Below are 110,269 nucleotides of genomic sequence, written 5' to 3' on the forward strand. Positions count from 1 at the left end.
CAGGGGTTTCTCCCGCCTCGTTCCCAGCCTCGTGTTCGGCGTCGCCCTGCTGCTCAGCATGGGCGGGCTGGCGTACGCGATGCGCACCATCCCGATCGGCACCGGGTACGCGGTCTGGGTCGGCATCGGCGCGGTCGGCACCGCGCTCTACGGCATGGCCGCCCTGGGGGACCCGGTGACCGTGGCCCGGATCGGCTGCCTGCTGCTGATCGTCTCCGGCGCGGTGGGGCTCAAGGTGCTGCACTGAGCCCCGGCCCGCTGCCCCGGCCCGCTGCCCCGGCCCGCTGTCCCGGTCCGCCGTCCCGGTCCGCCGCGCCGGTCCTACGCCTGCGGACCGATCCGATCACCGACTCGGGTCAGGGGTCATCGAGGCGGACGGCTCTTACGATGTTACGTATGACCACTGCCTCCCCCACCTCGGTCGACTCCACCCCGATACCCGACGGCACCGACCCCGGCGGCGGGGTCCTCGGTGGCCGCCACCGGGCGCTGACGCTGGGAATCGTGTCGGTGGTCCTGGTGATCGCCTTCGAGGCGACCGCGGTCAACACCGCGATGCCGACCGCGGCCCGCCAGCTGCACGGCCTCGGGCTGTACGCCTTCGCCTTCTCCGGCTACTTCACCACCACGCTGTTCGCGCTCGTCGTCTCCGGGCAGTGGTGCGACCGGCGCGGGCCGCTGCGGCCGCTGTTCACCGGCATCGCGGTGTTCGGCGCCGGCCTGGTGGTGGCCGGCACGGCGCCCGGCATGTGGGTGTTCGTGGCCGGGCGGGCGATCCAGGGCCTGGGCGGTGGGCTGGTGATCGTCGCGCTGTACGTGGTGGTCGGCCGGGCCTACCCGGAGCGGCTGCGCCCGGCGGTGTTCGCGGCCTTCTCCTCGGCCTGGGTGCTGCCCTCGATCGTCGGGCCGCTGGTCTCCGGGGCCGTCACCCAGCACCTCGGCTGGCGCTGGGTGTTCCTGGCGGTGCCGGTGCTGATCCTGCTGCCGCTGGTCGTGATGGGCCCGGCGCTGGCCCGCTCGGAGCGGGAGCACCCGGTGCTCAAGGGCGCGGACTTCGACCGCCGGCGCACCCTGCTGGCCGCGATGGCCGCGGTCGGCGCCGGCCTGCTCCAGTACGCGGGCCAGCGCCGCGACCTGATCGGGCTGGTCCCCGGGATCGCCGGGGCGGCGCTGCTGGTGCCGGCGGTCCTCGGGCTGCTGCCGAAGCGGACCCTGCGGGCCGGGCGCGGGCTGCCGACGGTGATCCTGCTGCGCGGGGTGGCGGCCGGGGCGTTCTTCGCGGCCGAGGCCTTCATCCCGCTGATGATGACCACCCAGCGCGGCCTCTCGCCGACGCTGGCCGGGCTGACCCTGACCAGCGGCGGGCTCTCCTGGGCGCTGGGTTCCTGGTTGCAGGGGCGGCCCGGGGCCGAGCGCTACCGCGAGGCGATGATCCGGTGCGGCTTCGTGCTGACCGCGGCGGCGATCGCGGGCGCCGCGCTGGTGCTGGTTCCGGGGGTGCCGGCCTGGGCGGCCTCGGTGGCCTGGGGCGTCGGCGGCATCGGGATGGGCCTGGCGGTCGCGAGCGTCAGCGTGCTGATGATGAAGCTCTCCGCGCCGGAGGACGCCGGGGCCAACTCGGCCGCCCTGCAGGTGAGCGACGCGCTGGGCAACGTGCTGCTGACGGGCCTGGCCGGGGTGCTGTTCGCGGCGCTGGGCGGCGGCTCGCTCGCCGTCGCCCACGAGAGCGCCGAGGCCGCGGGCTCGCCCGGCGCCTTCGCGGTGATCCTGCTGGTGATGGCCGGGGTGGCGCTGCTGGGGGCGCTGCTCGCCGGCCGGGTCCGCACCCGGTCCTGACGCTCAGCCCGCGGTGGCGGTGGGGGAGGGGGCCGGCGGCGGCGCCCCCGGGGTGCCGAGGAGGCCCTCCCAGCCGCCGGCCGGGGACTGGCCCGGGCCGAGGCTCTGCAGCTTGCGCAGCACCGCCGGGTCCTGGGCGTCCAGCCAGTCCACCAGCTGGCGGAAGGAGACCAGCCGGACCTCCGGCTTGTCCGCGATGGTCTTGAGCACGTCCTCGACGGCGTTCATGTAGATGCCGCCGTTCCACTCCTCGAAGTGGTTGCCGATGATGTACGGCGCCCGGTTGCTGGTGTAGGTGCGGTCGAAGCCCATCAGGTAGGAGTCCCGGGCCTGGGCCTGGAAGCCCTGGTAGAGCGCCGGGTCGGCCTTGGTGTTGGGGCCGCACTGGTTGTACATGATGTTGTAGTCCATCGACAGCACCTGGAAGGTGTGTCCGGGGAAGGGGATGGACTGCAGCGGGATGTCCCACAGCGCGCCGCCCTGGATCTTCTGCGGCCACACCTGGGCGCCGTTGCCGCTGCTGTCGTATCGCCAGCCGCGCTTGACCGCGGTGGGCAGCAGGTTGCGCTGGCCCTCCAGGCAGGGGGTGCGGCTGCCGATCAACTCCTTGCGGTAGTCGAAGGGCAGTGCCGGCAGGTCGGTGAAGCCGGTGTTGGTGCGCCAGTTCGTCACGAAGTCCATCGCCTGCTGGATCTCGCTGTCCCATTCCTCCGGGGACCATTGGCCGACGCCGGTGGAGCCGCAGAAGTGGCCGTTGAAGTGGGTGCCGATCTCGTGGCCCTCCAGCCAGGCGGCGTGCACGTTCTCCAGGGTGGTGCGGATGTGCTGGTCGCTCAGGTAGCCGATCTCGGAGGCGCCGGCCTGGTGCTGCGGCGGGAGGTACTGGTCCTTCTTGGACTCCGGCAGCAGGTAGAGGCCGCTGAGGAAGAAGGTCATCGAGGCGTTGTGCTCCTGGGCCAGCCGGCGGAAGCGGCCGAACAGGCCGTTGTCGAGCTCGCCGGCGCCGTCCCAGGAGAAGACCACGAACTGTGGCGGGCGCTGGCCGGGCCGGAGCCTCTCGGGGACGGGCTGGTGCGGCTGGGTGCCGGTGTCGGAGGTGGAGCCGTCGCCGATCAGGACGACCTGCGGCTTCTGCGGGACCGGGGCCGGGACGGCGCTCTGCCCGCCGTCCGGCGCGCCGCCCGTCGGGTGCTCCCCGCCCGCAGCGTGCTCCCCGCCGCCGGCGGCCCGGTCGCTGCCGCAGCCGGCCGCGAGGGTGGCGGCGGCGGCCGCCCCGGCGGCCAACAGGGTGCGGCGGGAGAGAGCGTCCATGGTCACTCCGTTCATGTGGCGTTCGGCAGGCGTATGGCGTGCGGAAGTCCGCTCGGACCGTGAGGAGCGATAGAACCCGTGATCGGGTCAGCATGGCATGAGGGCAAGAACGGTCGAAGAGGCACAGCGGGCGGTCGTAATCGATCGCTCGATTGACGCAACCGAACCGGTGGGTCAGGTCGTCGGAGCTGTTCGACGGGTGTTTCCGCCGCGCTCGCACGCGGAACGGATTCGTCACGTTCGGTGTCCAGGCCTTCGCTCGCCGTGCGGGCGGGGCCCGCATCCCTGCCGATCGGCGGGTGCGGATACGACCGTCGTGGGGACGTGCCCTAGGGTTCCGGTCCGGTTGAATGAGTTCCCAGGAAACTCCCAGGAAGCGGGATTCCGGTCGGCAGAGGGGAGGGCCCGTGGGTGACCAGCAGAGCAGGAGCCCCTGGCCGGGCACCCTGGCGGCGGGCTCCGCGCTGGTGCTCGGGGCCTGGCTGCTGCACGACGGCGGCACGCCCGTGCTGCCGCCCGCCCCGCGGGCCGGGCAGGCGCTGTCCGGCTTCGCCCCGGTCTCCGTCGTCCCGCCGCTCGGCCCGTCCGCCCCGACCCGGATCCGCATCCCGGCCGTCCGCCTGGACGCCCCGGTCACCGAGCTCGGCCTGGACCCCGACGGCCACCTGCAGGTCCCGCCCGAGGCCGACCGCAACCTCGCGGGCTGGTACCGCGGCGGCGCCACCCCGGGCCAGCGCGGCACCGCCATCCTGGCGGGGCACGTCGACAACAAGTCCGGGCCGGCCGTCTTCTACCATCTCGGAGCGCTCCGCCGGGGAGACCGGGTCGAGATCGCCCGGGTGGACGGCGCCACCGCCGTCTACCAGCTGTACGCCATCGAAGTGCACGACCGAAAGGACTTCCCGGACGACCGGGTCTACCGCCAGGCCGCCGACGCTCAGCTGCGGGTCATCACCTGCGGCGGCGCGTACAGCGAGGACCACGGCTACGAGGGCAACGTCGTGGCTTACGGATTCCTGGCCGACACCACCCCACCGGGGAAAGCCGCATGACCACGCTCACCCTCGCCACCCGCTGGAACCCGATCGACTGGCCGCTCACCCACGGCCCGATCCCGTACGCCGTGCTCACCGCCGGCTGGGCGGCGCTCGCCCTGCTGGCCGTCCGCCGCGGCCGGGACTGGTGGCGGTTCCGCCTGCCCGCCGCCCTGGCCACCGCGGGCGCGCTCAGCCTGCTGCTCGACGTCCTGGTGGACGGCTGGTGGCACCCGTTCCCCGAGGGCACGCCCCGGTACGTCACCTGGTGGATAGCCGTCGCCCTGCTGGGCTTCTGCCTGGCGGGCTACCGGATGCGCCGGCTGCCCCGGCGGCGCCGGGCGCTCACGTTCGGCCTGAGCCTGCTGGTGCTGCTGATGGCCGCCTCCCAGGTCAACATCGGCTTCGGACAGTTCCCGAGCGGCCGGGTGATGCTCGCGCCGTGGCTGACCAGGACCGATTCACTGATCGCCGACAAGACCGCTCAGACCGTCGCGGCCCCGCCGGACAAGGTGCTCGACGAGGTCTGGCACGCCCCGGCGAACCTGCCGCAGAAGGGCACCGTCTCGGTGGTACCGATCCCGGGCACCACGTCGGGCTTCAAGGCCCGCGACGCGTACGTCTACCTCCCACCCGCCTACCGGGCCACACCGCGGCCGCTGCTGCCGGTGGTCGTCATGATCAGTGGTCAGCCGGGGATTCCGGGGGACTGGGTGCTCTCCGCGCAGATCAACGAGGCGCTGGACGCGTTCGCGGCCGAGCACGGCGGCCTCGCGCCGATCGTGGTGATGCCCGACCAGCTCGGCTCGACCTGGGCCAACACGCTCTGCCTGGATTCGGAGATCGCCAAGGTGCAGACCTACCTGGCCGTGGACGTCCCCGGCTGGATCCACCGGAACCTGCAGACCGCCACCGGCCGCAAGGCCTGGGCGATCGGCGGCGCCTCGATGGGCGGCACCTGCGCGCTCCAGCTCGGGGTCAACGCGCCCGACGTGTACGGCACCGTCCTCGACATGTCAGGGCAGACGGAACCGACGCTGGGCACCCGGGAGGAGACCGTCAAGGCCGCCTTCGGCGGTGACGAGGAGAAGTTCGACGCGGTCGATCCGCTCCATGTGATGGCCCGCAGGAAGTTCCCGGACACCGCCGTCGCCCTGGTGGTCGGCGAGACCGACGGGGAGTTCCGCCCACAGATGGAGGAGGTCTACCAGGCCGTGCAGGCAGCGGGGATGAAGGCCAAGTTCGAGCTCATGCCGGGCGGTCACGGCTGGGTCGTGTTCCGCCCCGGCATCGTCCAGCAGATCCCGTGGCTGGCCCAACAGACCGGACTGACCAGGTGAGCGGGGTCGGGTTCGCGCCCGCCGTCGAGCGCGAGCGAGGAGCGGGGCCGGGCAGGGGGCGCGCGGCCGACCAGGGCGTCGACCTCGCCCCGGTCACCCGGACGGCGGAACCGCGCCCGCAGCGGGTGCGGCGGGCGGCCCGGATGCTCGGCGGCCGGCTGCGCGCGGCGCCGCTGACCCTCGCGCTGCTCGCCGGGCTCTGGACGCTCGGCGCGGCCACCGGGAGCCTGGCCGGCGGGCCGCACCAACGGCTGCTCGCCCGCGCGGGCGTCGGCCTGCCCACGCTCGCCGAGGGCCGCTGGTGGACGCCGGTCACCTCGATGCTGTGGTGCTCGGGCATCGGCGCGTACGTCTTCACCAGCCTGCTGCTGCTCCTGGTCGGCCCGGCCGCCGAACGGCGGCTCGGCCGGCTGCGCACCCTCGAGGTGCTGGTCGGCGGGCAGGTGGTCGGCACCCTGCTGGGCGCCGGACTGGTCGAGTTCGGCTCCTCCGCGGGGGAGCAGTGGACCGGCTCGGTGGCCGACCAGATCTCGGTCGGGCCCGGCGTCGGCCTGTTCGCCCTGGCCGGGGTGCTCGGCTACCGGCTCACCGTGCTCTGGCGCCGCCGGCTGCACCTGCTGGTGCTGCTCGTCCCGCTGGTCATGACCCTGTACGTCGGCCACCTGCAGAGCGTTCAGCGGTGCGCCGCCGCGCTGGTCGGGCTGGGCGTCGGCGCGCTGCTCAGCCGGGGCCGGCCGTACCTGCGCACCCACCGCTCCTCGCACGCCGAGACCCGGGTGCTGGTCGCGCTCTGCCTGGTCGCCGCCGCCTTCGGGCCGCTGATCGCCTCGCTGTACGACAACGCCAGCGGGCCGTTCAACACCTTCTCCGAGCTCTACTTCTCGCACCGGCTCAGCCCGGAGGAGGTGGCCGACTTCTGCGCGATGTCGGCGCACGACTGCGCCCGGGCGCACGCCGTCGAGCGGATCTTCGACACCCCGGGGCGGCTGATGGCCGCGCTGTTCCCGGGGCTGCTGCTGGTGCTCGCCGAGGGGCTGCGCCGGGGCCTGCGGTTCGCCTGGCGGATCACCGTCGCCGCCGAACTGCTCTGGGTGGCCCTGCTGGCCTGGCTGTACCTGGACGCCGGGCCGGTCAGCGGGGACGTGGTGCAGTACTTCGTCGAGGCGATGGCGCTGCCGCTGCTGACCACCGGCCTGCTGCTGGCCACCCGGCAGCGGTTCCGGGTGCGGCTGGCCGGCCGGGCGGTGCGCCGACTGGCCTGGGTGGTCGGCGGGGCCGCGGTGCTCTCCTCGGCCGCGTACGTGGGGCTGGGGCGGCTGGTGGCCGCCCAGTTCGAGCCGGGGGCGACCGTCCGCCGGCTGATGCACGGACTGCCGGCCCAGTTCCTGCCGCCCGCCTACAACGACCTGACGCCGGACTACCCGATCGCGGTCGGCCCGGTGGCGCTGTTCCTGGAGACGTACTGCGGGCTGGCGTTCTGGGTGGTCACGCTGGGCGCGCTGCTGACCGTCTTCCGCCGCCCCGTGCTGCACACCGACGCGACGGCGGCCGCCCGAGCCCGGGCACTGCTCAGCGCGCACGGCGGCGGGACGCTGTCCTTCATCACCACCTGGGACGGCAACCACTACTGGTTCGACGAGCACGGCCGCGCCGCCGTCGCCTACCGGCTGGTCGGCACCGTGGCACTGACCACCGGCGACCCGTTCGGCGCCCCGGACGCGCGGGCGCGGGCGGTGGCCGGCTTCGCCCGGTACTGCGACGCCCGCGGCTGGACGCCCTGCTTCTACAGCGTCTCCGCCGAGACCAGGGCCGCCGCCGCCCAGCTGGGCTGGCGCTCGGTGCAGGTCGCCGAGGACACCGTGGTGCCGCTGCCCGAACTGGCCTTCACCGGCCGCAAGTGGCAGGACATCCGCACCGCCCTCAACAAGGCCGGCAAGCAGGGCATCACCGCGGAGTGGTGGGCGTATCACGAGGCGCCGATCGAGCTGCGCGAGCAGATCCGGGCGATCTCCGAGGAGTGGGTCTCCGAGAAGGGCCTGCCCGAGATGGGCTTCACGCTCGGCGGGCTGGAGGAGCTGGACGACCCGGACGTGCGGGTGCTGATCGCGGTGGACGGGGAGCGGACGGTGCACGGGCTGACCAGCTGGATGCCGGTGTACGAGAACGGCGTGCCGGTCGGCTGGACGCTGGACTTCATGCGCCGGCGCTCGGACGGCTTCCGCGGCGTCAACGAGTTCCTGATCGCCTCGGCCGCGCTCGGCTTCAAGGGTGAGGGCGCGCGCTTCCTGTCGCTGTCGGGCGCGCCGCTGGCCCGCACCGGGCAGGACGAGGAGCCCAACGGGCTGCAGCGGATGCTGGACTGGATGGGCAAGGTGCTGGAGCCGGTGTACGGCTTCCGCTCGCTGCTCGCGTTCAAGGCGAAGTTCCAGCCGGAGTACCGGCCGATGTACATGGCCTACCCGGACCCCGCCGCGCTGCCCGGCATCACCCGGGCGATCGGCAAGGCCTACCTGCCGCACCTGACGGCAGCTCAGGGCGTACGGCTGATGCGCAAGCTGTCGGGCTGAACCGCCGAGTGGGCGAGTGCGAGTGGGCGGGTGACCGCCGGCCTTCCCGGGCCCGGACGGCAGCGGACCCGCGGCGGCCGGCCGGTGACCGGCTCCGACGGCCGGAAGCGCGGGGGCGCTCCCGGACGACGTCCGGCGCTCAGCCGAGCAACTGGGCGAGCGCGCGGTCGGCGTCCAGGTGCAGGTGCTCCTCGCCCTCGGGGACGAGCAGCCGGCTGCGCCACAGGAAGCGCCGCAGGTCGGCGGTGTCGAACTGGAGCAGCGCGGTTCCCTCCGGGGCCCGCAGCTCGACCATGGTGCGCCGGCCGGGCGCGGGCCGGACGTGGACGTCGCCGACGCCGGCCGGCAGCTCCAGGCCGGCCGAGAGCAGCTGGCGGGCGAAGACCCAGACGATGTCCTCGGCGCCCTCGCTGTCCGGGAGGTCGTCCAGCGAGAACTCGGCGGGGAAGGCCATCCGGACCGCGAACGGGTCCTCCGGCAGGTAGGACAGCACCACGCGCAGCCGGGCGGAGCGGTGCGGGGAGAGGATCAGGCGGGCCTGGACGGTCTCTTCGACGCCGTTGTGCTGCATGGCGGGGGTCCCTTCGGGCTGTGGGGGGTGGGGCGGCCTTACACCAGTGAGAGTGGTGGGACGGCCTCCGATTACGCGCTTCCAACAGAGTTTCCGATGTGACCCGCATCACGTCGAATTCCGGCCGTCCCGCCCGCTCGTGGGCTCGGGTCGAAGCGGCCGAACGGCGGCGGGGCCGGTAGGCTGGGCGGGTTGTCCGATCGCCGCCCGACCGCGGGACGGGGCCGCAAAAACGCCTCTGACCTGCGATGATCCCCCTCGGAGACCGTGAGTACTGCCGCCGCCTCCTCGATGCCGCTGTTCTCCGACGTACCGGAGACGCAGGCGCCCGTCCGGGCCGTCGGCCATGCCGCGCCCGCCACCTCGCACCACCTCTCCCCGGCCTTCCCCGGCCGAGCCCCCTGGGGGACCGCCGGCAGGCTGCGGGCCTGGCAGCAGGGTGCGTTGGACAAGTACATCGAGACCCAGCCGCGTGACTTCCTCGCGGTCGCCACCCCCGGCGCAGGCAAGACCACCTTCGCGCTCACCCTGGCCTCGTACCTGCTGCACAACCACCTGGTGCAGCAGGTGACGGTCGTCGCGCCGACCGAGCACCTGAAGAAGCAGTGGGCCGAGGCCGCCGCGCGGATAGGCATCAAGCTGGACCCGGCGTACTCCTCCGGGCCGCTGTCCCGGGACTACCACGGCATCGTGGTCACCTACGCGGGCGTCGGGGTCAACCCGATGCTGCACCGCAACCGGACCGAGGCCCGCAAGACCCTCGTGATCATGGACGAGATCCACCACGCCGGTGACTCCAAGTCCTGGGGTGAGGCCTGTTTCGAGGCCTTCGAGCCGGCCACCCGCCGGCTGGCGCTGACCGGGACGCCGTTCCGCTCGGACACCAACCCCATCCCGTTCGTCTCGTACGAGGCGGGCGGCGACGGCATCCGCAAGTCCGTCGCCGACTACACCTACGGCTACGGGCACGCGCTCGCCGACCACGTCGTCCGCCCGGTGATCTTCCTCAGCTACAGCGGCAACATGCGCTGGCGCACCAAGTCCGGTGACGAGCTGGAGGCCCGGCTCGGCGAGCCGATGACCAAGGACCTGATCGCCCAGGCCTGGCGCACCGCGCTGTCCCCGCAGGGCGAGTGGATCCCGGCCGTGCTGCAGGCCGCCGACCGCCGACTGACCGAGGTCCGCAAGGCGATCCCGGACGCCGGCGGGCTGGTGATCGCCACCGACCAGACGGTGGCCCGGGCCTACGCCAAGATGCTGCGCGAGATCAGCGGGGAGAAGGTCACCCTGGTGCTCTCCGACGAGACCGAGGCCTCGAAGCGGATCTCCGACTACTCGGCCGGTACCTCGCGCTGGATGGTCGCGGTCCGCATGGTGTCCGAGGGCGTCGACGTGCCCCGGCTGTGCGTCGGGGTGTACGCGACCTCGATCTCCACCCCGCTGTTCTTCGCCCAGGCCGTCGGCCGCTTCGTGCGCGCCCGCAAGCGCGGCGAGACGGCCTCGGTGTTCCTGCCGACCATCCCGATGCTGCTGGGCTTCGCCAACGAGATGGAGCTCCAGCGCGACCACGTGCTGGACCGGCCCAAGAAGGAGGGTGACGGTCTCTTCGACGAGGAGGACCGGCTGCTCGCCGAGGCCGAGCGGGCCAACGACGGGCCGGACGGCGCGGGCGGCGAGGAGTTCTCCTACGAGGCGCTCGGCTCCGACGCGGTCTTCGACCGGGTGCTGTACAACGCCATGGAATTCGGCATGCAGGCCCACCCGGGCAGCGAGGAGGAGGACGACTACCTCGGCATCCCGGGCCTGCTGGAGCCGGACCAGGTGCAGATGCTGCTGCAGAAGCGCCAGCACCGCCAGATCCAGCGCAGCAAGACCAAGCCCGCCGAGGAGGCCGACCTGCTGGAGCTGCCGGCCGAGCAGCGGCCGGTCGTCACCCACCAGGAACTGCGCGAGCTGCGCAAGGAGCTGAACGCGCTGGTGGCCGCCTGGCACCACCGCACCAGCCAGCCGCACGGCACCATCCACAACGAGCTGCGCCGCCAGTGCGGCGGGCCGCTCACCGCGCAGGCCACCGCCAACCAGCTGAAGGCGCGGATCGCCCGCATCCGGGAGTGGGCGAAGTAACGGTCCGGCGGGTGCGGACGGGCGTGTCCTGGACGGGCCCGTCTGCCCCGGTGTGTCCGGACATCGGACCGGGGGCGGACGCGTGCCCTGGTGCGCCGGTTGATTCAAGGGCGTTTGTCCGGAATTTCCGACGGTGTTGGTGACGATCACGCCCGAATTTTGGACAACCACTTCCGCCGCGACATTTCCTTCACTACCTTTCCCCCACGCTCTTCCGCCGGGCAACCCCCGCGGGACGGGCTCCGCAGGACCGCGTGGCCGTCAAGGACGACGGCGCGCGGCCCGAGCGCGGCCACCCCCACCTGCGCGCGACACCGACCTTCCGGCCGGCGCCGCCCGCCCCGCGAGCGCCGCGGAAAGGATTGTCCGTCGTGACTGCCGAGACCTCCCAGACGCTGGACCGCGGCGTCCGCGTCCTCAAGCTCCTCGCCGACTCCGAGCGTGGGCTCACCGTCACCGAGCTGGCCGCCCGGCTGGCCGTCAACCGCACGGTGGTCTACCGGCTGCTCGCCACCCTGGAACAGCACGGCCTGGTCCGCCGCGACATCGGCGGCCGCGCCCGGGTGGGCCTGGGCGTGCTGCGGCTGGCGCACCGGGTGCACCCGCTGCTGCGCGAGGCCGCGCTGCCGGCCCTGCGCAGCCTCGCCGAGGACCTCGGCGCCACCGCCCACCTGACCCTGGTGGACGGCAACGAGGCGCTGGCCGTCGCCGTGGTCGAGCCGAGCTGGACCGACTTCCACGTCGCCTACCGGACCGGGCTGCGCCACCCGCTCACCGAGAGCGCGGCCGGCCGGGCGATCCTGGAGGCCCGCAGCTTCCCCAGCCAGCGCCGGCCCGAGCAGGGCTTCGTCATCACCCGTGCGGAGGAACAGTCCGGCGCGAGCGGGGCCGCCGCCGCGCTGCTGGGGCTGAGCGGCATCGAGGGCAGCGTCGGCGTGGTGATGCTGAACGGGCTGGTGCCCGAGCGGGTCGGGCCCCGGGTGGTGGAGGCGGCCACCGAGGTGGCCGACGCCCTGAGGTAGCGCCCTTCGCCCCGAGCGGCAGCGCCTCCGCCCCGAGCCGAAGGGGCGCGCCGGTGCCGAAAGGGAGAAGCGAGGGAGCGCCGACCGTCGGCGCCGGGTCAGAGCGCCCCGGAGGCGAGCGGGCGAGTCACAGAGTGTGTTTGGATTCCCCTGTGTCCGACACCAAGCTGCCCAAGGCCCTCTCCGCCCCGCGGACCCGCGTGCTCGCGCTCTGCGGGGTGCTGGTCGCCGCCCTGTTCGGCGTCGCCGCCTTTGTTCCGCTGCCGTACACCCTCACCTGGCCGGGCCTGACCGCGGACACCCTGGGCGCCTACCAGGACCACCCGGTGCTCACCATCACCGGGGCGCCGCTGCGCACCACCGAGGGCGAGCTGCGGATGGTCACCATCTCGGCCACCAACCCGGGGCAGAAGACCAGCTTCTGGCGCGCGCTGCAGGCCTGGTTCAACCCCGACGAGGCGGTCCGCCCGACCGAGACGGTGTACCCGCAGGGCAATCCGACCAAGGCCGAGGAGGTGACGGCTCAGCAGATGGTCGAGTCGCAGGACAGCGCCACCGCGGCCGCGCTCGACTACCTCCACCTCTCGCCGGACCAGGTGAAGGTCAAGGTCGACCTGGGCGACGTGGGCGGCCCGAGCGCCGGCCAGATGCTGGCGCTGGGCATCGTCGACAAGCTGGCCGGCGACGGCAAGGGCGGCGACCTGACCGGCGGGCTCAAGGTCGCGGGTACCGGCACCATCGAGAAGGACGGCACCGTCGGCCCGGTCGGCGGCGTGCCGCTGAAGACCCAGGCGGCCGCCCGGGACGGCGCGACGGTGTTCCTGCTGCCCCGGGACGAGTGCGCGGACGCCAAGGTGCACACGCCCAGGACGCTGCGGCTGGTGCCGGTCGGCACGCTCGCCGAGTCGGTCTCGGCGCTGGAGGCGCTCAAGAGCGGCGGCACCGTCCCCAGCTGCTGACCGGCTCCTGTGGCGGCTCGGGTCGCCTACTCGGCGGCTGCCTGGTCCACCAGCGGCAGGATCCGGTACGGCACCGGGTTCTCCAGCACGATCGCGGTGGAGGAGCGGACGATCCCGTCGAAGCCCACCACCCGGTCGATCACCCGCTGCAGATCGGCGTTGGAGCGGGCCACGATCCGCACCAGCATGTCCCCGATGCCGGTGATGGTGTGCAGCTCCAGCACCTCGGGCACACCCGCCAGGTGCGTCCGCACGTCCGCGCCCTGGCCCTGGGAGATCTCCAGGGTCGCGAAGGCCGTCACCGGGTAGCCGATCGCCGCCGGGTCCACCTCCGGGCCGAATCCGCTGATCACGCCCTTGGCCTGCAGCCGGTCCAGCCGGGCCTGCACGGTGCCCCGGGCGACCTGCAGCCGGCGCGAGCACTCCAGCACGCCGATCCGCGGCTCCTCCGCCAGCAGCCGGATCAGCCGGCCGTCCAGGGCGTCGATGGCGTCGTTCCCGCCGCCCGACGGGGGAGCCGAAACACCCTGCGGGGCGGGGGAGTCGGGCGAGCCGGGGGAGCTCGGGGAGTGGGCGGGGGGCATCGCGGCACCGTCCTCCGGTGGGCATTCTGTACAGCGGCGCCGCCGATTCTCCCGCCCCGGGGCACAGCTTGACCAGAAGGAAACGGAACAGTTGCGCGCCGGTCGGCTCGGCGCCACCCTCCAGCCACGACCCCGTGCCTCGGGCCCCACCCCGGACGCGGGGCGGTCCGTACGCCTACCGGGAGGGCCGTCATGACCGACACCGCCGCCGAACCCGTCCTGCTCGCCGCGGGCCCGGCCGAGGGGACGGGGGAGCCGGATCCGCTGTCGATGGGCCGCGCCGACGCGGTGGTCTTCGCGGTCGCCGACGCGCAGCGGGCGGCCCGCCGGTACTGCGCCGCGCTCGGGCTGCGCTGCACCGCGTACGCCGGGCCGGAGACCGGTGAGCCGGAGACGGTCTCGTACGTGCTCGCCGCGCCGGGGACGCGGATCGTGCTCACCTCGCCGGTGCGGGTCACCCGCCCGCGCGGCCGGGAGCTGGCGGCACACCTGGCCCGGCACGGGGACGGGGTGCTGGACCTCGCGGTGAGCGTGCCGGACGTCTACTACGCGTACGACTACGCGGTGGACCGGGGCGCGCTGTCGCTGGCCGAGCCGCACGAGGTGCGGGACCGGTTCGGCTCGGTCGTGCTGGCCACCATCGGGGTGCCGGGCGGCACCAGGCACACCCTGGTCGACCGGGCCGGGTACGCGGGGCCCTACCTGCCGGGGTACGTGCCCTTCGAGAGCTGGTGAGGCCGGTGACGCCGGCTCAGCGGATCGCCGTCTCGACGACCGGCGGGTGGCCGTTCCAGTAGACGAACACCGAGTTGGCCTGGTCGCCCTTGGTGAAGTCCACCCGCATCCACTGGTCGCCGTTCCACACCTGCATCTGCCAGCCAGGGTCCGGGGTGGCGGAGACCAACGAGGCCTTGTCGGGGCGGATGTCCAGGGCCACCCGGCCGCCGGGGATCGGGTAGCTCTTCACCGTGGACGTCGCGGTGGCGGTCGCCGTGGGCCGCCGGGTGGGCGGCGGGGTGGTCGCGGTGGCGGCCGACGGGTGGGTGGCGGTGGCGGTCGGGGAGGCCGACGGGGTCTCGTCCTGGGCGGCCGGGCGCGGCTGGTCGGGGGTGACGGTCGCGGTGTACGGCGTGCCGTCGGCCTTCGGGGACGGCAGCGGCAGCGCCGCGGGCCGCTCGAACGCGGCGCCGGTGAGCACCGCGTGCACGCCGAGCCAGGACAGCGCCACCGCCGCCCCGGTGGCCGCCGCCCAGGCGCCGAGCTGTACCAGTCCGTTCCGCATCGTCCGCACATCCTGCCGTATTTCCGGGCAGCCGAGAGCGGCACCCCCGGTATCCCGCAGGGCAGTTGCACCATGTCCGGACCGGGCTCGGGGCCACCCCCGAGGTACAGACCACTGCCCGTCGATGGCGTACCGTGCAGGCCCATGGCAACAGTGCTCGTGGTCGAGGACGACCCCTTCGTACGCTCCGCCCTGATCCGCCACCTGACCGACACCGGTCACGCGGTGCGCAGTGTGGGCACGGCCCTGGAGGCGCTGCGGGAGGTCGCCCAGGTCGGCTGCGACCTGGTGATCCTGGACCTGGGACTGCCCGATCTGGACGGCGGCGAGGCGCTCAAGATGATCCGGGGGCTGACCGACGTCCCGGTGATCGTCTCCACCGCCCGGGACGACGAGGCCGAGATCGTCCGGCTGCTCAACGACGGGGCCGACGACTACCTGGTGAAACCTTTCTCCGGAGAGCACCTGAGCGCCCGGATGGCCGCCGTGCTGCGCCGGCTCGGCAGCGGCGCTGCGCCCGTCGCCCAGGTGCTGCGGGTCGGCGGACTCGCCATCGACCTGCAGCGGCGCGAGGCCGTCCTGGACGGGCGGGCGCTCGACCTGACCCGGCGCGAGTTCGACCTGCTGGCCTTCCTGGCCGCCCGGCCCGGGGTGGTGGTGCCCCGCAAGGAGATCCTCGCCGAGGTCTGGCAGCAGACCTACGGCGGTGACCAGACCATCGACGTCCACCTCTCCTGGCTGCGCCGCAAACTCGGCGAGACCGCCTCCAACCCCCGCTACCTGCACACCGTCCGGGGCGTCGGGGTCCGGCTGGAAGCCGTCGGGGACCCCGGGGGACACCGGACGTGAAGCGGTTCGCGCACTCGCTGCGCTGGGCCCTGATCAAGGCCGCGGTCGCCGGGACCACCATGGTCGCGCTGGCCTTCCTCATCCCGCTCGGCCTGATGGTCCAGCAGACCGCCCGGGACCGGGCCTTCACCGCCGCCGAGCGGCAGGCCGCCGCGCTCGGTCCGGCGCTCGCCATCACCACCGACCAGGACGCCGTCGACCGGGCGCTGGCCAGCACCGACGCGGGCGCGCAGGGGCGGATGGCGGTGCACCTGCCGGCCCCCACCGGGGTGCCGACCGGCGGCGGACCGGACGGCCCCACCATCGGCGAGGGGCGCGCGGCCCTCGGCGACGTGGCCACCGCCGGCGGGCAGGGCCGTTCCTTCACCGTCGCGGTGCCCGGCGGGTACGCCCTGCTCCAGCCGGTCGCGGTGGACACCGGACGGACCGCCGTGGTCGAGGTGTTCGTGGCCGAGAGCGACCTCACCCGGGGCGTCTCCACCGCCTGGCTGGTGCTCTCCGCGGTCGCGCTCGGCCTGGTCGCCATCTCGGTGCTGGTCGCCGACCGGATGGGCGGCCGGATCGTCGCCTCCGCCCGCCGGCTCGCCGCCGCCGCCCGCTCGCTCGGCGCCGGGAACCTCGCGGTCCGGCTCCCGGTGACGGGCAGGCAGGTCGACGGCAGCCCCGAGGAACTGCGCGAGGCCGCCCAGGCCTTCAACACCATGGCCGACCGGGTGGTCAAGCTCGTCGCCGCCGAACGCGAGTTGGCCGCCGACCTGTCGCACCGGCTGCGCACCCCGCTGACCGTGCTGCGGCTCAACGCCGCCTCGCTCGGCGACGGCGACGCGGCCGACGCCACCCGGCACGCGGTGGCCCAACTGGAGCGCGAGGTCGACCAGATCATCCGCTCCGCCCGTCGCGCCCCCGAGGACGCGCCCGCCGTCGCGGTCGGCTGCGACGCCGCCGAGGTGATCCGCGAGCGGGTCGGCTTCTGGTCCGCGCTGGCCGAGGACGAGGGCCGCCGCTGGCAGCTGGCCGGCGCCGAGCGGGCCGCGCCGGTCCCCGTCCAGCGCGCGGACCTGGCCGCCGCCGTCGACGCGCTGCTCGGCAACGTCTTCCGGCACACCGCCGTGGGCACCGCATTCTCGGTGGACGTGCTGGCCACCGACGGCTCGGTGGTCGTCCTGGTCGGCGACGCCGGGCCGGGCTACAGCGACCCGGCCGCCGCCCTCAGGCGCGGCGAGGGCCACGGCGGCGAGGGCTCCACCGGCCTCGGCCTGGACATCGTCCGCAAGCTCGCCGAGTCCACCGGCGGGGACCTGGCGCTCGGCCGCTCCGCCGTCCTCGGCGGCGCGGAGACCCGGCTGCGGCTGCGCACCCGGGCGGAGGACGACGCGCCCCCCGCGCGGTCCGGACGGCGGCGGTCGCGGGGCGCGCCGTTCCAGAAGTGAGGGCGCCGGAAGCGAGGGCGCCGGACGTGGGCGGGATGCCGGGTGGTGTCCTGCGACTCAACCCCGTCGGCCGTTCCGCAGCTCGGGCCGCTTCTGTGACTCCGCGTAGTCGATCGTGCCCAGGCCGGGTTCGGCGCCATCCGGTATCGTCGCTGGTTGGCCGAGCGGTGGACGGAGTGGACAGTGACAGCGGTGCAAGACGAGCGCAGCCCGGTGCGGACCGTACCCGAACCCTCGCCCGCCCCCCTGTCCAACCGGCTGCGGCTCGCACTCGACGCCCCCGTGCGCGCGCTGCGCGAGGCGCCCCGCCGCCCGCTGCTGGCCGCCTCGGCCGTGGCCCTGCTGTCGCTGGTCGTGTACGCAGTGGTCCGCCACTTCGTCCACACCTCGATGGTGGACATGATCGTCTACCGGGCCGAGGGCGCCGCCGTCGCCAACGGCACCGACCTGTACGCGCTGCGCGTCACCGAGTGGAACCTGCCCGCGACGTACCCGCCGTTCGCGGCGATGCTGTTCGTCCCGACCACCTGGTTCCCGGTTCCCTTCCTCCGGATCGCGATCACTCTCGGCAACCTCGGGCTGCTCGCCCTGCTGGCCCACCTGTCCTTCAAACTGGTCGGCTGGCCGCGCCGCGAGCTGCGGCCGATCGGCGTGGTCCTGGTGACCGGAATCGGCGTCTGGCTCGAACCCGTCTTCACCACGCTCCGGTACGGCCAGATCAACCTCGCGCTCGCCTGCCTGATCCTCTGGGACCTCACCCGTTCGGACGGGCACCGCAGCAAGGGCGTGGCGATCGGCATCGCGGCCGGTATCAAGCTCACCCCCGGCCTGTTCGCCGTCTACCTGCTGATCACCGGCCGGGTCCGGGCCGCCTTCACGGCCGGCCTCACCTTCCTCGGCACCTTCCTGATCGGCGCGCTCTTCCTGCCCGACGCCACCTGGGGCTTCTGGACCAAGTACCTCTACGACTCCTCCCGGGTCGGCAAGACCGAGATCGTCGACAACCAGTCGCTGCGCGGCGCCTTCGCCCGCCTGCTGCACACCGCCGACCCCGGCATCCTGGCCACCCTCGGCGCAGGTGTGGTCGCGCTGGCCGGCCTCGCCGTCGCCGCCTGGGCCGCCCGCAGCGGTCGCTGGCTGCCCCGGTCCGAGGCCTGGGGCGTCTGCTGCGCCGCGGTCACGGCCGTGCTGATCTCGCCGATCAGCTGGACCCACCACTGGATCTGGTGCGTGCCGATGCTCGTCCTGCTCGCCGCCGAGGCCTCCGTGGAGCGTGCCCGCCCGGCCGGGGTGCGCAGGCTGCGCTGGCGGGCCGCGTTCTGGGCCACCGCGCTCGCCTTCGTGTCCTTCGCGATGTGGGCCGCCAAGCCGCTCGGCCCGGCCGTCCTCCACATGTCACCGCTGCGCCAGGTGCCCACCTCGATCTATCCGTGGGTCGGACTCTGCTTCCTGCTCGCCGCCGCGATCCGGATAAGGGCTCGGCGGCGGTCCGCCGGCGCGCCGCTCGTCCGGCTGCCCGGACAGCGCAGCGGCGACGGCGGCCCGGACACCACCCGCGGTCGTCAGCAGGCCCCCGCGGCCCGCTGAGCCGGCGGGGGTGCCGCTCCCGTTCTCCTGTTCCCGTCGCACCTGGACGTGTCGGTGTGCGTCGTGGACGTGCCGGTGCACGCTGCGGCGCACGCCTACGCGAGCAGCTCGGCGAGCGAGCCGTCCATGTCCAGCGCGGCCAGCTCGCTGCCCGGCGGGACCAGCCGGTGCGCCCGCTCCAGCCAGGCCGCGACGGCCGGCAGCGGCGCCTCCAGCAGCGCGTCCCCGGCGGGCGAGCTGAGCGCCAGGCAGAGCACGCTGCGCCGGCCCGAGCGGGTCGGCCAGATCCGCACGTCGCCCTGGCCGCACGGGCGGAAGGTGCCCTCCACCAGCAGCTCGCGGGCGAACACCCAGGTGACCGGGGAACCGGTGTCCAGGTGGAAGGTGATGTACACCGCGTACGGGTCGTGGCTGCCGTAGGTCAGCCGGGCCGGGACGGGGACGCTGTGCTCGGGGGAGAGCACCAGGTTGAGCTCCAGCTCGTGCTCCACGACGCTGACGGGGCGGTCCATGATCGTCTTCCTCTCTGTCTTCGGTTCGTGCCCGGTTCCGGGCCCTGTGACCTTTGAGAGGGCGGTCCACACCGGCTCTTACACACGTTTCCGAGTTTTCTCCGGGAAGTTTCGTCAGGGGTGGTGAACGGTCCGGGTCGCGGCGCGCGGGCACCTGTCGCGCGCCGGTTTCCTTACCCCGGGTGGCCCTCCGCTGTCCGGGGATTCGCCAACTTCCCGTCGGCACTCCGGCGAGGTACTACCCTTTGTGACGACTCGGCGACTTTCCGCCCATGGGTGGCGGCCTCCACGTGCGCGCCGAGCGCCCCGGGGCGTGCGCGGGCGCGCCGCAGTGGCATGCGCTGAGACCCGTGTTGAGACCTGTTCCGACCCGTTCCGACCGTTCCGATCCCCATCGGCCCTCGTCGGGGCCTGGCAGGAGAGAAGACCCCCATGGCGGACCGTCCCTTCGCCGCCGACGGCGACCCGGCCGTCGCACCCGGGCCCGGCTACTACCCGGACCCCTCCATCCCCGGCTTCGTCCGGTACTGGGGCGGCTCGGCCTGGGTGCCGGGCACCACCCGCCCCTCGCCGGCCGAGGGCGAGGTGCTGGAGCCGCCCCGGTTCGCCGCCCGGCGCACCGCCCCCGACGTGGCCGCGGCGCGGGCGGTGCCACCCCCGGCGGTGCCGCAGGCGCGGTCGCACTCGCCCTCGCCGCTGCCCTCGGACCTGCCCGCGCCTTCGTCCTCGCCCGCGTCCTCGCCCGCGTCCGCGTCCTCGCGTTCGTACCCGACCTCCGGTGACACCGGGCCGGTCTACCTCGACCAGACCACCGGCGGGGCGTCCTTCGTGGTCGGGCCGCGGGTGGCGGAGGTGATCGGCGGGCCGGTGTTCCGGACCGTCGAGCCCGCCGCGCAGGAGGCCGCCGGGGCATCCGGCTGGCAGGCCGATCCACAGGCGCAGCAGGGCCTGATGGAGACGGGCGGAGCGCCGCGCTGGGTCTCCTGGGGGGTGCTTCCGGGGGCGCCCGAGGCGGAGGAGGGGCACGCGGAGGCTGAGCTCGCTCCGGTTGCCGTGGAGGTGGCCGCCGCGGTCGCACCCGCCATGGCGATGGTGGTGCACGAGGCGCCGACGCCGGTCGCGGCCGCCGGGGCGGTGCCGGTGGTCGAGGCGGAGTCGGAGACGGGGGCGGACGCGGGGGCGGAGGTCGAGTCGGCGGTTGAGACGGCGGGTGGGACGTCGGCGGCTGAGGCGCCGGGGGCCGGGCTGAAGGCCGTGACCGCGCCCGCGCCCGTGCGGTCCGGGCCCGCCTCGGCGCCCGCTGCCGCCGCCGCGCTGCCCGCCGCGCGGCCGGCCCGGGAGGCCGCGGTCCGTCGTCGGCCCGCCCCCGCCGTACCCGCCGGGCTGGGGCGGCGGCTGGCGGCGAGGGCGGTGGACACCGGGGTGCTGCTGGTGGTCGCCGTCGCCGCCGGGATCCCGCTCGGGCGCTCGGTGGCCGACCACCTGCAGCAGAAGCTCGACCAGGCCAAGATGGCCAGCTTCCTCACTCGCCGCCAGGTCCAGGTCTGGCTGGTGGACGACGTGGTGCTGGGCAAGCTGGCCGTGCTGCTCGGCATCCTGGTGTTCGCCAGCCTGCTCTACGAGGTGCTGCCGACCGCCCGGACCGGCCAGACCTTCGGCAAGCGGCTGGCCCGGATCCGGGTGGTGGACGCCGCCGGGCCCGGCCGCACCCGGCTGAGCCTCGGCCGCTCGCTGCTGCGATGGGTCGTCAGACAGCTCGGGCTGGTGCTGCTGCTCGGCCTGGTGTGGCCGGTGTTCGACCGTCCGGTGCGGCGCGGCTGGCAGGACCGGGCGGCCCGGACCCGGGTGGTCCGCAGCTGAGGCCGCGGGGTCCCTCGCCGTGGGTCATCGCGTCGGCCTTCCATCCCGCGAGCAGCAAAACGGACAAAATGTCCCAAATGTTGAGAATGTGTGATGTTCTACTCGGGGAATGAGCACCCACGACCCCTCAGGCCCCCAGCCGGAGGGGGGCGGTAAGCCCTCCTTCGACAAGCAGCCCCCGCACCCCGGCGGCGGCACGCCGGAAGGCGAACCGCCGCGCCCGACCCCGTCCGACGCCCCGACCGAGGGCCCCGGCGCCTACCAGGGCACCTACGGCGGATCGGACCACGGCCAACCCCCGTACGACCAGCCCCCGCCCGGCTACGGCACCGGCCCCCGCATGTACGGCACCCCCGGACCCGTCCCCGGGATGCCGCCGATCGGCACCTGGCCCAAACGGATCATCGCCCGGCTCATCGACTACGTCATCATGCAGGCCGTCGGCGTGGTCATCGTGGGGCCCTTCGTCGACCTCGGCACGCGCGGAGGCTCCACCAGCGCGTTCTGGCTCGGCTGCGCCATCTACCTCATCTACGAGGGCCTGATGCTCAGCCGGGACGGCCAGACCCTCGGCAAGAAGGCGATGAAGGTCCGCGTCGCCATGCTGATCGACGGGAACCCGCCCACCCAGGCCGCCGCCTGGACCCGGGCCGCCGTCTACATCCTCCCGGCCGTGGTCTGCTGCGCCGCCCTGTGGTGGCTCATCGACGGGATGTTCGGCGTCTTCGACCAGCCCTTCCGACAGTGCATCCACGACAAGGCCGCGAAGACCGTGGTGGTCACCACCCAGGTCTGAGCGCGGCGGCGGACGGCGCCCGGCGGCGGATCAGCGCTGCCGGGCGTACTCGCGTCCGGCCGCGACGGGGGAGGCCCCGGCCTCCTCGGTGAGCGCGGCCGGGCGGCCGGAGACGGACAGCGAGAGCACCGTCACCACGGTGCCGAGCGCCAGCGCGAAGGCCACCAGCACCGCGACCTCCAGGACGCCCGAGGCGCCCGAGACGGCCAGCAGTGCCACCGTGGTGGCGACGACGGTGAACGAGCCGAGGCAGAACTGGGCAACGGACGGACGCGGCATGGCGGGGGTCCTTCGCACGTCGGGGGAAACGGGCGGGAATGGTGCCGGTCCAAGGGTCGTACCCGGCAGGGGAGTTCGGTAAGTCCAGGCTAACCCGCGGGGTCGGGGGCACAGGGGGCGCACGGGCTCACCCCGGGGTCGTCCGAGCCCCTCGGTACGGTGGAACACGTCCACACCACGCAGACCGGGGGAACCGACCGTGCCCATCCCCGCCGATTGGCCGACCACCGAGGCCCAGGCGCTCGCCGAGCAGGAACGGCTCCGGCCGCTCGTCCAAGCCGTCGACGACGACGGATCCGAGGACCGGCTCATCGCCGGGGTCGACGTCGCGTACGACGACGACCGCGACCTCGTCGTCGCCGCGGCCGTCCTGCTCGACCGGGACACCCTGGACGTCGTCGAGGAGGCCACCGCCGTCGGCCGGATCGCCTTCCCCTACATTCCCGGACTGCTCGCCTTCCGCGAACTCCCCGCCGTCCTCGACGCCTTGGCCGCCCTCACCCGCACCCCCGACACCGTCGTCTGCGACGGCTACGGCCTCGCCCACCCCCGACGCCTCGGCCTCGCCAGCCACCTCGGCGTCCTCACCGGGCTGCGCACCCTCGGCGTCGCCAAGACCCCCTTCACCTTCGACCACCGCGAACCCGACGCCGAACGCGGCTCCTGGACCCCGCTCACCGACTCCGCCACCGGCGAGGAGGTCGGTCGCGCCGTCCGCACCCGCCCCGGCGTGAAACCCGTCTACGTCTCGGTCGGCCACCGCATCGGCCTCGACACCGCCGTCACCACCACCCTCGACCTCGCCCGCCGCTACCGGCTGCCCGAGACCACCCGGCACGCCGACTCCCTCTGCCGCCGCGCCCTGGCCGAGGCTCAGCGCGCCCGGACGCCCTCGAACTGACCCCGCCCCGGGCGTAATTCGGACCCGGTGTGTTAGACATGACACACCGGGGCCCAGGCCCCGAGCGCAGGGGACGGACGCAACGGGGGAGGCGCCGAAGTGGGATCAGGGACCGGCTCGACCGGCGGGAACGGACACGGCTACCGCGTCGAGATCGAGCAGCTCCGCACCTTCGCGGGCCAAGTGCGGCTGCTGCTCAAGGCGTTCGAGAAGGACGCGAACGGCGACAGCACCCACGGGGTCAGCGGAATCGGCAAGGAAGCCTTCGGCACCTTCGCCGAGGCCACCGAGATCCACGACCGCTACGGCACCATGCGGGACGCGCTGCGCGTCGTGCTCAACCAGCTCCAGAGCGCCGTCGACGAGGCCCAGAAGAGCGCCGAACTCACCGCGACCAACTACGAGGAACACGACCAGCACGTGGCCACGAAGCTCAAGCTCGCCGACGACGGCTGGTCGGTCGCCGACCCCTCCGCCACCAGCAAGGCCGCCTACGAGGCGAACCAGGTCCCGTCCCAGCGCGGCAACGCCACCATCTAGCCCACCATCCGACCGGAGGTGAACCACCCGTGGTCTACACCGACTTCACCAAGTACAGCCATGCCGATCTCCGCAAGATGGCACAGGCCCTCGACCCCGGCGCGGTGATGGCCGCCGGCGATCCCTGGCGCAAGGCGGCGACCACCCTCAAGGAGATCCGCAAGACCCTGACGAAGGCCAGCACCGAGGCGGCCACCACCTGGGAAGGAACGACCAGCGACTCCTTCCACACCTCCATGCTCACCCTCGCCGCCAACATCAACGAGGCCGCCGCCTACGCCAACGACGCGGCCAACACCCTCCACAACATGTCCGAGGCGATGGCCAAGGCCAAGCGCGACATGCCGGAGGAACCCGGCAACTGGGACAAGCTCAAGGACACCGTCGGGGACGTCTTCAGCACCGACGACGAGCACATCCCGGTCGCCGACCGGAAGAAGGCCGAAGCGGCGGCGGTCATGCAGACGCTGGCGATGCACTACCGCATCGCTACGCCGGCCTTGAAGGCTCCGGCTTTGGACCTCAAGCCGGCGAAACGAAGCGATCCTGACAAGACGTCACAGGACGACCCGAGTGGGGCGGCCGCAGCGGTCGCGGCGGTGGTGTCGGGGACCTCTTTCGGAGCTGGGGGCACTTCGGCGAGGTCGGCGGCTGTCACTGCGCCGCAGCGGCCCAGGTCCGCGCAGACGTCGACGGTGGCCGGTCCCACCTCCAGGAGTGTGGCCGCCCCGACCGACGCCGGGATCAAGGGAGGTACGGCGCAGGCCCCGTCGAAACCGTCGACCACAGCGAGCCGTGTTCCTGATTCGGGTGTCTCGGGCACTCCGGTGTCCCGTCCGAGCGGAAGTGTGCCGAGCTCCGTCACTTCCGGGACCCAGACGTCCGGCCTCACCACGACCTCGCCCACAGGTCCCACGAGCGGACCGATCGCCGGTGGGGGTGGGCAGACGACGGTCAGTCCCTCAGGGCCGACCATGCAGAGCACCCCGGTCGGGCCAGGCTTCGGGCAGGGCAAGACCGGATTCGGTGGTAAGGAACTCCCCGGCAGCACGACACCAGTGGAAGGCACGGGTCCCCGTAGTGGCCGGGCCGTCGGTACCGGGGGTGGCGGTGAGGTCTATCCAGGCATTGGAGCCGGGGGCCGTGGGGCATCGGGCACCAAACAGGTGGGCGGTTCTGTGGCCCGGCCCGGGGGCGCTGTCCGTGAGACGCCGTCGCCCGGCGCCGGAGCACGTGGCAAGCAGGCCTTCACGGAGGGCGGATCGGGACTGGGGGCTCGGAACCGGATGGCTGCTGAAGCCGAGGCCCGTGGCACGGGCGCTATGGCGCACGGCGTCCCGATGAGTGAGGCACAGCGCCGCAAGAAGGACCGCGGGAAGGACGGCAAGCGTCCGGACTACCTCGTCGAAGACGAGGAGACCTGGGCGTCGGACAAGCCGGCCAACCCGAACGTGGTGGAATGAGGCCGGTCCGTAGACGGACGGGTGATCTGATCGCATCCCGCAGGTCGGTGGCCTGCGGGATGCCTCGTTGAGTGGGGTGACCGGGTTTGACGAGCCGCCTGTTGGCGCGTGGTACGGCGGCCCTTGCTGCTGGCGCAGTGGTCTGCACTGTCGCTGCACCAGCGGCATCGGCTGATCAGATCAGGGACCAGCAGTGGGCTCTGAAGGGCTTCGAGGCTGAGGCCAAGGTCTGGCCGGTCAGCCAAGGCGACGGGGTGATCGTCGCTGTGATCGATACCGGAGTGAATCAAGATCATCAGGACCTGATCGGGCAGGTGCTTCCCGGAGCCGACCTCTCCGGTGGCAACACGGACGGTCGTGTGGACGGCGACGGTCACGGCACCGGTATGGCGAGCCTGATCGCGGGGCATGGGCACGGGGCACAGGCAGGGGTCGAGGGCCTGGCTCCGAAGGCGAAGATCCTGCCGGTGAAGGTAGGAACGAAAGGCGATGATTCCGCTCCTCAGCCGAATGCATTCGCGGACGCGATTCGCTTTGCGGTGGACCATGGTGCGAAGGTCGTGAATATCTCCCTCGGAGGGAGGGACTTTCGCTTCGATTCGAAGTTGCGAAAGGCTGTCAACTACGCCGTGTCGAAGGATGCCGTGCTGGTCGCTGCCGCAGGCAACACCGGAGCAAACATGGACGTCGAATATCCGGCGGCCTTTCCAGGAGTGGTGGCCGTTGGGGCGGTTGACTCCAAGGGGGCCGTGTGGGACAAGTCCACGTCGGGTCCCGAGACCACGCTCGTCGCGCCCGGGGTGGACATCTACCACGCCACAGCCAAGTCCTCGACGGGTTACGGGGAGGGGGACGGTACCTCCGACGCCACCGCCTACGTCTCCGCCACCGCCGCGCTCATCCGCTCCAAGTACCCCGACCTGTCCGCCGGTCAGGTGATCAACCGGATGATCAAGACGGCCACCCCGCCCGCCAACGGGACGGTGGTCCCCAACAACCACTACGGCTACGGGACCGTCGCCCCCGCGAAGGCGCTGGAGGCGAACCCGGCCGTGGACAACGGGCCGAAGGAGAACCCGCTCGCGAAGCGGCCCGAGTCGAAGGGCACCCCGCCGGTCGACGACGACAGCGACGCGACGGACCAGCCCTCCGTGCAGCCCGTCGTCCCCGAGGGTGACAGCGGCGGCGGCAGCGACAACACCGGCCTGGTGATCGGCGCCGCGGCCGCCGGTGCCGTGGTGCTCGGGGCGTCGGTGGCCGCGGTGCTGATGGCTCGGCGGCGGAGGCGGGCGGCTGCCGCTACCTCCTGGCCGCCGCAGCAGCAGCCGCCGCAGTGGCCCCCGTACGGGGGCCCCGGTCAGTGAGCGGCGAGCCAGTCGTCGCGTAGGGCGGCCATGTGGAGGACGTCCCCTTGACTTCCGCTCCCCGGGCTAGAGCCCGGGGATTCCTACCACGGTGGTCTGACCGTCTCGGTGGGTTCCTGCTTCTTCGCGCTGTGCCGGGACGGGTCCCGGTCTTACCTGCGCTCGACAGGCTGTCACCGCCAGTCCGGCGGCCTTGGCGATGTTGGCTTGGGGCCGTCCTTGACACCGCAGGTCGAGCACACCTGGCTGGTGGGCTCGAACCGGCCGATCCTGATCAGGGCCGACCGAACTTCGTGGCCTTGTACTCCAGCATGCTCACGAACGCCGACCATCCGGCGTCGTTCACGGACTTGGCCAGCCGGGTGCGGGCGAGTCCCTTGACCGCCAGGTCCTCCACCGCGATGGCTTGGTTGTCGCACATCAGCCGGGTGGAGAGCTGGTGGTGGAACTCCCGCCGGGCGTCGGCCACCTTGGCGTGTGCCTTGGCGACCTTGACGCGGGCCCTGGTCCGGTTGTTGCTGCCCCGCTCCTTGCGGGACAGAGCCTGTTGGGCGCGCTTGAGACGCTTCTCGGCACGCCGCAGGAAGCGCGGGCTGTCGATCTTCGTGCCGTCGGAGAGGACGGCGAAGTGCCCGAGCCCGAGATCGAGACCGACCGTCGGCTCGGTCTCGGGCAGGATCCCGGGTTCGGTCTCCACGACGAACGACGCGAAGTACCGGCCCGCGCTGTCCTTGATCACCGTCACCGTGGACGGCACCGACGGCAGGACACGGGACCACTTCACCCGTACGTCGCCGATCTTCGGCAGGGACAGGTCCCCGCCCGGGGTGATCCTCCACCGGGCGTTCGCGGTGAAACGGATCGCCTGCCGGGTGTCCTTCCGGGACTTGAACCGGGGCGGTCCCGTCTTCGGGCGCTTGCCCTTCAACCCATCGAAGAAGTTCCGGTACGCGGCATCCAGATCCCGCAACGACTGTTGCAGCACCACCGAGGACACCTCGCGGAGCCATCCACGCTCCGGTGTCCCCTTCGAGGCCGTGAGCCTCGTGGACAACCCGCCGGAGGTGACGAACGGCAGCCCGTTGGCACGGGCGTCCTCGCGGACGCGAAGCGCGTCGTTGAAGACCACCCGAGCACACCCGAACGCCCTCGCCAGCGCGGAGCGCTGAGGCCCGTTCGGGTACACGCGGAACGAGTGCCGAAGTTGCACGACGACCAACCTATCGGGCAGCACTGACAACAGCGCGAGAGCACGCGTCAGTACAGCTCGGAACAGGACTCACAATCGCTTCACCACCGGGCCGAAGCCCGGTGCACTGCGATGAGACCCAGTAGCGGTCGTCCCAGTGGTGGGCCTGGCGGGCGCGGCCTGCGAGGGTGAAGCCGGCCTTCCGGTAGGCGTGGACGGCGCGTTCGTTGTACTCGTAGACGTCGAGGTGAACGCGGTGGAGGCGGACGGTCTCGAAGGCGTGGCGCAGGACCAGGAGGGTGGTTTCGGTGCCAATGCCGCGGCCGGTGGCGGGGTCTTCGAACGCGAGGTCGAGCCGGTCGGGCTGGTCGGGGCGGGTGGTGCACCAGTCCTCGATCCGGTCGCGGGTGAAGACCGCCCGGGTGCCGGTGAGTCGGTTGGTCTCCCGGTCGGTGCAGAGCTTCCACATCGGCTCGGTGTGCCGGGCGTCCAGGGGGACGAGCCGGATGGTGGGGCCGTGCAGGGTGGGTTTGACCGCGAGGGCGGAGAGGTCGGCGGGCATGGTGTCCAGGATGCCCGCCGATACCCGTTCGTGCAGGGAATTGTTCTTGTGGGGAGCTATTCGGCGACGGCGATCTGCTGCCGGTGGTGGGCCGGGGCGGTGAGTTCGTCGATGACGGCGACGGCGAGGTCGGCCTGGGCGATGCGGGGGCCGAGGACCTGGGGACCGCCGACGCGGTAGCGGCCGGTGCCGGGGGCGGTGCGGTCGAGGTCCATCGGCGGGGTGACGACGACCCAGTCGAGGGTGGCGGGGGAGTCGCGCAGCAGGTCGAGGGCGGCGGAGTGGCCGAGGGAGAAGGTGCGGTACGCCTCGGGGAATTCGGGGTCGTCGTGGACGGCGACACCGGGGGCGGTCTCCAGGGTGGTGGCGACGCCGACGCTGACGAGTCGTCGGACGTCCGCCCGGTCGAGGCCGGTGACGAGTGCGGTGGTGGCGGCGCGGTAGAACTCGGCGGAGGGGGTGTCGGGGGTGTAGACGGAGCTGACGGCTGCCGTGTGCCCTGGGGCGGTGGCGGCGACGGCGGCCGGGTCGGTGACGTCGCAGCGCAGCAGGGTGACTCCCTCCCCGGCGAGGTCGGCGTGGCGTTCGGGGTCGCGGACGGCGGCGGTGACGGTGAGGCCGCGCCTGCGGGCCTCGATGACGACGGCGCGGCCGACCTGCCCGCCCGCGCCGTAGACGATGACGTCCGAGCGGTGCGGCCGGTCGGTGGTGGTGCTGGTCATGGCGGTCTCCTGTCCGGTGGGGCGGGCTGGTTCGCCCGCCGCTGCCGGGACGGTAGACCGGAGGGTGCCGGTTACTTCAACGGTACCGACCGCCGGCGGGTACCGTCGGGGGTATGACGCAGACCAGTCTCTCGCCGTTGTCGGCGGACTTCTTCCCGGCCGACTGCCCGGTGCAGTCGGTGCCGGTGCTGGGCAGCCGCAAGTGGGCCTGGAAGATCATCCGCTGCCTGGAGGACGGCCCGCGCCGCTTCTCCGAGCTGCGGGTCCCGTTGAGCGGCATCACCGCCAAGGTGCTGGCGGAGTCGCTGCGTTCGATGGAGCAGGACGGCGTGGTGGCCCGGACCGAGTACGCCGAGAACCCGCCGCGGGTGGAGTACGCGCTGACGTCGCTGGGCCGCACGCTGCTCGGGCCGATGGACGCGGTGTGCGAGTGGAGCCGCGAGAACCTGGACAGCCTGCTGGCGGCCCGGCTGGAGTACGAGCGCCAAGGGCACTGACCTGCGGGCCCGGTGGGGCGGGGCACCCTGGCAGTAATTCGGCGGTCGCTGGCGCCCATGCCGCTGGTGGGGTGGTCCGGGCGGGCGCCATGCTGGGCGCATGAGCACTTCCGAGAACGCCCTGAGCCCCGCCGACGCGATCGTCCCCGACACCAAGGACTGGACCTGGGTCCTGGAACGCCCGTGCCCCGACTGCGGGTTGGACACCCCGGCGGTGGCCGCCACGGACGTCGCCGCGATGGTCCGGGCGAACGCGCACGGCTGGCTGACGGTGCTGGCCGGCGACGGCGAGGGGCTGCGGCGCCGTCCGTCCCCGGAGGTCTGGTCGGACCTGGAGTACGCCTGCCACGTCCGGGACGTCTTCCGGCTGTTCCTCGTCCGGCTGAACCTGATGCTGGACCAGGACGGCCCGCTGTTCCCCAACTGGAACCAGGACGAGACGGCGGCCGCCGAGCGCTACTGGGAGCAGCAACCGCAGGTGGTGGCCGGGGAGCTGGCGGAGGCCGCCGAGGCTCTGGCGACGGCGTTCGACGCGGTGGCGGGGGAGCAGTGGCGGCGGACCGGGAACCGCAGCGACGGGGCGCGGTTCACGGTCGAGTCCTTCGCCCGCTACCTGATCCACGACCCGGTGCACCACCTGTACGACGTGACGGGCGAGCGGGTCTGAGGCCCCCGGGGGCGGGCGGGGTCACCAACCGGAGGCCTCGTGCAGCATGGTGCGCCGCAGCCGCCCGGCCACGCTGGCGGTGTCGGTGCCGATGACGTCGGCGATCTCGGGTGCGGCGAGGCCGACGACGTAGTGGAGGATCGCCAGGTCGTCGTCGGCGGGGTGGCGGTCCGGGACGACGGGCACCTGTCGGGTGTGCTCCGCGACGGTGCCGCGCAGGATCTGCCAGGCCAGCGCGGTCGGGTTGTGGCTGGTCAGTAACTCCCGCCACTGGACGGCGATTTCCGCGAAGGCCTGCTGCACGGCGGCGGCCGCGTCGCCGTGCTCGGCCAGCCACACCCGGGCGTAGCTGAGGTACCGGGGGCGGTGGAGTTCGCAGAAGGCCGCGAATTCCAGTGGTACGTCCTCCGGTTCGCCGGGCTCGGGGGGAGGCCCGGCGGCGCTCGTGTGACGGTTGGTCATCTCGTCTTCTCGGAAAGGGAGATGGGTTTCTGACGGTCGATCATCTGTGCTCACTCTACGGTAGGCCCTCGGTGCGCTGGGTGACCAATCTGATGGAATGCCCGGAACCCGCCGCCGCTCGGCCGGTTCCGGCGGCAGTCGGTGCGGCGCGGCGGCGGTACTGCCGGGCGAGGTCGGGCGAGGGCCGGTCGCGACCGGTCCCGGGAGTGCTGCGCAATGGTGCGGGGGGACGTAGGCGCGAGCGTGTCGCGGCTGGTCAGAGGGTGTATGAGGGGAGGTGCTGCAGGGCAGTTGAGGTGCCACCGTAGGGCCTGCCGGGTCCGGCGTCCACGCCCACGGCGCGAAGTCGCGGCCGCACAACCATCCGCGCAACCGCACTCACGGCGGGTGTTGCGTCGGGGCGGGTACCGGTGGGCGGGGGCGGGTTACGGCGATCGCGCGCCCCGGCGGCCTGCGGCAACCGGGGCGCGGGGCGGGGCGGTGCGGGGCCGCCCGGTCAGGAGCTCGTACGGGCCTCCGAGGGGGCGATCCGGTCGTCGGCGGTGTTGCCGCGTTCGACCTGGGCGGGAAATGCCCCAAGGGCCGTCCGCCGGGCCAACTGGGCCGCCGCGGCGGCCTCCTCTCGCTCGCACCGGTGAGTGCCGGAAGCGCCGGAAGCGCTGGAAACGCCGGGAGCACCGGAAGCGCAGGGGCCGCCGGCACTGCCTGGTCCGCCGACGGCATGTCCGCCGGCCGCATGCCCCCCGGCGGTGTGCCCGCCAACCGCGTGGGCCGCACCGGAGTGCGCCCCCGCCGCCCGCCGGCGCCGGCCGAGCGCGACCCGCTCGGCGTGTTCCTCGGCCGCCTGTCTAGCGGCCAGATAGGCCTGCACGGCCGCTATGCCGTAGACCGGCTGGATGAGCTGGTGTCCCTTGAAGAAGGGTCTGGCCGGCGCGAACCCGGCGGCGACCACCAGGTCGCGGATCTCGGCTATCTCCGCCTCGCTGCGGGCGGTGAAGCGGACCTCCCAGCCCTTCTTGTACGTATGGCCCTTCTCACCGCTGCGGCGGGCCGGGTCCGGGCGGCGGACGTATCCGGGCAGGCGGCCGAGGCGGAGCTGGGCCGCGCGGAGGCCGGCGGTCTCGTCACGTGACATGACGTAAGCCTAGGCAATCCCCGGGGCGGGATTGACGCGCTGAGGGTCCCTCGCCGTATGCCCTTGATCACTCTGGGTCAGGCGACCAGGTCGGCGATCGTTTTCGATCAGATCCGATAGCCATATGAGCGTCATTTACTCCAAATGAGTGAGGGTATGGGGACTTTAGTGCAGGCTGATCCCGGTTTGGCGACGGTTGCGTAACAGTGCGTCAGGCTGCGACTCGTGAGCGGCGGGGGTTGGGGATGGTGGCGGCATGAGCGAACGCACTGAGCGAACGCACTGAGCGAACCATCAAGGGGTGCGCATGAGCGAGCGAAGCGAGGCGGGCGCATGAGCTACCGGATTCCCTCGGCGCCGCCGTCCCTGGAGGAACTGGCGAAGCGTCAGCAGAACGTCGTCACCGCGAGCCAGCTGCGCGCCCGCGGCGTGCCGGCCCGGGTCGTCACCGGGCACTGCCGCCGGGGCGGCCCCTGGCAGCGGCTGCTGCCCCGGGTCTACCTGCTGCAGTCCGGCGAGCCCACCCCGGAGCAGCGGATGTGGGCCGCGCTGCTGTACGCGGCGCAGAACGGCCGGGAGGAGGGCCGCCGCGAGGGCGCGGTGATCACCGGGGCCGCCGCACTGGCGCTGTACGGCTTCGCCGCCGTGCCCCGGCTGCCCGCGGTGACAGGGGTGGACGTCCTGGTGCCCCGCCAGCGCCGGCTCAAGGACGCCGGCGAGGTGCGGATCCGGCGCACCGAACGGGAGTTGGTGGCCCGCTCGGTGCACGGCCTGGCCTGCGCACCGGTGGCCCGGGCGGTCGCGGACGCGCTGTGCGAGTGGACGGCCGACCCGGGCACCCCGGCGCCGGTGCGCGAGGTGCTGCGGGAGGCCGTCGCCCGCCCGGAGAATTGCTGCACGGTAAGGGAGTTGGCCGATGAGCTGATCGACTCCGGGCTGACCGGCGAGCCGCGGGTGCGCGCGGCGCTGGACGAACTCCTCGCCGGTGAGCGGGACCTGGTGCTGGATCAGGTCGGCCGACTGGTGGACGAGTGGCTGCTGCCCGCCCCGCTGAGCTCCCCCGAGCTGCGGATGCGCGGCGGCACGTACATCGCCGTCCCGGACCTCTACTGGCCGGAGCGCGGCGTCGCGGTGGAGGTGGACTCGGACCTGCGTTGCGTCAGCGAGGGCGAGGCCGCCTGGGTGCGCGGCGGCCAGCACCGGATGGAGTACCTGGGCATCCGGGTGGTGTACGTCTCCGGCACCCGGCTGGCCGCCGACCCGGAGGCGGTCGGCGGCGAACTGCGCGAGGCCTACCGGGTCGGTGGGACGGACGTGGTGGAACTGCTGGTGGTCTGAACGCCGCCCGTGCCCACCGGACCTACGACCGGACCACCGGCGTGCCGATCAGCTCGACCCCGGCCGCCCGCAGTTCGTCCAGCGCGGCGGCGGTGGTCTTCGGCGCCACCCCGGCGGTGAGGTCGAGCAGCACCCGGGTGGTGAAGCCGGCCCGCGCGGCGTCCAGGGCGGTGGCCCGGACGCAGTGGTCGGTGGCGATGCCGACCACGTCGACCTCGTCGACCTGCCGTTCGCGCAGCCACTCCACCGGGCCGCGGGCGTTCTCGTCCAGTCCCTCGAAGCCGCTGTAGGCCGCCGAGTAGGCGCCCTTGTCGAACACCGCCTCGACCGCGCCGGAGATCACGGCGGGCGCGAAGTTGGGGTGGAAGCCGACGCCTTCGGTGCCGGCCACGCAGTGCACGGGCCAGCTGGAGACGTAGTCCGGCTCGGCCGAGAAGTGCTCGCCCGGGTCGATGTGGTGGTCCCGGGTGGCGAGGATGTGCTGGTAGCCGGGGGAGGACTCGGCGATCAGATCGGTGATGGCGGCGGCCACCTCGGCGCCGCCGGCGACGGCCAGACTGCCGCCCTCGCAGAAGTCGTTCTGCACGTCGACGACGATCAGTGCCCGGTGCATGGCTCGCATCCTCGGATGTGGGGGCGGTGTGCCCCGGTGGTGGGGAGCCTCGGCGGCTCTGGAGGATTCCAGGGGAACTCTACGGCTGACTCTAGGGAGTGGCGCGCGGGGGCGGAAGGCCTCCGGACCCACCGCTGGTCCGCGTGGATCCGGCCCGGCCGGGGTCAGTCGATCAGCTCGCTGGGGATGACCGGATCGCCCTTGGAGAGCTGAGTGGCCGACAGCGGCAGCGCCGCCCGGGCCCGGACGTGCCGCTCGCGGGCGGCGCTCAGCGGCTCGCGGCCGACCGTCTCGCCGCCCAGCACCAGCGGCACCTGCACCAGGTGCGGCCGAAGCTCGTCCGGGACCGCGCCGGTGCCGATCACCTCGGCCTCGGCCACGCCCTCGGCGTCGGGCCGGCGGGCGGCCCACTTGCGGCCGCCGATGCTGGTCTTGCCGCCGGCCGCGCGCTTGGCCACCGGCACCAGCGGGCCGTCCTCGGTCTCGGCGCGGGCGACCAGCTTGTAGACCATGGCGCAGGTCGGGTGGCCGCTGCCGGTGACCAGGCTGGTGCCGACGCCGTAGCCGTCCACCGGGGCGGCGGCCAGGGCGGCGATCGCGTACTCGTCCAGGTCCGAGGTGACGATGATCCGGGTCTTCTCGGCGCCGAGCTCGTCCAGTTGGCGGCGGACCCGGTGGGCCAGCAGGGTGAGGTCGCCGGAGTCGATCCGAACCGCGCCCAGCTCGGGGCCGGCCACCTCGACGGCCGTGCGGACCGCTTCGTGCAGGTCGAAGGTGTCGACCAGCAGCGTGGTGCCCTTGCCCATCGAGGCGATCTGGGCCTGGAAGGCGTCCCGCTCGCTGTCGTGCACCAGGGTGAAGGCGTGGGCGGAGGTGCCGGTGGTCGGGATGCCGTGGGTGAAGCCGGCCTCCAGGTCGGAGGTGGCGGCGAAGCCGGCGATGTAGGCGGCCCGGGCGGCGGCGACGGCGGCCTGCTCGTGCGCCCGGCGGGCACCCATCTCGATCACCGGACGGCCGCCGGCGGCGGCGGTCATCCGGGAGGCGGCGGCCGCGATCGCGGAGTCGTAGTTGAGGATCGACAGGATCACCGTCTCCAGGATCACCGCCTCGGCGAAGCTGCCCTCCACGGTGAGCACCGGCGAGCCGGGGAAGTAGACCTCGCCCTCGGGGTAGCCGTGGATGTCGCCGCGGAAGCGGTAGTCGGCGAGGAAGCGCAGGGTGTCGTCCTCGACCACGCCCTGGTCGGCCAGCCAGTCCAACTGGGCGCTGCTGAAACGGAAGTTCTCCACGGCGTCCAGCACCCGGCCGGTGCCGGCCAGGACGCCGTAGCGGCGGCCGCCGGGCAGGCGGCGGGTGAACACCTCGAAGACGGAGCGGCGGTGCGCGGCCCCGCTGCGCAGGGCGGCCTGCAGCATGGTGAGCTCGTAGCGGTCGGTGAGGAGCGCGGTCGACCCGGCCGCGCGCACTGAAGTGGCGTCCATGAGGATGATGCTACTACCACTTAGCGTCAAAGTGACGATTTCTCGTGCGACGGCCCGGGCCGGAATCGCCCGGGTGTCCCCCGGATGGCAGCATGGGGCTTGAGGGATTACGGACGAGCGTGCAACGAGGAGGCCCGCCGGTGAGTGTCGCGCCCGTGGAGATCGAGCGCCCGGAGGTCGAAGGGCAGCCGGTGACCGAGCCGGACACGCCCTGGGTGACCATCGTGCACAACGACCCGGTCAACCTGATGAGCTATGTCCAGTACGTCTTCCAGGCCTACTTCGGCTTCCCGAAGGACAAGGCCCGGAAGCTGATGATGGACGTGCACACCAAGGGCCGGGCGGTGGTCTCCAGCGGTTCGCGCGAGGAGATGGAGCGCGACGTCCAGGCGATGCACGGCTACGGCCTCTGGGCGACGCTCCAGCACGACTGACCCCGCCCGGGCGCAGGTCGGCACGCGTGCGACCGGGTGCGCACCGGCACACATACGACTGACCGGCCGCCGGTCCGGCGGCGCGGCCGAAGACGACGAAGACGACGAAGACGGGCTGACCGATACAGATGGCTGGGTTGTTCGAGAGCATCGGCGATGGCGGCGCGGCGATCGCGCTGGACGAGGTGGAGGCCTCCATCCTGCGCTCGCTGGAAGTGCAGATGCTGGAGCTGATCGGCCCCGGCCCGGGCGGTGACGGCGGCGGTGACCCGCTGGCCGCGCTGTTCGCCGAGGGCCCGACCGAGGCCCCCGCCGACCCGGCACTGGCCCGGCTGTTCCCGAACGCCTACGGCGAGCCGGGGACGCCGGACGACGTCGAGGTGGCGGCCGCCTCCGGAGAGTACCGCCGCTACACCGAGCTCGACCTGCGGGCCCGCAAGCGGGACGACGCGCTGCAGGTGGTCCGGGCGCTGGACGGCCTCGGCGGCGCCGGGGTGCTCAAGCTGCCCGCCGCCGACTGCCTGCGCTGGCTGGGCGCGCTCAACGACCTGCGGCTGACCCTCGGGGTGCGGCTCGAGGTCACCGAGGACGACGAGCAGGGCCTCTACGGGCTGCCGGACGGTGACGAGCGCAAGCCGCTGGTGATGGCCTACCTGTGGCTGGGGGCGCTCCAGGAGTCGCTGCTGGAGGCGATCACCGACTGACGGCGGACCCGTTTCGTCCGCCTTCCCGGGCAATCCTGCCCGCTTTCGGGCAAGCCCCGGCCGTTCCGTCCAGCATGTGGACGATCGACCGGGGCATTCTTGTTGAAATCGGGCGAACCGTAACAGGTCATGCTCAAATATCGCTCAGATGAACACCGCTATCCGGACCCTGCGTGGTACGACTTCTCCCCACCCACGAGACCCACCCAGGACGGTGACCATGGCCGAGCAGATCTACGACCAGGTGGTCGACGAGGAACCGGACGAGGAGGGCTACGAGCGGGGACTCGGCAGCCGCCAGATCCAGATGATCGCGATCGGCGGAGCGATCGGCACCGGTCTCTTCCTCGGCGCCGGCACCGCGATCTCCAAGTCCGGCCCGAGCCTGATCCTGTCCTACGCCGTGGCCGGCCTGGTGATCTTCGCGATCATGCGGGCCCTCGGCGAACTGCTCACCTACCGCCCGGTCTCCGGCAGCTTCGCCGAGTACGCCCGGGAGTTCCTCGGCCCCTTCGCCGGTTACGTCACCGGCTGGACGTACTGGCTGTTCTGGGTCGTCACCGGCATGGCGGAGACCACCGCCGCCGCCGTGTACGTCAAGTTCTGGGCGCCGGACATCCCGCAGTGGGCCAGCGCGCTGACCTTCCTGGTCATCCTCTACGCGGCCAACCTGATCTCGGTGAAGCTGTTCGGCGAGATCGAGTTCTGGTTCTCCATGGTCAAGGTCACCGCCATCATCGGCATGATCCTGATCGGCATCGGCGTGCTGACCCTCGGCTTCAGCAAGGCCGGTGACACCGCGTCGATCACCCACCTGTGGCAGGACGGCGGCTTCTTCCCCAAGGGCATCGGCGCCACGGTGATGACCCTGCAGATCGTCATGTTCGCCTACCTCGGCGTCGAACTCGTCGGCGTCACCGCGGGCGAGAGCGAGAACCCCGAGAAGACCCTGCCGCGCGCCATCAACACCCTGCCCTGGCGCATCGCGCTGTTCTACATCGGCGCCCTGGTGGTCATCCTCTCGCTGGTGCCGTGGCGGGAGTTCCAGCCCGGCGTCAGCCCGTTCGTCGCCGCCTTCGGCAAGATCGGCATCCCGGCGGCGGCCGGCATCATCAACTTCGTGGTGCTCACCGCGGCGCTCTCCTCCTGCAACTCCGGGATGTACTCCACCGGCCGCATGCTGCGCGACCTCGCCCTGCGCGGCCAGGCTCCCGGACAGCTCACCAAGCTCAACACCCGCCGCACCCCGGCCTTCGCGATCACCGTCTCCTGCCTGCTGATGGGCGCCGGCGTGGTGCTCAACTACCTCGTCCCGGCACGGGCGTTCGAGTACATCACCTCGGTCGCCACGGTCTGCGGCCTGTGGACCTGGGCGATGATCCTGGTCTCCCAGATCCGCTACCGCAAGGCCTGGAAGGGCGGGCACCTGCCCCCGCCCACCTTCAAGGCCCCCGGCGGCGTCTGGGTCAGCTGGGCCGCGCTCGCCTTCCTGGCCCTGGTCGTGGTGCTGATCGGCCTGGACGAGGACAACCGGATCTCGCTGTACGTCTTCCCCGGCTGGGCCGTGCTGCTGGTGATCGGCTACCAGGTGCTCAAGCGCCGCAACCCGCAGGCGGTCCACGCCCACGCCCACGACCACCTGCACGCCCGCAACGGAAACGTGGACACCCACTGACCGAGCCTCGGACGCCCCGGCGGACACTTGCCGGGGCGTGTCTATCCTGACCACATGCTGACCATCACCCGAGAACTCCGCGACCGGATCGTGGCCCACGCCCGCGCCGACCACCCGGACGAGGCCTGCGGCGTGGTCGCCGGACCGGCCGGCAGTGGCCGGCCCGAGCGGTTCATCCCGATGCTCAACGCCGCCCGCTCGCCCACCTTCTACGAGTTCGACTCGGGCGACCTGCTCAAGCTCTACCGCGAGATGGACGACCGGGACGAGGAGCCCGTCGTCGTCTACCACTCCCACACCGCCACCGAGGCCTACCCCTCGCGCACCGACGTGAGCTACGCCTCCGAGCCGTTCGCCCACTACGTCCTGGTCTCCACAGCCGACGGCAACGGCGAGGACGACCCCTACCAGTTCCGTTCGTTCCGCATCGTGGACGGCGAGATCACAGAGGAAGACGTCCAGGTCGTCGAGGCCTACCAGGCTTGACCAGCACCCACCTGGGCGCGGCCCGCCGACCCTCCGCGAGCGGTCGGCGGGCCCGTTTGATTCCGGCCAGGTCTCAGCATCGGATACCGGAACATCCGGATCCCGAGACAGGCATGTCGGAGCGGGCCCGGGAATCTATACGATGAGCCCATGCGTTCCGTCGATGTGAGCAACCAGGCCCCGGGCACCCGCCTCGTGGCGCGCCTGCACATCGACCTGTGCCGGCACGCCGGCGCGATCTGTCCCGGCACGCCCGCGCGCTCGCGCTGAGAGCCGCCCCGCCCCACCCCGGGCCCGCCGCCGAACCGGCGGTGCCGCGCCCCGGGCACCGTCCGCCCGGCCGCGCCCGGCGCGGCCCACCCACTCCACCCGACTCGCACAGGAGCGCACCCATGGCCATCGAGGTCCGCATCCCGACCATCCTCCGCACCTACACCGACGGCGCCAAGGCCGTCGAGGGCAACGGCAGCAACCTCGGGGAACTCTTCGCCGACCTCGACGCCCGCCACCCGGGCATCGCCGCCCGCCTGGTCGACGGCGGCGAGCTGCGACGCTTCGTCAACGTCTACCTGAACGACGAGGACGTCCGGTTCCTGGAGGGCATCTCCACCGCCCTCGCCGACGGCGACAGCGTCACCATCCTGCCCGCAGTGGCCGGCGGCGCCCGCTGATCTCCCGGCTCCCCCGCCCGGTGGCGGGGGAGCCACCCCTCTTCACCCGCACCGCCGTGGCCGGAGGCCTCCCTTGCGATACGACAGTCCGCTCGAAGCCGTCGGCAACACCCCGCTGGTCCGCCTGCCGCGGCTGTCCGCCGCCGTCCCCGGCAACGCCGAGGGCCTGGTGAGCCTCTGGGCCAAGCTGGAGGACCGCAACCCCACCGGTTCGATCAAGGACCGCCCGGCGCTGCACATGATCGAACGCGCCGAGGCCGACGGCCGACTCACCCCGGGCTGCACCATCCTGGAGCCCACCAGCGGCAACACCGGCATCTCGCTCGCCATGGCCGCCAAGCTCAAGGGCTACCGGATGGTCTGCGTGATGCCCGAGAACACCAGCGAGGAACGACGCGAACTGCTCCGGATGTGGGGCGCCGAGATCATCTCCTCCCCGGCCGCCGGCGGCTCCAACACCGCCGTCCGGATCGCCAAGGAGATCGCCGCCGAGCACCCCGACTGGGTGATGCTCTACCAGTACGGCAACCCCGACAACGCGGGCGCCCACTACGCCACCACCGGGCCCGAGATCCTCGCCGACCTGCCGACCGTCACCCACTTCGTGGCCGGCCTCGGCACCACCGGCACCCTGATGGGCGTCGGCCGCTTCCTGCGCGAGAAGGTCCCCGGCGTGCGGATCGTCGCCGCCGAGCCACGCTACGACGACCTGGTGTACGGGCTGCGCAACCTCGACGAGGGCTTCGTCCCCGAGCTGTACGACGCCGAGGTGCTCACCACCCGCTTCTCGGTCGGCTCCGCGGACGCCGTCCGCCGCACCCGTGAACTCCTCCAGCAGGAGGGCATCTTCGCGGGCGTCTCGACCGGCGCCATCCTGCACGCCGCGATCGGCGTCGGCCGCAAGGCGGCGGCCGCCGGGGAACGCGCGGACATCGTCTTCGTGGTCGCCGACGGCGGCTGGAAGTACCTGTCCACCGGCATCTACACCGCCGAGTCCACCGAGGCGGCGGTCGAGGCGCTGCAGGGCCAGCTCTGGGCCTAGCGCTGCAGCGACTTCTGCGCCCGGGCCCAGACCTGGCGGTCGACCGTGCCGGCCCGGCGGCGGAACGCCGACAGCGGCACCTCGCGCAGCTCGTCGGTCTCCAGCCAGCTGGTCCGGCCCTGCCGGTCACCCACCGAACCGGGCGGCAGCGGCAGGACGCCCGGTCGCTCGGCGTGGTGCTTGCTGGTGATCTTCGCGACGGTGGCGGTCCGGCCGTGCACCCGCAGCACCAGGCAGGGGCGGTCCTTGGAGCCGGGGCCGTCCTCGAACGGCACCTGCGCCCACCAGATCTCCTGCGGCTCCGGGCTGTCCCGGGTGCTCGGGCGCGGCCGTGGACCGGTCGGCCCGGCCGGGCGCGGGGCCGGGCGGGTGCGCTTCACCAGCACCGCCGCGACGGCCGCCACCGCGGCGAAGCCCGCCACCGCCAGGACCGGCCAGATTCCCGTCATGCCATTCATGCGGCGAACCGTACCGGGCCGACGGTGAACGCCACCACCGTGGCGACTGTGACAATTGAGCATTTGTCCGCACATCGCTCCCGGTTCGTCACGAAACTGCCACAGCGCCCGTTCTGCCGTGAACGCCCCGGTGCCGCCCGGTAAGGCTGCCTCACGAACGTCCGCCCCCGTCCCCCCGGAGGTGCCCTCGTGACAAGCGATGAACTGTGGTCGTACGCCGAGATCGCCCGGCACATCAACGTCCAGCCCGAAACCGTCCGCAACTACCGCCGGCACGGGCTGCTGCCCGACCCCGATGTGATCGACGGCAGCGGCCACCCCCGCTGGTACCCCGACACCGTCCGCGCCTGGGCCCGCAACCGCCCCCGGCACCGCTGATCCGCGGCCCCCGTCGCCTCCCCCGCGTTTTGGTGATTCCAGCCACAGCCCGGCACGGGGACGGGGGCAAAGTGCCGCTCCGCCCTTACCCTCGACACACCAACGCAGTGCTACCGGCCGGTCCACCGGCCCGGCCTGCCGTTTTCCATGCTGTTTTCCATGCCGTTTTCCAGCAGCAGCCGGGACGTGTCGGGGCGGAGGGGCTCGGATGAAACTGACCGTGGTGGGGTGCTCGGGGAGCTTCCCGTCCGCCGACTCGTCCTGCTCCAGCTACCTGGTCGAGGCCGACGGCTACCGCGTGGTGATCGACCTCGGCAACGGCGCGCTCGGCGCGCTGCAGAAGTACACCAGCATCTACGAGGTCGACGCCGTCCTGCTCAGCCACCTGCACGCGGACCACTGCGTCGACCTGTGCGCCTACTGGGTCGCCCGCAACTACCGCGTCGAGGGCTGCCCCGACCTCCTGCCGGTGTACGGCCCGGCCGGCACCGCCGAGCGGCTCGCCCGGGCGTACGACATGCCGGAGAACCCCGGGATGAAGGAGGTGTTCGAGTTCCGCACCGTCACCCCCGGCAGCTTCGAGCTCGGACCCTTCCGGGTCTCCGTAGCCCAGGTCAACCACCCCGTCGACGCCTTCGCCTTCCGGCTGGAGCACGCCGGCCGTTCGCTGGTCTACTCCGGCGACACCGGGGAGAGCCCCGAACTCGTCGAACTCGCCCGCGACACCGACCTGTTCCTCTGCGAGGCCGCGTACCAGGACGGCCGCGACACCTACCGGGCCGTCCACCTCAACGGCCGGGAGGCCGGCGAGCACGCCACCGCCGCCCGGGCCCGCCGGCTCGTCCTCACCCACATCCCGCCGTGGACCGACGCCGAGCGCAACCGCCGCGATGCCGCCGCCGCGTACACCGGCCCGGTCGAGCTGGCCCGAGCCGGCGCGGTCTACGAGATCTGACCAGGTCAGCGGGGCTCCCCGGAGGCCCGGAAAAATTCTCGGAATCGACCTGCAACCCCCCGGCCCCCCACACGTCCTTGTAAGTGAGCGGGGGAAGCCGCTCGCACCGGTCGGCCGGTCAGGCGCGACCACGATCACACCAGTCAACACCAGGCTTGCTTTGTGCTGCCCGGACGCGGCCGTGCCGCTCCGGAGCGGAAATCCAGGGGGGATTCCCATGCGCAAGATCAACCGCGCCCTGCGTCAGACCCGCCGCCTCGTGCCGGCGGTCGCACTCACCGCCGCGCTGGTCGCCGGCGGCGCCGTGACCGCCGTCCCGGCCTTCGCGGACGCCGGGCCGCTCAGCCTCACCGTCCACACCCCGGCCGTGATCGGCGCCGCGGGCGGGCCGGTGGAGTTCACCGAGACGATCGCCAACCCGGGGGACCAGGGCTTCGGCGTCGTGCTGGAGCTCTCGATCGAGACCCCGGCCGGGGCGCCGCCGCACGCCCTGAGCCTCGACTACGGCAACGAGCTCCTCGGAGGCTGGGAGAGCGTGGAGCTGCAGGCGCACACCGAGGCGGACAAGGTCGTCTACTCGGGCACCACCGACAAGCTCGTCATCCCGCCGGGCGGGACGGACGTCCGTCTGCGCCTCGGTGCCCCCATGGGCGAGCCGCACAACGGAGCCGGCAACGGCGGCGTCGGCCCGGTCCTCACCTTCCGAACCGCGGTCAAGGGCTGGCGGCTGGACCACCCGGTCGAGCCGCCGGTCAGCGACACCCACACGATCAAGGTGAAGGCGATCTCCAACCACCTCCTCGAGGTGCCGGCCACGGTCGTCGCGGGCGGTGCGCCGATCGAGTTCGACGCGGTACTGCGCAACCCGACGCCGTCCGCCTACACCAACCTGGGCAACGTGCTGTTCGCGGACCGGCACGCCAAGGTCGAGGTCCGCGGCGACGACGGCACCTGGACCGCCCTGCCGGCGGTCACGACCGAGGCGGAGCCGCCGGCGGGCTTCTACCTGGACGGCCGCAACTCCTCGGCCGCGCCCGACAGCCTGGTGACCAAGCGGGTCCGGGTCAGCTACTCCGCCGACACCCCGCTCGGCAAGACGGAGCTGAACCCCTGCGTCTTCGTCAACGAGGCCGACGGCCTGCCCTTCCGGGGCACCACCATGTGCTCGCCCGGCGCCAGCGTGCAGGTCGTCGCCCCCACCGCCCCGAAGCCGACCGCCCAGGACCCGGCTCCCGCGGCCGCCCCGGCCGACACCTCGACCGACACCCCAGCCGCCTCGGCCAAGCAGAAGCCGGGCGCCGGTGCGCCGGTCCGCGCGGCGGGTGACGTCACCCAGGCCCCGGCCGCGACGCCCGCGCCGACGTCCACGCCGTCGGCCAACGTGCCCGTTCCGGCGGCCGACGGCGGCGTGAACGCCGAGGTGACCGCCGCCCAGGCGGCGGACGCCAACCTGGCCTCCACCGGAGCCGACAGCGACCGGACCGGCCTGTTCGCGGGCGCCGGGGCAGTGCTGCTCGGCGTCGGCGGCGGCGCGCTCGCGGTGATCCGGCGCCGCCGTCGCGCCGGCTGACGGCTCCCGGTCCCGGTCCGCCCGCTGTCCGGGCGGACCGGGACCGTCGGGCCGTTATCGCCGTCCGGGCACCGGCAGACCGAGGTGGTCGCGCAGGGTGGGGCCGGTGTAGTCGGTGCGGAACACCCCGCGCTCCTGGAGCAGCGGGACGACCCGGTCGACGAACTCGTCCAGCCCGCCCGGGGTGAGGTGCGGGACCAGGATGAAGCCGTCGGCCGCGTCCTGCTGCACGAAGTGGTCGATCTGCCCGGCGACGGTGGCGGGGGAGCCGATGAAGGACTGCCGGCCGGTCACCTCGATGACCAGTTCGCGGCTGCTCAGCCCCTTCTCGGCGGCCAGCGCCCGCCACCGTTCGGCGGTGCCCACCGGGTCCGGGATGCGGACGCGGCCCTGGACCAGCGCGCTGTCCGGGTCGGGGTCGAAGGCGGGCAGCGGCCCGTCCGGGTCGTGGTCGGAGAGGTCGACGCCCCAGACCTGCTCCAGGTGGTTGAGCGCGGTGCGCGGCCCGACCTGGGCCCGGCGGACCTCGGCGGCCCGCTCGGCCGCCTCGGCGTCGGTGTCGCCGAGGACGAAGGTGGCGGCGGGCATGATCTTCAGCTCGTCCGGCTTGCGCCCGTACCCGGCCAGCCGGCGCTTGACGTCGGCGTGGAAGGCCCGGCCGTCGGCGAAGGTGGAGTGCCGGCTGAAGACGACGTCGGCGGTGGCGGCGGCGAACTCCCGGCCCTCGTCGGAGTCGCCGGCCTGGATGACGACCGGGTGGCCCTGCGGCGGGCGGGGCAGCGAGAGCCGGCCCTCGACCTCGAACTGCGGGCCGCGGTGGCGGACGGCCTGCTCCCCGGCGTCCCAGAACTCCCGCGCCAGCTGGACGAATTCGGCGGCCCGGGTGTAGCGGTCGGCGCGGTCGAGGTAGCCGCCGCGGCGGAAGTTCTCGCCGGTGAAGGCATCGGAGGAGGTGACCACGTTCCAGGCCGCGCGGCCGCCGGAGAGGTGGTCCAAGGAGGCGAAGCGGCGCGCGAGTTCGTACGGTTCGTTGAAGGTGGCGTTCACCGTGGCGGCGAGGCCCAGCCGTTCGGTGACGGCGGCCAGGGCGTTCAGCACCGTGATCGACTCGGGGCGGCCGACCACGTCCAGGTCGTGGATGCGGCCCTTGGTCTCGCGCAGCCGCAGGCCCTCGGCGAGGAAGAAGAAGTCGAACTTCCCGCGCTCGGCGGTCTGCGCGAGGTGCCGGAAGGAGGCGAACTCGATGTGGCTGCCGGAGGCCGGGTCGCTCCACACCGTGGTGTTGTTGACGCCGGGGAAGTGCGCGGCGAGGTGGATCTGCTTGAGCGGACGGTCCGTCATCGGGTCACCTCGGCGAGGGCGGGGGAGCCGGCGTTCTCGGAGCCGGCGTTGTCGGTGCGGGCGTTGTCGGTGCCGGCGTTCTTGTAGTCGGCGGGGGCCGCGTAGCGGCTGGCCGGGCGGGCCAGGCCGAGGTGGTCGCGCAGGGTGCGGCCGGAGTACCCGGTGCGCAGCAGCCCGGTGGCGCGCAGGGCGGGGGCGATCCGCTCGGCGACGGCGGTCAGGTCGCGTTCGGGTTCGGCGGGGGCGAGGTGGAAGCCGTCCACGCCGGTGCCGGTCGCGGTGAGTTCGGCGAGCAGCCGCTCCTCGGCGGCCCGGTCGGGCAGGGCGGCGTCGAGACGGGCGAGGATGCGCAGGTGTTCGCCGGAGCGCAGCCGCAGTTCGGTGGCGGCGGTCAGTCGGGCGGCCCGGTCGGGGGCGTCGAGCAGCACCACGTCGGCGTACCGGATCGCGGTGGCCACCCGGGCGCGCCCGCCCGGGGAGGCGTTCCGGGCGAGGTCGGCGGCGGCCACCGGGACGGCCACCACCGGGCGGCCCTGTGGCGGACGCGGGGTGATGGACGGGCCGCGGACCGAGAAGTGCCGGCCCTCGAAGTCGACGTAATGCAGCTTGTCGCGGTCGATGAAGCGGCCGGTGGCGGTGTCGCGGATCTCCGCGTCCTCCTCCCAGCTGTCCCAGAGCCGGGCGGCGACCTCGGCGGCGTCGGCCGCCTCGGCCCACAGTTCGTCCTCGGGGGCGACGGGGCGGCGGCCGAAGGCCCTTGCCTCGGCCTCGGTGGTGGAGACGCCGAGCAGCCAGCCGGCCCGGCCCTCGCTCACCCAGTCCAGGGTGTTGACCGAGATCGAGGTGTGGAAGGGCTCGGTGTGGGTGGTGGTGACGGTGGGCACCAGTCCGACCCGGCTGGTCAGCGGGGCGATCCGGGCGAGGGTGGCGAGCGCGTCGGGGCGGCGCGGTTCGGCGGTGAAGGAGTCGTCGAGGGTGACGAAGTCCAGGGTGGCCCGCTCGGCGAGGCGGGCGAGGGCGGCGTAGTACCCGGAGTCGAGGCGACCCGGCTGTTCGGTGGCGGCGTCGACGGCGGCGGACAGGTGCAACTGGCGGGGCATGGCGAGCCTGACTTTCCTCGTGCGCACACGTGGGGACGCGTGCGGGCGGCCGTCGGCACCCGGGTGCGCGCGGCCGCGCGGTGACGGCCCGTGGACGGGCTGGGCCCGGGCGGGCGGAAGGGGAGGAGGACCGGCGCCGGGCGGGACGTCAGCCGGGCGGCGGCGGGGGAACGGTCAGCTCAGCCGCGACACGCCGCGGACCACACGCGACCGAAGTCGATGTGGCTGCGGGTGACCAGCGGGCACGAGGCGTTCACCGCTTCAGTTGACCAGGGGGTCCGTCGGTTCGTCAACCGCTGTTTCCACCTGCCGGACATGCCGAAGGCCCCACCCCGGCCGCTGGGGGAGCAGCGGCCGGGCGGGGCCTCGACGGTGGGGACGGACGGGCCTCAGGCCTTGGTCACGTCCTCGATCTCGTCGTCGTCCTCGCGACCCGGGGTCTTGAGGTCGAACTTGGTGATCGCGAAGCGGAAGAGGAAGTAGTACAGCGCGGCGAAGACCAGGCCGATCGGGATGATCAGCCACGGGTCGGTGGCCTTGTTCCAGGCCAGCGCGTAGTCGATCAGACCGCCGGAGAAGGTGAAGCCGTCGTGCACGCCGAGGGCCCAGGTGACGGCCATCGAGACCGCGGTGAGCAGCGCGTGGATGACGTACAGGACCGGGGCGATGAAGACGAAGGCGAACTCGATCGGCTCGGTGACACCGGTCACGAAGGAGGTCAGGGCCAGCGACATCATCATGCCGGTGACGGCCTTGCGGCGGTGCGGCTTGGCGGCGTGGGCGATGGCCAGCGCGGCGGCGGGCAGCGCGAACATCATGATCGGGTAGAAGCCGGACATGAACTGCCCGGCGGTCGGGTCGCCGGCGAAGAAGCGGTGCAGGTCACCGTGGACGACGGTGCCGTCCGGCTGGGTGAAGTCACCGGTCTGGAACCAGGCGAAGGAGTTCACGAACTGGTGCATGCCGACCGGCAGCAGACCGCGGTTGACCAGGCCGAAGGCACCCGCGCCGAACGCGCCGGCGCCGATCAGGCTGTCGTTCATGCTCTTGATGGCATCGCCGACCGGGCCCCAGGTCAGGGCGAAGAGCACACCGACGCCGGTGCCGACGAAGGCCATGATGATCGGGACGAGCCGGCGGCCGTTGAAGAAGCCCAGCCAGTCGACCAGCCTGGTGCGGTGGTACTTCTGCCACAGCACGGCGGCCAGCAGGCCGATCACGATGCCGCCCAGCACGCCCGGGTCCTGGTAGACCGGCTTGATCCACTTGTCGCCCTCGATGTGGCCCTCGGTGACCGGGAACGCGGTGAGCACGTTCTTGTACACCAGGAAGCCGACCAGCGCGGCGAGGGCGGTGGAGCCGTCCGCCTTCTTGGCGAAGCCGATCGCGATGCCCACCGCGAACAGCAGCGGCAGGCTGCTGAAGACGCCGTCACCGGCGGTGGCGAAGACCGAGGCGACCTTGTTCCAGCCGAGGCCGTCCTTGCCGAACACGTCGTCCTGGCCGAGACGCAGCAGCAGGCCGGCGGCGGGGAGCACGGCGATCGGCAGCTGGAGGCTGCGACCGATCTTCTGCAGACCCTGGAGGAGGTTCTGGCCGAACTTCTTGGCGGGGCTTGGCGTGGCCGGAGCCGTGGCGGGCGTCGGTGCCTGCGCAGACTGACTCATGGGGGTGGGTTCCTAACGGCATGGCGGTCGGTCGGGGGAAGGCACAGGAGGCCGAACCGCGAACTGGTCTACACCACGTGTGGTGTAGACCAGTTTTGTAGCACGGGCGGAGAAGGCGGGGAACCCCGGAAAGCACCGCCGCCCGGAAGCGCTATGAAATCGAAACCTAGTCGCGGAACGACGATCATGATTTCAGCCGCGATTGGGATTTTGGCTATTTGCGCAACAAAAAGCGCCGTCGCCGTGCGGCGCCGGGCCGGGACGGGCGCCCGGGGGGCGCGCCGGACGATCCCGCCGCTCCGGGTCGTGCGTGACGGCTGCTGAGAGTGACCGTGGCGTCGCGGACGTGCCGGATGTGGCGTCCCCCACCCGCGGTCGGGCGCGGTCCGGAGCGTCTCCGGGCAGCCGGATCGCGGCCGAATTATCTTTTCCGCGGCCGTCGGACCGGGAATTCAGTCCTTTCCCGAAATGACGAAGGCCCGCGGACCGGCGGGTCCGAAGGCCTTTGCGGGCGATGCGCGGGGTAGCGGGATTCAGGCCTTGGTGACGTCCTCGACCTCGCTCTCCTCCTCGCGGCCCGGTGTTTTCAGGTCGAATTTCACGATGATGAACCAGAAGAGCGCGTAGTACACCACGGCGAAGCAGAGTCCGATGACGATGATCAGCCACGGCTTGGTGGCGAGCCCCCAGTTGATCACGTAGTCGGTCAGGCCGGCCGAGAAGCTGAAGCCGTCGTGCACCCCGAGCCCCCAGGTGACCGCCATCGAGGCGCCGGTCAGCAGCGCGTGCACGCCGTACAGGGCCGGGGCGATGTAGGCGAAGGAGTACTCGATCGGCTCGGTGACCCCGGTGACGAAGGAGGTCAGGCCGACCGAGAGCATCAGGCCGTAGATCTCCTTGCGGCGGTGCGGCTTGGCGGCGTGGGCGATCGCGAGCGCGGCGGCGGGCAGCGCGAACATCATGATGGGGAAGAAACCGGACTGGAACTGGCCGGCCGTCGGGTCGCCCGCCAGGAATCGCGGGATGTCGCCGTGCACGACGGTGCCGTCGGCCTTGGTGAACTCCCCGAACTGGAACCAGACGAAGGTGTTCAGCAACTGGTGCATGCCGATCAGCAGCAGTGCGCGGTTGAACAGGCCGAAGACGCCGGCGCCGCCCGCGCCGAGATCGGCGAGGTTCTGCGAGAAGTCGTTCAGGCCGCGGCCGATCGGCGGCCAGACCCACAGCGCGAGCGCGGCGGTCAGCATGCCGACCAGTGCGGTGATCATCGGCACCAGGCGGCGGCCGTTGAAGAAGCCCAACCAGTCGACCAGCCTGGTGCGGTGGTACCGCACCCACAGCCAGGCCGACATCAGGCCGATCAGGATGCCGCCGAGCACCCCCGGGTTCTGGTACGTCGCGTTGGCCGCCTTCGCCGAGGAGTAGTCCACGCACTGGTCGCTGACCAGCACCGTCGGCGGCTTGCAGCTCTCCGGGAAGGCGTGCAGGACCTTGTAGTAGACGAGGAAGCCGACCACGGCCGCCAGGGCCGTCGAGCCGTCCGCCTTCTTGGCCATGCCGATCGCCACACCGATGCAGAACAGCAACGGCAGGCCGAGCGCGGAGTCGAGCAGGGCGCCGCCGGCCGCCGCGAACACCTTGGCGACATCGGTCCAGCCCAGGCCCTCCTTGCCGAAGACGTCGGGCTGGCCGAGCCGGTTGAGGATGCCGGCCGCGGGGAGCACCGCGACCGGCAGCTGCAGCGAGCGGCCCATCTTCTGGAGTCCGCCGTAGAAGGTGTGCCACCGGGCGGTCCGCGGGGCCGTGGCTCCTGCCGAACTCATCATCCGCCCTCCGGGAGCAGTCGGGAGACCCGGTGCGGGACCCTCGGGCGGGGCCAGGAACACCCGGGGTCCTTCCTGCGTTCACCGGAGTACACATATATTGGTGTAGACCACCTTGGGGCGCAGGCCGCACGCCGGGACGCGAGCCCCGCTGATCGTCATCCTCGGGCGGCGGTCGGAACCCTGCGCGCCGAACTGGGCCAAAAGTGGTCTAACGTGGCATACCGGACCGGCTCGGGTCATGCTTGTCGCGCTGCCCGCCAGCACGACCGCAGCTGAACCCGCGTCAGCCTCCGGCACGGACCTCACCGCCCGACGGTCGAGGCCCACCCCCAAGCACAGCGCAGGACGGCACCCGGCAGAGCCGCCGAAGGGCCGCGACAGAGGGAGAAACCAGATGGCCAGCAAGGCTGAGAAGATCGTCGCCGGTCTGGGCGGCATCGAGAACATCGAAGAGGTCGAAGGCTGCATCACCCGCCTGCGCACCGAGGTCAAGGACGCCTCCCTGGTCGACGAGGCCGCCCTCAAGGCCGCCGGCGCCCACGGCGTCGTCAAGATGGGCACCGCGATCCAGGTCGTCATCGGCACCGACGCCGACCCGATCGCCGCCGACATCGAGGACATGATGTGAGCTGAGCCACCCAGGCCCGCCACACCCGGCCCGCCGACCCACCCACGGAGACGGCGGGCCGAGGCGCATCCGGAACCGGCGACCGGAGCGACTACGCTCAGTGCCTATGTCACGCATCGACGGCCGCACCCCCGAACAGCTCCGCCCCATCACCATCGAGCGGGGCTGGAGCAAGCACGCCGAAGGCTCCGTCCTCATCTCCTACGGCGACACCAAGGTCCTCTGCACCGCCAGCGTCACCGAGGGCGTCCCGCGCTGGCGCAAGGGCAGCGGCGAAGGCTGGGTGACCGCCGAGTACTCCATGCTCCCCCGCGCCACCAACACCCGCGGCGACCGCGAAGCCGTCAAGGGGCGCATCGGCGGCCGCACCCACGAGATCAGCCGCCTCATCGGCCGCTCACTGCGCGCCGTCGTCGACCACCGCGCCCTCGCCGAGAACACCATCGTGCTCGACTGCGATGTCCTCCAGGCCGACGGCGGCACCCGCACCGCCGCCATCACCGGCGCCTACGTCGCCCTGGTCGACGCCGTCTCCTGGGCCCGCGAGCGCAAACTGCTCCGAGCCAAGGGCCAGCCCATCACCGGCGGCGTCAGCGCCGTCAGCGTCGGCATCATCGACGGCGTCCCGATGCTCGACCTCCAGTACGAGGAGGACGTGCGCGCCGAAACCGACATGAACATCGTCTGCACCTCCGACGGCCGCTTCGTCGAGGTCCAGGGCACCGCCGAAGGCGCCCCCTTCGACCGTGACCTCCTCAACCGGCTGCTCGACCTCGGCACCCTCGGCTGCGCCGAACTCGACGGCATCCAGCGCAAGGCCCTGGAGGGCTGAACCCCCGCCGGGCGCACGGCCGTCGACCACTCCGGACGCACCGTCCGACGCACCGCCCGACGCACCGTCGGACGGCCTGCTGTACAGGCCCGGCCCGCAGACCGTACGGTTCCCGCAGCACCCCCGCTGCGGGAACCGCGCCCCCGTGGCGCGCGTCCCACCCCACGGAACCCGCGCCCCCCAGGAGGACCGGATGCCGTCCAGCATCGCCCGCCCCACCGCCCTCGCCGTGGCCGGACTGATCGCGATCCTCCCGCTCAGCATGGTGAGCTGCTCCGCCGCCCAGAAGGCGATCGACTGCGGCAACACCGCCGTCAAGGTCACCGGCGACATCGCCGACCTCACCAAGGCCTACGACAACGCCAGCAACGACTCGGCCGCCGCCGGCAAGGCGCTGCAGAAGCTCAAGGGCGACCTCGACCAGATCGGCAAGAACTCCAAGAACACCGACGTCGCCAAGGCCGTGACCGACCTGCAGAAGCAGGCCGACAAGGTCCAGCAGGCCGTCGACAAGAAGGAAGCCCCCGACCTCAAACCGCTCGGCGACGCGGCGGGCAACCTCACCTCCGTCTGCACCGGCTGATCCTCTTCATGCTCTGGATAGGGTGGGTGATATGTCCACCCGCCTGATCCTCGCCACCCGCAACCAGCACAAGGTCACCGAGCTGCGCGCCATCCTCACCGACGCCGGCCTGGCCGTCGAACTCGTCGGCGCCGACGCCTACCCCGAGATCCCGGACGTCCCCGAAACCGGCGTCACCTTCGCCGAGAACGCCCTGCTCAAGGCCCACGCCCTCGCCCGCGCCACCGGCCTGCCCGCCGTCGCCGACGACTCCGGCCTCTGCGTGGACGTGCTCAACGGCGCACCCGGCATCTTCTCCGCCCGCTGGTCCGGCAAGCACGGCGACGACCGCGCCAACCTCGACCTGCTGCTCGCCCAGCTCTCCGACATCGACGCCGCCCACCGCGGCGCCCACTTCTTCTGCGCCGCCGCCCTCGCCCTGCCCGACGGCACCGAGCGCGTCGTCGAGGGCCGCCTCCTCGGCACCCTGCGCACCGCCCCGGCCGGCGACGGCGGGTTCGGCTACGACCCGATCCTCCAGCCCCTCGGCGAGACGCGTACGTGCGCGGAGCTGACGGCGGACGAGAAGAACGCCATCAGCCACCGGGGGCAGGCGTTCCGGGCGCTGGCGCCGGTGGTGAAGGAGCTACTGGGTTGACGCCCACAGCAACGAAGATGGCCCGCTTCTCTTCGATTCGAAGGGAAGCGGGCCATTTCACTCGGTACGCCCGGTGGGACTCGAACCCACGACACTGCGATCCTAAGTCGCAGCCCTCTCCCAGCTGGGGTACGGGCGCACGCCGGACCCAGCCTACCGGTAGATGGATTCCGGCGCGGCCACTTTGCGAGAGTGAAGCAGCTAGGCGGCGTTGTCCCGTCTGGCTTCGGCGCGGTTCATGTTCCGACCGCAGTAGGTCGGCGTGATGGAGTGACAGTTGGGGCAGAGCAGGCGGAGGTTCTCTCGCCTGTTGTCGAGCCAGTCGCCGTTGATGTGGTCGACTTCCAGGGTCATCGGCTGCCCGAGCCAGGTCGGAGGGGTGCCGCACGTCTCGCAGACGTCGGGATGCCCGGTGTGCACGAGCATGGTGCGGAGTCGATCGCCCGGGACGCGTTGACTTCCCGGCGGACGCCGCACCAGCAACTCCTCGGCTGTGCGTCTCGGTCCGGTCTTCTGTCCCTTGTTGTGCGCCCTGCCGGTGAAGTGGCCGGTGTCGAGTTGGTGGAAGTCGATGGCTTCTCGCACCAGCGTCCGCGTATTTCCGCAGTCGGTCATCCCCAGGGCGAGGATCACGCTGCGGATGCTTCGGTGTGCGGCGACGGCGTGCGCCAGCGCCTCCTTCGGAATGGCTTCGATCCTGCTGCGGCCGTCGCCCCTGAACCTGAAGTGTGAGGTGTCGATGCCGAAGTCGGCCAGGCGCTTCTTCAGGTATGCGTAGAGACTGTCGTACGGGGTGACGCCCAGGTAGGCCATCATTCCGTTGATGCTGTCGCTGTTGGCAGCGGCTTCAGTCAGTACCGCTCGCGGGTAACGGCGTCGGCCGTAGTCGGGCCTGCTGTGGTTGAAGTGTGAGGTGTCGATGCCATAGTGCCTGAGCCGCTTGCTCAGGTAGCTGTGCGTACCGCCCGCCATCGGCACGCCGAGTTTGCGCATGATCTCGTTGACGCTGCTGGACTCGGCCGCGAGCGAAGCGAGCAGTTCGCGGGTGTACTTGACCGGCATGATCGGTCCCCCTGTGGGCTAGTGAGAGCCCCTTCCCCGCCGTGAGAACGAGAGTCGGGCGGATTGGTTACGGCCTGCCGGAGATTTGGGAAGTGTTTGCCAATTGGTACAGACCCATTGACCTCCATGGTCCAGACCACATAGCTTCGGCGCCAATTGCAATCCCCCACGTGCGTGCTCCCCACAGGCACGCGCCGACACTCTCTCCTGGAGGACCGAGTGTTGATCCGAAGCACGGCGGAGCGGCGTCCCACCGCTGCGTTCCGCCGTAAGAGCGCCCGAGCGGGGTTCGCCTCGGTGGCGGCCGCCTCGCTGGCAGGGCTGTTGACGGCGACGCTGGGTGCGGCGCCCTCGCAGGCGTCGGCGGCCGTCGACAACGCGGCCTGTCGACCGGACGGGCTGTACCGGACGCCCGGGGTGGACGTCCCCTACTGCTCGGTCTACGACACCGGCGGGCGCGAGAAGATGGGCGCGGACCACCAGCGCCGCATCATCGGGTACTTCACCGGCTGGCGCACCGGCAAGAACGGCGACCAGCCCTACCTGGTGAGCGACGTCCCCTGGGACAAGGTCACCCACCTCAACTACGCCTTCGGCCACGTCGGCGGCGACAACAAGCTCTCGGTCGGTACGGACGGTCCGACCAACCCCGCCACCGGGATCGACTTCCCCGGCGTGCCGGGTGCCGAGCTGGACCCGACGCTGCCGTACAAGGGGCACTTCAATCTGCTGACGAAGTTCAAGAAGCAGTACCCGAACGTCAAGACCCTGATCTCGGTGGGCGGTTGGACCGAGACCGGCGGCTACTTCGACGACGGCGGCGCCCGGGTCAACTCCGGTGGCTTCTACTCGATGACCGTCAACCCGGACGGCAGCGTCAACCAGGCCGGCATCGACACCTTCGCCGCCTCCTCGGTCGACTTCGTCCGCAAGTACGGCTTCAACGGCGTCGACATCGACTACGAGTACCCGACCTCGATGAAGGACGCCGGCAACCCGCTGGACTGGCAGCTCGCCAACGCCAAGCGCGGCTCGCTCGCCAAGGGCTACGCGGCGCTGATGAAGACCCTGCGGGAGAGCCTGGACAGGGCCGGCGCCGCCGACGGCAGGCACTACCTGCTCTCGGTCGCGGCCCCGTCCTCCGGGTACCTGCTGCGCGGCATGGAGACCTTCCAGGTGGCGCAGTACCTGGACTACGTCAACATCATGTCGTACGACCTGCACGGTGCCTGGAACAAGTACGTCGGCCCGAACGCCTCGCTCTACGACGACGGCAAGGACGGCGAGTTGGCCGCCGCCAACGTGTACGGCACCGCGCAGTACGGCGGCATCGGCTACCTGAACGCCGACTGGTCGTACCACTACTTCCGCGGCGCGATGCCCGCCGGCCGGATCAACGTCGGCCTGCCGTACTACACCCGCGGCTTCAAGAACGTCACCGGTGGCACCAACGGCCTCTGGGGCACCGCCTCCGCGACCACCTGCCCGGCCGGCTCCGGCCTGACCTCCTGCGGTGACGGCGCGGTCGGCATCGACAACATCTGGAACGACAAGGACGACGCGGGCAAGGAGTCCCCGGCCGGATCGAACCCGATGTGGCACGCCAAGAACCTGGAGAAGGGCATCCTGCCCGACTACCTCTCCACGTACGGCGTGACCGACACCGCGCTGCAGGGCAGCTACAGCCGCAACTACAGCGACGACCTGGTGGCGCCGTGGCTGTGGAACGACACCAAGAAGGTGTTCCTGTCCACCGAGGACGAGCAGTCGGTGGGCGCCAAGGCGGACTACATCGTCAACCAGGGCGCCGGCGGCGCGATGATCTGGGAGCTCGCGGGTGACTACAGGTGGGACGCCGCGGCCAACGGCGGCAAGGGCGAGTACGTGCCCGGCTCGACGCTGACCTCGCTGATGTACGACAAGTTCAAGGCGGCCGCCCCGTACGGCGCGACCCGCTCCACGGTGGCGCTGCCGCAGCAGACCCTGCCGGTCGACGTGTCGTTCACCAGCTTCGCGCTGGGCGACTCCAACTACCCGATCAACCCGAAGCTGCACATCGTCAACAACTCGACGCTGACCCTGCCGGGCGGCACCGAGTTCCAGTTCGACTACGGCAACTCGGCTCCGGGCAACGCCAAGGACCAGTCCGGCTTCGGGCTGCAGGTGATCCGGCAGGACAACCCGGGCCCGGGCAACGTCGGCGGTCTGAAGGGCACCTACAACCGGGTGTCGGTCAAACTGCCGGGCTGGCAGTCGCTGGCGCCGGGCGCCTCGATCGACATGGACTTCGTCTACTACCTGCCGGTCTCGACCCCGTCGAACTGGACGGTCAACGTGGGCGGCACGCTGTACGGGATCAAGGGCGACCTGACCCGGGGCGCGGTGGACGGCGGTACGCCGAACCCGACCCCCACCCCGACGGCGACTCCCACCGCGACCCCGACTCCCACCGCGACCCCGACTCCCACCGCGACCCCGACTCCCACCGGGACCCCGACCTCGGGCGCCTGTGCGGCCGCCTCGGGCTGGGACGCGGGCACCACCTACGCGACGCCGACCAAGGTGTCCTGGAAGGGCCACTACTACCAGAACAAGTGGTGGACCAAGGGCGACGACCCCACGGCCAGCGGCGCCTGGGGCGTCTGGAGCGACCTCGGGGCCTGCTGACCTGAGGGCGGCCCGTCGAGGTGAGGGACGGCGGTGGCGGCGCACCCGGTCGGGGGGTGTGCCGCCACCGCTTCGTCCGGAGTGATCAGGCCTCGACCTTGAGGTCGCGCAGCAGCTTGGCGACGTGCCCGGTGGCCTTGACGTTGTACAGCGCGCGCTCGACCTTGCCCTGCTCGTCGACGACCACGGTGGAGCGGATCACGCCCAGGTAGGTGCGGCCGTAGTTCTGCTTCTCGCCGTAGGCGCCGTACGCCTCCAGGACGGCGTGGTCCGGGTCGGAGAGCAGCGTGACCTTGAGGTCCTCGGCCTCGCGGAACTTGCCGAGCTTCTCCGGCTGGTCCGGCGAGATGCCGATGACGTCGTAGCCGGCGCCCGCGAAGACCTCCAGGTTGTCGGTGAAGTCGCAGGCCTGCTTGGTGCAGCCCGGGGTGAGGGCCTTGGGGTAGAAGTAGACGATGACCTTGCGGCCCAGGTGGTCGGCGAGGGAGACCTGGTTGCCGTCGGCGTCGGACAGGCTGAAGGCGGGCGCGTTGTCGCCGGGCTGGAGACGCTCAGTCATGGGGTGGACTCTCCTGGTGCGTGCGGCTGGGACGGGCGGTCGTACCACGGCAAACTTACCTCCGTTGGTGGGTGGGGCCGCGCGGCCGTGCTCGGCAGCTGACAAACTGGGTCAGTCACGCAGGACGACCAGGACGACATCGGCAAGTGAATGGGGTGGCCCGAGTGGGCGAGGCGAGCACGCAGGACAAGCCGGAGCGGACGACCGCCCAGATCGAGGCGGACATCGAGCGCACCCGCGACCGGCTGGCGGAGACCCTGGACGAGCTGGCCGTGCGGATCCACCCGAGCACCGTCTCCGCCCAGGTCAAGGCGAAGGCGATGGCCACCGTCGAGGAGAAGGCGGGCCGGGCGTACGTGGCCGCGAACGGCCTGGTGGAGAAGGCCCGGGCGCAGTTCGTGGACGAGAAGGGGCAGCCGCGCCGGGAGCGCGTCGTCCCGGCCGCGCTGGTCGGCGTGGGCCTGGTGCTGCTGATCGCCTCCTCCCGTCGGCGCCGCAAGGACTGAACGGCGGTGCCGGAACGGCCGGGCGCCCGTGGGGGCCCGGCCTTCCGTATGCCGGGCTGGCATCACGCTTCGCGCCCGGGGGCGGTACCTTCGGGACCGTGAGTACGAACGACGAACCGACCCGCTCCGAGCAGGAGCACGAGCCCGTGCGGCACGACCGGCTGGGCGAGAAGCTGCCGATCCGGATGCTGCACGACCGCGTGCTGGTGCGCACCGAGGGCAGCGAGGGTGAGCGCCGCTCGACCGGCGGCATCCTGATCCCGGCGACCGCTGAGCTGAGTAAGAGGTGCACCTGGGCCGAGGCCGTCGCGGTGGGCCAGAGCGTGCGTGCGGTGGAGCCGGGTGACCGGGTGCTGTACGACCCGGAGGACAAGCTGGAGGTCGAGGTCCGGGGCGCCACCTACGTGCTGCTGCGCGAGCGCGACCTGCACGCCGTTGCCGCGGCCCGCTTCGGTGACACGGAGGGCTCGACCGGGCTGTACCTGTGACCGGGGGCGTGTGACGTGAGGGCGGGCGCCGTCGCCTGTGACCGGGGGACGGCGCCCGTCGGCGCGCTCGGGGCCGTGTGGGCGCAGCTTGTCGGAGGCGGGCGCTAGGGTCCGGGCATGAGCGTGGCTGTGCCGGTGATCGGCGATGCGGAGCGGCGGGCCCGGTTGGGGCGGCGGCAGCTGTTGGCGCCGTCGGTGCGGGCGGCGCGGGTGGAGGAGGTGGCCGACGCGGTGGTCGGGCTGCACGCGACGGACGCGGCCACGGTGTACCTGTCGGCCTGTGCTCGGTTGGCCGAGCCTTCGGCGGCGGAGGTGGACCGGGCGCTGTACGAGGACGTTTCGCTGGTGAAGCTGCTGTCGATGCGGCGGACGATATTCGCGGTGACGGAGGGTTTCGCCCCGTACGTGAGTTCGGCGGCGGCGCGGGCGATCGCGCTGAAGGAGCGGGCGACGCTGCTCAAGCATCTGCGGGACCACGCCGAGGGCTGGGACGAGGCGCGGTTGGCGGAGGCGGAGCGCGGGGTGCTGGCCGCGCTGGCGCGGCGGGGTGAGGCGACGACCAGGCAACTGGGGGACGACGTGCCGCAGTTGCGCGAGACGATGCTGATGTCGGCGGGCAAGCCGTACGAGGCGAGGCAGAGCGTGGGCAGTCGGCTGCTGCGGCTGTTGGCCTCGGACGGGCATGTGCGCCGTTGCCGTCCGCGCGGTTCCTGGCTGAGCAGCAGTTATCCGTGGGCGCTGGTGCCGCAGTGGCGGGAGGTGCCGGTGCGGGAGGCGAAGGCGGAGGTGGTGCGGCGCTGGCTGGCGGCGTACGGTCCGGCGACGGTCGAGGACGTGAAGTGGTGGACGGGCTGGACGCTGGGGGACGTTCGCAGGGCGCTGGTGGACGTCGGGGCGCGGGACGTGGCGTTGGCGGACGGTTCGGCCGCGCTGGTGCTGGCGGGGGACGAGGCTCCGGTGTCGGCGCCGGAACCGTGGGCGGCGCTGTTGCCGGCGTTGGATCCGGCAGTGATGGGGTGGCGCGGGCGGGACTGGTATCTGCGGCCGGAGGACGTGCCGGCGCTGTTCGACCGGGCGGGCAATGCCGGGCCGACGGTGTGGTGGTGCGGCGAGGTGGTGGGCGGCTGGGCGCAGCGGGCGGACGGTGAGGTGGTGTGGCGGCTGTTCCGGGACGTCGGGGCGCAGGCCGGGCGGGCCGTCGCGGCGGAGGCGGAGCGGCTGGCGGGCTGGCTGGGGGAGGTGCGGGTGACGCCGCGGTTCCGGACGGGGCTGGAGCGGGAGCTGGTCGCCGGGGGGTAGCTCACTGTGCGGGTGCCGTCGCCGAGTTGGTGGGTCCGGCGGTGGCGGTGGGCTGGCTGGTGGGCTTGGTCGGCCGGGTTGTCTGGGTGGGTCGGGCGGTGGGGCTGGGCTGGTCTTCCTGGCTGGGGGTGGGTTCCGGTTTCTGCGGGCTGGGGGCGGCCGGGCCGGGCGCGGGTGCGTCGGTGGTGGGGGGCGCGCTGGGGGTGTGGGGGTGGGTGGTCGGCGCGGGGGCGCCGGTGGGGGTGGCGCCGGTGCCGGGGGTGGGGCCGGCGCTCGGGGGAGTGTTGCTGGGGGTGCCGGTGGGGGTCCAGTTGCCGGGGTCGGGGTTGCTGCGGCCGGTCTGCAGGTCGAACTGCTGGGTGGTGGTGCCGTTCAGGGCGGCGGTCATGTAGTCGGTCCAGATCTTGGTGGGGAAGGCGCCGCCGTTGATCCGGGTGAGGCCGGCGGTGCCGGCCAGCGGTTCCTTGGCGTGGCTCTTCGGGTTCTCTCGGAACAGGCCGACGGTGGTGGTGAGTTCGGGGGTGTAGCCGGCGAACCAGGCGGAGAGGTTGGAGTCGGTGGTGCCGGTCTTGCCGGCGGCGGGGCGGCCGAGGTCGAGGGCGGCGGCGCCGGTGCCGCGCGGGCTGACGACGTCGCGCAGGACGTCGGTGACGGAGTCGGCGATGCTGCGGTCCATGGCGGTGGTGGCCTTGTGTTCGGGCATCTTGGGGACGTCGACGGCGCCGCCGGGGTTGACGCGTTCGAGCTTGAGGACGGACCAGGGGGTGTGTGCCTCGCCGTGGTTGGCGAAGGTGGCGTAGGCGCCGGCCAGGTCGAGGGCGCTGGGGGTGGCGGTGCCGAGGGTCATCGAGGTGTTGGTGGGGTCCATGCCGCGGACGCTGTCGGGGATGCCGAGTTTGACGGCGGTCTCGCGGACGCGGGCGAGTCCGGCGTCCACGCCTTCCTGGGCGTACACGGAGTTGACGGACTTGACCATGGCGTAGCGCAGGGTGATGTTGCCGTAGTCGACGTCGTCCTCGTTGGGTGGCGCGTAGGGGGTGGGGCCGCCGGTGACGGGGCGTTCGCTGCTGCCGTCGTAGCGGGTCTCGGTGGTGATCGGGCGGCCGTCCAGGGTGTGCTGGGCGATCAGGCCGGCGGCGAGGTCGATCGGTTTGAAGGTGGAGCCGATCTGGTTGTCCTGGCGCAGCGCGTCGTTGTAGGGCTGCTTGGCGTAGTCGGGGCCGCCGTAGACGGCGACGACGCGGCCGGTGGCGGGGTCGACGGAGGCGCCGGCGACTCGGACGTCGGTGTCGGTGGTGGGGCGGGTCTTGGGGTCGAGTTCGTCGGTGAGTTCGTCCTGGACGGCCTTGACGAAGGCGTCCTGCCGGGGTTTCTCGAAGGTGGTGGTGATGCGCCAGCCGCCGGCCTTGAGGGTGGGGGCGTCGATGGTGCCGGAGGAGATCAGGTAGTCGTCGGCGACGCCGACGAGGTAGCCGGCCTGGCCGGAGAGGCCGGTGGCGGGCTGGGGGTCGATCGGCTCGGGGAAGGTGGTGGCGGCGCGGTCGGCGGTGGTGAGGAAGCCGAGTTGGACCATGCCGTCGAGGGTGTAGTGCCAGCGGGCGATGGCCTTCTCGCGGTTGGCGGGGGTGGCGGTCTTGACGTCGTAGAGGCTGGGGGCCTGGAGCAGGGAGGCGAGGTAGGCGCCCTGGCCGAGGGTGAGTCCGGAGACGTCGACGCCGTAGTAGGCCTTGGCGGCGCTCTGGATGCCGTAGGCGCCGCGGCCGAAGTAGCTGCTGTTGAGGTATCCGGCCAGGATTTCCTTCTTGTCGCGCTGCTGGTCGACCTTGAGGGCGATGAAGAGTTCGCGGCCCTTGCGTTCGAAGGTCTGGTCCTGGGTCAGGTAGTAGTTCTTGACGTACTGCTGGGTGATGGTGGAGCCGCCCTGCATGCCCTTGCCGAGCAGGGTGTTCCAGCCGGCCCGGAGCATGCCCTTCAGGTCGATGCCGCGGTTCTGGTAGAAGGTGCGGTCCTCGGCGGAGACGACGGCCTGTTGGGTCTGCAGCGGGATCTGGTCGACGGTGACGTCGGTGCGGTTGACGGCTCCGGTGTGGGCGATCTCGGTGGTGCCGTCGGAGTAGAGGTAGATGTTGTTCTGGGCGACGGCATGGGCGTTGGGGTCGGGCACCGGGACGATGACGTAGAGCACGGCGAAGGCGCCGATGGCGAGCAGCAGTAGTGCGGTGAGGGTGCCGAGGGTGACCCGCCAGGTGGGCAGGAGCCGGCGCCAGAAGGGGAGGGCGCGGCGGGCCTCGCGGCGGGCGGCCCGTTTGGCCTGGCGTCGGGTGCTCAAGGTCATGCCGAGATTATCTGCTATATGACGTCCGATCAGTGCTGGCAGGGTTCCTGAACTGCGCGGTTGTGTGCGGCGGGTCGTGCGCCCCGGGGTGCGTCGAAATCCGGGTGCGGGCCGGGAGGGGCAACGGTACGGTGAAAGGTGCGAACCACATAGCGCACCCACGTCTGGCAGCTCCGCCCGTCCGGCCCGGTACCCCCGGGTAGGGCCGGTCGGAGCTACTGGGTCGTGCGCTGACGCGCGTGCGGGCACTCGTCTGCCCGTATTTGTCGACAAGGAGACAATATGCAGAACGGTGTCACGGTGGGGGCGAAGCCCCCTGATACCGCCGCCGGCTCCCCCCTCGGGCTCTACGCCGCCGTCGCCCGCGGCGCCTTCCGCCGCTACTCCACCTACCGGGCCGCCACCCTGGCCGGCACCTTCACCAACACCGTCTTCGGCATCATCCTCGCCTCCTCCTTCCTCGCCCTCTGGCAGGCCCGCCCCGGCCTCGGCGGCTACGACCAGAGCCAGGCCGTCACCTACATCTGGGTCAGCCAGTGCCTGCTGGTCACGATCGCGGTCTGGGGCGGCGGCTTCCAGGACGACGTCCAGGACCGCTTCCGCTCCGGGGACATCGCCGTCGACCTCTACCGCCCGGTCGACTTCCAGGGCTGGTGGCTGGCCGCCGACCTCGGCCGGGCCGCCTTCCAGGCGCTGATCCGCGGCACCGTGCCGATGCTGGTCGGCGCCCTGGTGTTCCGCACCCGGATGCCCGAACACCCGCTGACCTGGGCGTTCTTCCTGCTCTCCGGGCTGCTGGCGCTGCTGGTCAGCTTCGGGCTGCGGTTCCTGGTCTCGATCACCGGTTTCTGGCTGCACGACTCGGAGGGGGTACGTGCGGTGATGCTGGTGGTCTCGATGTTCTTCTCCGGGATGCTGCTGCCGATCGCGCTCTTCCCCGGCTGGCTCGGCGACCTCGGCCGGGTGCTGCCCTGGGCGGCGCTGATCAAGGTGCCGACCGACGTCTTCCTGGAGCGCGCCACCGGCACCGGACTGCTCCCGGAGCTCGGCTTCCAGCTCGGCTGGGCGGCCGCGCTGCTCGCCGCCGGGCGGGGCGCGCAGTGGCTGGCGACCCGCAGGGTGGTGGTCCAGGGTGGCTGAGCCCCTCGCCGCGCGCACGTCCTGGGCGGTCCGCTCCTGGTGGCTCTGCGCCCGGATGTGGATGCGCTCGATGATGGCCTACCGGGCCTCCTTCACACTGAACCTCCTGGCCAGCCTGGTCACCCATTCCCTCGACTTCGTCGTGCTGGTGATCATGTTCCGGCACACCGACGAACTCGGCGGCTGGAACCTGCCGGAGATCGCCTTCCTCTACGCCACCGCGACCTTCTCCCTCGGCATGGCCAACCTGCTGGTCGGCTCGGCCGACGGCCTCGGCCTGCGGATCACGAGCGGCACGCTGGACACCATGCTGATCCGCCCCGCGCCCGCGCTCTCCCAGCTGTGCGCCGAACGCTTCACCCTGCGCCGGCTCGGCCGCCCGCTCCAGGCCACGGCGGTGCTGGCCTGGTCGTTGGCCGCCCTGGACGTGCACTGGACCTGGGACCGGGTGCTGCTGGTGCCCGTCCTGCTGGTGTGCGGCAGCGTCATCTTCGGCGCGATCTACGTCGGCGGCGCCACCGTCCAGTTCTGGTGGGGCGAGTCCAAGGAGATCCAGAACTCCTTCACCTACGGCGGCGCGACCCTGCTGCACTACCCGCCGACCGTCTTCGCCAAGGAACTGGTCGCCGGGGTGGTCTTCGGCGTCCCGCTCGCCTTCGTCAACTGGCTGCCCGCCCTGCACATCCTCGGCCGGCCCGACCCGCTCGGCCTGCCCACCGCCTTCCAGTACGCCTCCCCGGTCGCCGCCGCGCTGTGCGTCGCCGCCGCCGGGCTCGCCTGGCGGGCCGGACTGCGCGCCTACCGCGGCACCGGCAGCTGAGCCCTCGTACCTCGCACGTGGCAGGGCCTTCCGCAAGGCCCTGCCTCGCGCCGTACCTCCCGTGAGGAGTCACCGTGTCACTGATCGAACTCCAGGACGTCCACCGCACCTTCACCGTGCGGGCCCGCACCGGCCGGTTCAGCCGGACCAAGCGCGAGGTGCGCGCGGTCGACGGGCTGAGCTTCACCGTCGAGGCCGGCGAGTGCGTCGGCTACATCGGGCCCAACGGCGCCGGCAAGTCGACCACCATCAAGATGCTCACCGGCATCCTCGTCCCCAGCGCCGGACGGCTGCGCGTCGCCGGGGTCGACCCGGCCCGCGAACGCGTCGCGCTGGCCCGCCGGATCGGCGTCGTCTTCGGCCAGCGCACCACCCTGTGGTGGGACCTCCCGCTGCGCGACTCCTTCGAGCTCGCCCGCCGGATCTACCGCATCCCCGACCGGCGTTACCGCGAGAACCTCGGCCGCTGCATCGAACTGCTCGACCTGGGAGGCTTGTTGGACACGCCCGTCCGACAGCTCTCACTCGGCCAGCGGATGCGCGGCGACCTCGCGGCGGCGCTGCTGCACGACCCCCAGGTGCTCTACCTGGACGAGCCCACCATCGGCCTGGACGTGGTCAGCAAGGGCCGGGTGCGCGAGTTCCTGCGCGAGGTCAACCGCGAGCGGGGCACCACGGTGCTGCTCACCACCCACGACCTGACCGACATCGAGCAGCTCTGCGGCCGGGTGATGGTGATCGACCACGGCCGGGTGGTCCACGCCGGCGGGCTGGACGGGCTGCACACCACCGGGCGCAGCGAGCGCACGCTGGTGGTCGACCTCGCCGAGGCCCGGCCTCCGATCGAGGTGGCCGGGGCGCGGGTGGTGAAGGTCGAGGGGGCGCGGCAGTGGCTGGCCTTCCCGGCCCGGGAGAGCGCGGCACCGATCGTGGCGGCGGTCGCGGCGCGGTACCCGCTGGTGGACCTGTCGGTGCGGGAGCCGGCCATCGAGGACGTGATCGCGCGGATGTACGCCGAGGTCGCGATCGGCTGATCCCCGTTTGGTCTCCGGCTGATCTCCGGCTGTTCGGGCGCACGTTCGGGCCCGCCGCCCGTCCGGGGCCCGTCACCCGTTGGGGGAGGGCACGTGACTCCCCGGCGGGCGGCCGAGTTGACGGTGCAGCCCTCGCCGAACCGCGCACCGGAGGCCCGCCGCCCGATGTCCGTACCCGACGCGACCGTGGTGGTCGCGGCCTGCGACACCATGCCGCACCTCACCGCCTGCCTGGACTCGCTGGTCGGGCGGACGCCGGCGCCGGGGCGGCTGGAGGCGGTGGCCTCCGCCGACCGCGGCCCGGACGTGGTGGAGCCCGGGCAGGTCGGGGTGAACGGGCGGGTCCTCTCGGACGAGCCGTTCACCCCGGAGGCCTGTCCGCACGCGGGCCGGGTGTCCGTGCTCGCCGACTACGACTGCTGTGTCCTGGCGCTGCGCGAGGACCTCGGCAACGCCACCGAGCGGGCCGGGGTGCTGGACCGGCTGCGCGGGATCGCCGCGTTGCAGCAGGTGGCCGTCGAACTGGTCGGAGTCGGTGAGGAGTTGGACGACATCCGGGCCCGCGGCTTCGCCTGGGACGTGCCCCGGCTGCTCCAGGACGGCTTCCTGCTGCTGGACGACGGGCTGCAGCGGCGGGTGTGCGAGGAGGTCGGCCGGATGATCGAACGCTTCGGCGCCCGCACGGTGTACCACCGGCTGCCGGTCGCCGCCCGGGTACGGCTCGAACTCGCCGCCGCCGCAAGGCCGGAGGCGCTGCGCGACCAGATCCGCTACGAGGCCGCGCACGGCGAGCCGCCGGTGGTGGCGGACGGGCGGCGGCGCTACGCGGGCTATCCGGCGTTCCGGGACGCCCGGCTCGGCCTGCCGGACGGGCTGTTCCTGCTGGGCGAGGAGCCGCTGGTCGAGGCCGTCCTGCCGCTCAACCCGGCCCAGCGGCTGTGGCGCGGCGTCGTCCCGGAGCGGCTGCGGCGCGGGTTGCGGCGCTCGCCGGTGTGGCGCCGGCTCGCCAACTCGGTGAACGGAGGGCGGGGATGAACCGGGAGAGCTGAGCCGTCGGGCTGGGTGAGCCGGGCCCGCGGCCGGCCGTCCGGTGCGCGCCGAAGGGCCACCGGGTCGCCGGCGCGCACATCGCGCCCGGGGCGGCCGGCGGCGGGCCGCCACCGACGCCATGGTCTCCACCGGCGCCGTCGCGGCCGGGTCGCACCGGGGGACGCTGGTCGGCTGCGAGACCACCCTGCCGGTCGGCGCCACCCGGGAGCGCCGGGCGCCCCGGCCGGGCGCGGGGCCGCGCTCGGTGTGGGGGCGTGTGGTCCCGGCAGCGTGCTCGGCGTGAGGGTGTGCGATCGAGGGGCGCGCGATCGCGGGGCACGCCCCCGTCCGCGCCGGGCAACGGGCAGACTGGCGGGGTGAGTGACGAAGCCTTCAGCGGGACCGGCCCCGGGGTCCGGTTCACCGCGTCCGACGAGCAGAAGAGACGCGGCGTCCGCCGGATGAAGACCATCGCGACCGGCCTGCTGGCCTTCGCGACCCTGGTCTTCGCCCTCTCCACCTGGGCCGAGGCGTCCGGCGCCGGCGCCTGGGCGGGGTACGTGGCGGCCGCCGCCGAGGCGGGCATGGTCGGCGCGCTGGCCGACTGGTTCGCGGTGACGGCCCTGTTCCGCCGCCCGTTCGGCCTGCCGATCCCGCACACCGCGATCATCCCGACCAAGAAGGACGCCTTCGGGCGCTCGCTCGGCGAGTTCGTCGGCGAGAACTTCCTCGCCGGCCACGTGGTGCGCGGCCGGCTCGCGGCACTCGGCATCGGCCGCCGGCTGGGGGAGTGGCTGGCCGCGCCGGGCAGCGCCGAACGCGTCACCAAGGAGGCCTCGGCGGCGCTGCGCGGAGTGCTCGCGGTGCTGCGCGACGACGACGTGCGGGCGGTGGTCGCCGAGGCGGTCACCCGGCGGGCCGCCGCCACCTCGGTGGCCGAGCCGATGGGCCGGATGCTGGGCAAGGTGGTCGCGGACGGCGGGCACCACGGCGTGGTGGACCTGGTGGCCGTCCGGGCGCACGGCTGGCTCACCGCCAACCACGAGGACGTGATCCGGAAGGTCTCCCAGAAGACCCCGGGCTGGACGCCGAAGTTCATCGACCACCAGGTCGGCGAGCGGGTCTACAAGGAGCTGCTGCGCTTCGTCGCCGACATCCGGGACGACCCGAACCACCCGGCCCGCGGGGCGATCGACAACTTCCTCGCCGACTTCGCCACCGAGCTGCAGACCGACCCGGAGACCATCGCCCGGGTCGAGCGGGCCAAGGGCGAGCTGCTGGCCCGCCCCGAGGTGCAGGACCTGATCAACTCCACCTGGGCGGCCGTGCGCACGCTGGTGATGGGCGCGGCCGAGGACGAGGACAGCGAACTGCGTCGGCGCATCCGGGACGGCGTGCGCAGCTTCGGCGGGCGCCTGGCCACCGATGCCAAGCTGCAGGCCAAGGTGGACGGCTGGCTCCAGGACGCCGCCCAGTACCTGGTCGACACCTACCGGACCGAGATCACCTCGCTGATCTCCGAGACGGTGGCGAGCTGGGACGCCGACGACGCCTCGCGCAAGATCGAGGCCAACGTCGGGCGTGACCTGCAGTTCATCCGGATCAACGGCACGGTGGTCGGCGCCCTGGCCGGGCTGCTGATCCACACCGTGGCGATCGCGCTCGGGGGGTGAACCCCGGCGCCCCCGGTCGGCTGCTCCGACTTGGGCCTATCCTGGGCCCCGTCAGCGCGATACGCGCGTAGAAGGCGCGGAGAAGGAAGAAGGGAACCCCCGTGGTCCAGCCGGACGGAAGTCGGATCGGAAACCCCACCGGTAACACCGCAGACCGGAGCATCGAGGCGTTCATCGCCGGGATGCCCAAGGCGGAACTGCACGTCCACCACGTCGGCTCGGCGTCGCCGCGCGTCGTCGCCGAACTGGCCGCCCGCCACCGGGGCCAGTCCAGGGTGCCGACCGACCCGGCCGCGCTCGCCGAGTACTTCACCTTCACCGACTTCGCCCACTTCATCGAGGTCTACCTGAGCGTCGTGGACCTGGTCCGCGACGCCGAGGACGTCCGCGCGCTCACCTACGGCGTGGCCGAGGACATGGCCCGCCAGAACATCCGGTACGCCGAGCTGACCATCACCCCGTACTCCTCGGTCAAGCGCGGGATCCCCGACGTCGCCTTCATGGAGGCCATCGAGGACGCCCGGCTGCGCGCCGAGAAGGAACTCGGCGTGGTGCTGCGCTGGTGCTTCGACATCCCGGGCGAGGCCGGTCTGGAGTCGGCCGAGGTGACCGCCCGCCTGGCCACCGAGCTGGCCCCCGAGGGCCTGGTCAGCTTCGGCCTGGGCGGTCCGGAGATCGGCGTGCCGCGGCCGCAGTTCAAGCCGTACTTCGACCGGGCGCGGGCGGCCGGCCTGCACTCCGTCCCGCACGCCGGCGAGACCACCGGGCCGCAGACCGTCTGGGACGCGATCCGCGAGCTCGGCGCCGAGCGCATCGGGCACGGCACCCAGGCGGTCAAGGACCCGGCGCTGCTCGACTACCTGGGCGAGCACCGCGTCGCGCTGGAGGTCTGCCCGACCTCCAACATCGCCACCCGGGCGGTGGAGAGGATCGAGGACCACCCGATCAAGCGGATGGTGGACTCCGGGCTGCTGGTGACCGTCAACAGCGACGACCCGCCGATGTTCGGCACCGACCTCAACACCGAGTACGCGGTGGCGGCGCGGCTGCTGGGGCTGGACGAGACCGGGGTGGCGGCACTGGCCCGCAACGCGGTCGAGGCCTCCTTCCTGGACCAGGCCGGCAAGGCGCGGCTGACCGGCGAGATCGACGCCCACCTGGCGGGCTGGCAGCGCTGACCCCCTCCTGTGACCGCCCCGTCGGCTTCGGCCGGCGGGGCGGTTCCGTTTCCGGTGCCCTTTCCGCAGGGGGTGCCGGGTGCTTCCGGGTGGTGCCGCCTGCGTCTCCCTCGATGGCGCCAAAGTGGTGCCACAATTGGCTCGACATGGCGCCACTGCCGTGCCATGCTTGAGTCATGGACCTCACGCCGTACGTCGAAAACCTCCGGAACGAGCTCGCGGTGGCCGCCGCCACCGGCGGGGAGGAAGCCCGTGAGCTGGCCGACCGGCTGACGCTCCCGCTGGAGTCGGCCGTGCGGCTCACCCTGCTCAACGCACTCTCGGCCGCCATGGGCGAAGTCACCCGCGACCTCGCCCCGGGCTCGGTGGACGTGCGGCTGCGCGGGCTCGACCCGGAGTTCGTGGTGACGGTACCGCCCGGCTCCGAGGCCTTCCACGGTGATGTGCCGCCCGTGGTGCCGACGATGGCACCGGTGGTGCCATCCGTGGCGCCGGCCGCGCCGCCGGTGGTGCCGGAGTCGGACGAGTCGGGCACCGCCCGGATCAACCTGCGTCTGCCCGCCAACCTCAAGGCCCGGGCGGAGGAGGCCGCCGGACAGGAGGGCCTCTCCCTCAACGCCTGGCTGGTCCGGGCCGTCGCCGGCGCGCTGGACGGCGGCCGGCCCGCCTCCCGTCCGGTCGCCGACCTCGGCACCCGCACCTCGCGAAGCGTTGGCGGCCAGGGCTTCACCGGCTGGGTCCACTGACACCTCCGCGCCATCCGAACCCCCGCACCACCTTCCGAACCTTCAACGTCACCCCGCTCCGACCAGCGGGAACAGCTACACGAGTCAAGAGGACGGGACAGCCATGCCTACGTACGAGACCGACGGACCGATCTCCGCCGCCCTTGAGTTCGAGATCGGCTCGGTGTGGATCCGCGCGAGCAAGCGCACCGACGCCGTGATCGAGGTCCGGCCCGCCAACGCGGCCAGGGACGCGGACGTCAAGGCCGCCGAGCTGACCCAGATCGACTTCTCCGGCGGCCGGCTCACCCTCAAGGGCCCCAAGCAGCGCACCGTGTTCTCCAGCAAGAAGGGCTCGATCGAGATCCTGGTCGAGCTGCCGTCCGGCTCCGAGGTGCACGCCGACTCCCCGATGGCGGACTTCGTCACCGAGGGTCCGCTCGGCGACTGCCGGCTGAAGACGTCCATGGGTCGGATCCAGGTCGACCGGGCCGACAGTGTGCGCCTCAAGACCGACATGGGGGACGTCCGGGTCGGCGCGGCCGCCGGTGACGCCGAGGTGACCGGCGGCGGCCGGATCGAGGTCGGCTCCGTCGGCGGCGCACTGACGGTCAAGAACAACAACGGCGACACCGAGATCGACGAGGTGCGCGGCGAGTTGACGGCCAACTCCTCCAACGGCCGGATCCACGTCGGCCTCGCCGAGGCGGGCGTGGACGCCAAGTCGGCGAACGGCCACATCCGGCTCGGCCAGGTGGTCCGCGGCAAGATCACCCTGCAGACCGGTGTGGGGGATGTGGAGATCGGCATCGCGGAGGGCACGGCGGCCTGGCTCGACGTGCACAGCAAGTTCGGCGGCGTCCGCAACACCCTCGGCTCGGCCGAGGGCCCCGGCGACGCCCGGGAGACCGCCGAGGTTCGCGCCAACACCCAGGTCGGCAACGTCATCATCCGGAGGGCCTGATGACGGCGATCTCCGCAGTGGGGCTGACCAAGTCCTACGGGGACAAGGCGGTGCTCAGGGGCATCGACCTGTCCATCCCGGCCGGTAGCGTCTTCGCCCTGCTCGGGCCGAACGGCGCCGGCAAGACCACCACCGTGCAGATCCTGTCCACCCTGATCCCCGCCGACGGCGGCTCGGCCCAGGTGGCCGGGCACGATGTGGTCCGGCAAGCCGACGGGGTCCGGAAGGCGATCGGGGTGACCGGCCAGTTCTCGGCGGTCGACAACCTCCTCACCGCCGAGGAGAACCTGATGCTGATGGCAGACCTCAACCACCTCCGCCGTCGGGAGGGGCGGAGGCGGGCCGAGGAGCTGTTGAGCCGCTTCGAACTCACCGAGGCCGCGCGCAAGCCCGTCGCCACCTTCTCCGGCGGCATGCGGCGCAAGCTCGACCTGGCGATGACGCTGGTCGGCGACCCCAAGGTGATCTTCCTGGACGAGCCGACCACCGGGCTGGACCCGCGCAGCCGGCGCACCATGTGGGAGATCATCCGAGGGCTGGTAGCCGACCACGGGGTGACGATCTTCCTGACCACCCAGTACCTGGAGGAGGCCGACCAACTCGCCGACCGGATAGCCGTCCTGGACGGCGGCCGGATCGTCGCCGAGGGTACGGCCGAGGAGCTGAAGCGGATCGTCCCTGGCGGGCGGATCCGCCTCCAGTTCACCGACGCGGCCCAACTGGGCACCGCCGCCACGCTGTTCGACTACGCCACGGCCGACGCCGACGCCCTGGTGCTGGACATCCCGGGGGACAACTCCGTCCTCACCGTGAAGGCCGTGCTGGACGCACTCGACAACGCGTCCGTACGGGCCGAGTCGCTGGTCGTGGAGACGGCCGATCTGGACGACGTGTTCCTCACACTGACCGGGGAGGGTGCGCGATGAGCGAGCAGAGCGAGCGAATCATCGAGAGGTGCGCGTGGGCGAATGCCCCCGCCGAGCGGTGGGGGTACCCCCGGCCGCAGGCTGGGGGAGAGGCGGGCGCATGAGCGCGACGACGAGCTATGTGGTCAGCGACTCGCTGACCATGCTGCGGCGCAACCTCAAGCGCGCGCAGCGGTACCCGGCGATGACCTTCTCCGTCGTGGTGATGCCGGTGATGATGCTGGCGCTCTTCAACTACGCCTTCGGGGGCGCGCTGGGAACGGGGATCGGCGGCGGGAGCTACATCGACTACGTGACGCCCGGGATCGTGCTGATGACGGCGACCTCGGGGGCGGTCGCCACCGCGGTGGGCGTGTGCGTCGACATGACGGAGGGGATCGTCAACCGGTTCCGGACGATGTCGATCTCACGGTCGGCGTTTCTGGCCGGGCACGTGGTCGGCAGCGTGATCCAGACGGTGATCGCGCTGGTGCTGGTGACAGCCGCAGCCTTCGCTATGGGGTTCCGGTCGAGTGCCGGACCGGTGGAATGGCTCGCGGCCGCGGGGCTGCTGCTCTTCGTCACCCTGGCGCTGACCTGGATCTCGGCGGGGATCGGACTGGTGTCGAAGACGCCGGAGAGTGCGAGCAACACGCCGCTGCCGCTGACGTTTCTGCCGTTCCTCGGCAGCGCGATCGTCCCGCCGGACTCGATGCCCACCGTGCTGCGATGGTTCGCCGAGTACCAGCCCTTCACTCCCGTCATCGAGACCCTGCGCGGCCTGCTGATGGGCACCGAGATCGGCACCAGCGCGTGGAGCGCCCTCGCCTGGTGCACCGGCCTCACGCTGGTCGGCTACCTCTGGTCGCGGAGCGTCTTCTACCGGCGGTGACGGGGGTACGGCCGGTAGCCCACCAGGCCCGGACGGCGGGGAACACCCGCCGTCCGGGCCGTCGCGGTGCGACCCTCCCGTAGTAAAGTCCGGGCCAAATATCGGCAAAGCTCGTTCGGGGGGACCGATGACGGCAGCGCGTCGCAGACGGATCGCGTGGGGGCTCAGAGGGGTGGCGCCGGCGCCGGTCCTGACGTACGTGGCGGGCTGGCACGCCTCCCGTTCGGGCGGGCTGGTGGAGGTCGAACGCTGGTTCAACCGCCCGGTCCTGCTGGTCGGCGCGGCCACCGTGCTGATCGTGGTCTCGCTGATCGTCGAGCTGGACTTCCGTACCAGGTTGTCGCAGGTCGGTTGTGCGGCCGGTCTCGTGGCGCTCGTCTTCGGCGGGGTGCCGATCGTGGTGCTGTCGTACGTGTTCGGCGATGAGGGGCGCTGGGTCGAGAGGAAGATCCACCCGGACCACCCGGACCGGGTGCTGACCGTGACCGACATCGCCTTCTCGATCGACCCGATCTACCGGGTCGAGCTGGTGACCGGCAGCGGTTGGTCCGCCCGCCACTGGAACCTGGGCACCTGGGACGCCGACAGCGGTGACTTCACCAGGGTCGAGTGGTCCGCTCCGGACCGGATCACGGTGACCGGGCGGACGGAGCTCCGGGTCTTCGACGTGCACTCGGACGGCAGTCTGAGCGAGCCCCGGGTGCTGCCCCGGTAGTCCGGGTCCGACCGTCAGCCCGAGGTGGCCGACGTCCCACAGAGAGCCTTCTCCAAGAAGGCCCGGTAGAGCCGGTCGGACTTGTCGGAGTCGCTCTTGTCGTACTCGTTGTACGACAGCGCGACCTGCCGGCTGCCGTCCCGGGTGCCGAACATGGCGGTCGAGTAGCCGGGGATTTCGCCGGTGTGGCCCCAGAACCGGCCGCAGGAGAGGTCGTAGCGGGCCATGCCGAGCCCGTACTCGCCGCCGGGCAGGCCGGGGATGCGGACGGTGGTGGTCATCTCGGCGAGCTGCGCCGGGGCGAGCAACGTGCCGCCGAACAGTGCCGCGTGGAAGCGGTTGAGGTCGTCGGTGGTGGAGATCCCGGCGCCGGCCGCGTCCGCGATGGTCGGGGAGAGCCGGGTGACGTCCCCCGGGCCTTCGGGGAACTTGAAGTAGCCGTGCGCGTGCGGCCCGGGGATCGCCGTGGAGGTGGTCGGCAGGGAGGTGTGGCGCAGCCCGAGCGGTCGGATGATCCGGTCCTCCACCTCCTCCCGCCAACTGCGGCCGGTGACCTTCTCGATGAGCATGCCGACGACGACGTAGTTGGTGTTGGAGTAGTGCCAGTCCTGGCCGGGCGGGAAGTACGGCGGCATGGCGGTTCCGATGGCCAGCAGCTGTTGCGGGGTGTACTCGATCCAGCGCCCGGTGGCGAGGAACTCCCGGTTGCCGGCCTCGGTGTTGGAGCGGACCCGTGGATCGCCCAGGTAGTCGTGCAGCCCGCTGGTGTGGTTGAGGAGTTGACGGACGGTGATGTGGTCGCCGTTCGGGACGGTGCCGGGCAGGTAGTGCTCGATCGGATCGTCCAGCCTGATCCGTCCTTCGCCGACCAGCTGGAGGGTGACGGTCGAGACGAAGCTCTTGGTGACGCTGGCGATCCTGAACCGCCCGTCCGCGCGCGCGGGTCGGCCGGTGTCCAGGTCGGCGGTGCCGGCCGCGCCGCGCCAGGTGACCCGGCCGTGGTCGCGGACCTCGGCGAGCGCGGCCGTGCTGCCACCCTGCTCGACCATGGCGTTCAGCTCGGGCTGTAAGTCGGTGGAGACCTGCGGCGGGACGACCGGGCCGGCGGCCGCGGCGCTGGGCGCGAGCGCGGCGAGGGCGGCGGTGGCGAGGGCGGCGGCGGCGGTCCGTGCGCCGATCCGCACGCTGGTTCGGCGGCGGGACGGATGAGTTGTGGTCATGCCGATCACGCTCGCATCGGCGGCTGCCGGCGGTCCTCCTCCGGACGAAGGGCCCGGCTCTCCGTCTTCCGGAGGAGAGCCGGGCCCCGTCCGGAGGAGACCGGGGTTGTCGTCAGGCCGGGACCGTCACCAGGTGTCGATGCCCATGGTCTTGGCCGCGCTGTGGATGGCGTTGTAGTGCGCGATCGACATGTCGGACTTCTTGTCCTTCGGCGGCAGGTTCTTGTCCGCGGTCCGGAACTCGTCGCGCGCGGAGGCGAGCAGGCTGGTGCCGTAGGAGACCGGGACATCGTTCTTGCCGTGGATCGGGTGGGACTTGGCGGCGGTCTGGCTGCCGGCGTTGGCCAGGATGCTGCGGGCCTGGTTGTACGCGTCGGCCTTGACCGTCTTCGGGTTGCGGACCTGGGCCTGGACCCCGGCCACCGACCGGGTCTGCTCGGCGGCCATGGCCACGGGGGCGGCGGCGGCGGTGAGCGCGCCTGCGACGACCACGGTCGTGAGGGCGCTGCGGACGATCCTGTTCATGCGAAATCCTTTCCGTAAAAATCTCAAAGATTCGCCTCCGCATCGGACATGGGAATCGTCGGAGTGCGAACGTCCCGGCACTACCCCTGCCATCGGCGGCGGAAAACCGCCTTCCGCAAGATTCGTTCGGAAGCGATGGGATCAGGCCATGTTCTGGATTTACGGAATTCGTATCGTCGGATCGGCGGCTCCGCCGCGCCCGGAGAGGGCCTACACGGTGGACCAGGAGCGGGTGGACAGCACCAGCAGATAGCCGTCCGGGTCCTGAACGGTCACGCCCCAGGTGTCCCAGTAGGGGTTGTGGGCCGGTACCCGCTTCCCGCCGTGCTGCTCCAGCCGCTCGATCAGCGCATCCGGCACCGGCTCGCCCAGGTAGACGACCAGCAGGTCCTCGGCGGTCGGTCGCGGCTCCAGCGGGGCGGCGGGGTCGTGGACCAGCTCCAGGTGCCAGGCGGCATCGGGCCAGCCGGCCATGAGGAGCGAGTGCTCGCCGGGGGTGCCGTCCGTCTCGTGCCGGTACAGGACGTCGAGCCCGAGCCCCGAGACCCAGAAGTCCTCCGCCGCGCGGAGGTCACGCGAGGGGCGGGCGATGCGGATGTGGGCGGTGGCGTCAGCAGGCATGGTGTTACTTCCTGGGGAGCGGGGCGCGGGTCCGTGATCGGCGGTGGTTGCGAGCCTAGAGAGCGCGTGGCCGGGTGCCATCGGGCGCTGGTCCTACTTCTCGGTGCCGAGTAGCCATCGGCCTGACCAGCCCCCGGGCCCTCAGCCGGAGTTGGCCCGTGACCGCGCCGACCCGGGGCCGTGAAAATGCCAAGGTCCCGCTGCCCGTCCTTGGTTAGCCTCGACGCCATGACCTGGCTGCCTGATGACTTCGTCCACCCCGTCCACGTCGCCCTGCTCAGCGGCGACTACCACCTGCGTCCGATCACGGCGGCCGACGCCGCCCTCGACTATCCGGCCGTGATGGGCTCCCGTGAGCGCCTGTGGGGCATCTTCGGTCCGGCCTGGGGCTGGCCCGCGGAGACGATGACCTTCGAGGCGAACCGGGTCGACCTGGCGCGGCACGAGCGGGAGATAGCCGCTCACCAGTCCTTCAACTACGTCCTGCTCGACCGCGCCGAGACGGCGATCCTCGGCTGCGTCTACATCGACCCGCCGGAGCGGACTGGCGCCGACGGCGAGGTCTCCTGGTGGGTGGTGGACGAACTGGTCGACGGTGAGGTGGAGCAGGCGCTGGACGCCCTGGTGCCGCAGTGGATCGCCGCCGACTGGCCGTTCGAGCGGCCGCGTTACCTGGGGCGCGACATCTCGTGGCAGGACTGGAGGGCGCTGCCGGCGGTCTGATCCTCCGGCACCGACGTCTGAGGGCAGCGCGGTGAGCTTTCAGGCGTCGGCCGGCCCGATCGGCGGCGGAGAGGGTTCCGCGGGCGGTGGCAGCGGCGAGTAGCGGGCGCGGTTGGCGTTGAAGTGGGCCAGGTGGTACGTCGCGCCCTCGAACTCCAGCTCCATCGGCGGAGGATCGGTCACCGGCGGAGCCCAGCGGGTGTAGTCCTCACCCCCGACCTCGATCTGCGTCTCCAGCCTCGGCGTGTCCCAGCACCGTACGTAGCTCTCCGCGCGCTCCGCCTCCCAGAGCGGTCCGCCGCCGAGCGCCTTCAGCAGGGCGGGACTGCAGACGGTGCGGACCCGGAAGTTCTCCAGGTGCCGACGCGGGACGACGATCGAGACGTAGCGGCGGCTGTTGCCCTGGTGCCTGCCGACGACGGGCACGCTCGGGCTGCCGTTGTCCCACCGTAGGGGGCCGACCCACACCTTGGCCACGGGGGCGAAGTGCCGCAGCCCGGTGCGGATCTCCGTTCCGCCGTCGCCGTGGCCGGTCTCCCGTGCGACGTTGGCCACCACACAGAGGCCCAGCGCTTCAGGACCCGTCTCGCTCGTCATGGCCACCATGCTGGCCGAGCAGGGCCCTTGCCCGGTAGCGGCTTTCGGGCGGGGTGGGGTTCAGTCGGTCCGCACCACATCCGACTGGGGGACGTCGATGGTGTGGGTGTCGCCCGCGTCGTGCGGCATGCCGCTTCCTTCCCCCGGCCGCAACGCGAACGGGGTCCGGTACCTGAGTAGGTACCGGACCCCGTCCGACTGTGGAGCGCCAGGCCCGGGTTGCACGGACTCTCCCTACTGAAAGTAGGGCGTGCTCTGGTAGCACCGCTGACGCCTGACGAGGAATCACTCTCCCTCGCGACAAGAAGAATATTAGCAGCTCAAGACCCATGCGACGAACCGCAGGTGCGGGGCCCGCCTCAGCCGCGTTCGGCCGCCCGGAGCAGGCGCGGCGGGAGGTACGGGGACTCGACGTTGACCGCCCAGCCGCGGCGGCGCGCGTGGCAGGCGAGAGCCAGGACGTCGAGGTTGATCGCGGCGTCGGGATCGGTGGGGCGGTCGGCGACGGAGTAGTGGTCGCGGTGGGCTTCCAGGGCTTCGAGCAGGGCGAGGTTGAAGCCGTCCTGGTCGCCGTCCACCAGCTGGGCGAGCAGGGCGACCGGCGGCTCGGGGAAGCCCGACCCCTTGGCGAGTTCGGCTTCGTACAGGGCCTTCTCGGTGGCGGGAGCGGGGTCGACGGCCCGGAAGTAGTCGTGCAGGGCGACGCGGTACGCGGCGTAGACCGAGCGGTCGGCGGCGGAGCCGGTCGGTCCGGCGAGGACGAGCGGGGCGAGGTCCTCGCGGACGCCGGTGATCAGGGCGAAGTTGAGGGCCGAGTGCCAGCGGCCGGGGTGGGTGCTGTCGTCCCGGGTCGCGGGGAAGGCGACCGTACGGCCGTCGATGACCACCTCGACGCTGGTGCCCGGTTCGGCGAGGGCGATCCGGAAGAGGGCTGCGCCGATCTGCGAGGCGCGGTGGAGGTCGGCGAGCTGGGTGTCGGTGACGTCGGGGGTCTGGGAGGCGCGGACCTGGAAGAGGAGCGTTTGCCGGGACAGGGCGTCGGCGAGGTGGGCGACGGCGTGGGGGTCGTCGGGGGCGGGGTTGACCGCTTCCTGGACGGAGCTCTCGAACAGGGCCTCGCTGCCGGGGTGGAGGGGGAGCGCCGGGGTCGGGCGGTCGACGCGGGCGGGCCAGGTCGCCGTGGGGCGGCTGGGGGGCTCGAAGTTGGTGACGAGGGCGTGAGGGAGGTAGTCGGTGTCGACGGCGGGTGTCCAACCGTGGGCCCGGTGGGCGAGTGCGGCGAGCGCGAGGGGGAGCAGGGGGAGGAGGCTGCTCGGCCGGGCGGTGGGGGCGAGGGGACGGGCCTGGAGGAGGGCGGTCAGGCCGGAGTCGAAGGCTGCGCGGTCCTCGGCGGCCACGGCGCGCAGGGTGTGGAGGGCGAGGGTGGCTTCGCTGTCCCGGTCCTCGATCCGGGCGAGCGCGGCGTCGATGGCGGCGAGCTTCTGTTCGGCGGTCGCGGGGTGGGGGGCGTCGTGGTCGCGGGTGTCGCCGAAGAGGTGGGCCATGAAGCCGTCGACGAGTTCGGCCGCGGGGTAGCCCGCGCCGCTGGGCATGTCCCGCCAGGTGTGGAAGAAGGCCTCGCCGTGCCGGGCGACCTTGTCGGAGAGGATCGCGAGGCAGAGTGCGTCGAGCCAGCGCTGCGGGAGGACGATGCTCGGGCGGGCGGTGTCGTCGGCGTCCTCGGGGTCGTAGCTCATCCCGAAGTTCGGGTAGTCGAGGAAGACGTGGAAGGGGCAGTGCGGGTAGTACGCGGCGAACGCGATGGCGCCGGCGGCGGCCTCGGTGGCGTCCTTGAGGACGGCCTTGGCCTCGGGGGTGTCGAGGGCAGGGGCTGAGAGGGAGAGGGCGCCGAGGTAGTCGAGGAACTCGTCGCAGATCAGCCGCCATTCGGTGGCGGTCATCAGGCCGGCCCGCGAGTAGGAGTGGACCTGGCCTCCGATCCGGTCGGCGAAGCCTTCGCGGGCCGCCGAGACGGCTGATTCGTCGACCTGGTGGCGCTCGATCCGCACAGTTCCGCTCCTTGCTTCCTCGCTTGATCGCCAGCCTATGTGCGGGGTCGGACGGTGTGTCGGGTGGGGCCCGGTGGAGGCCGCAGGGTTTCGAACGTTGTTTGAAAAAGGGCGCGGTCGCGCTTAGTGTCGTGATCTACAGGGGAGTTGACGGTCGGTCCTGCGGTGTCGGAAGCGCGCCCGGTTCACCGCTGACGCACCGAACCGTCGTGATCACGAGGGAGAGCACATGTCGGAAAGCCTGCGCCGCGAAGTGTCCAAGGTCGTCGATCGGGAGGTGGCCGAACTTCTGGAGCGGACGGAACGGGACGTCACCCGCACCGTCAACCGCGCGCTGGGTGTGGCCGAGGAGGCGCCGGCCTTCGACGCCGCCCACTGGCAGGCCCGGCTCGACGAGCTGCTCGCCGAGCACCGGATCCCCGGCGCGGCCCTGGCCGTACTCGCCGACGGCGAGATCCACGAACTGGCCTCCGGCATCCTGCACACCGGCACCGGCGTCGCCGTCACCACGGACTCCGTGTTCCAGATCGGCTCGGTCAGCAAGGGCTACACGGCCGCCATGGTGGTGCTGCTCGCGGAGGCCGGGAAGCTGGACCTCGACGCGCCGGTGGTGGACGTCCTGCCCGAGTTCGCGGTCGCCGACGCCGAGGCCAGCCGCACCGTCACGCCACGCCAACTGCTCAACCACACCAGCGGAATCGAGGGCGACTACGTCAACGACACGGGTCGAGGCGACGACTGCCTGGCCCGATACATCGAGGGCGCGCGGAACGTCGGACTGACCAACCCGCCCGGCGCGACGGTGTCGTACTCCAGCACCGCGTACAACGTCCTCGGCCGAATGGTCGAGGTGGTGACGGGTGGGACCTGGGACGAGGCGCTCAAGGAGTTGCTGGTCGGCCCGCTCGGGCTGGAGCACACCATGACCCTGCCGGAGGACGTGCTGCGCTTCCGGGCGGCGATGGGACACATGGGCGACCCGGGCGAGGAGCCCGTGCCCACACCGCTGTGGAACATGCTGCCGCGCTCGGCCGGGCCGTACGGCGGGATCTGCGCGACGGCGGCCGATGTCGCCCGGTTCGCGCGGCTGTTCGTGGACGGCGGCGCGGCGCCGGACGGGACGCGGGTGCTGCCGGCGGCGGTGGTCGAGGCGATGCTGAACCGTGAGGTCGAGATGCCGGACCAGTGGTTCCTCGGGGCGCACTGGGGGCTGGGCTGGGGGCTGTTCGAGTGGGACGGCGTACGCGGGTTCGGCCACGACGGGAGCACGTTCGGGCAGCTGGCGTACCTGCGGGCGATGCCGGAGAAGGGCGTCGCGGTGGTGCTGCTGACCAATGGCGGCGGAGCGGCGCCCAAGGTGTTCGAGGCGCTGTGCCGTGAGCTGTCGGCCGAGTTCGCGGGGGTGACGATGCCGGGGTTCGAGCCGTCGGCTGATCCGCCGGTGGTGGAGGTCGGGGAGTTCCTCGGGAGGTACAAGCGCGAGGGCTTCCTGATGACGATTGCCGAGGGGGAGGGCTCGCTGCGCCTCACCTATGAAGGGGCGGACGGGCTCGCGGGGACGTTCGACCCGCTGGTGTGGCAGCTGACGGCGGTGTCGCACGAGCCGACGAAGACGGTGTTCGCCGGGCGGAGGAACGAGAAGGACGCGTGGATGCCGGTGGTGTTCTACGCGTTGGCCGATGGCAGTCGGTACGTGCACTTCGGGGTGCGGGCGACGGCGAAGGCGGCGTGAGAGTGGGGCGGGCCGTTCGAGGAACGGCCCGCCCGCTTACATTCGGATCAGACGTCGAACTCCCCGGCACGGATGGCGGAGACGAGGTCGCGCCATTCGTCGGTGGTGAGTTGGGCGATGGCGTCGGGCAGAAGGCTGCTGCGGACGTAGACGGAGTCGGGTCCTATGGCCACCTCCGGGCAGCTTGAGCCATCGGGGCAAGCTTCCGGCCGCTTCCAGTGAAGTGCTTCCATGGCGCTAGATCTCTTTCTTGATGAGCCTGATGGCATCGCGAGATTGGCTCTCGGTGAGGGCTCGCTCAGTCATCTTGTCGATGATGTGACGGTAGTTCTCCATCTGCCGTTGCTCGTGAAGGAACGCGGGGCCGCCGACCGCATCGAGCTGGACGGTGTCCAGGCGGGGCACCGGGCCGTTCGCATAGACGATGCCTTGCCCTGCACCCATAAAGCCATTGGTGCTGAAGGTGATCACTCGAAGAGTCACGTGAGGCAGCTCCGAGTACTCAAGCAGCTTGTCCATCTGTCGTTTTGCGGCATCACGACCTCCGAACAGCATTCGCAGGGCAGCCTCATGGACCAACGCCGAGTACGGTTCACCGTCTTCCCGCATCAAGAAGGCCGAACGCTGCACTCGATGCTCTACACGGGCTTCCAGGAGCCGTGGCGAGAGCGGCGGGTAGAGATCCCCGAAGATGGATCGTCCGTACTCCTCGGTCTGCATGGCACCCGGGACATGCGAGATCTGATAGGTGCGCATTCCCCTGGAGAAGTACTCGACCTCCGCAATGTCCAGGAAGCCGACCGGTACGGAGCCTCGGTACTCCTCCCACCAACCCCTGTGGCGTTCCTCGGCCATGGCCGCGAGTGCCTCTACGAAGGCGTGATCGCTCTCCTCGTAGTCGCAAGCGAGCAGGCGTACCCGCTCGGCGCTGATCGGGTACTGCCCCTTCTCGATCTGAGTGATCTTCGTTCGGGCGAACCCGAACAGCGCGGCGGCTTCGGCAGTCGTGCGGCCGGCGCTGTCGCGCATCTTCCGCAGCTCGGTGCCTACTCGTTCCTGCCTGGCTGACGGGGTAGTTCGTGGTGGCATGCCCCCAAGCATCCATCGCCATCCCTTGAAGGGTCCAGCAATCCATCGATCGAGTGAAGAGGCGGGGTATAAGTACCCAGACATGTACCACCGATGCCCTACAGTCGGTGATGCACCGATCACCGATGCGGGCGTCAGTAACGCTGCCTCGCACCGCAGAGCACCCATGCCCGGACTTGCTCACGGCGACAGCCCGCTCGGCTCATCCCTTCCTTCCTGCCGGGAGACCCCTGTGCGCAACCTCAACTCCCCCTCCCTCACCCTCTCCCGCGACGCCCTCCGCGACGGCATGACCCGCGCGGGCTGGCCGCCCTCCTCCATCGCGGACGCCGAACTCGCCATGGTCGAACTTATCGTCAACGCCTGGCGTCACGCGGAGACGACGTCGCCCGTCGTCCTCATCCTCTTCCTCTCCAGGACCCTCCGCGTCAGCGTCTCCGACCGCAGCCCGAAGCTCCCGGAGCAGTGCCGCCCCTCCGCGCTCGCCGAGTCCGGCCGGGGCCTCCAGCTCGTCGAAGGCCTCACCCATCGCTGGGGCGTCGACCCCCAGAAGCTCGGCAAAACCATCTGGTTCGAGCTGGAGCTGGACGGTGTCGCGTGAGCGCTCACCACCCCATCCATCCCGCCGACCCGGCCCTGTTCCACCTCACCGCCCGTCAACTCACCGAACTCATCGTCGAACTCCGCACCGAAGGCCGCGAGTTCGGCCTTCTCTGGCCCTCTGCGAACCCGGGTGAGACCAACCTCCAGGGTCGCCCGCTCGTCAGCCTCGGCAACATCCCGTCCAGCACCCTGATCAACCTCCTCGCCCTCATCCGCGAGTACAAGCGCAACCGGGACGCCGGCCACCACCGATGCTCGGACTCCTGACCTTCAACCGTCTCTCCGCCGCCCGGTGCAGTCGCGCGTCGCCATATCAACGGATCGAAGGACACCGGTGCGTCGCCTCACCGCAGCATGTCTGCTCGTGACCACTGCTGCAGCACTGACGGGCTGCGCGAGTCCTACTCCTGCAAGCAGCAGCAAGGCGGTGATTACCTCGGCAGTCGCTTCCGTCTCCTCGTCGTCCCCCGCGAGCCGTCGGCCCGGCCGACTTCCTGCGCGTACGGCACCTCACCGGTAGGCGGCGAGGAACGCCCGGACGCCGGTGGCACGTCCGGGGAGAGGAAGCGCACATGTCGACGGCCGTACAAAGGGGTTGTCAGGGCCGTCGGCACTGGTGATCATCGTGCGGTGATCACCATCATCAGACGCGTACGGACCGAGGAATGGGCGCGGGTCAAGGCGATCCGGCTGGACGCCCTGCAGGACCCGGTCGCCGACATCGCCTTCCTCGACACCTACGAGAACGCCGCCGCCCAGCCCGACGAGTTCTGGCAGACCCGCACCACCGGCGCGGCCGAGGGCGACACCGTGCGGCAGCTCGTCGCGGAGGCCGAGGACGGCCGCTGGCTCGGCACCATCACCGTGCTGGTGGAGCAGCCCGGCGGGAAGGGGGCCCTCGGCGGCGACGTCATCGAGGTCCCGCAGACCCACCTCGTCGGCTTCTACGTCCGCCCCGAGGCGCGCGGCACCGGCCTGGCGCACGAGCTGATCCAGGTCGCCCAGGACTGGTCGTGGTCGCTCACCGAGCCCCGCATCGAGCGGGTGCGGCTGTTCGTCCACGAGGACAACGCCCGCGCCCAGGCGATGTACCTGCGGGCCGGCTTCAAGCACTCCGGCGTCTCGGTGCCGGTGCCGGGCGACGAGACGCACCGGGAGATCGAACTGGCGGTCCTCCGGGGCTGACCACCAGCAGTGCCGGGCCTCCGGGGAATCGGGAGCCCGGCACACCTGGGGGAGGACGGCGACTCCATGGTCCCGCCGCCGATCCTGACCTCGCCCGGCATCACGTCGCATCCGCTCGCCGCGATGCCGCAGCGGATCAGGCTGACCGGCGAGGACGGCGTCAAGCGCCGCCACCGCGTCTACGCGTCCGGGTTCGAGGGCACCCCGCTCGCCCCGTTCTACGAGCGGCTCGGCCAGGACCCGTCCTGGCGGGTGCGCGCCCTCCCACACGGCCACGACATCGTGGCCGAAGCGCCCGACGGCCTCCTGCGCATCCTGCTGGAGGCCGCCGAGTAGCGCCGGCCGCGTGCTCAGTTGCCGTCCGTGCCCAGCAGCAGGCTGCCCAGCGCCGTGCGCCGGTGCAGCACCGCCTTTCCGGCGCGGGAGGTGGTGATCAGCCCGGCGCCGCGCAGGGCCGCCGTGTGCGCCGACGCTGTCGCGGCGCTGACGTGCAGCCGCCGGGCCAGCTCGGTGGTGGTGTGCTCCTCTGCCAGCAGGCGCAGCAACTCCGCGCGGGTGCCGCCGATCACCTTCGCCAGAGCCTCCGGACCGGCGCCGCCGTCGGGCAGCGGCGGGAAGCCGGACCCGGCCGGGTAGGTGACCGTGACCGGGCGGTCCGGCAGGTCGGACAGCAGCGGTTCACCGAACCAGTGGAAGCTGGGCAGGAGCAGCAGCCCGCGGCCGCCGACCCGGATCTCCCGTGCGCGGCCCGGCAGTTCCCACACCCCGCCGTCCGCCAGTCGGCCGCCCGGCAGTAGCCCCGCGAGCAGCACGCCCACCCCGCCCTCGGCCAGCTGCACGGCCCGGCGCACGAACTCCGCGTGGTGCAGGTCCTGCACCTGCGCCCAGACCGGGCCGAGCAGCGCCCCGAACGTCGCCTTCTGCGCCTGCCGGACCAGTCGCCACGCCTCGGGCTCGCCCCGGTGCAGGCCCTGGAGCCACGCCGGGGCGGGCGCTCGTACGGGCGCGTAGCCGCGTTCCAGCTCGGCACCCACCAACTCGACCGGCCACGAGGCTACTTGGTCCAGCGCATCCGGCAGCGTGTCCGCCGTCGTGTCCAGGAAGCCCGGCGCCCGCCCGGCCGGCACGAGGTCCGCGAGCGGGCGGGCCGCGTCCGGCAGCGCCCGCAGCGCCCGGCGCCGCCAGGACGCGTGCAGCAGGTTGCCGTCCGGGACGCCCATCGTCGCCAGCGCCGCGTGCAGCTCCTGGAGCGGGGCGGGCCGGGCCGCGAGGCGGACCCGGGCGAAGTCGTCCGGCGTGAGGTGGATCCGGATCACTACGCCCCCTGCCCGGCGCTCAACGCGCGCGCCATCCTTGAGCCTCCAAGCTAAACGATCGCCCGCAGTGGCCCCGGCCGGACAGCATGCGCGGTATGAACCGCCACCTGAGCCGGCGCACCGTCGCAAAGTCCGCCCTGCTTGCCTCCGCCGCCCTGCTGCTCGACGCCGGCCGAGCCCGGGCGGCGCTGGGGGGCCTGGTCCCCGCCCTGCCCGCCCCGACCGGCCGCCACCCCGTCGGGCGCCACTCGTGCTACCTCGTCGACACCTCCCGCCGTGACCCGTGGGCGTCCGAAACCCCGTTCCGCGAACTGATGTTGACCGTCTACTACCCGGCGTGCTCCGTCGCCGGCCGCGCTCCGGCCCCGCAGCTGCCCCCACAGGCCGCGGACGCCTTCGGGCAGATCCTCCCGCAGACCCCGCTCCAACTCCCCGGCCCCGGCGTGGACTGGGCCGGCACCCTCTCCCATTCCTGCGAGGATGCCGCGCCGCTGCCGGGCCGCCGTCCGGTGCTGGTGCACAGCCCCGGCGGTGGCGACCCGCGCGGCCTCGGGACCACCCTGGCCGAGGAGTTGGTGAGCCACGGCGCTGTCGTCGTCTCGGTCGACCACCCCGGCGACGCCCTTGCGGTCGAGTTCCCCGGCACCACGCCTTTCCGGCGCGATCAGGTGCGGACGACCGTCCTGCGCGGCGACCCGCGCGACCAGCCGGACGTCTTCCGCACCATGATCGACGCCCGGATCGCCGACCTCCACTTCGTCCTCGAGCGCCTGCGCCACGCCGCCGACCTTCCGCTGCCACCCGGACTCGCCGCCACCCTCGACCTGCGCCGCCTCGGCGTCTACGGGCACTCGGCGGGCGCCACCGCAGTGTCGGAGGTGCTGCACGAGGACCGGCGGATCCGCGCCGGGATCAACCTGGAGGGCTACCTCGACTCCCCGTCCGGCGAGCTGCTCCCGGTCGCCGCCCAGGGCGTCGACCGCCCGCTGCTGCTGGTCGGCAGTACGGAGTTCACTCACCGGCGGGAAATGGACCGCTCCTGGTCGGCCCTGCTCGCCCGCGCCGGCCGTACGGTCCGCCGCGCGCTCGTCGCCGACGCCGACCACTGGGTGTTCACCGACTTCGCGGCCGTGCTGCCCCAGCTCCAGGCGGCCGGGCTGATCACGGCGGAGCGCCGGAATGCGGTGATCGGCAGCGTCCCGCCCGCCGTCTCCGTCCCGGAGGTCCGCCGCACGATCCGCCGCTTCTTCGCCCGCCACCTGACCGTTTAGGGCGCGCGGAGTGACGGCCGCCGGACGGGCGGTGGCCGGCAGTGAATGGGGGACGCCTCCGTTCGCCGCCTCGCCTAGGTCGGGGCCCGTGGCGTGCGACGGGCCCCGAGCCGGGCGGGCGGCCAGCGGAAGTCCTCCGCGTGGTCCCGCACCCACGAGCGGAAGCTGCGCGCCGGGCGCCCGAGCACCTGCCGCACGGTGTCCGTCACCCGCTCCGGCTCGCGGGTGAACGCCTCCCACGCCCGCAGCCGGGAGTCCACGAATGCCGCGTTCCCCCACGCCGCCGTCAGCTGCTCGCGGGCCGCCTCGGGCGCGAGTTCCTCCCACCGCACCTCGGTGCCGGTCTCCTCGCCGATGATCCGCGCCAGCTCGGCGTGGGAGATCGACTCGGGCCCGGTGACCACGTACTTGCCGCCGTCGTGCCCGTCCTCGGTGAGCGCCGCCACCGCCACGTCCGCGATGTCCCGCTCGTGGATCAGCGAGCGGCGCGCCTCGCCGTACGGCCAGCGGACGACGCCCTGCCGCACCTGGCCGGCCCAGCCGAGCATGTTGCCCGCGAAGTCGATCGCCCGCACGAAGGTCCAGCCGAGGCCGGATCGGCGGATCAGCCGCTCGATCTCCTGGTGGAAGATCACCGCCGGCTCGTCGTCCGCGAGGTCGGCCACATCCGTCGACAGGTACACGACCCGCTCGGCGTGCTGGGCGATCAGCTCCACCACCCGCGGTTGCACCGGAATCCCGGGCCACATCAGGTAGACGCTCTCCACCCCGCCGCTCAGGGCGCCCACCAGGCTCTCCGGCGCCGCCAGATCACCCCGCACGGCCTCCACCCCCGCGGGCAGCGCGGCCTTGGCGGCGTCCCGCACCAACGCCCGCACCTCGTGCCCGCCTTCGGCCAGTGCGGCCACAACATGCGTGCCCACACTGCCGTTTGCGCCGATCACCAGAATCTTGGTCATGCCGGCTCCGAACACCGGGCGGGCCCGGACTATGCCCCGGACGATCCGGCCGCCGTCGTGAGAGGGCGCCGTCCGGCGAGCCCGCGCCTTCGCCAACTCGCCGTGGACACCGCCGATCCCGCCGCCTGCCGCCGCCGGCGCTCCTTCGACGGGCTCGTCACCGAGGCCGCCCGACGGCTAGGCTCGCCCGATGTCCGACGACCGGCTCCGGCTCACCGTGCTGGGAAGCGCCACGCCCTACCCGAGTGCCGACAATCCCTGCTCCGGCTACCTGGTCTCCGGCGGGGCCACCCGGGTGTGGGTGGACGCCGGCACCGGCACCCTCGGGCCGCTCCAGCGGCACGTGAGGCTGGACGAGCTGGACGCGATCTGGATCTCGCACCTGCACGCCGACCACTGCGCCGACCTGCTCACCGCCTACTACGGCGCCCTGTACGCCGACATCCGGCTCGCGGCGCCGATCCCGCTCTACGGCCCGCCCGGCACCGCCGACCGGCTGGCGGACTTCCTGACCAACTCGGCGCAGCGCAGTCCGGTCGAATCCGCCTTCGCCGTCACGGAGTTGTCCGACGGGCACCGGGTGGCGGTCGGCGCGATGGCGCTGACCAGCCGGGCGGTGGAGCACGGCATGCCGGCCTTCGCGCTCCGGGTGGAGGCCGGCGGCCGCTCCCTGGTCTACTCCGGCGACACCGCGCCGTGCACCGCGCTCACCGAACTGGCCGCGGACTGCGACCTGTTGCTCTGCGAGGCGGAGGGCGACGACCCGGCGCACCACACCCCCGAACAGGCCGGCGCGACCGCCACCGCGGCCGCCGCGCGCCGCCTGGTCGTCACCCACGTCGGCCGGGCCGTGACCCCCGAGCGGGCGGTCACCCGCGCCGCGGCCCACTTCGCCGGGCCGGTCGAGTACGCCGACCCGGGGGCGACCTTCACCGTCTGAGCCCACCGACCGCCCCGTACGGGAAGTCGATCCGGCCGACTTCCGGTGCGGGCAGCCCGCTCAATCCGCCACGCGCACCACGTACTTGCCGGTCGCCCGCCCCTCCTGCATCGCGTCGTGCGCGGCCGGGACGGCCTCCAGGCCGGGCAGTTCGGTGAGCGGGATGCTCAGGCCGCTGTTCGCCTGCAGGTCGAGGGTGGTGCGGATGGCGCGGGCGAGGTGCTCGGGGGCGGTGGCGGCGAAGGCGCGGTGGCTGAAGCCGGTGATGGAGAGGTTGCCGCCCATCAGGCGCCCGAGCGGGGGCAGGTCGCTGACGGTGCCGCCGCCGGCGTTGCCGAACAGGACGATCCGGCCGCCGGGTGCGGTGACGTCCAGGTCGAGCTCCAGCGCGGCGGTGCCCAGCGGGTCGAGCACCAGGTCGACGCCCCGGCCGTCGGTCGCGGCGCGGACGGCGTCGGCGAGCTTCTCGTCGCGGGCGAAGGCGTGGTCGTAGCCCAGCTCGGCCGCGGCCGCGGCCTTCTCCGGGCGGCCGACCGTGCCGATCAGCGTGCCCCCGCCGCCGAGCAGCGGGACCAGCTGGGCGATCGCGCTGCCGATGCCGCCGCCGGCCGAGTGGACCAGGACGTTGTCCCCGGCGGTCAGCCGGCCCGCGTCGGTCAGCAGCAGGACGGCGGTGGCGAGGCCCAGCGGGGCGGCCGCGGCGGCGCTGAGCGCCAGCCCGTCCGGGACCGGGACGGTCAGGACGGCCTCCGCGACGACGACCTCGGCCAGCCCGCCGCCGACCGGCGCGGCCACCACCCGGTCGCCCACGGCCAGTCCGGTGACGCCCTCGCCGAGTTCCCGGACCGTACCGGCCACCTCCTTGCCCGGCAGGTACGGCCACTCGGCGGTGTAGCCGCCGTCGCCGCGGCGGGCCATCACGTCCACGAAGTTCAGTCCGGCCCACGCGACGTCGACCGCCACCTGGCCGGGGCCGGGGTGCGGTGCCTCCAGCTGCCGGACCTCGGAGTTCTCGGCTCCACCGGGTGCGGTCATCACCAGTGCGCGCATGGTCGTGCCCCCTCGACTACGATGTTCGACGAAAGACGAAATTGCCGTGAGCCATTGGTACCACGCTGTTTTGATGGTTGTCGAACATCGCAGATCAGGGAGGTCGTCCATGCCCCGCAGCACCCGCCGCCGACCGGCGCTCGCGCACCCCGCGACCGAGGAGATCGACCTGTACGACGTCCTGCACGCGCTCTCCGACCCCACCCGGATGACCATCGTCCGCGTGCTGCGCACCGAACCGGAACGGGCCTGTGGCACCTTCCCGGTGGACGTCGCGCCGTCCACCCTCAGCCACCACTTCAAGGTGCTGCGGGAGTCCGGCGTGATCACCCAGCGCGAGGAGGCCAACCGCCGGTTCTCCGCCCTGCGCACGGTCGACCTGGAACGGCGCTTCCCCGGCCTGCTCGACACCGTCCTCGCCGCACTCGCCCGCAACGAGGCGGCCGAAGTGGTCTAGGACCCGGCGTCGGCCGGGCGGTGCCGGCGGTGGTACGAGACGGTGACCGCCGCCAGCAGCGGCCCCCAGGCGACCGCTGGCAGGTAGAGGAAGCCGACCAGCAGGTGCCCGAGCGGGGTCATGTTCGGGTGCGGCATCGCCCACCAGGCGAGGAAGGGAGTCCAGAGCAGCACCAGTCCGGCGGCGCCCAGCGAGGCCGCGACGACGACGGCGCGCGGGTTGACCGGGCGCCCGCCGAGGAACGGGATCCAGCGCGGCGGCACCGTGCCCCACGGCCGGACCAGGCCGAGGGTGAGCAGGGCCAGCGCCTCGGTGAGCACGCTCAGGGTGACCGGCCACACCGCGTCCCAGCCGGTGAAGCCCACCGCGTGGTAGCCGGCGTCGGTGTAGCCGCCGTGCCAGCCCGCGACCAGCCCCAGCCGCCACAGCCCGGCCGGCAGGGCGGTGACCGCGGCGACGTGCGCGGCTCGGACGGCCCAACGGGGCGGGGCGGGGACGGCGGTGGTGGGCGGGGGCGTTGTCATGCGTCCACCCTCCCGCCGGGACCGCCCCCGCCGCGTCCGCCCGCCGACGGGCTTGGACCGGCAGCCTCCCCCGGGTGGGGGAGTGACGTCTCAGCCCGTCGGCGGTGCGGGGCCGGCGGTCGTACGGGGGCCCTCACGGGCGCCAGAGGCCGTACGGAGGCCGGTGGTTGTACGAGGGGCAGCCGCCGTACGGGGTCAGCGCAGCCGGGAGGAGGACAGGATCGACGCCAGGTGCGCCACCACCATCCCCCAGGTGATCACCGTGATCCCGGCGAGCGTCGCCCGGGTCGCGTCCAGGTTGCCGAGCCCGGCGTCCACCGCGGCCGCCGCCAGCAGCACCAGGGAGGCCTCGATGCCGTTCGTCACCCGGTGGATCTTGAAGATCGAGGCGAACCGACGGGCCGTCGCGATGCCCTGGGAGCGCGGCTGGGTGGACTCCTCGTCCGCCGGCGGCTGACCGCTGCGGGCGCGGGCCACGTCCACCAGGTCCGTCGAGGCCTTCAGCAGGACCACGCCCAGCGCGGCCGCCAGGCCCGCCGACACCCACAGCTCCGAGCCGCCGCGCGCCGCCCGGACACCGGCGCCGATCATCAGCGCGGCGTCCGCCAGGTAGGCGCCGAGCCGGTCCACGTACACCCCGGCCATGCTGAACTGGCGCTTCCAGCGCGCCACTTCGCCGTCCACGCAGTCGAACAGCAGGAACAGCTGGAACAGCACCGCCGCCAGCACCGCGCCGGTCAGGCCCGGGATCAGCAGGGCCGCGCCGCCGCCGACCCCGCACACCACCATCACCCAGGTCAGGGTGTTCGGCGAGACCGAGGTCCGCACCAGCTGCCGGGTGGTGCGCAGCGAGACGGCCCGCATGTACAGCCGGCCCGCCCAGTGCTCACCGTTGCGGCTCTGCAGCTTGGCCTGCGGCTGGCACACCTCGCGCAACTCGGCGAGCGCCGGAGCAGCCACCATGACGACATCCCTCCACCTGTCCCGAAACGATCACCACAGGCTACGGCCTCCGGAGCACTGCTGTGACCAGCCCGTTCGGCGGTGAACGGGAGCGCGGAGAGGACGGTGCCGAAGAGGTGGAAAGGGCAGTGGAGGAGGCGGTGACGAGCCGGTGAGCGGCGGAAAAACGCTGGGCCGACCGAAGACCCCCGGGCTAGGCTTCGCGGGTTCACCGGAACCGGAGCACCCGGGCCCGATCGCCCGCTCCCGCAAGCCGGTTGACGCGGTTCGACGCGGCGCCGGGGCGGAACGAGGAGAGCAGAATCATGGCGACCACGGGCGCCGCGCCGCACAGCCCCGACCTGGCCCGACTCCTGGACGACCACCGGCCACAGGGCCCGGTGGAGACCGCCGACCTCGCCCGGGTCCGCGCCCGGGTGGGCGCTCCCGACGCGTGGGACCGCGGCACCCCGCTGCACTTCACCGCCTCCGCGCTGATCGTCCACCCGCCGACCCGCCGGGTCCTGCTGCGCTGGCACGTCCGCCAGCAGGCCTGGCTGCAGGTCGGCGGCCACGGCGACCCGGGGGAGAGCCTGCCGCTGGACATCGCGCTGCGCGAGGGCCTGGAGGAGACCGGCCTGGCCGACCTCGCCCCCTGGCCGGACGCGGCCCTCGTCCACCTCGCCGTGGTGCCCGTCCCGGCCTCGCCGGTCGAGCCCGCCCACGAGCACGCCGACCTGCGCTTCCTGCTCGCCACCGACACCCCGGACGAGGCCCGGCCGGAGAATCCGGCCTCCCCGCTGGAGTGGTTGGGCATCGAGGAGGCCAAGCGGCGGACCACCGAGGAGAACTTCCGCGAGACCCTCGACCGGGCCGCCCGCCTGCTCGCCTGAACCCCCTTCTCCTGAACCCCCTCCTCTCCTCAACCTTCTCCTCAACCCTGCCCGCCTGTCCGAAGGAATCCGATGCACACCGACCAGACCCTCGTCTTCGACGCCGACGACACCCTCTGGGAGAACAACGTCCTCTTCGAGCGAGTCATCGACGGCTTCCTGGACTGGGTCTGCGCCCCGGCCGAGCGGGAGGCCACTCGGGCCCTGCTCGACCGGATCGAGGCCGCCAACGCCGCCGCCCTCGGCTACGGCGCCGCCGTCTTCCGGCAGAGCCTCGCCGACTGCCTGCAGCGCCTCAACGCCGACCGCACCCCCACCGCCACCGAGCTGGCCCGGATCGACGAGCTGCTCACCCCGCTCACCGACCGCGGCGCGATCGAGCTGATCCCGGGCGTCGCCGACACCCTGACCGCCCTCGCCGGGCGGCACCACCTGCTGCTGCTCACGAAGGGCGACCAGGACGAGCAGCGGGCCAAGGTGGCGGCCTCCACCATCGACCACCACTTCCGCGGCATCCACATCGTGGCCGAGAAGTCGGTGGACACCTACCGGCAGCTCACCGCCGAGCTGGGCCTCGACCCGGAGCGGATCTGGATGATCGGCAACTCGCCCAAGTCCGACATCGCCCCCGCCCGCCGGGCCGGGCTGCGCACCGTGTTCATCCCGCACGAGCACACCTGGGTGCTGGAGCACGAGGAGCTCGGACCGGACGAGGCGACGCTGCAGCTCACGGCCTTCCCGGAGCTGCTGCGCCACTTCTGAGCCGCTGGGCTCCGGACTCCCGAGCCTGCGGCCTAGACCACGAGCGCGGTCGCCGGGACCGGTGCCCCGCCCCGGTACAGCCAGGCCCGCTCGGAGGCCGACCACACGCTCGTGGTCAGCAGGTAGAGCGCGGCCGCCACCGGCACCAGCATCGCGAACAGCACCGAGACGAAGGACAGGTACGGCAGCACCGACGCCCCCGGCTGCGGGGTGGTCTGCGTGGCCGCCGCACGCCGGGCCCGGCGGTAGTTGGCGTACCCGACCGCCGCCAGCCCGGCGTACAGCAGGCCGAACACCGCGAACTGCCCGGCGCCGTGCGCGCTCCCGACGTGCAGGCCCAGCGGCACCCCGAACAGGGTGTGGTCCAGCAGGTCGTTCGGCGTGGTGAAGAGCCGGTACATCACCGAGAAGAACGGGATCTGGACCAGCATCGGCAGACAGCCCGCGAACGGCGAGACCTGCTCCTTCCGGTACAGCTCCGCGAGCGCCTCGCGCGCCTTCTCCGGGTTGTTCTTGTGCTTCTTGTTCAGCTCGGCGACCTTCGGCGCGAGCTTCGAACGGGCCTTCTCCCCGCGCGCCGCCGCCCGCGCCAGCGGGTGCAGGCAGAGCCGTACGGCGAGGACGAACAGGACGATCGCCAGCGCGGTCGGCAGGACGTGGGCGATGGCGGAGACCACGGCGTGGGCGACGGTGACGGCCGGGTCGAGAACAGACAGAGCGGACATGGTGAAGCGAGCCCTCCGGGGTCTCAGGACATGAGTGATCGGCGGAGGACGGCCGCGAAAGACGTACGGGAGCCGTACGGAAACGTACGGGGAGCCGTACGGAGGAACTGCGGATCTACGCGGCCGCCAGGGCCGCCCCCGGCGCCCTGGGGCGTCGCCTGCCCCGGGCGTCCGGATCACGCTGCGGAAGGAACGCCGTACGGAACGCCCGACGTCGCAGCACCCCGCTGCGCACCGCCGCCGGCGCCCGCGCCCCCAACAGCCGCGTCCCGGCCAACGCCCCCGTGACCGCTCCGGCCACCAGGACCATGGCCGCCACGGCGGCGACCGAGGCCAGTGCGCCGCCGTCGGTCACCAGCTGTCCGGTCAGCACCCGGAGCAGGCCCAGCAGCATCGCGACGACACCCACGGCGTGCCCCCCTTCGGCGTGTTCCCGGCTCCTGACGTTCAGCAGGACGATCCTACGGCCCGCCGGGTTCCCGCCGTGCTGCGCGAGGTGTAGCCGGCGGTGCTACGCGGGGCTACCTTGGATGGATGAAGACGATTACCCAGCGGGAGTTCCGGAACAACTCCGCCGCGGTGATGGACGCGGTGGAGGCGGGGGAGACCTTCCACATCACCAGGAACGGGGTCGAGGTCGCGGAGCTGCGGCCGGTGTCCGGTCGGCGACGGCTCACGGCGGAGGAGCTGGTGGCGCGGCACGTGAAGCTGCCGCGGGTGGACTACCAGCAGCTGCGCAAGGAGGCCGAGGAGTACTTCGGGCCCGAGGAGCTGGTGGGGGACGAGGGCGACGACCCGTTCGAGCGGCGGCGTGGCTGAGCGCCGCAGGGCGCCCCGGCGGCGGCCGGCCGGGGTGCTGGACACCTGCGTCTACATCGACCTGGCGCTGCTGAACCCCGCCGACCTGCCGGCCGTGCCGGAGCTGACCGCGATCACCTTCGCCGAGCTGCAGCAGGGCGTCTCGATGGCGCGGGACCCGGTCAGCCGGGCGGCCCGGCTGGAGGTGCTGGGCGCGGCGATGGCCGACTTCGACCCGCTGCCCTTCGACGCGGCCGCCGCCGCCCGCTACGGGACGCTGGTCACCCTCACCATCGCCGCCGGACGGCAGCCGCGCCCGCGTCGGATCGACCTGATGATCGCCGCCGTCGCCTCCGCCCACGGGCTGCCGCTGTACACCCGCAACGTGGCGGACTTCCGGGGGCTGGGCTCGGCGGTGGAGGTCATCGGGGTGTGATGGCGGCGGCTCCGCTGCGCTCGACCTCCTCCGCCAGGGCCGCCGCCCGGGATGTCGTGTGGCTTCCTGTCAGTCCAGCCGGACCGTCGTCCCCGTCGCCGCGGAGGCGCGGGCGGCCTCCAGGACGGTGAGGGTGGCCACCGCGTCGCGCGGGTCGACCGGGGGCGGGGTGCCGGGGACGGTCAGGGCGGCGACGACGCCGGCGTAGAAGGCGGGGTAGTCGCCCGGATCGGTGGGCAGCGAGATCGGGGACTCGTCGCTGCCCAGGGTGCCGTACTGCTCGGGCCGGTCGGCGCCCCACGGGTGGCTGCCGTCGGGGCGGTGGCCCGCCCGGAGGTCGGCCTCCTGGGGGTCCATGCCGTGCTTGACGTACCCGGCGGTGTCGCCGAGCACCCGCAGCCGGGGGCCGATCAGGGGGGTGATGGCGCTGGTCCACAGGTGCGAGCGGGTGCCGCAGGCGTGGGTGAGGGCGAGGAAGGCGTCGTCGTCCACCACCGCGCCGTCGCGGCGCACGTCGATCTCCGCGTACACCGTCTCGACCGGCCCGAACAGCGTCAGCGCCTGGTCGACCAGGTGGCTGCCCAGGTCGTACAGGGTGCCGCCGACCTCGGCCGGATCGGCCAGCTCGCGCCAGCCCGGCTTGGGCTTGGGACGGAAGCGCTCGAAGCGGGACTCGAAGCGGTGCACCCGGCCGAGCGCGCCACCGCGCACCAGCCGGCTCGCGGTGAGGAAGTCGCCGTCCCAGCGCCGGTTCTGGAAGACCGAGAGCAGGACGCCCCGGGCCTCCGCGAGCCGGCACAGCTCCAGCGCCTGGGCGGCGGTGGCGGCCAGCGGCTTGTCCACCACGGTGGCCAGGCCCGCCCGCAGGGCGGCGCGGGCGAGCGGGGCGTGGGTGCGGTTGGGGGAGGCGATGACGACCAGGTCCAGCGCGTCCGGGTCGGCGAGCAGCTGCTCGGGGGTGTCCACGGCGCGGGCGTCGGGGTGCTCGCGGCGCAGCTGCTCGCGGCGCTCGGGGTTGGCGGTGACCACGGCGTCCAGCCGCAGCCCCGGCGTGGTGGCGATGAGCGGGGCGTGGAAGGCGGAGCCGGCCAGGCCGTAGCCGATCAGGCCGACCCGCAGCGTTCGATCGGACGGTCGGTGGGAGGTCGTCTGCGGGTTCATGCGGCCCACTCAATCACGAGCCGCCCGGTTGCTCCCGGTCTCCGCCGGACGATCGTCGCATCCCGTCCAGCGGGACGTCCTGTCCCCCGGCCACCTGCGCGGATTAGGCTGTGCCGCGTCAGGGCCCCACGCAAGACGCTGCAACACTTCGGGAGACACGCACGTGGCAGACCGCAAGCCCATCGAGTCCTGGCTGACCGACATGGACGGTGTCCTCATCCACGAGGGCACGCCGATACCCGGGGCGGAGGAGTTCCTGCGCAGGCTGCGGGAGTCCGGCAAGCCTTTCCTGGTGCTCACCAACAACTCGATCTACACCCCGCGCGACCTCAGCGCCCGGCTGGCCGGGATGGGCCTGGAGGTGCCGGAGGAGTGCATCTGGACCTCCGCCCTGGCCACCGCGAAGTTCCTCAAGAGCCAGCGCCCGAACGGCACCGCGTACGTGATCGGCGAGGCGGGGCTCACCACCGCGCTCTACCAGGCCGGTTACGTCCTGACCGACAACAACCCCGACTACGTGGTCCTCGGCGAGACCCGGACCTACTCCTTCGAGGCGCTCACCAAGGCGATCCGCCTGATCAACCAGGGCGCCCGGTTCATCTGCACCAACCCGGACGAGACCGGCCCCTCCACCGAGGGCGTGCTGCCGGCCACCGGTTCGGTCGCGGCCCTGATCACCAAGGCGACCGGCGTCGAGCCGTACTTCGTCGGCAAGCCCAACCCGCTGATGATGCGCGAGGCGCTGAACACCGCCGGGGCCCACTCGGAGACCGCGGTGATGATCGGCGACCGGATGGACACCGACATCGTCGCGGGCATGGAGGCGGGCATGGAGACCATCCTGGTGCTCACCGGGCTGACCTCCGCCTCCGACGTGGAGCGCTTCCCGTACCGGCCGACCCGGGTGGTCAAGTCGATCGCGGACCTGGTCGAGCTGGTCTAGCCTCTGCGGTGCTGTCGCGAGCCCCGTTCCGGCCGAGCGCCGGGGCGGGGCTCGTTCCGTACCGGTGGGGAGCGATGTGCGATGAGTTCTGCGGGGGAAGCCGAGGGCGGCCCGGGCGAGAAGCGGGTCACCTGGGCGGAGCTCTACTTCGACCTGGTCTTCGTCTTCGCGATCACCCAGGTCTCCGGGCTGCTGCACCACCAGCACGACGCCGGCGGCCTGATCCGGGCGCTGGTGGTGTTCGTGCCGGTGTACTGGTGCTGGGTCGGCACCACCGTGCAGGCCAACATCCGGGACGTGGACAACCTGCGGGACCGCCTGGGCATCCTGCTGGTCGGCCTGGCCGGGCTGTTCATGGCGCTCGCCATCCCCGGCGCGTACGGGCGGCGGGGCCTGCTGCTCGGCGCCGCGTACTGGCTGGCCCGGGTGGTGCTGCTGCTCCTGCTGGTCCGCCTCCCGGGTGTCTGGAGCGGCCCGTACGGCGCCGGCGTGCTGGTCAGCGGGCCGCTGCTGCTGGCCGGCGGGCTGCTGTCGGACGGGCCGCGGCTCGCGTTGTGGGCGGTGGCCGCGCTCTGCGACCTGGCCGCGCCGCTGGTGTTCCGGCGACGGCTCGCGGCGGTGGCGTACCACCCGGCGCACATGCCGGAGCGGTTCGGGCTGTTCCTGCTGGTGGCGCTCGGTGAGTCGATCGTCGGGATCGGCGCCTCGGCGGCCGGGGCCCGGCTGGACGCGGCCGAACTCACCGCGGTGGCCGCCGCGTTCACCATCTCGGCGGGCCTGTGGTGGCAGTACTTCGTGTTCGCGGCGGACGCGATGCGGCACGCCGTGGAGGTCGCCGACTCGCGGCGGGACGTGGTCCGGCGGATCTTCCAGTACGGGCACCTGGCGCTGGCCGCCGGTGTGATCGGGGTCGCGGTCGGCTTCGAGGAGACCGTGGCCCACCCCCGGCAGGCGCTCGGCGCCGGGTCGGTGGCGCTGCTGTACGGCGGGTGCGGGCTGTACCTGCTGACCTTCGGCTACACCCGCTGGATGATGTTCCGTCAGGTCTCGGCCACCCGGATCGCCGCCGCGGTGGTGGTGCTGGGCCTGCTGCCCGTGATGGTGCGGCTGCCGGCGCTGGTGGTGCTGGTGGCCCTGGCCGGGCTGCTGGTGCTGCTCAACGCGGTGGAGCACGTCCGGGTGGTGCGGGCGGCCGCCGTTGCCACGGCCGCCGGGGCGGCTCCTGCGGACTGAGTTGTCGGTGGGGCTGTGTAGCGTTCGGGGTGTAAGAGGGCAGGCGGCGCGGCAGCCGCGGTGTGGGAGGTAGATGTCGTGACGGACACGGTCGAGACGGGCATGGTCGAGGCCGGCGAGGGCGGCGGGCTGGAGCTGCCCGAGTCCTGGCGCGAGGTGCTCGGCGCCGAGACGGAGAAGCCGTACTTCGCGGAGCTGGCGGCCTTCGTGGCGGCCGAGCGCGCGCAGCACCAGGTGTTCCCGCCGAGCGGCCAGGAGTTCGCCGCGCTGGAGGCCACTCCGTACGAGAAGGTCCGGGTGCTCGTCCTCGGCCAGGACCCGTACCACGACGACGGCCAGGCCCACGGCATGAGCTTCTCGGTGCTGCCGGGGACGAAGACGCCGCCCTCGCTGCGCAACATCTTCAAGGAGCTGGACGCCGACCTGGGCGTCCCCGCCCCCGACAACGGCTACCTGATGCACTGGGCCGAGCAGGGCGTGCTGCTGCTCAACGCGGTGCTCACGGTCCGCGCCCACGAGGCCAACTCGCACAAGGCGAAGGGCTGGGAGAAGTTCACCGACGCGGTGATCAAGGCGGTGAGCGCGCGCGAGGAGCCGGTGGTCTTCGTGCTGTGGGGCAACTACGCGAAGAAGAAGCTGCCGCTGATCGACACCGAGAAGCACGTGGTGGTGCAGGGCGCGCACCCGTCGCCGCTGTCCGCCAAGCTGTTCTTCGGCAGCCGTCCGTTCTCGCAGATCGACGCGGCGCTGGACGGCTTCGGCGGCGAGCCGATCGACTGGCGGGTGCCGGACCTGAAGCAGGACTGACGTCCGGCCGGGGCCGGATCGACGCAGGGCCCGGGCCTGGTGGCCGTGGGCGGACGGGACTGAATTCCCGTTCGTCCACGGCCACTCGCCGTTCACCGCTGTCGGCCGTCGGCCGGGGCCGGGTGTGCTTAGCTGGTGCCGACCGGTCGCCGGACCGGTCCAGGGGCGGGGCCGGCTCAAAGGGGCGGTACGTGCGCGGGGTGGGACGGGCGGGAACGATTCGGTGGGCCGCGCTGGTCGCGGGCCTGACGGCGCTCGCGGTCTCCGGCTGCGGTGGCTCGGACGGCGGCGCCGCGAAGGCCGCCCCCGGTGTCGTGGCGCCGAGCTCCGAGGTCCCCAGCACGACGGCTGAACCCGGCGGCCCGGACCAGCTCCCCGGCCAGGCCTTCTACGTCTCCGACCAGACCAACGCCGCCCGGCAGGTCGCCATGCTGCGCAGCCAGGGCCGCACGGCGGAGGCCGACACCCTGCTGCGGATCGCCGGCCAGCCCTCCTCGCAATGGCTGGGCGAACAGGGTGCCCAGCAGATCGCCGAGCAGGTCAGCCGCCGGGCCGCCGAGGCGGGCCGGACGGCCGTCTTCGTCGCGTACGACATCCCGCACCGCGACTGCGGTCAGTACTCGGCCGGCGGCGCCGCCGACGCGGCCGCCTACCGCTCCTGGATCACCGGCGTCGCCCAGGCCCTCGGCGACCGCAAGGCCTGGGTCGTACTGGAGCCGGACGCCGTCGCGCACACCCTGGACACCTGCGGGATCAAGGGCGACCTGGCCGCCGAGCGGTACGGCCTGCTGGCCTTCGCCGTCCAGGAGTTGAAGAAGCGTCCGAACGTCCGGGTCTACCTGGACGCGGGCAACCCGGGCTGGGCGCAGGACCCGGACGACCTGGCCGCCGCCCTGCGCAGGTCGGGCATCGCCGCGGCGGACGGCTTCGCGGTGAACGTCGCCAACTTCTATCCCACCGACCGGAACGCGGCGTACGGCAACCGGCTCTCCGCCGCCCTGGGCGGGAAGCACTTCGTCATCGACACCAGCCGCAGCGGCAACGGCTCGCTGGGCTCCGACGCCTGGTGCAACCCGCCCGGCCGGGCGCTCGGCGAGCCGCCGACCACCGAGACCGGGCGGCCGAACGTCGACGCCTACCTGTGGATCAAGAACCCGGGGGAGTCCGACGGCGAGTGCGGCCGCGGCGAGCCCCGGGCGGGCGAGTTCTGGCTGCCGTACGCGCTGGGGCTGGCCGGCGCGGCGCGCTGAGCCGCCGCGCCGGCCACCCGGGTGGCCGCGTACGCGGCGAGCCGCTATCCGGTGACCTGGACCCAGCGGGCGACCGACGGGGTGCCGGCGGCGTCCGTCAGGAACAGCATGTACCAGCCGGGCGGCAGCAGGTCGGGGTTGCCCGGGAGGGTGAGCGAGACCCCGTCGGCGGTGCGCCCGGTGATGTCCAGGGCCACCGAGCGCTGCTCGACGTCGGTCACGTGGGTCACCGAACTCGGCCGGATCAGCTTGGCGGTGGTCACCGCGTCCGGTCGGGAGGCGCCGACCCCGAGGGTGCCGCCGAGCTTCGCCGCCCCCGGCGCGGCCGTCACCTCCGGGCGGTCGCCGCGGTACAGGTACGGCGGGGTGTAGATCTCGATCCGCTGCTCGAAGCCGCCGGGCTGGGTCTCGGCCTTGTCCGCGAAGAGCGGATTGGAGCCCAGCACCGCGATCCGGCCGTCCGGCAGCAGCAGCGCCTCGGAGTGGTAGTCGCGGCCGACGGTGGGCTCGGCGGCGGTCGTGAAGCTGTTGGAATCCGGGTGGTACACCTGCGCCTTGAGCAGGTCGCTCTCGCCCCGGCCGCGGTAGCCGCTGGAGCCGCCGGTGGTGAACACGGTGTCGTCGGGGAGGATCACGCTGTTGAGGTAGCGGGTGCCGCCGGCCGGCAGGTCCGGGCCCGGGGTGAAGGAGGGCTTGGCGGCCGAGAGGTCGGCGATGTCGGTGCGGGCCGTGGACAGCGGGGACTCGCCCACCCCGCCGCCGCCCAGCACCATGACCTTCTGCGCCTGCGCGGGCGGCAGCAGCACCGAGGAGGAGGTCTCGGTCAGACCCGGGTCGCGCAGGCCGGGGACGGGCTGGAAGCTGTTGTTCGACAGGTCCCACACGCCGGGCTCGCGACCCTTCTCGGCGGGGCCGTAACCGGCGTTGGAGCCCGAGTAGAAGAGCTTGCCGGAGGCCGTCAGGAAGAGCGACGGGTAGGTCGGGAAGTAGCGGTCGGGGGCCTTGGCCCAGGTCTTGGTCTTCGGGTCGTAGACCTCGTTGTCGTTGCCGTTGAGGATCTGCCCGGTGTCGTCCAGCCCGGAGACGGTGACCACCCGGCCGTCGCCCAGCCCGGTCAGCGTCGGGTACCAGCGGGCGTGCGCCATGTCCGTGACCTGCTCGTAGAGCTCGGTGTCCGGGTTGAACTCGAAGGCGGAGCGGATGCCCTGGTACTCCTGCTTGTCCAGGGTCAGCTTCTCGCTCTGCCCGTACAGGTTGTGCGCGTCGATGCCGGTCAGGTCCTTGATCCGGTACTGGGCCGGGGAGTTGGCCACGTAGTCCGGGCCCTCTCCGAGTGCCTCGACGAACACGTGCTGCTCGCCCGCGGTGACCACGGTCTGCTTGCCGGAGCCGGTCTTGGTCGCGGCGGGGACGGTCACCGGGACGGTGCTGGCGTACTCGCGGCCGTTCGGGGCGACGAAGACGGTGCCCTTGGGGAAGGTGCGGTCGCGCTCCGGGCTCTCGTTGCGCACCCGCATCACCCCGGCCGCCTTCTTCACGGCGCCGTCCAGCTTCTCGTACCGCTGGGTGCCGCCGGCCACCAGCACCCGGCCGTCCGGGAGGGAGGTGTGGCCGCCGCAGAACATGTCGGCCGGGGTGGGTATCAGCTTGTAGGTGTTCTTGGCCGGGTCCCAGAGCAGGCTCTTGAAGCTGCCCGCGTTGAACTGCTTCTCGTCGTTGCCGGAACCGGCCGCGATCAGCACCTTGCCGGTGCGCAGCAGGGTGGCGTGGACGGCGTTGACCCGGAACTCGGCGGGCAGCGTCAGGGTCTGCCAGTGGCCGTACCGCGCCTTGTACTCGGGGCGGTTGATCACGTAGCTGTGGTACTGGTCGCCGACGAAGCCGAGGACGGCCGGGGCGTTCATCCCGGCGACGGTCAGTGCGACGGTGCTGCCGAGGGCGAAGCGCTTGGCGCGGCCGGTCTTGTGGATCCTCAAGGTGGTGCTCCCCTCGGGAGGCGGGCGGGGTGGCTCAGTGGGCGGGGGTGCCGCTCTCGACGTGGTCGGGCGCCAGGTCGTCCGGCGGGACGAGGCGGAGCGTGACCGTCGGGGTGTCGGGCGCGGCCAGGCGGAGCGTGAGCGTCGGGCTGTCGAGCGCCGTCGTCACCTGTGCGGGTACCGCCTTCGCGGCTGCTGCCTGCGCGGGTGCGGTGCGGGCGTGGCGCGGGTGGCGCTTCTCCAGGACGACCTTGGGGGTCGCCGCCGGGTCCCCGGTCACGGTGAGGGTGGCGGTGGGCCGGGTCCGGCGTCGGCGGACGGCGTCGCCGACCAGGATCAGGAGCGGCAGCAGGGTCAGGGCCAGGGCGATGCAGGCCCAGGTCCGCATCGCGACGTGGTCGTAGCCCGTGTAGTAGGAGGCGGCGAGGGCGCCGCCGAAGACCAACGTCCAGAACAGGTGGAAGCGGAAGGTGCCGAGTCGGTCGGCGCTGGCCTCACGGCCCTTGGGCGTCACCACGAAGCGGCTGCGGCGGCGCACCAGCGCCTGCAGCAGCGAGGCCGCGTAGATCGGGCCGCAGAGCGCCGACATCAGCATGCCCGCGACCCCGGAGGAGCCGGCCGGCTCGTGCGGGCTCACGTTGTGCTTGCGGTTCCAGGTGTAGAGCAGGAGTTGGAGCGCGGCGGCGTCGCTGTAGAGCATCATCCAGATCTCCGAGGAGACGTGGACGCCGGAGGCGCCGAAGCCCAGGTAGAGCACGCTGGACACCCCGCCGAGCAGCCAGGTGAGCGCCGCCATCGGGTAGAAGCCCACCATCAGCGAGTAGTTGAGCAGCCGGCCGGGCGACAGCCGCCACATGACCCGCCAGTACCGGGTGAGCAGGGTCTCGTAGGTGCCGCGGCTCCAGCGCAGTTGCTGGGAGAAGAAGTCGGTCCAGGAGGACGGGCCTTCACCCACCGCGAGCACGTCCGGGGTGTACACGGACTTCCAGCGGTCCCCGGTCTCCGGGTTCCGGCTCCGGTGGAACTCCAGACCGGTCGCCATGTCCTCGGTGATGGAGTCGTACAACCCGCCGATCGACTGGAGCGCACGGATTCTGACGGCGTTGTTGGTGCCGACGAACATCGGCGCGCCGTAACGGTTTCCGGCGCGTTGGATGAGGGCGTGGAAGAGGTACTGCTGGCTCTCGCTGAATTTGGTGACGGCCGAGCCCGAGCTCCGGTAGTTCCCGTACACCTGGGGGCCGACCACGAATGCCACGTCGGGATCGCGGAAGTAGCCGAGCATGCGCTCGCAGAAGTCGGGCAGCGGAACGTGGTCGGTGTCGACGGACACCCAGAAGTCGTAGTCGTCGCCGTGCGCCTGGAGCCAGGCGTTGTAGTTGCCGTGTTTCGTCTTGGCGCGGAAGCGGCCCTTCGGCCGGTTCCAGTGCGGCCGGCCGGCACGGCTGAAGTGGCGCACACCCAGCTCCGTGCAGAGGGCGCGCATTGCAGGATCGTTTCCCTCGTCCAGCAGCCAGACGTCGTACGGGCCTTCGTGCCGCACGGCGCGGGCCGCGACCAGCGTGGCCCGGACCATCTCCGGCGGCTCCTTGCCCGGCACGCAGGTGGTGAGGAAGGCGACCCGGGTGCCGGACTCCGGCGTCACGGGTATCGGGTCACGGGCGACCAGGGTCGCGTGGGTGTTGGAGACGACGTTGACCAGCCGGAACACCTCGACCACGGCGATGATCCCGATCATCACCTTGTCGCCGAGCAGCACCAGGGTGTTGGTCTCGTCCGGGCGCTCCGGCCAGTGCTCCGGCAGCAGCAGCCAGACCAGCAGGATCGCCTCCAGGAGCGGGGCGGCCACCAGCAGCAGGGCGGCCCGGATCCGGTGCGGCTCGTGGCGTAACAGGCTGCGGTACTGGACACGGAAGGGGGTGGCCGTACCCGCGGGTCGCCCGGTGCTGCCCGGTTCCGGCCGGTAGACACCGCCGCCGAGCTCCCGGTCCTCGCCCGGATCGACCGCCGGGCCGGCGAGGCGGCTGAAGTGGCCGTAGTCGTACGGTGCTTCGGGCGCCGGTACGGTGCGCAGGACCACCTCGTCCAGCTGCTCGGCGGCCCGGTCGTCACCGTTCGGACCGCCGGCGCCTCGACTGCTTGCGCCACGGCTGTGCCCGTGGCGGGCTGTTCCGTCGCCCTTTCGTCGCGAGAACGGCGTGGTCATAGCTGCTCCCCCCGGAGTATTGCGCCTTGCTCTGCTTTGCTCGGCGTTGCTGCGCCTCGCCTCGAAGTCGCCCGGGCAGAACACGGCCCGGCGAACCGCCGTCCATCCGGCGGTTTCCGGGCCGTCCAGCACGTGGCCTCCAGTACCTGGAGTGTGTGCGACCGGTTGAGTTGTGGGGCGGCGTGGCGGCTTCGAATGCTGGATCCCGGTGCACTACCCAGCTTCCCCTCGGGGTATGCGGGATCCTTGGCTCGCTCAACTCTCCCGGAGGGCAACGGTGAACGCAACCGTACGGAGGAATGACCACCGCGCAAGCGTGAAGATACTACGGTTCTCGGCCACTGCGGCCTGCGATGGTGCTAGTGCGGCGAGTTCGGCGCCGAGGCGGTCCGCCTGCTCCCCGGCGGCCCGGCCGGACACCGACGACGACGGCCGGCGGGGCGCGAACACCCCACCGGCCGTACCGGCCTCAGCCCGGCATCGACTGCTCCGCGCTCCGGCGCGTCAGCCCGCCGCGCCCAGGAAGGCGTCCCAGCCACCGGCCGGAGCCTGGCCGACGTTGAGGGTGCGCAACTTGCGCAGAGTGGACTGGTCCTGCGCCTCAAGCCACTCGACCAGCTGCTTGAAGGAGACCAGCCGGACCTCGGGCTTGCCCGCGACGGCCTTGAGGGTCTCTTCGACGGCGTCCATGTAGATGCCGCCGTTCCACTGCTCGAAGTGGTTGCCGATGAAGAACGGCGCGCGGTTGCTGTTGTACGCGCGCTCGAAGCCCGCCAGGTAGGAGTTGGTGGCCTGGGTGCGCCACTCGTCGTACTTACCGGGGTCGCCCTTGGTGCTGCCGGCGGACTGGTTGGCCAGGATGTTGTAGTCCATCGACAGGACCTGGAAGGTGTGCCCGGGGAAGGGTATGGACTGCAGCGGGAAGTCCCAGACCTTTCCGTCCTGCACCTTCTGCGGCCATATCTGCAGACCGCCCGCGGAGCTGGCGTCGTACTTCCAGCCCAGCTTGGCGATGGTCGGCAGCAGCGCCTTCTGGCCCTCCAGGCAGGGGGTGCGGCCGCCGACGAGCTCCTTCTTGTAGTCGAAGGGGAGCGGGTCGACGTCGGTGAAGCCGGTGTTGGTCCGCCACTGGGTGACGAAGGCGATCGCCTGGTCGATCTCGCTCTGCCAGTCGTCCGGGGTCCACATGTTGACCCCGTTCTTGTCCGGGCGGCTGGAGCAGAAGTGCCCGTTGAAGTGGGTGCCGATCTCGTGCCCGGCCAGCCAGGCCTGGCTGATGAGCTTGAGGGTGCTCTTCACCGCACCGTCCGACAGGTACGGGATGTCGGAGGCGCCGACCGAGTGCTTCGGCGGGTGGTACAGCTGGGACTTGCCCTTGGGCAGGGCGTATATCCCGGAGAGGAAGAAGGTCATCGTGGCCTTGTACTGCTCCGCCAGCTTCAGGAAGCGGGGGAACTGGCCGTCGTCGGTGCCGCCCGCGCCGTCCCAGGAGAACACCACGAACTGCGGCGGCCGCTCGCCCGGCTTGAGCTTCTCGGCCTTGGGCTGGTTCGGCTGCGGGCCGGTGTCCGCGTTGGACCCGTCACCGATCGGGGTGCCCTTGGGGACCACGGCCTGGGTCGGGTCGGAGGTACCGGTCTTGGCGTCGCCGTTGTTGCCGCCGGAGGAAGGGGAGGAGGAGTTCTGCCCTGACCCGGATCCGCCGCTGGAACACGCCGCGACCGCGCCGAGGGCTGCGGTCGCGGCGGTAGCACTGAGCACCGTCCTGCGCGAGATGCTGGTCATGGTCTCCCCTGGGTGCCGATGCCGGTGGTGAGGGCGGCCGCGGGCCGCACCGGTCAAATCGGGCAATTGATGAATTTTCCGCCGTTAGCATGTCATGTCGCTACGGCAGCCACCAAGGGGCGCCGAGCTCCCGACGACAGTCAACACGCCGGGCACACCCGGCTGGGCTGCAGGGATCGGTCGTCTGTTGCGGTCCTGTGACGCTTCGCACGTCGCGGTGTCAGGGGAGTACGGTACCGCCGCTCCGCCCGGCCGGTCAGAGCGCGGCCAGCCGCCGGTTGCGGCGAACTATTCGCGCGATCGCGGTGCTGATGGCGGTGGCCGCCGCGCAGGAGACCGCCAGACTCAGCCAGGCCGTGTTGAACCAGTGGCTGTTCAGCCAACCCAGCGTCACGATGTAGGCGGCCCAGACCAGCGCGGCCAGCGCCGACCAGTGCAGGAAGCGGTGCGGATGAGCGGGGGAGTGACCGATGGCCAGGTCCAGGACGGTCCGCCCGGCCGGAACGAAGCGGGCGACCACCACCATCGCGGCCGCCCCGCCGCGCGGGCGCTCGACCAGGGACTGCTGGACCCGGGCCACGCTGGCCGCCAGCTTCGGGCGCTGGGCGAGCCGGCGCTGAAGCACCGGGGCGCCGCGCCGGGCGAGGTGGAGCAGCAGGAGGTCACCCAGGAACGAGGCCACCGCCACCCCGAGGGCGAGCAGCACCGGGGCGCCGCTGACCTGCTCCGTCTTGAGCACGGCCAGGATGACCAGCGTTCCGCTCGGGATGAAGGGGAGGAGGGCGTCACCGAGTACGGCGAACAGCGCCAGGGCGCAGATCCACGAGGATCCGATCGCCGCCACGAAGTTCAAGGCCCTTACTCCCTCCACGCCGCCCGGGGGAGCAGGTGGCTGCTTATGGCCAACGCTAGCGCCTCGACTTTTCATGCCATGAAGCACCCCGGTATGCGGAGGATCACGTCAGGTACTGCCGACGCGGGCGTCGGCGAAGCGGCGGCGGGCCGTCGTCGGTGGCGAGGCAGTGCTCCCGGGAGAGGGCGGGCCGGGGGAGAGGCGGCCGGGCGGAACGGTCGAACCGCACCCGGATCGGGCGGGCCCGCCGGGAACAGCGAGCCCGGAACCGTGGTTGACCCCGGTCGGCAGGAGCGACCGCCGGGCCGTCCGCGACCTGTGCGGCCGCCCAGGACGGCCGGCTCGGAGTACGGCCAGATCAAGAACAGCCAGGAGGGCGGACGGCATGACCACCGAGGACCAGCAGGAGCACGGAACCGAGCCGCCGATCGGTGCGGCGATCCGCGGCAGCGCCCGCGGTACGGCACCCGCCCCGCTCTCGATCCTCGACCTGGCCACCGTCGGCGTAGGCCACACGCCCGCTGAAGCCCTGGCCGCCACCACCGAGTTGGCCCGCCGGGCCGAGCAGTGGGGGTACCACCGCTTCTGGGTGGCGGAGCACCACGGCATGCCCGGGGTGGCCAGCTCGACCCCGGCCGTCCTGCTCGCCCACCTCGGTGCCAACACCACCACGCTGCGGCTCGGCTCGGGCGGGGTCATGCTCCCCAACCACGCCCCGTTGACCGTCGCCGAGCAGTTCGGCCTGCTGGAGGCCCTGCACCCCGGCCGGATCGACCTCGGGCTCGGCCGTGCCCCCGGCACCGACCCGGCCACCGCCCGGGCGCTGCGCCGCGGCCTCGCCGAGGGCGCGGACGACTTCCCGCAGCAGCTCGCCGAGCTGACCCACTTCCTCGACGGCGACTTCCCGGCCGGCCACCCGTACGCGCGGCTGACCGCCGTACCCAAGGGCGAGGGCCGCCCGCCGATCTGGCTGCTCGGCTCCTCCGGTTTCAGTGCCCAGCTGGCGGCTCGGCTCGGCCTCCCGTTCGCCTTCGCCCACCACTTCAGCAGCGCCAACACCATCCCGGCCCTGGACCTGTACCGGACGTCCTTCCGCCCCTCGGACGTGCTCAGCGAGCCGTACGCGCTGATCGGCGTGGGTGCCGTCGCCGCCGACGACGAGCCCACCGCCCGCCGTCTCGCCCGCTCCGCCGCGCTCGGCATGCTCCGGCTCCGGCGCGGCAACCCCGGCCCGATCCCGACCCCGGAGGAGGCGGAGGAGTACCCGTACAGCCCGGTCGAGGAGGACTTCGTCGACAGCTGGCTCGACAACGTGGTGCTGGGCGACCCGGGTCAGGTCGCGGACGGCCTGGAGGCCCTGCGCAAGCGGACCGGGGTGAACGAGTTGATGGTCACCTCGCACATCCACGGCCACGAGGCCCGGCTCCGCTCCTACGGCCTGATCGCCGAGGCGTACGGCCTGACGGCAACGGCCTGACGGCAACCCCCTTGCCGCACCCCGCCCCGGCGGAAACCGCCCCGCCCCGCCCGTGCCCTACCGGCCGTGCGGGGTGGGGCGGCCCTCCCGGAGTATCGCCGCGACCAGCTCGGCCTCGCCGGGCCGGGCGAAGTACCAGCCCTGGGCGGTGTCGCAGCCGGTCAGTCGCAGCCGCTCGGCCTGGGCGGCGCTCTCGATGCCCTCGGCGGTGACGGTCAGGCCGAGGGTGTGGGCCAGCTGCACCATCGCGCCGACGATCTGCTCGTCGGCGTCGCTGCGGCGGGAGCGGAGCTCCGGCACGGGCGGGCGGTCCGTCGGTGCCGGGTCGCGGAAGCCCTCGATGAAGGTGCCGTCGAGCTTCAGGACGTGCACCGGCAGCCGGGAGAGGTAGGCCAGGTTGGAGTAACCGGTGCCGAAGTCGTCGATCGCGATCCGCACTCCCATGTCGGCCAGCGCCTGCAGGGCCTGCAGCGGGCGCCCACCGGGGCCGAGCAGGGCGCTCTCGGTGATCTCCAGCTGGAGCAGTCGGGCCGGCAGACCGGTGCGTTCGAGGACCCGGGCGACGTCGGCCACCACGTCGGAGTCCCAGATCTGCCGGGCCGCCAGGTTGACGCTCACGAAGGTCTCGGTGTCGGGGAATTCGGTGAGCCACTGCTTGGCCTGACGGCAGGACTCCTCCAGCACCCAGGTGCCGAGCGGCACGATCGCGCCGGACTCCTCGGCGAGCGGGATGAAGCGGTCCGGGGAGATCGTCCCGTAGCGGGGGTGGCGCCAGCGGACCAGGGCCTCGGCGCCGTGCACCGCGCCGTCGGCCAGGCCGACCAGAGGCTGGTACTCGACGCTGAACTCGCCGCGCTCCAGGGCCGGCCGCAGTGCGGTGGCGAGCAGTTGGCGGGTGAGCTGGTGGGCACCGCGGTCCGGGTCGTAGAGGGTCCAGCGGGCGCGGCCGTCGGCCTTGGACCAGTAGAGGGTGGCGTCGGCGTCCTTGACCAGGTCGGTCGGGGTGGTCTCGTGCACCGAGCGTTCGACGACGCCCACGCTGGCGGTGATCACCAGCCGGTGCCCGGCGACGTCGAAGGGACGTTCCAGCACCTCCAGGATCCGTCCGGCGAGCGCGGTCAGCTGCTCGCTGCCGATGCTGTCGGTGACCAGGACGGCGAACTCGTCGCCCCCCATCCGGGCCACCAGGTGGGCGTCGCGTTCGGCGAGCCCGCCCCGCAGCCTGCTGGCGACGGCGATCAGCAGCTGGTCGCCGATGTGGTGGCCGAGGGTCTCGTTGATCGCCGCGAAGCCGTCGAGGTCCAGGTAGCAGACGCCCACCCGGCGTCCGTCCGCCGCCGCCACGGGACGGTCGGGGCCCTCGCCGCTTCCGGGGGCCTCGGTGCCGGTGAGGCAGGCCGCGTCGAGCCGTTCGAAGAAGAAGGTCCGGTTGGGCAGCCGGGTCAGCGGGTCGTGCAGGGCCTGGTACTCCAGGCGGTCACCGAGCCGGCGCTGTTCGGTGATGTCCTCCACCAGCGCGAGGGTGTAGAGCGGCTGCCCGGCGCCGTCCCGGATCAGGGAGACGGTCACCTTGCTCCAGACCGTGTGGCCCTCGCGGTGCTTGAGCTGTTTCTCCACGCGGAACCGTTCCCGCTCACCGTGGACGAGTTCGGTGAAGAGCCGAGGCGGCATGCCCTCCGGGTCGATGATCTCGTGCAGGTGGGTGCGGATCAGTTCGCCGACGCCCCGTCCGATCAGCGCTGCGAAGGCCGGGTTGACCTCGATGATCCGGTCCTCGGGGTCGATCAGGGCCATGCCGATGACGGCGTCGCAGAAGGCGGCCCGGAACCGGGACTCGCTGGCCCGCAGCGCCGCCAGCAGCCGGTCGCCGCCGCCCTCCCGGCCGGGGGCGTCGGCGGCGCCCGGATGGGTGCCGCCGGTCAACGGGGCCGAGCAGGTGGGGCAGAGCAGCACCTCGGGGGCCTCCAGAGTGCCGCAGGCGGTAGCCGGCGCGGCCGAGGGCGCGGAAGCCGGATCGAGGACCGGCGCGGTGAGGTGGCGGTGGTGTGACGATTCCTCGTGTCGCACGCCTGGGTGGTGTGCGTCGGCCCCCTCGTTCTGGCCCGGCACGGCATGCTCCCGTCCGCTGCTGACGCTTGACGATGGTTCGCCAGGCCGGTCGGGACTCCGGCGGCCGGCTCCGCGCTCTGTCACGGTCCTCGGAGCCGGTCCGCTGCGGGGCGACCGCCGTGGGGCGCTGTCGCGCGGGGACCCACGTGAAGAACAGGGCGCTTCGGCCGATCATAGGACGCGACGACAACGCGCGGTGACCGCCGCCAGGGTGATTCGTCCCCTTTGTGATCGTGCGTGCGGAACGTTCGGGCGCCCTTGGTGGGCAGCACGTGAGGTGCGCCGGGATCGCGCGCGCCGAGGCCGCGCCCCCGGGCGCCGGTTGCGCGCCGGGGGCGTGGCCGAGTGCGCCCCGGACGAGCCGGGGGAGCGGGTCAGGCCAGCTGGGCCGTGAGGGTGATGGTGGTGCCGGTCAGGGCCTGGCTGACCGGGCAGTTGGCCTTGGCGTCCTCGGCGGCCTTCACGAAGCCGGCCGCGTCCAGGCCGGGTACGTCGCCGGTGACGGTCAGGTGGATGCCGGTGATGCCGGTGCCGGGCTGGAAGGTGACGTCGGCCTGGGTGTCGAGCTTGGTGGGCGGGTTGCCGGCCTGGGTCAGGCCGTGCGAGAGAGCCATCGAGAAGCAGGCGGAGTGGGCGGCCGCGATGAGTTCCTCGGGGCTGGTCTTGCCGTTGGGCGTCTCGGCGCGGGCCGGCCAGGAGACGGGGTACTCGCCGATCCCGGAGGAGGCGAAGGTCACCTGCCCCTTGCCGTTGAGGAGGTTGCCCTCCCAGGCGGTACGGGCGGTGCGGGTGGTTGCCACGATCGGTTCCTCCACTACTGAGGGACTGCTGAGTCGTCACTTCCGGTGATGCACGCACCAGCCTACGGGCAGCCCCGCCCCGGGACCGGGCGCCGGGGCCGGGCGTCGGACGACCCGTCGGCCGGCGGGCACCCCGACGGCCCGATGGGGCGGTCCCACCGGGCTGTCCGGATGCCGGACGGTTCCGCCCGACGGTGCGGGTCCGGAGCGGGTGCCCTGTTAGATTTGCCCGGGCCCGAGCCCGGCCGCCGTACGGCCGGGCGCCCACCCCAGACACCGGGAGCCGCCCCGATGACGGACCAGCCCACGACCCCCGACGCCGGCGTGCCCGAGGGGATCGACGACGCGGTGCGGGCGGAGCTGACCAGCCTGCGCGAGAGCATCGACAACATCGACGC

General features: G+C 72.4%; 111 protein-coding genes, 1 tRNA gene and 1 pseudogene (2 of these 113 only partly in view). 70 read left to right on the top strand and 43 right to left on the bottom strand.

What is annotated here, in order from left to right; translation table 11 throughout:
- Positions 1-247, top strand: partial view of a DMT family transporter gene (locus tag ACFVWU_RS01215; protein WP_387613780.1) — the 3' portion only. Its footprint begins 68 nt before the window's first position; 247 of the gene's 315 nt are visible here — the last part of the coding sequence; the start codon falls outside the window, past its left edge; its stop codon occupies positions 245-247.
- A gap of 149 nt (positions 248-396) precedes the next feature.
- On the top strand, positions 397-1,836 hold the full coding sequence (locus ACFVWU_RS01220) for an MFS transporter (protein ID WP_387613782.1): 1,440 nt from the start codon (positions 397-399) through the stop codon (positions 1,834-1,836).
- A 3-nt stretch (positions 1,837-1,839) separates the two neighbouring features.
- On the opposite strand, the gene ACFVWU_RS01225 is transcribed toward ACFVWU_RS01220, so the two are convergent.
- Positions 1,840-3,147 (bottom strand): hypothetical protein, encoded by a 1,308-nt coding sequence (locus ACFVWU_RS01225; protein ID WP_387613785.1) that lies wholly within the window; start codon positions 3,145-3,147, stop codon positions 1,840-1,842.
- Positions 3,148-3,554: 407 nt separating this feature from the next.
- Between ACFVWU_RS01225 and ACFVWU_RS01230 the strand changes: the two genes are divergently transcribed.
- From ACFVWU_RS01230 to ACFVWU_RS01240, 3 genes are read left to right on the top strand one after another with little or no spacing between them, the layout of a single operon-like run.
- Positions 3,555-4,199, top strand: a complete 645-nt coding sequence (locus ACFVWU_RS01230) for a class F sortase (RefSeq protein WP_387613788.1) — start codon at positions 3,555-3,557, stop codon at positions 4,197-4,199.
- Positions 4,196-5,521 carry an alpha/beta hydrolase gene (locus ACFVWU_RS01235; RefSeq protein ID WP_387613791.1) on the top strand — a complete coding sequence of 442 codons (1,326 nt, stop codon included), beginning with the start codon at positions 4,196-4,198 and terminating at the stop codon, positions 5,519-5,521. Before ACFVWU_RS01230 ends, ACFVWU_RS01235 begins: the two co-directional genes overlap by 4 nt.
- Entirely contained in the window at positions 5,518-8,088 is a 2,571-nt protein-coding gene (locus tag ACFVWU_RS01240; RefSeq protein ID WP_387613794.1) for a rhomboid family intramembrane serine protease, read from the top strand. Before ACFVWU_RS01235 ends, ACFVWU_RS01240 begins: the two co-directional genes overlap by 4 nt.
- 139 nt (positions 8,089-8,227) lie before the next feature.
- On the opposite strand, the gene ACFVWU_RS01245 is transcribed toward ACFVWU_RS01240, so the two are convergent.
- The gene (locus tag ACFVWU_RS01245) at positions 8,228-8,659 is read right to left on the bottom strand and encodes an SsgA family sporulation/cell division regulator (protein WP_387613797.1); all 432 of its coding nucleotides are present in this window, start codon (positions 8,657-8,659) and stop codon (positions 8,228-8,230) included.
- A 291-nt stretch (positions 8,660-8,950) separates the two neighbouring features.
- Here ACFVWU_RS01245 and ACFVWU_RS01250 point away from each other — a divergent pair, with 291 nt between their 5' ends.
- The 3 genes from ACFVWU_RS01250 (at position 8,951) to ACFVWU_RS01260 (ending at position 12,764) form a co-directional block, all read left to right on the top strand.
- Positions 8,951-10,783 (top strand): DEAD/DEAH box helicase, encoded by a 1,833-nt coding sequence (locus tag ACFVWU_RS01250; protein ID WP_387614101.1) that lies wholly within the window; start codon positions 8,951-8,953, stop codon positions 10,781-10,783.
- A 371-nt stretch (positions 10,784-11,154) separates the two neighbouring features.
- On the top strand, positions 11,155-11,805 hold the full coding sequence (locus tag ACFVWU_RS01255; RefSeq protein WP_387613800.1) for an IclR family transcriptional regulator: 651 nt from the start codon (positions 11,155-11,157) through the stop codon (positions 11,803-11,805).
- 152 nt (positions 11,806-11,957) lie between these two features.
- The gene (locus ACFVWU_RS01260) at positions 11,958-12,764 is read left to right on the top strand and encodes a S16 family serine protease (RefSeq protein ID WP_387613803.1); all 807 of its coding nucleotides are present in this window, start codon (positions 11,958-11,960) and stop codon (positions 12,762-12,764) included.
- A gap of 26 nt (positions 12,765-12,790) precedes the next feature.
- Here the strand turns inward: ACFVWU_RS01260 and ACFVWU_RS01265 are convergent, their stop codons facing one another.
- A complete protein-coding gene (locus tag ACFVWU_RS01265) occupies positions 12,791-13,348 on the bottom strand; it encodes an Lrp/AsnC family transcriptional regulator (protein ID WP_387613806.1) in 558 nt (185 codons plus the stop codon).
- A gap of 192 nt (positions 13,349-13,540) precedes the next feature.
- Between ACFVWU_RS01265 and ACFVWU_RS01270 the strand changes: the two genes are divergently transcribed.
- On the top strand, positions 13,541-14,083 hold the full coding sequence (locus ACFVWU_RS01270) for a VOC family protein (protein WP_387613809.1): 543 nt from the start codon (positions 13,541-13,543) through the stop codon (positions 14,081-14,083).
- 16 nt (positions 14,084-14,099) lie between these two features.
- Here the strand turns inward: ACFVWU_RS01270 and ACFVWU_RS01275 are convergent, their stop codons facing one another.
- Positions 14,100-14,630 (bottom strand): hypothetical protein, encoded by a 531-nt coding sequence (locus tag ACFVWU_RS01275; protein WP_387613811.1) that lies wholly within the window; start codon positions 14,628-14,630, stop codon positions 14,100-14,102.
- A gap of 144 nt (positions 14,631-14,774) precedes the next feature.
- Between ACFVWU_RS01275 and ACFVWU_RS01280 the strand changes: the two genes are divergently transcribed.
- The 3 genes from ACFVWU_RS01280 (at position 14,775) to ACFVWU_RS01290 (ending at position 18,496) form a co-directional block, all read left to right on the top strand.
- The gene (locus tag ACFVWU_RS01280; protein ID WP_387613814.1) at positions 14,775-15,479 is read left to right on the top strand and encodes a response regulator transcription factor; all 705 of its coding nucleotides are present in this window, start codon (positions 14,775-14,777) and stop codon (positions 15,477-15,479) included.
- 17 nt (positions 15,480-15,496) lie between these two features.
- A complete protein-coding gene (locus ACFVWU_RS01285; RefSeq protein ID WP_387614104.1) occupies positions 15,497-16,909 on the top strand; it encodes a sensor histidine kinase in 1,413 nt (470 codons plus the stop codon).
- Positions 16,910-17,092: 183 nt separating this feature from the next.
- The gene (locus ACFVWU_RS01290; protein WP_387613817.1) at positions 17,093-18,496 is read left to right on the top strand and encodes a glycosyltransferase 87 family protein; all 1,404 of its coding nucleotides are present in this window, start codon (positions 17,093-17,095) and stop codon (positions 18,494-18,496) included.
- Positions 18,497-18,591: 95 nt separating this feature from the next.
- On the opposite strand, the gene ACFVWU_RS01295 is transcribed toward ACFVWU_RS01290, so the two are convergent.
- A complete protein-coding gene (locus tag ACFVWU_RS01295; protein WP_355671848.1) occupies positions 18,592-19,008 on the bottom strand; it encodes an SsgA family sporulation/cell division regulator in 417 nt (138 codons plus the stop codon).
- 432 nt (positions 19,009-19,440) lie between these two features.
- On the opposite strand from ACFVWU_RS01295, the gene ACFVWU_RS01300 reads away from it, so the two are divergent.
- Complete coding sequence (locus ACFVWU_RS01300; protein WP_387613820.1) at positions 19,441-20,868, top strand: RDD family protein; 1,428 nt, start codon at positions 19,441-19,443, stop codon at positions 20,866-20,868.
- 109 nt (positions 20,869-20,977) lie between these two features.
- On the top strand, positions 20,978-21,664 hold the full coding sequence (locus ACFVWU_RS01305; protein ID WP_387613823.1) for an RDD family protein: 687 nt from the start codon (positions 20,978-20,980) through the stop codon (positions 21,662-21,664).
- Between the two features lie 30 nt (positions 21,665-21,694).
- On the opposite strand, the gene ACFVWU_RS01310 is transcribed toward ACFVWU_RS01305, so the two are convergent.
- Positions 21,695-21,943, bottom strand: a complete 249-nt coding sequence (locus ACFVWU_RS01310) for a hypothetical protein (RefSeq protein WP_387613826.1) — start codon at positions 21,941-21,943, stop codon at positions 21,695-21,697.
- Positions 21,944-22,142: 199 nt separating this feature from the next.
- On the opposite strand from ACFVWU_RS01310, the gene ACFVWU_RS01315 reads away from it, so the two are divergent.
- From ACFVWU_RS01315 to mycP, 4 genes are all read left to right on the top strand, one after another.
- On the top strand, positions 22,143-22,844 hold the full coding sequence (locus ACFVWU_RS01315) for an endonuclease V (RefSeq protein WP_387613829.1): 702 nt from the start codon (positions 22,143-22,145) through the stop codon (positions 22,842-22,844).
- Between the two features lie 99 nt (positions 22,845-22,943).
- On the top strand, positions 22,944-23,384 hold the full coding sequence (locus ACFVWU_RS01320) for a hypothetical protein (protein ID WP_387613832.1): 441 nt from the start codon (positions 22,944-22,946) through the stop codon (positions 23,382-23,384).
- Between the two features lie 29 nt (positions 23,385-23,413).
- Positions 23,414-24,847, top strand: coding sequence for a hypothetical protein (locus ACFVWU_RS01325; RefSeq protein WP_387613835.1), 1,434 nt, complete (start codon positions 23,414-23,416; stop codon positions 24,845-24,847).
- Between the two features lie 86 nt (positions 24,848-24,933).
- The gene (gene mycP, locus ACFVWU_RS01330; protein WP_387613838.1) at positions 24,934-26,211 is read left to right on the top strand and encodes a type VII secretion-associated serine protease mycosin; all 1,278 of its coding nucleotides are present in this window, start codon (positions 24,934-24,936) and stop codon (positions 26,209-26,211) included.
- A 66-nt stretch (positions 26,212-26,277) separates the two neighbouring features.
- On the opposite strand, the pseudogene ACFVWU_RS01335 reads toward mycP, so the two are convergent.
- The 3 genes and pseudogenes from ACFVWU_RS01335 to ACFVWU_RS01345 all read right to left on the bottom strand — a co-directional run bounded on the left by ACFVWU_RS01335 (position 26,278) and on the right by ACFVWU_RS01345 (position 28,684).
- Positions 26,278-27,421, bottom strand: a pseudogene (locus ACFVWU_RS01335) (RNA-guided endonuclease InsQ/TnpB family protein).
- A 10-nt stretch (positions 27,422-27,431) separates the two neighbouring features.
- Positions 27,432-27,962: a GNAT family N-acetyltransferase gene (locus ACFVWU_RS01340; protein WP_387613840.1), complete on the bottom strand. Its 531-nt coding sequence runs from the start codon at positions 27,960-27,962 to the stop codon at positions 27,432-27,434.
- A 56-nt stretch (positions 27,963-28,018) separates the two neighbouring features.
- Positions 28,019-28,684: an NAD(P)-dependent oxidoreductase gene (locus ACFVWU_RS01345; RefSeq protein WP_387613843.1), complete on the bottom strand. Its 666-nt coding sequence runs from the start codon at positions 28,682-28,684 to the stop codon at positions 28,019-28,021.
- A 113-nt stretch (positions 28,685-28,797) separates the two neighbouring features.
- On the opposite strand from ACFVWU_RS01345, the gene ACFVWU_RS01350 reads away from it, so the two are divergent.
- Positions 28,798-29,181 carry a winged helix-turn-helix transcriptional regulator gene (locus tag ACFVWU_RS01350; protein WP_387613845.1) on the top strand — a complete coding sequence of 128 codons (384 nt, stop codon included), beginning with the start codon at positions 28,798-28,800 and terminating at the stop codon, positions 29,179-29,181.
- 100 nt (positions 29,182-29,281) lie between these two features.
- On the top strand, positions 29,282-29,848 hold the full coding sequence (locus ACFVWU_RS01355) for a DinB family protein (protein WP_387613847.1): 567 nt from the start codon (positions 29,282-29,284) through the stop codon (positions 29,846-29,848).
- A 21-nt stretch (positions 29,849-29,869) separates the two neighbouring features.
- On the opposite strand, the gene ACFVWU_RS01360 is transcribed toward ACFVWU_RS01355, so the two are convergent.
- Positions 29,870-30,310, bottom strand: a complete 441-nt coding sequence (locus ACFVWU_RS01360) for a hypothetical protein (RefSeq protein WP_387613849.1) — start codon at positions 30,308-30,310, stop codon at positions 29,870-29,872.
- Positions 30,311-30,806: 496 nt separating this feature from the next.
- Positions 30,807-31,445, bottom strand: coding sequence for a hypothetical protein (locus ACFVWU_RS01365; RefSeq protein WP_387613851.1), 639 nt, complete (start codon positions 31,443-31,445; stop codon positions 30,807-30,809).
- A 333-nt stretch (positions 31,446-31,778) separates the two neighbouring features.
- Here ACFVWU_RS01365 and ACFVWU_RS01370 point away from each other — a divergent pair, with 333 nt between their 5' ends.
- Positions 31,779-32,783 carry a hypothetical protein gene (locus ACFVWU_RS01370; protein ID WP_387613854.1) on the top strand — a complete coding sequence of 335 codons (1,005 nt, stop codon included), beginning with the start codon at positions 31,779-31,781 and terminating at the stop codon, positions 32,781-32,783.
- Positions 32,784-32,805: 22 nt separating this feature from the next.
- On the opposite strand, the gene ACFVWU_RS01375 is transcribed toward ACFVWU_RS01370, so the two are convergent.
- Both ACFVWU_RS01375 and ACFVWU_RS01380 read right to left on the bottom strand, forming a co-directional pair.
- A complete protein-coding gene (locus ACFVWU_RS01375) occupies positions 32,806-33,396 on the bottom strand; it encodes an isochorismatase family protein (protein WP_387613857.1) in 591 nt (196 codons plus the stop codon).
- A 164-nt stretch (positions 33,397-33,560) separates the two neighbouring features.
- A complete protein-coding gene (locus tag ACFVWU_RS01380) occupies positions 33,561-34,877 on the bottom strand; it encodes a nicotinate phosphoribosyltransferase (RefSeq protein ID WP_387613859.1) in 1,317 nt (438 codons plus the stop codon).
- A gap of 140 nt (positions 34,878-35,017) precedes the next feature.
- Here ACFVWU_RS01380 and clpS point away from each other — a divergent pair, with 140 nt between their 5' ends.
- From clpS to ACFVWU_RS01415, 7 genes are all read left to right on the top strand, one after another.
- Complete coding sequence (clpS, locus tag ACFVWU_RS01385) at positions 35,018-35,311, top strand: ATP-dependent Clp protease adapter ClpS (RefSeq protein WP_188305571.1); 294 nt, start codon at positions 35,018-35,020, stop codon at positions 35,309-35,311.
- A gap of 128 nt (positions 35,312-35,439) precedes the next feature.
- Positions 35,440-36,015, top strand: coding sequence for a DUF2017 domain-containing protein (locus ACFVWU_RS01390; protein ID WP_387613862.1), 576 nt, complete (start codon positions 35,440-35,442; stop codon positions 36,013-36,015).
- A gap of 220 nt (positions 36,016-36,235) precedes the next feature.
- The gene (locus tag ACFVWU_RS01395; RefSeq protein ID WP_387613865.1) at positions 36,236-37,690 is read left to right on the top strand and encodes an amino acid permease; all 1,455 of its coding nucleotides are present in this window, start codon (positions 36,236-36,238) and stop codon (positions 37,688-37,690) included.
- Between the two features lie 54 nt (positions 37,691-37,744).
- Entirely contained in the window at positions 37,745-38,176 is a 432-nt protein-coding gene (locus ACFVWU_RS01400) for a Mov34/MPN/PAD-1 family protein (RefSeq protein ID WP_380611461.1), read from the top strand.
- Positions 38,177-38,326: 150 nt separating this feature from the next.
- Positions 38,327-38,446 (top strand): putative leader peptide, encoded by a 120-nt coding sequence (locus ACFVWU_RS01405; RefSeq protein WP_317621128.1) that lies wholly within the window; start codon positions 38,327-38,329, stop codon positions 38,444-38,446.
- Between the two features lie 122 nt (positions 38,447-38,568).
- Positions 38,569-38,847 carry a MoaD/ThiS family protein gene (locus tag ACFVWU_RS01410; protein WP_363434122.1) on the top strand — a complete coding sequence of 93 codons (279 nt, stop codon included), beginning with the start codon at positions 38,569-38,571 and terminating at the stop codon, positions 38,845-38,847.
- Between the two features lie 73 nt (positions 38,848-38,920).
- Positions 38,921-39,889: a PLP-dependent cysteine synthase family protein gene (locus tag ACFVWU_RS01415; protein ID WP_387613869.1), complete on the top strand. Its 969-nt coding sequence runs from the start codon at positions 38,921-38,923 to the stop codon at positions 39,887-39,889.
- Here the strand turns inward: ACFVWU_RS01415 and ACFVWU_RS01420 are convergent.
- Entirely contained in the window at positions 39,886-40,347 is a 462-nt protein-coding gene (locus tag ACFVWU_RS01420) for a type II toxin-antitoxin system PemK/MazF family toxin (protein ID WP_387613872.1), read from the bottom strand. The two genes, ACFVWU_RS01415 and ACFVWU_RS01420, sit on opposite strands and share 4 nt — an antisense overlap.
- Before the next feature lie 189 nt (positions 40,348-40,536).
- Here ACFVWU_RS01420 and ACFVWU_RS01425 point away from each other — a divergent pair, with 189 nt between their 5' ends.
- The 3 genes from ACFVWU_RS01425 to ACFVWU_RS01435 all read left to right on the top strand — a co-directional run bounded on the left by ACFVWU_RS01425 (position 40,537) and on the right by ACFVWU_RS01435 (position 43,250).
- A complete protein-coding gene (locus tag ACFVWU_RS01425; RefSeq protein ID WP_387613874.1) occupies positions 40,537-40,725 on the top strand; it encodes a helix-turn-helix transcriptional regulator in 189 nt (62 codons plus the stop codon).
- Between the two features lie 208 nt (positions 40,726-40,933).
- Entirely contained in the window at positions 40,934-41,680 is a 747-nt protein-coding gene (locus tag ACFVWU_RS01430) for an MBL fold metallo-hydrolase (RefSeq protein WP_387613877.1), read from the top strand.
- Positions 41,681-41,897: 217 nt separating this feature from the next.
- A complete protein-coding gene (locus ACFVWU_RS01435; RefSeq protein WP_387613880.1) occupies positions 41,898-43,250 on the top strand; it encodes an LAETG motif-containing sortase-dependent surface protein in 1,353 nt (450 codons plus the stop codon).
- Between the two features lie 54 nt (positions 43,251-43,304).
- On the opposite strand, the gene ACFVWU_RS01440 is transcribed toward ACFVWU_RS01435, so the two are convergent.
- The 4 genes from ACFVWU_RS01440 to ACFVWU_RS01455 form a co-directional block, all read right to left on the bottom strand.
- Positions 43,305-44,591 carry an LLM class flavin-dependent oxidoreductase gene (locus tag ACFVWU_RS01440; protein ID WP_387613883.1) on the bottom strand — a complete coding sequence of 429 codons (1,287 nt, stop codon included), beginning with the start codon at positions 44,589-44,591 and terminating at the stop codon, positions 43,305-43,307.
- Positions 44,588-45,691 carry an LLM class flavin-dependent oxidoreductase gene (locus tag ACFVWU_RS01445; protein WP_387613886.1) on the bottom strand — a complete coding sequence of 368 codons (1,104 nt, stop codon included), beginning with the start codon at positions 45,689-45,691 and terminating at the stop codon, positions 44,588-44,590. The genes ACFVWU_RS01440 and ACFVWU_RS01445 overlap by 4 nt, the downstream gene beginning before the upstream one ends.
- A 389-nt stretch (positions 45,692-46,080) precedes the next feature.
- Positions 46,081-47,358: a PTS transporter subunit EIIC gene (locus tag ACFVWU_RS01450; protein WP_387613889.1), complete on the bottom strand. Its 1,278-nt coding sequence runs from the start codon at positions 47,356-47,358 to the stop codon at positions 46,081-46,083.
- Between the two features lie 533 nt (positions 47,359-47,891).
- Entirely contained in the window at positions 47,892-49,181 is a 1,290-nt protein-coding gene (locus tag ACFVWU_RS01455; RefSeq protein WP_387613892.1) for a PTS transporter subunit EIIC, read from the bottom strand.
- Positions 49,182-49,578: 397 nt separating this feature from the next.
- Here ACFVWU_RS01455 and ACFVWU_RS01460 point away from each other — a divergent pair, with 397 nt between their 5' ends.
- From ACFVWU_RS01460 to rdgB, 4 genes are all read left to right on the top strand, one after another.
- Positions 49,579-49,812: a glucose PTS transporter subunit EIIB gene (locus ACFVWU_RS01460; protein WP_238862766.1), complete on the top strand. Its 234-nt coding sequence runs from the start codon at positions 49,579-49,581 to the stop codon at positions 49,810-49,812.
- Between the two features lie 106 nt (positions 49,813-49,918).
- Positions 49,919-50,644, top strand: coding sequence for a ribonuclease PH (gene rph, locus ACFVWU_RS01465; RefSeq protein ID WP_380611452.1), 726 nt, complete (start codon positions 49,919-49,921; stop codon positions 50,642-50,644).
- A 193-nt stretch (positions 50,645-50,837) separates the two neighbouring features.
- Complete coding sequence (locus tag ACFVWU_RS01470; protein ID WP_387613896.1) at positions 50,838-51,227, top strand: hypothetical protein; 390 nt, start codon at positions 50,838-50,840, stop codon at positions 51,225-51,227.
- 31 nt (positions 51,228-51,258) lie between these two features.
- Positions 51,259-51,864 (top strand): RdgB/HAM1 family non-canonical purine NTP pyrophosphatase, encoded by a 606-nt coding sequence (gene rdgB / locus ACFVWU_RS01475; RefSeq protein ID WP_387613899.1) that lies wholly within the window; start codon positions 51,259-51,261, stop codon positions 51,862-51,864.
- A 65-nt stretch (positions 51,865-51,929) separates the two neighbouring features.
- Here the strand turns inward: rdgB and ACFVWU_RS01480 are convergent.
- Together ACFVWU_RS01480 and ACFVWU_RS01485 are read right to left on the bottom strand one after the other, a co-directional pair.
- Positions 51,930-52,003 (bottom strand) — tRNA-Leu (locus ACFVWU_RS01480).
- 62 nt (positions 52,004-52,065) lie between these two features.
- Positions 52,066-52,926 carry an HNH endonuclease gene (locus ACFVWU_RS01485; protein WP_387613902.1) on the bottom strand — a complete coding sequence of 287 codons (861 nt, stop codon included), beginning with the start codon at positions 52,924-52,926 and terminating at the stop codon, positions 52,066-52,068.
- 219 nt (positions 52,927-53,145) lie between these two features.
- Here ACFVWU_RS01485 and ACFVWU_RS01490 point away from each other — a divergent pair, with 219 nt between their 5' ends.
- Positions 53,146-55,593 (top strand): chitinase C-terminal domain-containing protein, encoded by a 2,448-nt coding sequence (locus tag ACFVWU_RS01490; RefSeq protein WP_387613905.1) that lies wholly within the window; start codon positions 53,146-53,148, stop codon positions 55,591-55,593.
- A gap of 85 nt (positions 55,594-55,678) precedes the next feature.
- On the opposite strand, the gene bcp is transcribed toward ACFVWU_RS01490, so the two are convergent.
- Positions 55,679-56,152 (bottom strand): thioredoxin-dependent thiol peroxidase, encoded by a 474-nt coding sequence (gene bcp, locus ACFVWU_RS01495; protein WP_387613908.1) that lies wholly within the window; start codon positions 56,150-56,152, stop codon positions 55,679-55,681.
- Positions 56,153-56,316: 164 nt separating this feature from the next.
- Here bcp and ACFVWU_RS01500 point away from each other — a divergent pair, with 164 nt between their 5' ends.
- The 3 genes from ACFVWU_RS01500 to ACFVWU_RS01510 all read left to right on the top strand — a co-directional run bounded on the left by ACFVWU_RS01500 (position 56,317) and on the right by ACFVWU_RS01510 (position 58,445).
- Complete coding sequence (locus ACFVWU_RS01500; protein ID WP_387613910.1) at positions 56,317-56,658, top strand: DUF3618 domain-containing protein; 342 nt, start codon at positions 56,317-56,319, stop codon at positions 56,656-56,658.
- 185 nt (positions 56,659-56,843) lie between these two features.
- Positions 56,844-57,146 carry a GroES family chaperonin gene (locus ACFVWU_RS01505; RefSeq protein ID WP_387614106.1) on the top strand — a complete coding sequence of 101 codons (303 nt, stop codon included), beginning with the start codon at positions 56,844-56,846 and terminating at the stop codon, positions 57,144-57,146.
- 117 nt (positions 57,147-57,263) lie between these two features.
- The gene (locus ACFVWU_RS01510; protein WP_387613912.1) at positions 57,264-58,445 is read left to right on the top strand and encodes a winged helix DNA-binding domain-containing protein; all 1,182 of its coding nucleotides are present in this window, start codon (positions 57,264-57,266) and stop codon (positions 58,443-58,445) included.
- 1 nt (position 58,446) lies between these two features.
- On the opposite strand, the gene ACFVWU_RS01515 is transcribed toward ACFVWU_RS01510, so the two are convergent.
- Positions 58,447-60,780 (bottom strand): transglycosylase domain-containing protein, encoded by a 2,334-nt coding sequence (locus ACFVWU_RS01515; protein WP_387613915.1) that lies wholly within the window; start codon positions 60,778-60,780, stop codon positions 58,447-58,449.
- A gap of 282 nt (positions 60,781-61,062) precedes the next feature.
- Between ACFVWU_RS01515 and ACFVWU_RS01520 the strand changes: the two genes are divergently transcribed.
- From ACFVWU_RS01520 to ACFVWU_RS01575, 12 genes are all read left to right on the top strand, one after another.
- A complete protein-coding gene (locus ACFVWU_RS01520) occupies positions 61,063-61,920 on the top strand; it encodes an ABC transporter permease (RefSeq protein ID WP_387613918.1) in 858 nt (285 codons plus the stop codon).
- The gene (locus ACFVWU_RS01525) at positions 61,913-62,740 is read left to right on the top strand and encodes an ABC transporter permease (RefSeq protein ID WP_387613920.1); all 828 of its coding nucleotides are present in this window, start codon (positions 61,913-61,915) and stop codon (positions 62,738-62,740) included. Before ACFVWU_RS01520 ends, ACFVWU_RS01525 begins: the two co-directional genes overlap by 8 nt.
- Positions 62,741-62,814: 74 nt before the next feature.
- Positions 62,815-63,774 (top strand): ATP-binding cassette domain-containing protein, encoded by a 960-nt coding sequence (locus ACFVWU_RS01530; protein WP_387613923.1) that lies wholly within the window; start codon positions 62,815-62,817, stop codon positions 63,772-63,774.
- A 93-nt stretch (positions 63,775-63,867) separates the two neighbouring features.
- The gene (locus ACFVWU_RS01535; RefSeq protein ID WP_387613926.1) at positions 63,868-64,809 is read left to right on the top strand and encodes a hypothetical protein; all 942 of its coding nucleotides are present in this window, start codon (positions 63,868-63,870) and stop codon (positions 64,807-64,809) included.
- Positions 64,810-64,942: 133 nt separating this feature from the next.
- A complete protein-coding gene (locus ACFVWU_RS01540) occupies positions 64,943-65,107 on the top strand; it encodes a hypothetical protein (protein ID WP_387613928.1) in 165 nt (54 codons plus the stop codon).
- 73 nt (positions 65,108-65,180) lie between these two features.
- Positions 65,181-66,476, top strand: a complete 1,296-nt coding sequence (locus ACFVWU_RS01545) for a DUF445 domain-containing protein (RefSeq protein WP_387613931.1) — start codon at positions 65,181-65,183, stop codon at positions 66,474-66,476.
- Between the two features lie 101 nt (positions 66,477-66,577).
- Positions 66,578-67,654, top strand: a complete 1,077-nt coding sequence (locus tag ACFVWU_RS01550; RefSeq protein WP_387613934.1) for an adenosine deaminase — start codon at positions 66,578-66,580, stop codon at positions 67,652-67,654.
- 176 nt (positions 67,655-67,830) lie between these two features.
- On the top strand, positions 67,831-68,400 hold the full coding sequence (locus ACFVWU_RS01555; protein ID WP_387613937.1) for a toxin-antitoxin system HicB family antitoxin: 570 nt from the start codon (positions 67,831-67,833) through the stop codon (positions 68,398-68,400).
- A 103-nt stretch (positions 68,401-68,503) separates the two neighbouring features.
- Complete coding sequence (locus tag ACFVWU_RS01560; RefSeq protein WP_387613940.1) at positions 68,504-69,343, top strand: DUF4097 domain-containing protein; 840 nt, start codon at positions 68,504-68,506, stop codon at positions 69,341-69,343.
- Complete coding sequence (locus tag ACFVWU_RS01565) at positions 69,343-70,269, top strand: ATP-binding cassette domain-containing protein (protein WP_387613943.1); 927 nt, start codon at positions 69,343-69,345, stop codon at positions 70,267-70,269. Before ACFVWU_RS01560 ends, ACFVWU_RS01565 begins: the two co-directional genes overlap by 1 nt.
- 100 nt (positions 70,270-70,369) lie before the next feature.
- Positions 70,370-71,140 (top strand): ABC transporter permease, encoded by a 771-nt coding sequence (locus ACFVWU_RS01570; RefSeq protein ID WP_387613946.1) that lies wholly within the window; start codon positions 70,370-70,372, stop codon positions 71,138-71,140.
- Positions 71,141-71,312: 172 nt separating this feature from the next.
- On the top strand, positions 71,313-71,855 hold the full coding sequence (locus tag ACFVWU_RS01575) for a hypothetical protein (protein ID WP_387613949.1): 543 nt from the start codon (positions 71,313-71,315) through the stop codon (positions 71,853-71,855).
- A 14-nt stretch (positions 71,856-71,869) separates the two neighbouring features.
- Here ACFVWU_RS01575 and ACFVWU_RS01580 read toward each other — a convergent pair whose 3' ends face one another.
- The 3 genes from ACFVWU_RS01580 to ACFVWU_RS01590 all read right to left on the bottom strand — a co-directional run bounded on the left by ACFVWU_RS01580 (position 71,870) and on the right by ACFVWU_RS01590 (position 74,221).
- A complete protein-coding gene (locus ACFVWU_RS01580; RefSeq protein ID WP_387613951.1) occupies positions 71,870-73,075 on the bottom strand; it encodes a serine hydrolase domain-containing protein in 1,206 nt (401 codons plus the stop codon).
- A gap of 126 nt (positions 73,076-73,201) precedes the next feature.
- Positions 73,202-73,600, bottom strand: a complete 399-nt coding sequence (locus ACFVWU_RS01585) for a hypothetical protein (RefSeq protein WP_387613954.1) — start codon at positions 73,598-73,600, stop codon at positions 73,202-73,204.
- 210 nt (positions 73,601-73,810) lie between these two features.
- A complete protein-coding gene (locus ACFVWU_RS01590) occupies positions 73,811-74,221 on the bottom strand; it encodes a VOC family protein (protein ID WP_387613956.1) in 411 nt (136 codons plus the stop codon).
- 228 nt (positions 74,222-74,449) lie between these two features.
- Between ACFVWU_RS01590 and ACFVWU_RS01595 the strand changes: the two genes are divergently transcribed.
- The gene (locus ACFVWU_RS01595) at positions 74,450-74,944 is read left to right on the top strand and encodes an N-acetyltransferase (protein WP_380611429.1); all 495 of its coding nucleotides are present in this window, start codon (positions 74,450-74,452) and stop codon (positions 74,942-74,944) included.
- Positions 74,945-74,983: 39 nt separating this feature from the next.
- Here the strand turns inward: ACFVWU_RS01595 and ACFVWU_RS01600 are convergent, their stop codons facing one another.
- Positions 74,984-75,541, bottom strand: a complete 558-nt coding sequence (locus tag ACFVWU_RS01600; protein WP_387613959.1) for a hypothetical protein — start codon at positions 75,539-75,541, stop codon at positions 74,984-74,986.
- Between the two features lie 359 nt (positions 75,542-75,900).
- The gene (locus ACFVWU_RS01605; RefSeq protein ID WP_387613961.1) at positions 75,901-77,589 is read right to left on the bottom strand and encodes an Imm49 family immunity protein; all 1,689 of its coding nucleotides are present in this window, start codon (positions 77,587-77,589) and stop codon (positions 75,901-75,903) included.
- Positions 77,590-77,818: 229 nt separating this feature from the next.
- On the opposite strand from ACFVWU_RS01605, the gene ACFVWU_RS01610 reads away from it, so the two are divergent.
- On the top strand, positions 77,819-79,321 hold the full coding sequence (locus ACFVWU_RS01610; protein ID WP_387613963.1) for a serine hydrolase domain-containing protein: 1,503 nt from the start codon (positions 77,819-77,821) through the stop codon (positions 79,319-79,321).
- A 47-nt stretch (positions 79,322-79,368) separates the two neighbouring features.
- On the opposite strand, the gene ACFVWU_RS01615 is transcribed toward ACFVWU_RS01610, so the two are convergent.
- Both ACFVWU_RS01615 and ACFVWU_RS01620 read right to left on the bottom strand, forming a co-directional pair.
- Positions 79,369-79,590, bottom strand: coding sequence for a DUF397 domain-containing protein (locus tag ACFVWU_RS01615; protein ID WP_387613966.1), 222 nt, complete (start codon positions 79,588-79,590; stop codon positions 79,369-79,371).
- A complete protein-coding gene (locus ACFVWU_RS01620; RefSeq protein ID WP_387613968.1) occupies positions 79,559-80,422 on the bottom strand; it encodes a helix-turn-helix domain-containing protein in 864 nt (287 codons plus the stop codon). The genes ACFVWU_RS01615 and ACFVWU_RS01620 overlap by 32 nt, the downstream gene beginning before the upstream one ends.
- A gap of 220 nt (positions 80,423-80,642) precedes the next feature.
- Between ACFVWU_RS01620 and ACFVWU_RS01625 the strand changes: the two genes are divergently transcribed.
- The 4 genes from ACFVWU_RS01625 (at position 80,643) to ACFVWU_RS01640 (ending at position 82,534) form a co-directional block, all read left to right on the top strand.
- Positions 80,643-81,011: an ATP-binding protein gene (locus ACFVWU_RS01625; protein WP_387613970.1), complete on the top strand. Its 369-nt coding sequence runs from the start codon at positions 80,643-80,645 to the stop codon at positions 81,009-81,011.
- Complete coding sequence (locus ACFVWU_RS01630) at positions 81,008-81,280, top strand: hypothetical protein (RefSeq protein ID WP_387613973.1); 273 nt, start codon at positions 81,008-81,010, stop codon at positions 81,278-81,280. The genes ACFVWU_RS01625 and ACFVWU_RS01630 overlap by 4 nt, the downstream gene beginning before the upstream one ends.
- Positions 81,281-81,643: 363 nt before the next feature.
- Entirely contained in the window at positions 81,644-82,198 is a 555-nt protein-coding gene (locus tag ACFVWU_RS01635) for a GNAT family N-acetyltransferase (RefSeq protein ID WP_387613976.1), read from the top strand.
- Positions 82,199-82,264: 66 nt separating this feature from the next.
- On the top strand, positions 82,265-82,534 hold the full coding sequence (locus ACFVWU_RS01640) for a hypothetical protein (RefSeq protein WP_387613978.1): 270 nt from the start codon (positions 82,265-82,267) through the stop codon (positions 82,532-82,534).
- Positions 82,535-82,548: 14 nt separating this feature from the next.
- Here the strand turns inward: ACFVWU_RS01640 and ACFVWU_RS01645 are convergent, their stop codons facing one another.
- Positions 82,549-83,514, bottom strand: coding sequence for a helix-turn-helix domain-containing protein (locus tag ACFVWU_RS01645; protein WP_387613981.1), 966 nt, complete (start codon positions 83,512-83,514; stop codon positions 82,549-82,551).
- Positions 83,515-83,609: 95 nt separating this feature from the next.
- Between ACFVWU_RS01645 and ACFVWU_RS01650 the strand changes: the two genes are divergently transcribed.
- Entirely contained in the window at positions 83,610-84,785 is a 1,176-nt protein-coding gene (locus ACFVWU_RS01650; protein WP_387613984.1) for an alpha/beta hydrolase, read from the top strand.
- 74 nt (positions 84,786-84,859) lie between these two features.
- Here ACFVWU_RS01650 and ACFVWU_RS01655 read toward each other — a convergent pair whose 3' ends face one another.
- Positions 84,860-85,744, bottom strand: a complete 885-nt coding sequence (locus ACFVWU_RS01655) for an NmrA family NAD(P)-binding protein (RefSeq protein ID WP_387613987.1) — start codon at positions 85,742-85,744, stop codon at positions 84,860-84,862.
- Between the two features lie 190 nt (positions 85,745-85,934).
- On the opposite strand from ACFVWU_RS01655, the gene ACFVWU_RS01660 reads away from it, so the two are divergent.
- A complete protein-coding gene (locus ACFVWU_RS01660) occupies positions 85,935-86,684 on the top strand; it encodes an MBL fold metallo-hydrolase (RefSeq protein ID WP_387613989.1) in 750 nt (249 codons plus the stop codon).
- Positions 86,685-86,744: 60 nt separating this feature from the next.
- On the opposite strand, the gene ACFVWU_RS01665 is transcribed toward ACFVWU_RS01660, so the two are convergent.
- Positions 86,745-87,734, bottom strand: coding sequence for a zinc-binding alcohol dehydrogenase family protein (locus ACFVWU_RS01665; RefSeq protein ID WP_387613992.1), 990 nt, complete (start codon positions 87,732-87,734; stop codon positions 86,745-86,747).
- Positions 87,735-87,843: 109 nt separating this feature from the next.
- On the opposite strand from ACFVWU_RS01665, the gene ACFVWU_RS01670 reads away from it, so the two are divergent.
- On the top strand, positions 87,844-88,191 hold the full coding sequence (locus ACFVWU_RS01670) for an ArsR/SmtB family transcription factor (RefSeq protein WP_387613995.1): 348 nt from the start codon (positions 87,844-87,846) through the stop codon (positions 88,189-88,191).
- On the opposite strand, the gene ACFVWU_RS01675 is transcribed toward ACFVWU_RS01670, so the two are convergent.
- A complete protein-coding gene (locus ACFVWU_RS01675; protein ID WP_387613998.1) occupies positions 88,188-88,715 on the bottom strand; it encodes a hypothetical protein in 528 nt (175 codons plus the stop codon). The two genes, ACFVWU_RS01670 and ACFVWU_RS01675, sit on opposite strands and share 4 nt — an antisense overlap.
- Before the next feature lie 195 nt (positions 88,716-88,910).
- A complete protein-coding gene (locus ACFVWU_RS01680) occupies positions 88,911-89,678 on the bottom strand; it encodes a CDP-alcohol phosphatidyltransferase family protein (protein ID WP_387614000.1) in 768 nt (255 codons plus the stop codon).
- A gap of 305 nt (positions 89,679-89,983) precedes the next feature.
- Here ACFVWU_RS01680 and ACFVWU_RS01685 point away from each other — a divergent pair, with 305 nt between their 5' ends.
- Positions 89,984-90,550, top strand: a complete 567-nt coding sequence (locus ACFVWU_RS01685) for an NUDIX hydrolase (RefSeq protein WP_387614003.1) — start codon at positions 89,984-89,986, stop codon at positions 90,548-90,550.
- A 72-nt stretch (positions 90,551-90,622) separates the two neighbouring features.
- Positions 90,623-91,312, top strand: coding sequence for an HAD family hydrolase (locus ACFVWU_RS01690; RefSeq protein WP_387614005.1), 690 nt, complete (start codon positions 90,623-90,625; stop codon positions 91,310-91,312).
- A 32-nt stretch (positions 91,313-91,344) separates the two neighbouring features.
- On the opposite strand, the gene ACFVWU_RS01695 is transcribed toward ACFVWU_RS01690, so the two are convergent.
- A complete protein-coding gene (locus ACFVWU_RS01695) occupies positions 91,345-92,037 on the bottom strand; it encodes a YidC/Oxa1 family membrane protein insertase (RefSeq protein WP_387614008.1) in 693 nt (230 codons plus the stop codon).
- A gap of 115 nt (positions 92,038-92,152) precedes the next feature.
- A complete protein-coding gene (locus tag ACFVWU_RS01700; protein WP_387614011.1) occupies positions 92,153-92,446 on the bottom strand; it encodes a DUF6412 domain-containing protein in 294 nt (97 codons plus the stop codon).
- Between the two features lie 125 nt (positions 92,447-92,571).
- On the opposite strand from ACFVWU_RS01700, the gene ACFVWU_RS01705 reads away from it, so the two are divergent.
- Together ACFVWU_RS01705 and ACFVWU_RS01710 are read left to right on the top strand one after the other, a co-directional pair.
- A complete protein-coding gene (locus ACFVWU_RS01705; protein ID WP_380611409.1) occupies positions 92,572-92,856 on the top strand; it encodes a type II toxin-antitoxin system Phd/YefM family antitoxin in 285 nt (94 codons plus the stop codon).
- Entirely contained in the window at positions 92,849-93,271 is a 423-nt protein-coding gene (locus ACFVWU_RS01710) for a type II toxin-antitoxin system VapC family toxin (RefSeq protein ID WP_387614014.1), read from the top strand. The genes ACFVWU_RS01705 and ACFVWU_RS01710 overlap by 8 nt, the downstream gene beginning before the upstream one ends.
- Before the next feature lie 69 nt (positions 93,272-93,340).
- Here ACFVWU_RS01710 and ACFVWU_RS01715 read toward each other — a convergent pair whose 3' ends face one another.
- On the bottom strand, positions 93,341-94,432 hold the full coding sequence (locus ACFVWU_RS01715; RefSeq protein WP_387614017.1) for a Gfo/Idh/MocA family oxidoreductase: 1,092 nt from the start codon (positions 94,430-94,432) through the stop codon (positions 93,341-93,343).
- A 163-nt stretch (positions 94,433-94,595) separates the two neighbouring features.
- Between ACFVWU_RS01715 and ACFVWU_RS01720 the strand changes: the two genes are divergently transcribed.
- The 4 genes from ACFVWU_RS01720 to ACFVWU_RS01735 all read left to right on the top strand — a co-directional run bounded on the left by ACFVWU_RS01720 (position 94,596) and on the right by ACFVWU_RS01735 (position 98,665).
- The gene (locus tag ACFVWU_RS01720) at positions 94,596-95,375 is read left to right on the top strand and encodes an HAD-IIA family hydrolase (RefSeq protein ID WP_387614020.1); all 780 of its coding nucleotides are present in this window, start codon (positions 94,596-94,598) and stop codon (positions 95,373-95,375) included.
- Positions 95,376-95,456: 81 nt separating this feature from the next.
- Positions 95,457-96,608 carry a low temperature requirement protein A gene (locus ACFVWU_RS01725; protein WP_387614022.1) on the top strand — a complete coding sequence of 384 codons (1,152 nt, stop codon included), beginning with the start codon at positions 95,457-95,459 and terminating at the stop codon, positions 96,606-96,608.
- A gap of 102 nt (positions 96,609-96,710) precedes the next feature.
- Positions 96,711-97,415 carry a uracil-DNA glycosylase gene (locus ACFVWU_RS01730; protein WP_387614108.1) on the top strand — a complete coding sequence of 235 codons (705 nt, stop codon included), beginning with the start codon at positions 96,711-96,713 and terminating at the stop codon, positions 97,413-97,415.
- 191 nt (positions 97,416-97,606) lie between these two features.
- Complete coding sequence (locus ACFVWU_RS01735) at positions 97,607-98,665, top strand: glycoside hydrolase family 6 protein (protein ID WP_387614025.1); 1,059 nt, start codon at positions 97,607-97,609, stop codon at positions 98,663-98,665.
- Positions 98,666-98,709: 44 nt separating this feature from the next.
- Here the strand turns inward: ACFVWU_RS01735 and ACFVWU_RS01740 are convergent, their stop codons facing one another.
- From ACFVWU_RS01740 to ACFVWU_RS01755, 4 genes are all read right to left on the bottom strand, one after another.
- Positions 98,710-100,641 carry a galactose oxidase-like domain-containing protein gene (locus ACFVWU_RS01740; protein ID WP_387614028.1) on the bottom strand — a complete coding sequence of 644 codons (1,932 nt, stop codon included), beginning with the start codon at positions 100,639-100,641 and terminating at the stop codon, positions 98,710-98,712.
- Between the two features lie 34 nt (positions 100,642-100,675).
- The gene (locus ACFVWU_RS01745; RefSeq protein ID WP_387614031.1) at positions 100,676-102,847 is read right to left on the bottom strand and encodes a glycosyltransferase family 2 protein; all 2,172 of its coding nucleotides are present in this window, start codon (positions 102,845-102,847) and stop codon (positions 100,676-100,678) included.
- Positions 102,848-103,351: 504 nt separating this feature from the next.
- Positions 103,352-104,632, bottom strand: a complete 1,281-nt coding sequence (locus ACFVWU_RS01750; RefSeq protein WP_387614033.1) for a hypothetical protein — start codon at positions 104,630-104,632, stop codon at positions 103,352-103,354.
- Between the two features lie 256 nt (positions 104,633-104,888).
- Positions 104,889-105,476, bottom strand: coding sequence for a DedA family protein (locus ACFVWU_RS01755; protein ID WP_387614110.1), 588 nt, complete (start codon positions 105,474-105,476; stop codon positions 104,889-104,891).
- Positions 105,477-105,870: 394 nt separating this feature from the next.
- Here ACFVWU_RS01755 and ACFVWU_RS01760 point away from each other — a divergent pair, with 394 nt between their 5' ends.
- On the top strand, positions 105,871-106,962 hold the full coding sequence (locus ACFVWU_RS01760) for an LLM class flavin-dependent oxidoreductase (protein ID WP_387614036.1): 1,092 nt from the start codon (positions 105,871-105,873) through the stop codon (positions 106,960-106,962).
- 57 nt (positions 106,963-107,019) lie between these two features.
- On the opposite strand, the gene ACFVWU_RS01765 is transcribed toward ACFVWU_RS01760, so the two are convergent.
- Both ACFVWU_RS01765 and ACFVWU_RS01770 read right to left on the bottom strand, forming a co-directional pair.
- Complete coding sequence (locus tag ACFVWU_RS01765) at positions 107,020-109,029, bottom strand: putative bifunctional diguanylate cyclase/phosphodiesterase (protein WP_387614038.1); 2,010 nt, start codon at positions 109,027-109,029, stop codon at positions 107,020-107,022.
- Positions 109,030-109,445: 416 nt separating this feature from the next.
- Positions 109,446-109,871: an OsmC family protein gene (locus ACFVWU_RS01770; RefSeq protein ID WP_387614040.1), complete on the bottom strand. Its 426-nt coding sequence runs from the start codon at positions 109,869-109,871 to the stop codon at positions 109,446-109,448.
- Positions 109,872-110,162: 291 nt separating this feature from the next.
- Between ACFVWU_RS01770 and ACFVWU_RS01775 the strand changes: the two genes are divergently transcribed.
- A protein-coding gene (locus ACFVWU_RS01775; protein WP_387614042.1) for a chorismate mutase crosses the window boundary here: on the top strand, positions 110,163-110,269 show its 5' portion. The gene runs 229 nt beyond the window's last position; the window shows 107 of its 336 coding nt (coding positions 1-107); it begins with the start codon at positions 110,163-110,165; its stop codon lies beyond the right edge, outside the window.

This window comes from Kitasatospora sp. NPDC058190 (genome assembly GCF_042883685.1).
In the GTDB taxonomy this organism is placed as follows: Bacteria; Actinomycetota; Actinomycetes; order Streptomycetales; family Streptomycetaceae; genus Kitasatospora.

Coding starts and splice junctions, on each gene's coding strand:
- ACFVWU_RS01340 (WP_387613840.1), bottom strand. CDS start 27,962: ATGCCCGCCGACCTCTCCGCCCTCGCGGTCAAACCCACCCTGCACGGC.
- ACFVWU_RS01455 (WP_387613892.1), bottom strand. CDS start 49,181: ATGAGTTCGGCAGGAGCCACGGCCCCGCGGACCGCCCGGTGGCACACC.
- ACFVWU_RS01310 (WP_387613826.1), bottom strand. CDS start 21,943: ATGCCGCGTCCGTCCGTTGCCCAGTTCTGCCTCGGCTCGTTCACCGTC.
- ACFVWU_RS01435 (WP_387613880.1), top strand. CDS start 41,898: ATGCGCAAGATCAACCGCGCCCTGCGTCAGACCCGCCGCCTCGTGCCG.
- ACFVWU_RS01400 (WP_380611461.1), top strand. CDS start 37,745: ATGCTGACCATCACCCGAGAACTCCGCGACCGGATCGTGGCCCACGCC.
- ACFVWU_RS01540 (WP_387613928.1), top strand. CDS start 64,943: ATGGTCTCCACCGGCGCCGTCGCGGCCGGGTCGCACCGGGGGACGCTG.
- ACFVWU_RS01705 (WP_380611409.1), top strand. CDS start 92,572: ATGAAGACGATTACCCAGCGGGAGTTCCGGAACAACTCCGCCGCGGTG.
- ACFVWU_RS01360 (WP_387613849.1), bottom strand. CDS start 30,310: ATGACCAACCGTCACACGAGCGCCGCCGGGCCTCCCCCCGAGCCCGGC.
- ACFVWU_RS01300 (WP_387613820.1), top strand. CDS start 19,441: ATGGCGGACCGTCCCTTCGCCGCCGACGGCGACCCGGCCGTCGCACCC.
- ACFVWU_RS01485 (WP_387613902.1), bottom strand. CDS start 52,926: ATGCCGGTCAAGTACACCCGCGAACTGCTCGCTTCGCTCGCGGCCGAG.
- ACFVWU_RS01305 (WP_387613823.1), top strand. CDS start 20,978: ATGAGCACCCACGACCCCTCAGGCCCCCAGCCGGAGGGGGGCGGTAAG.
- ACFVWU_RS01375 (WP_387613857.1), bottom strand. CDS start 33,396: ATGCACCGGGCACTGATCGTCGTCGACGTGCAGAACGACTTCTGCGAG.
- ACFVWU_RS01730 (WP_387614108.1), top strand. CDS start 96,711: ATGGTCGAGGCCGGCGAGGGCGGCGGGCTGGAGCTGCCCGAGTCCTGG.
- ACFVWU_RS01570 (WP_387613946.1), top strand. CDS start 70,370: ATGAGCGCGACGACGAGCTATGTGGTCAGCGACTCGCTGACCATGCTG.
- ACFVWU_RS01245 (WP_387613797.1), bottom strand. CDS start 8,659: ATGCAGCACAACGGCGTCGAAGAGACCGTCCAGGCCCGCCTGATCCTC.
- ACFVWU_RS01265 (WP_387613806.1), bottom strand. CDS start 13,348: ATGCCCCCCGCCCACTCCCCGAGCTCCCCCGGCTCGCCCGACTCCCCC.
- ACFVWU_RS01345 (WP_387613843.1), bottom strand. CDS start 28,684: ATGACCAGCACCACCACCGACCGGCCGCACCGCTCGGACGTCATCGTC.
- ACFVWU_RS01620 (WP_387613968.1), bottom strand. CDS start 80,422: ATGCTTGGGGGCATGCCACCACGAACTACCCCGTCAGCCAGGCAGGAA.
- ACFVWU_RS01665 (WP_387613992.1), bottom strand. CDS start 87,734: ATGCGCGCACTGGTGATGACCGCACCCGGTGGAGCCGAGAACTCCGAG.
- ACFVWU_RS01640 (WP_387613978.1), top strand. CDS start 82,265: ATGGTCCCGCCGCCGATCCTGACCTCGCCCGGCATCACGTCGCATCCG.
- ACFVWU_RS01555 (WP_387613937.1), top strand. CDS start 67,831: ATGGACCTCACGCCGTACGTCGAAAACCTCCGGAACGAGCTCGCGGTG.
- ACFVWU_RS01760 (WP_387614036.1), top strand. CDS start 105,871: ATGACCACCGAGGACCAGCAGGAGCACGGAACCGAGCCGCCGATCGGT.
- ACFVWU_RS01590 (WP_387613956.1), bottom strand. CDS start 74,221: ATGCCTGCTGACGCCACCGCCCACATCCGCATCGCCCGCCCCTCGCGT.
- ACFVWU_RS01680 (WP_387614000.1), bottom strand. CDS start 89,678: ATGGTGGCTGCTCCGGCGCTCGCCGAGTTGCGCGAGGTGTGCCAGCCG.
- ACFVWU_RS01420 (WP_387613872.1), bottom strand. CDS start 40,347: ATGAATGGCATGACGGGAATCTGGCCGGTCCTGGCGGTGGCGGGCTTC.
- ACFVWU_RS01430 (WP_387613877.1), top strand. CDS start 40,934: ATGAAACTGACCGTGGTGGGGTGCTCGGGGAGCTTCCCGTCCGCCGAC.
- ACFVWU_RS01595 (WP_380611429.1), top strand. CDS start 74,450: ATGACCTGGCTGCCTGATGACTTCGTCCACCCCGTCCACGTCGCCCTG.
- ACFVWU_RS01405 (WP_317621128.1), top strand. CDS start 38,327: ATGCGTTCCGTCGATGTGAGCAACCAGGCCCCGGGCACCCGCCTCGTG.
- ACFVWU_RS01390 (WP_387613862.1), top strand. CDS start 35,440: ATGGCTGGGTTGTTCGAGAGCATCGGCGATGGCGGCGCGGCGATCGCG.
- ACFVWU_RS01685 (WP_387614003.1), top strand. CDS start 89,984: ATGGCGACCACGGGCGCCGCGCCGCACAGCCCCGACCTGGCCCGACTC.
- ACFVWU_RS01655 (WP_387613987.1), bottom strand. CDS start 85,744: ATGACCAAGATTCTGGTGATCGGCGCAAACGGCAGTGTGGGCACGCAT.
- ACFVWU_RS01565 (WP_387613943.1), top strand. CDS start 69,343: ATGACGGCGATCTCCGCAGTGGGGCTGACCAAGTCCTACGGGGACAAG.
- ACFVWU_RS01250 (WP_387614101.1), top strand. CDS start 8,951: ATGCCGCTGTTCTCCGACGTACCGGAGACGCAGGCGCCCGTCCGGGCC.
- ACFVWU_RS01600 (WP_387613959.1), bottom strand. CDS start 75,541: ATGACGAGCGAGACGGGTCCTGAAGCGCTGGGCCTCTGTGTGGTGGCC.
- ACFVWU_RS01380 (WP_387613859.1), bottom strand. CDS start 34,877: ATGGACGCCACTTCAGTGCGCGCGGCCGGGTCGACCGCGCTCCTCACC.
- ACFVWU_RS01715 (WP_387614017.1), bottom strand. CDS start 94,432: ATGAACCCGCAGACGACCTCCCACCGACCGTCCGATCGAACGCTGCGG.
- ACFVWU_RS01510 (WP_387613912.1), top strand. CDS start 57,264: ATGAGCGTGGCTGTGCCGGTGATCGGCGATGCGGAGCGGCGGGCCCGG.
- ACFVWU_RS01370 (WP_387613854.1), top strand. CDS start 31,779: ATGAGCTACCGGATTCCCTCGGCGCCGCCGTCCCTGGAGGAACTGGCG.
- ACFVWU_RS01610 (WP_387613963.1), top strand. CDS start 77,819: ATGTCGGAAAGCCTGCGCCGCGAAGTGTCCAAGGTCGTCGATCGGGAG.
- ACFVWU_RS01615 (WP_387613966.1), bottom strand. CDS start 79,590: ATGCCATCAGGCTCATCAAGAAAGAGATCTAGCGCCATGGAAGCACTT.
- ACFVWU_RS01445 (WP_387613886.1), bottom strand. CDS start 45,691: ATGCCCCGCCAGTTGCACCTGTCCGCCGCCGTCGACGCCGCCACCGAA.
- ACFVWU_RS01450 (WP_387613889.1), bottom strand. CDS start 47,358: ATGAGTCAGTCTGCGCAGGCACCGACGCCCGCCACGGCTCCGGCCACG.
- ACFVWU_RS01225 (WP_387613785.1), bottom strand. CDS start 3,147: ATGGACGCTCTCTCCCGCCGCACCCTGTTGGCCGCCGGGGCGGCCGCC.
- ACFVWU_RS01670 (WP_387613995.1), top strand. CDS start 87,844: ATGCCCCGCAGCACCCGCCGCCGACCGGCGCTCGCGCACCCCGCGACC.
- ACFVWU_RS01275 (WP_387613811.1), bottom strand. CDS start 14,630: ATGCGGAACGGACTGGTACAGCTCGGCGCCTGGGCGGCGGCCACCGGG.
- ACFVWU_RS01725 (WP_387614022.1), top strand. CDS start 95,457: ATGAGTTCTGCGGGGGAAGCCGAGGGCGGCCCGGGCGAGAAGCGGGTC.
- ACFVWU_RS01505 (WP_387614106.1), top strand. CDS start 56,844: ATGCTGCACGACCGCGTGCTGGTGCGCACCGAGGGCAGCGAGGGTGAG.
- ACFVWU_RS01675 (WP_387613998.1), bottom strand. CDS start 88,715: ATGACAACGCCCCCGCCCACCACCGCCGTCCCCGCCCCGCCCCGTTGG.
- ACFVWU_RS01580 (WP_387613951.1), bottom strand. CDS start 73,075: ATGACCACAACTCATCCGTCCCGCCGCCGAACCAGCGTGCGGATCGGC.
- ACFVWU_RS01235 (WP_387613791.1), top strand. CDS start 4,196: ATGACCACGCTCACCCTCGCCACCCGCTGGAACCCGATCGACTGGCCG.
- ACFVWU_RS01695 (WP_387614008.1), bottom strand. CDS start 92,037: ATGTCCGCTCTGTCTGTTCTCGACCCGGCCGTCACCGTCGCCCACGCC.
- ACFVWU_RS01470 (WP_387613896.1), top strand. CDS start 50,838: ATGCCGTCCAGCATCGCCCGCCCCACCGCCCTCGCCGTGGCCGGACTG.
- ACFVWU_RS01410 (WP_363434122.1), top strand. CDS start 38,569: ATGGCCATCGAGGTCCGCATCCCGACCATCCTCCGCACCTACACCGAC.
- ACFVWU_RS01295 (WP_355671848.1), bottom strand. CDS start 19,008: ATGGACCGCCCCGTCAGCGTCGTGGAGCACGAGCTGGAGCTCAACCTG.
- ACFVWU_RS01690 (WP_387614005.1), top strand. CDS start 90,623: ATGCACACCGACCAGACCCTCGTCTTCGACGCCGACGACACCCTCTGG.
- ACFVWU_RS01560 (WP_387613940.1), top strand. CDS start 68,504: ATGCCTACGTACGAGACCGACGGACCGATCTCCGCCGCCCTTGAGTTC.
- ACFVWU_RS01350 (WP_387613845.1), top strand. CDS start 28,798: ATGACGCAGACCAGTCTCTCGCCGTTGTCGGCGGACTTCTTCCCGGCC.
- ACFVWU_RS01440 (WP_387613883.1), bottom strand. CDS start 44,591: ATGACGGACCGTCCGCTCAAGCAGATCCACCTCGCCGCGCACTTCCCC.
- ACFVWU_RS01280 (WP_387613814.1), top strand. CDS start 14,775: ATGGCAACAGTGCTCGTGGTCGAGGACGACCCCTTCGTACGCTCCGCC.
- rdgB (WP_387613899.1), top strand. CDS start 51,259: ATGTCCACCCGCCTGATCCTCGCCACCCGCAACCAGCACAAGGTCACC.
- rph (WP_380611452.1), top strand. CDS start 49,919: ATGTCACGCATCGACGGCCGCACCCCCGAACAGCTCCGCCCCATCACC.
- ACFVWU_RS01750 (WP_387614033.1), bottom strand. CDS start 104,632: ATGACCAGCATCTCGCGCAGGACGGTGCTCAGTGCTACCGCCGCGACC.
- ACFVWU_RS01270 (WP_387613809.1), top strand. CDS start 13,541: ATGACCGACACCGCCGCCGAACCCGTCCTGCTCGCCGCGGGCCCGGCC.
- ACFVWU_RS01365 (WP_387613851.1), bottom strand. CDS start 31,445: ATGTCACGTGACGAGACCGCCGGCCTCCGCGCGGCCCAGCTCCGCCTC.
- ACFVWU_RS01660 (WP_387613989.1), top strand. CDS start 85,935: ATGTCCGACGACCGGCTCCGGCTCACCGTGCTGGGAAGCGCCACGCCC.
- ACFVWU_RS01220 (WP_387613782.1), top strand. CDS start 397: ATGACCACTGCCTCCCCCACCTCGGTCGACTCCACCCCGATACCCGAC.
- ACFVWU_RS01355 (WP_387613847.1), top strand. CDS start 29,282: ATGAGCACTTCCGAGAACGCCCTGAGCCCCGCCGACGCGATCGTCCCC.
- bcp (WP_387613908.1), bottom strand. CDS start 56,152: ATGACTGAGCGTCTCCAGCCCGGCGACAACGCGCCCGCCTTCAGCCTG.
- ACFVWU_RS01650 (WP_387613984.1), top strand. CDS start 83,610: ATGAACCGCCACCTGAGCCGGCGCACCGTCGCAAAGTCCGCCCTGCTT.
- ACFVWU_RS01460 (WP_238862766.1), top strand. CDS start 49,579: ATGGCCAGCAAGGCTGAGAAGATCGTCGCCGGTCTGGGCGGCATCGAG.
- ACFVWU_RS01520 (WP_387613918.1), top strand. CDS start 61,063: ATGCAGAACGGTGTCACGGTGGGGGCGAAGCCCCCTGATACCGCCGCC.
- ACFVWU_RS01515 (WP_387613915.1), bottom strand. CDS start 60,780: ATGACCTTGAGCACCCGACGCCAGGCCAAACGGGCCGCCCGCCGCGAG.
- ACFVWU_RS01395 (WP_387613865.1), top strand. CDS start 36,236: ATGGCCGAGCAGATCTACGACCAGGTGGTCGACGAGGAACCGGACGAG.
- ACFVWU_RS01745 (WP_387614031.1), bottom strand. CDS start 102,847: ATGACCACGCCGTTCTCGCGACGAAAGGGCGACGGAACAGCCCGCCAC.
- ACFVWU_RS01585 (WP_387613954.1), bottom strand. CDS start 73,600: ATGAACAGGATCGTCCGCAGCGCCCTCACGACCGTGGTCGTCGCAGGC.